The following is a 114247-nucleotide window of genomic DNA, read 5'->3' on the forward strand; positions in this document are numbered from 1 at the left end:
GAACGCAGTCCTTTGCAAGAAGGGCTGCGTTTTTGTCTGTTCGGTGCGAATCGTTGTTCAGCAGAACGCCCTTGAGTTGCTTAAAGCGTGGAAAGGCTTTTTATTTTACGTATCTCTAATTATAGAGAACAATAATGGAACAAAATAATAATATCATTTAATTTCAAATGGTTAAACTTATTGCCAAATGAGAACAAAACAGATACAAATAGATAATAGCGATGAGCCTGCCGGGCTTCTAGCGGGACAAGAGGATGGTGTAAGATGTCTCAGAATTCATTGCGACTTGTTGAGGATAATTCAGTGGACAAGACTAAGGCACTTGATGCGGCGCTGTCACAGATCGAAAGAGCGTTTGGCAAAGGCTCGATCATGCGCCTCGGTCAGAACGACAAGGTGGTCGAGATCGAAACCGTTTCGACCGGATCGCTCTCTCTGGACATCGCGCTGGGTGTAGGCGGCTTACCCAAGGGCCGCATCGTTGAAATTTACGGGCCGGAAAGCTCCGGTAAGACGACGCTCGCGCTGCATACCATTGCTGAAGCGCAGAAGAAGGGCGGCATCTGCGCATTCGTTGACGCGGAACATGCGCTCGATCCTGTCTATGCACGCAAGCTCGGCGTGGATCTGGAAAACCTGCTGATCTCGCAGCCGGACACCGGCGAGCAGGCGCTCGAAATTACCGATACGCTCGTTCGTTCCGGCGCAATCGACGTTCTGGTCGTGGACTCCGTTGCAGCGCTCACGCCGCGTGCGGAAATCGAAGGCGAGATGGGCGATTCGCTGCCGGGCCTTCAGGCTCGTCTGATGAGCCAGGCGCTTCGCAAGCTCACCGCTTCGATCTCGCGTTCCAATTGCATGGTCATCTTCATCAACCAAATCCGCATGAAGATCGGTGTCATGTTCGGTTCGCCTGAAACGACAACCGGTGGCAATGCACTGAAGTTCTACGCTTCGGTTCGCCTTGATATCCGCCGTATCGGTTCGATCAAGGAGCGTGATGAGGTGGTCGGTAACCAGACCCGCGTGAAGGTCGTGAAGAACAAGCTTGCTCCTCCCTTCAAGCAGGTTGAGTTCGACATCATGTATGGCGCCGGTGTTTCCAAGACGGGAGAACTGGTCGATCTTGGCGTGAAGGCAGGCGTTGTTGAAAAGTCTGGCGCTTGGTTCTCCTATAATTCGCAGCGTCTCGGCCAGGGCCGTGAAAACGCGAAGCTTTACCTCAAGGAGAACCCGGAAGTTGCGCGTGAAATCGAAACGACACTTCGCCAGAATGCCGGTTTGATCGCGGAACAGTTCCTTGAAGACGGCGGTCCTGAGGAAGATAGCGGATCAGATGTGGCGGAGATGTAATCTCAGCTAGAACCTCAGGTATCGCTTGAAAGTTGGAAGCCCTTTGCTGTTGCACAGGGCTTCACTTTTTTAGTCGCAGCTTGATGGGAATTCAAAAGCACAGGTAAAAGGTGCGTTTAGGGGCTGAATTTGCCTTTATAGCGCATACTGCTTATCTGGACAGAAAAGCAGCACATCGTTAAAAGCGGTCAACCGAAGAACTCCACTTCACGTCTTTGTAGCGCGGAAAGGGAGTGATGCCTGCGGTTGCGTTCATTTGTTGGCGGTTTGCAGGTGCAAAAGACAATCGATGCGGCCTTTTATACTGGGTCACATCAATGCAGGGCAGGAAAAGCCCAAGGGTGAATTATGGCTGGCGTCAACGAGATAAGGTCCACATTCCTCGATTATTTCCGCAAGAACGGACATGAAATCGTTCCGTCGAGTCCGCTCGTACCGCGCAATGACCCGACGCTCATGTTCACCAATGCGGGCATGGTTCAGTTCAAGAATGTGTTCACCGGGCTGGAACATCGCGCTTACAATCGCGCAACCACCTCGCAGAAATGTGTGCGCGCCGGCGGCAAGCATAACGATCTCGACAATGTGGGCTACACTGCGCGCCACCACACCTTCTTCGAAATGCTGGGCAATTTCTCGTTCGGCGATTATTTCAAGGAAGACGCCATCAGCTTTGCCTGGAATCTGATCACCAAGGAATTCGGTCTGCCGAAGGATAAGCTGCTCGTCACCGTCTATCACACGGATGATGACGCGGCGAATTACTGGAAGAAGATCGCCGGCCTCAGCGACGACCGCATCATCCGTATTGCCACCAGCGATAATTTCTGGGCGATGGGCGATACGGGTCCGTGCGGCCCGTGCTCGGAAATCTTCTTTGATCACGGCGATCATATCTGGGGTGGACCTCCAGGATCGCCCGACGAAGATGGCGACCGCTTCATCGAGATCTGGAATCTCGTTTTCATGCAGTTCGAGCAGGTTACGCCAGATCAGCGCATTGATCTGCCGCGTCCGTCCATCGATACCGGCATGGGGCTGGAACGCGTAGCAGCCGTGCTGCAGGGCGTGCATGACAATTACGACATTGATCTGTTCAAGGCGCTTATCCGCGCTTCGGAAGAAGCAACCGGCGTCAAGGCCGAGGGCGATTTCCGCGCCAGCCATCGCGTGATTGCTGATCATCTGCGGGCATCAAGCTTCCTGATTGCCGATGGCGTTCTGCCGTCGAATGAAGGTCGTGGCTATGTGCTGCGTCGCATCATGCGTCGCGCCATGCGCCATGCCCAGCTTCTGGGCGCGAAAGAGCCGCTGATGTGGCGTCTGCTGCCGGCGCTCATTCGCGAAATGGGGCAGGCCTATCCGGAACTGATCCGCGCCGAAGCGCTGATTTCCGAAACGCTGAAGCTGGAAGAAACCCGTTTCCGCAAGACGTTGGAACGCGGCCTTGGCCTGCTGTCCGATGCGTCGGAAAAGCTGGTTGAAGGCGACCGTCTCGATGGCGAAACCGCTTTCAAACTCTACGACACCTACGGTTTCCCGCTCGATTTGACGCAGGACGCTCTGCGCCAGCGCGGCATCACCGTCGATACGGACGGCTTCGCCACCGCCATGGAACGCCAGAAGGCTGAAGCTCGCGCCAATTGGGCAGGCTCCGGCGAAGCTGCGACCGAGACGATCTGGTTCGGCATCAAGGACAAGGTCGGCGCAACAGAGTTTCTCGGTTATGAAACCGAAAGCGCGGAAGGCGTTATCGCCGCTCTGGTGCGCGACGGCGCGGAAGTGCAGTCGGCGTCCGAAGGCGAGACCGTATCCGTTGTGGTCAACCAGACGCCTTTCTATGGCGAATCTGGCGGCCAGCAGGGCGACACCGGAACAATTTCCGGTGAAGGCTTTGTCATCACCATCAAGGACACGCAGAAGAAGGGCGAGGGCGTCTTCGTTCATATCGGCGAAGTGACCAAGGGCACAGCGAAAACCGGCGAGGCTGTCGAACTGAAAGTCGACTCGGATCGCCGCACGCGCATTCGCTCCAACCACTCGGCAACCCATCTTCTGCATGAAGCCCTGCGCGAAACGCTCGGCACGCATGTGGCGCAGAAGGGTTCGCTCGTTGCTCCTGATCGCCTCCGCTTCGACTTCTCGCATCCGAAGCCGATTTCGGCCGAAGAACTGGCCAAGGTCGAAAACATGGCCAACGAGATCATCCTGCAGAACGCGTCTGTTTCCACGCGTCTGATGGCTGTGGACGATGCGATTGCCGAAGGCGCAATGGCGCTGTTCGGTGAAAAATATGGCGATGAAGTGCGCGTCGTTTCGATGGGCACGGCCAAGCATGGTCCGAAGGCTGGCAAGGCCTATTCGGTCGAGCTTTGCGGCGGCACGCATGTACGCCAGACGGGCGATATCGGTCTCGTTCGCATCGTTTCGGAGGGCGCGGTTGCAGCCGGTGTTCGTCGGATGGAAGCGCTGACGGGTGAGACCGCACGGCTTTATCTCGAAGAGCAGGATGAACGCGTGAAGGCAATCGCCAGCGCGCTGAAGACCACGCCCGCCGAAGCACTTGAACGCGTCAATGCCCTGATGGACGAACGCAAGAAGCTTGAGCGCGAGCTATCCGAGGCGCGCAAGAAACTGGCGCTCGGTGGCGGTTCATCTGAGGGCGGCAGTGCAGTTGAAGCTGTCAACGGCGTCAACTTCCTCGGCAAGGTCGTGACCGGTGTATCGCCGCGTGATCTGAAGCCGCTGGCCGATGAAGGCAAGAAGCAGGTCGGTTCCGGCGTGGTTCTGTTCATCGGTGTCGGTGAAGATGGCAAGGCCAGTGCGGTTGCAGCTGTGACGGAAGATATGGTTGGCCGTTTCAGCGCCGTGGATCTGGTTCGTGCGGCTTCTGCAGCACTTGGCGGCGCCGGTGGCGGCGGTCGCCCGGACATGGCTCAGGCTGGTGGCCCGGATGGCGACAAGGCTGATGCTGCGATTGCAGCGGTCAAGGCGCTGATCTCGTGATTTCATACCAATAAGGCCGGGGAAACCCGGCCTTATTATTTTAAGCAGCGTGTGCTTTGCGGCTGTCATCGGGCGCTTCGGCGCGTTCATCCAGCCCATAATCGCGAAGGACGCTCGCAACCCGCAGGCGGTAGTTCTCAAAGACGCCGCCGCGTCCCTTGGTCTGGGCAATGCGATGCGAGGGAAGATTGCGCCATGCGCGCACCGCTTCTTCGTCACGCCAGAAGGACAAGGATAGAAGCTTGTCCGGCTCTGCAAGGCTCTGGAAACGTTCAATCGAGATGAAGCCATCGATGCGGCTGAGATCGTCGCGCAGGCTTGCCGCTATATCGAGATATTGTCCGCGCCGCTCGTCATCGGCGGGCCAGACTTCAAAGATCACCGTGATCATGGCTTTATCAACTCCGCATGCGGTCCCGATTGCAGCTTGAGGAAGATGCGATCCTCGGACCGGATGAATTGCTCCCGGCGCGCAAATTCATAATTTTGGCGTCCCAGCGGGTCGGCGGCCAGCCTTGCGCGATAAGCCTCATAAGCGGCGAGGTTTTCCAGCGAATAAACGCCATAGGCCGTGGTGGCAGAACCTTCATGCGGGCCGAAATAGCCGATCAGTTGCGCGCCGCAACGTGGAATGGCTTGTCCCCAATTGCGCGCATATTCGGCAAAGGCATCCGCTTTGAACGGGTCGATCTGATAGCGGATGAAACAGGTGATCATGCAAGGTCTCCTTGATATGCATGGTTTCGATGGAGACACTGTAGCGGTTGAAACGCAGACATAGTTCGGTTAGCATCGAAGTATGAAAGATGGACCGATCATAGCTTCCGTCGCTTCTCTACTTGGCGATCCGGCACGCGCAAACATGCTGACTGCGCTGATGGACGGGCGCGCCCTGACCGTCAGCGAGCTGGCGGCTGCGGCGGGCGTCACCTTGCAGACGGCGAGCGGGCATCTGGCCAAGCTCGATGCCGCCAATCTGCTGATTGCAGAAAAGCAGGGCCGTCACCGTTATTTCCGCCTGTCGGGCGCGGATGTGGCGCAGGTGCTGGAAGGGCTGATGGGCCTTGCCCAGCGAACGGGCGCGGTGCGCGTACGTACAGGGCCGAAGGATGAAGCATTGCGCAAAGCGCGCATATGTTACGATCATCTTGCGGGCGAGCGCGGGGTCGAAATGCTCGACGCCGCACATAGGCTTCGCCTGATCGATAACACCGAAGAGCCCGTGCTGACGGATGAGGGCAAATCGTTCTTCACCTGTCTGGGCGTTGACGTGGCGGCGCTTGAACACGGCAAGAGGCCGGTATGCCGCCATTGTCTCGACTGGAGCGAACGGCGCAATCATCTGGGGGGCGCACTGGGCGCGGCACTGTTGAAAAATTTTATCGCGCGTGGTTGGGCCAGACGCGCCGAGGGGCGGGTGATCGCATTTTCACCCACCGGTGCGCAAGCCTTCAAGAACGCGTTCTCGATTGAAGCACAGCCGAGCTGAAGTCGGCCCTAGAGCGGTTCCTGTTTTGACGGAATCGTCGGAACCGCTCTAAGTCTTTATTTTTACGCATTTCCGGACGCAAAACCGCTTCGCACTTTTGCTGGAAATGCTCTAGCTTGCTGCTTTGACGGCAGCGTCATCCAACTCGGCTGCGCGTTTTGCGGCGGGGCGGGCTTGCAGCCGTTCCCAATAAGCATCAAATGCCGGGCGGTGCGGCAAGCTTCCGAACATCATGCCCCAGCCGATATGGGAACCGACATAGACATCGGCTGCCGTAAAACGATTGCCGGTAATATAGGGATGGCGCGATACCGCCTTTTCCAGCGTGGCGACGACGCTGTCATAATTGCCATAGCCCATCATGCGCTCGCGCTCCGGCGGCACTTCAAAGCCCATGGAGCGGTTTGAAAGGGCGGCTTCCAGCGGACCGGCGGCAAAGAACATCCAGCGATAAAAATCGGCGCGTTCATCCGGATGCGGCGCGAGTCCGGCTTCTGGAAAGGTGACGGCCAGATAAGCGCAGATGGCCGCAGCTTCGGTGACGATAGCTTCGCCGTGGCGCAATGCGGGCACTTTGCCCATGGGGTTCACAGCGCAATATTCAGCGCCCTTCATCGGCGGGCCAAAGTCGAGAATTTGAACGTCATAGGGCTTGCCCGTTTCCTCAAGCATCCAGCGGGCGATACGTCCGCGCGACATGGGGTTGGTGAAAAGCGTCAGCTCAGCCATTTTATCCTCCTTGAATGGATGGATGCAGGATGCGCGTTTTCCCATATGAAGCAAATCAAAAAGAAAACGGCGGGATAAACCCGCCGTTTCGCATTTCAATAAAGGTGCGGTGCTATTAAGCAGCCATAGCCTTCTTGAGGTTTTCGTCGATCTTGTCGAGGAAGCCGGTGGTGGAGAGCCACGGCTGATCCGGGCCGATGAGCAGCGCCAGATCCTTGGTCATGAAGCCGCTTTCGACGGTGTCGACGCAGACCTTTTCCAGCGTGTCGGCAAAGCGCTTCAGCTCGGCATTGTCGTCAAGCTTGGCGCGGTGTGCGAGACCGCGGGTCCATGCGAAGATCGAAGCGATCGAGTTGGTCGAGGTTTCCTCGCCCTTCTGATGCTGGCGGTAGTGACGGGTCACGGTGCCGTGTGCAGCTTCCGCTTCAACGGTCTTGCCATCCGGCGTCATCAGAACCGAGGTCATCAGGCCGAGCGAGCCGAAGCCCTGAGCCACGATGTCCGACTGAACGTCGCCGTCGTAGTTCTTGCAAGCCCAGACGTAACCGCCAGACCACTTGAGCGCCGAAGCGACCATGTCGTCGATGAGGCGGTGTTCGTACCAGATCTTGGCTGCCTTGAACTTCTCTGCGAATTCGGCGTCGAAGACTTCCTGGAAGATGTCCTTGAAGCGGCCGTCATAAGCCTTGAGAATGGTGTTCTTGGTCGAGAGATAGACCGGGTAACCGCGCTGCAGGCCGTAATTGAAGGAAGCGCGGGCGAATTCGCGGATCGATTCGTCGAGGTTGTACATGGCGAGCGCCACGCCAGCGGACGGAGCCTGATAGACTTCGTGTTCGATGGTTTCGCCGTCTTCGCCGACGAACTTGATCGAAAGCGTGCCCTTGCCCGGGAACTTGAAATCGGTCGCGCGGTACTGGTCGCCAAAAGCATGACGACCGACGATGATCGGCTGCGTCCAGCCCGGCACGAGGCGCGGAACGTTCTTGCAGATGATCGGCTCGCGGAAGATCACGCCGCCGAGAATGTTGCGGATGGTGCCGTTAGGCGACTTCCACATCTTCTTGAGCTTGAATTCTTCAACGCGCGCTTCGTCAGGGGTGATGGTCGCGCATTTTACACCGACGCCATATTCCTTGATGGCGTTGGCCGCATCGATAGTGACCTGATCATTGGTCGCATCGCGGTTTTCAACCGACAGATCGTAATATTTCAGATCGACGTCGAGATAGGGATGGATCAGCTTGTCCTTGATGAACTGCCAGATGATGCGGGTCATCTCGTCGCCGTCGAGTTCAACGACCGGGTTCGCAACCTTGATTTTTGCCATGGATGAAGCCTCTTTTTAAATGCGCCTTGAATGCATGCGCCCCTATAGCACCCGCAGGCAATAAGGCAAAGGTTTGAAGCCTTATTCTTTGGCCTATAGGCGAAATTGGCAGTCAAAAAATTGGGAAGGGCGCTGATTTGGGTCAGGCAGCGTGGTGCGTCGCGGCCTCGCCGTTGCGCGGCTTCTTCCAGCTTTCTTGCTGCTGTCGGTAATTTTCCTGTTCGCGCGCCAGAATGGCCTCGGCATCGAGCGAGGAGATCGCTGCCGCCTTGTCCATGGGCACGAGGCCGCTCAGTTGCAGGGAAAGATAGCGTCCACAGCAGACGCGCAGGAACGAGGCAAAATTGTCGAGGTCGTGGCCTTCCTCACGGGATTCGCCATAGAGCTTGCTGATCAGGCGGCTCACGCTGAGACCGTCACGGGAAGCGACATCTTCCAGTGTCCACCAGAAGAAGTTCTCAAGCCGGACGCTGGTGACGACACCGTCAATGCGCAGCGAGCGCGTCACGCTCTGCCAGAGGTCTGAATTGGCGCCGATGAACAACCTGCACATGATTTTCTCCCGGATGAGGCTCCCCGGATAGTTTTGCGCAATATGGAGCTGCCTGCAACCGGATGATGATTGCAGGCAATATCCATTATGCTTAAGCGTGCGTGATCTTGGTGCCGAGAACGCCAAGGAACTGCGACAGCCACGCCGGATGGGCAGGCCAGGCTGGTGCGGTGACGAGGTTGCCGTCTGTTACAGCCTGATCAACAGGAATATCGGCATAGGTGCCGCCGGCAAGTTCGACTTCCGGTCGACAGGCCGGATAGGCCGAACAGTTACGACCTTCCAGTACGCGGGCGGCTGCAAGCAACTGGGCTCCATGGCAGACGGCTGCGACCGGCTTGTTGGTCTCAAAGAAGTGTTTTACGACGGCGATGACCTTGTCGTCGAGGCGCAGATATTCCGGTCCGCGACCGCCGGGAATGACCAGCGCGTCATAGTTTTCAGCCTTTACATCGGCGAAACTGGCATTGAGCGTGAAATTATGGCCCGGCTTTTCTGAATAGGTCTGGTGGCCTTCGAAATCGTGGATGGCGGTTGCGATCTGATCGCCGGCTTTCTTGCCGGGGCAGACAGCGTGAACCGTGTGGCCGACCGCAAGCAAGGTCTGGAACGGGACCATGGTTTCATAGTCTTCGCCGAAATCACCGCACAGCATGAGAATTTTTTTACCGGACATGGCTTCCTCCCTGAATCCTGTTTTCCGTTTGGATAAACTGGCATGGATGAGGTGAGGGCTGGTGTTATTCGGATACTACACCCGGCTTTTTACGCATGAACGTACGAGCCTGCTCCAAAAGTCGCCCTGTGTGGCTGCAAATGGCAATTTGAGATTTGCATTCGCATAATCTGAACCGAAAAGTCTGCAACTTTTCGGGATTATGCGAGGATTCCGGTGCTCACGTACGAATAGTACGCTCCGCTCCGTTACTCGAAAATCACCATTTTCGCGCACACATGTCGCTTTTTGTTTCAGGCTCTAAGGGGAATCTTTGCGATTTCGCGTCAATTATGTCAGGGAAACGCCACGATTATATCTATGACGGAAAACATCATGGCAGGAACCGACAAACAGCGCCCCTTTATCGCGGAAGGACCGGCAATCGTGCTGGTGGAGCCGCAATTGCCGGAAAATATCGGCATGGTGGCGCGCGCCATGGCGAATTTCGGTCTGGCAGAACTGCGTCTCGTCAATCCGCGTGAAGAATTTCCAAGCGAAAAGGCAAGGGCAGCCGCCAGCAAGGCCGACCATGTCATCGACAATGCGGTGGTTTATGACGATCTGCCATCGGCCATTGCTGATCTCAACTTCGTCTATGCCACAACGGCGCGTGAACGCGACGGCTTCAAGCAGGTGCGCAGCGCCGTTGAGGCTGGCAACGAGTTGCGCAGGCGTTTCAAGACCGGCGAAAAGACCGGCATTCTTTTCGGTCGCGAACGTTTTGGCCTCAGCAATGAGGAAGTGGGCCTTGCCGACGAGTTGGTGACTTTCCCGGTCAATCCTGCATTTGCCTCGCTCAATATCGCGCAAGCCGTGCTGCTGATGTCCTATGAGTGGATGAAGTCCGGTCTGGAAACGGAGACCGAAACGGTTTTCCGCGGACCGGAGATGGAACTTGCACCGAAGCAGGAATTGCAGGGCTTGTTCAACCATCTGGAAGAAGCCCTTGATGTCAGAGGTTATTTCCGGCCGGAAGCGCGCAAGGAAATCATGGTCAATAATCTGCGTGCCGTTCTGACGCGCGCCGGTTTTGCCTCGGCGGAATTGAAACTCCTGCGCGGGGTGGTCACCTCGCTTGATGTATTCACGCCCAAGAAACCGCGTGGCTCCGGAGCGCCGGAAGGTCGTGCCCGCAAGCCTGCACCAGAGGACAAGGCAGAATGAAAGACGCGCCCGTCGCCAGCTTTTCCGCTTCCGTAACAGCCGATAAGGAGAGGCCGATACTGGTCTTTGACAGCGGTATTGGCGGGTTGACGGTGTTGCGCGAGGCGCGGGTGCTGATGCCGGACCGGCGCTTTGTCTATATCGCCGACGATGCCGGTTTTCCCTATGGCGGTTGGGAAGAAGAGGCGCTGCGGGCGCGCATTGTCGAGCTGTTCGGCGGGTTCATCGCAACGCATGATCCAGAAATCGCGGTCATCGCCTGCAATACGGCCTCCACATTGGTGCTGGACGATTTGCGCCGCGCCTATCCGTTGGTGCCTTTTGTGGGAACCGTGCCTGCGATCAAGCCCGCTGCCGAGCGCACATCATCGGGGCTGGTTTCCGTGCTGGCGACGCCCGGCACAGTGAAGCGCGCCTATACGCGCGATCTCATCCAGTCTTTCGCCTCGCAATGCCATGTGCGCCTGGTCGGCGCCGACCGGCTGGCGAGCATCGCCGAGGCGCATATACGCGGTGAAAAGATTGATGAAGCGCTGGTCGTGGAACAGATCGCGCCCTGCTTCATCGAGAAAGACGGCAGGCGCACGGATATCGTGGTGCTCGCCTGCACCCATTATCCGTTCCTCGCCAATGTCTTCCGCCGTCTGGCGCCATGGCCGGTGGACTGGCTCGATCCGGCGGAAGCGATTGCGCGCCGCACCGTATCGCTGCTGACACCGCGCAAGGGCGACATGGAACTGCATCATCACGACGATCTCGCGGTCTTCACCTCGCAGAAACCGGATTACGCCATTCGCAGGCTCATGCAGGGCTTTGGACTGCAATTCGCCTGAATCGAATGTCTGTGAGCTTGTTGCCGTGGAACTATAGCGACCGATTTTCGTTATCCCGCAGTTAGAAAAACCGCGGAGATCAGCATATGGAAATCGTCGAAACCCGCATCGGCTCGATTGGCGGCTTCAAGCTCTACACGGTTGAGTTTATTGCCGAGGGTGATGAAAAAGTGTCCGTGATTTTTGAGAATGACACCGGAGCAGAACTGAAGCGCGATGACGCTATTCGGCGTGCAGCGGTTAAGCTTGGAGCGGCGCTTGGCGTTGCATCCATGGAATGCGGGATTGAACCGGACAGCCTGTTGACCCGTCCGAGTGCAAGGCGGGCAGGTGACCGGGCCGAACTGGAACGTCAGCTGGAAGAGGGGCTGGAAGATACGTTCCCCGCGAGCGATCCGGTTTCCGTGACCAGTTCCGCGATACCGGCATCCGCCGACCCGAAATCGTAAACTGTATAAACAGAAAAGCCGAAGCGTGTGCTCCGGCTTTTCTTGTTCATAAAAAGAATCGCTTTTTTGATTTAACGCTTTGATAAATCAGAGATTGCGGCGTTTTCCTTCCAGAATGTCCAGAACGGCGCGGGCGCAGTCCAAAACGTTGGAGCCAGGGCCGAACACGGCGGCGACACCGTGGTCGAACAAGTACTGATAGTCCTGACGCGGCACCACGCCACCGCAAACCACGACGATGTTTTCAGCACCCTTGGCTTTCAGCGTTTCGACGAGCTGCGGCAGCAGGGTCTTGTGACCGGCTGCAAGCGACGACACGCCAATGACGTGCACTTTCGATTTGATCGCCATATCGGCAGCTTCGTCGGGTGTCTGGAACAACGGTCCGGCCAGGACTTCGAAACCGATATCGCCGAAGGCTGACGCGATGATCTTGGCGCCACGGTCATGCCCATCCTGTCCCAGCTTGGCGACCATCACCTTCGGCGTTTCGCCGCTCTGCTTCGAGAAGTCCTCCAGTCGCGACACCAGCGTCTGATATTCAGGCTCGTCCTGATAGGCGTCGCCATAGACCTTGCGGATCACTTTCGGCTCTGCTGCGTGGTCACCGAATGCACGGCGCATGGCGTCGGAAATTTCACCGACCGTGGCGCGGGCGCGGGAGGCCTCCACCGCTGCGGCAAGCAGATTGCCTTCGCCGCTGGTCGCCACTTTTTCGAGTTCCGCAAGCGCGGCTTCCACCTTGGCCTTGTCACGGGTCTGGCGAATACGCTCAATGCGCGCTATCTGCGACTGGCGCACGGCGGTGTTGTCGATTTCGAGAATGTCGATCTCGTCTTCCTGTTCCAGCCGGAACTTGTTGACGCCGACGATCACTTCCTCACCCTTGTCGACCGCCGCCTGCCGCTTGGTAGCCGCTTCTTCGATCAGACGTTTCGGCAAACCGCTTTCGACCGCCTTGGTCATGCCGCCAAGGGACTCCACTTCCTGGATCAACGCCCAGGCTTTTTCCGCCAGTTCATTGGTCAGGCTCTCAATGTAATAGGAACCTGCCAGCGGATCGACCACCTTCGTCACGCCGGTCTCATTCTGGAGAATGAGCTGCGTGTTGCGGGCAATGCGCGCCGAAAATTCCGTTGGCAAAGCAATGGCTTCGTCGAAAGCGTTGGTGTGCAGCGACTGCGTGCCGCCAAGCGCTGCCGACATGGCCTCGAAAGCCGTGCGCACGACATTGTTGTAAGGGTCCTGTTCCTGCAACGACACGCCGGAGGTCTGGCAGTGGGTGCGCAGCATCAAGGAACCCGGCTTTTTCGGCTCGAACTCCTTCATGATCCGCGTCCAGAGCAGGCGCGCTGCGCGCAGCTTGGCGATTTCCATGAAGAAATTCATGCCGATGGCGAAGAAGAATGACAGGCGACCGGCGAAGTCGTCGACATTCAAGCCCTTTTGCAGCGCGGCACGCACATATTCGCGCCCATCGGCCAGTGTGAAGGCGAGTTCCTGCACCAGCGTCGCACCGGCTTCCTGCATGTGATAGCCGGAGATGGAAATCGAATTGAATTTCGGCATTTCCGTCGCGGTATAGGCGATGATGTCCGCAATGATCCGCATGGAAGGTTCCGGCGGATAAATATAGGTGTTGCGGACCATGAACTCCTTGAGAATGTCGTTTTGAATGGTGCCGGAAAGCAGGTCGCGCGATACGCCCTGTTCTTCACCCGCGACGATGAAATTGGCGAGGATCGGGATCACCGCGCCGTTCATGGTCATTGAGACGGAGACTTTTTCGAGCGGAATGCCGTCGAAGAGGATTTTCATGTCCTCGACGGAGTCGATCGCGACGCCAGCCTTGCCCACGTCACCCACCACACGCGGATGGTCGCTGTCATAGCCGCGATGGGTGGCAAGATCGAAGGCAACCGAAACGCCCTGCTGCCCGGCGGCGAGCGCCTTGCGGTAAAAGGCGTTGGATGCTTCTGCGGTGGAGAAACCGGCATATTGGCGGATGGTCCATGGGCGACCGGCATACATGGTCGCGCGCGGACCGCGCACGAAAGGCTCGAAACCGGGCAGGCTGTCGAGATGGCCGACATTTTGCAGATCGTCTGCCGTGTAGAGCGGCTTCACGTCGATGCCTTCCGGCGTATGCCAGATAAGGCTGTCCGCCGGTCGCTTCAGTTCCTTTTCGGCCAACGCTTCCCAATCCGCGCGGGTTTTCTGCGTCATTGGCTTATTCTCCATCCCATAATGGTCTCACTTTGAGGAGGCGCGAAGCGCCGTCTTCAAGATCATTCGAATTCCATGATCAGTTCATCGACGGCAAGGCTCTCTCCGGCCTTGACGGCAATGCGCTTGACGGTGGCGCGGCGCTCTGCGCGCAGCACGTTTTCCATCTTCATGGCCTCGACGGTTGCAAGCGGCTGCCCGGCTTCCACCGTAGCGCCTTCCTCGGTCAGAATCGAGGTGATGACACCCGGCATCGGGCAAAGTAACATTTTCGACGTATCCGGCGGTAACTTGACCGGCATCAGCTTTGCCAGCTCCGCGACGCGTGGCTTGCGCACATGCGCCGTCAGGTCCATGCCGCGCCAGCGCAGACGCCAGCCGGAACCCGCACGGGCGACCTTCACGCTCACCGGCTTGCCGCCAACCGTGAATGTGGCGAGCTCACTGCCGGGGTGCCAGTCGCTGGCAATGGTGAGATCGCCGCCATTGGCGAAATTGACCGTGGCGCCGCCTTCGCCGTCAGCAAGGCGGACCGGCAGCAGATGGTCGCCGATCTTCACAACCCAGTCGTGGCCGGGCTTAACGTCCTGTCCCGAAAGGCGACCGGAAATCTGTCCGTCGCGGGTGACGACGGTGAGGTTGATATGGGCTGCGACAGCGGCCAGCAGGCGCGCATCGTCTTCCGATGGTGTTACGCCCGAGAAGCCGTCCGGATATTCCTCGGCGATGAAGGCCGTGGTCAGGGCACCCGCTCTGAAGCGCTGGTGATCCATGACAGCCGACAGGAAGGGCAGATTGTGGCCGATGCCTTCAACTTCAAAGGCATCCAGCGCATTGCCCATGGCGTCGATGGCTGCGAGGCGATCCGGACCCCAGCTGCAAAGCTTGGCGATCATCGGATCGTAATACATCGAGATTTCGCCGCCTTCGAATACGCCGGTATCGTTGCGGATGACCGTTCCGTCATCGCGACGACCTTCCACCGGAGGCCGGTAGCGGGTCAGGCGACCGATAGAGGGCAGGAAGTTGCGATAGGGGTCTTCGGCATAGAGACGGCTTTCCATGGCCCAGCCGTTGAGCTTCACATCAGCCTGACCGAAGCGCAGCTTTTCACCGGCGGCGACGCGGATCATTTCTTCCACGAGATCGATGCCGGTGATGAGTTCCGTCACAGGATGCTCCACCTGCAGACGCGTATTCATTTCGAGGAAGTAGAAATTGCGGCTGCCATCGACGATGAACTCAACCGTACCGGCGGAATAATATCCCACCGCCTTGGCAAGCGCGACGGCCTGTTCGCCCATGGCCTTACGGGTTGCTTCATCGAGGAAAGGCGAGGGCGCTTCCTCGATCACCTTCTGGTTTCGGCGCTGGATGGAACATTCGCGTTCGCCCAGATAAATGACATTGCCAAACTGGTCGCCAAGCACCTGAATTTCGATATGGCGCGGCTGGGTGACGAATTTTTCGATGAAGATGCGATCGTCGCCGAAGGATGCCTTCGCTTCGTTGCGCGACAGCTGAAAGCCTTCGCGGGCTTCCTCGTCGTTCCACGCAATACGCATGCCCTTGCCGCCGCCGCCAGCGGACGCCTTGATCATCACCGGATAGCCGATTGCGCCTGCGATCTTCACCGCTTCGTCGGCATCTTCGATCAGCCCCATATGGCCCGGCACGGTGGAAACGCCCGCTTCCGCGGCCAGCTTCTTGGAGGTGATCTTGTCGCCCATAGCGTCGATGGCGTTCACCGGCGGTCCGATGAAGGTGACATTGGCCGCCTTCAACGCTTCAGCAAAACGCGGGTTCTCAGACAGGAAGCCATAGCCCGGATGCACGGCATCCGCACCGGTTGCCTTGATGGCATCCAGAATCTTGTCGATGACGATATAGGACTGGTTGGAAGGTGCAGGCCCGATATGCACGGCCTCGTCGGCCATTTTCACATGCAGCGCATTGCGGTCGGCATCGGAATAAACCGCCACCGTGGCAATGCCCATCTTCTTGGCGGTCTTGATCACACGGCAGGCGATTTCGCCGCGATTGGCAATGAGAATTTTCTTGATCATTTTATCTACTCAACTGAACCGGATCACAGCGGAATGGTGTCGTGCTTTTTCCAGGGCGTGCTCTGCTGCTTGTTGCGCAGGCTGGCGAAAGCGCGCGCAATGCGGCGGCGCGAGGAATGCGGCATGATCACCTCGTCGATGAAACCGCGCTCCGCAGCCACGAACGGATTGGCGAAACGTTCCTCATATTCCTTGGTGCGGGCGGCGATCTTTTCGGGGTCGCCCAGTTCGGAGCGATAGAGAATTTCCGTAGCACCCTTGGCGCCCATTACGGCGATTTCCGCCGTCGGCCATGCATAGTTGATATCCGCGCCGATATGCTTGGAGGCCATCACGTCATAAGCGCCGCCATAGGCCTTGCGCGTAATGAGCGTGACCATCGGCACCGTCGCCTGACTATAGGCGAAGAGCAGCTTAGCGCCGTGTTTGATGACGCCGCCATATTCCTGCGCTGTGCCCGGCAGAAAGCCCGGTACGTCCACGAGGGTCAGGAGCGGGATCGAGAAAGCATCGCAGAAGCGCACGAAGCGCGCTGCCTTGCGCGAGGAATCGATGTCGAGGCAGCCTGCCAGCACCATGGGCTGATTGGCGACGACGCCCACGGTCTGGCCTTCGATGCGCAGGAAGCCGGTGATGATGTTCTTGGCGAAGGCTTCCTGAATTTCGAAGAACTCGCCTTCATCGGCCAGCGCGTGGATGAGTTCCTTCATGTCGTAAGGCTTGGTCGCACTGTCGGGGATCAGCGTATCGAGCCGCATTTCCAGCCGTGACGGATCGTCATGGACCGGGCGAACCGGCGGTTTGTCGCGATTGTTGAGCGGCAGGAAGTCGAACAGAATGCGCACCTGTTCCAGCGCTTCGATGTCGTTCTCGTAAGCGCCGTCAGCGACCGACGACTTTGCGGTGTGCGTGCGCGCGCCGCCCAGTTCTTCCGCTGTGACGATCTCGTTCGTGACGGTCTTCACCACATCCGGGCCGGTGACGAACATATAGGAGGAGTCGCGCACCATGAAGATGAAGTCCGTCATGGCCGGGGAATAGACCGCGCCGCCCGCGCAGGGGCCCATGATGACCGAAATTTGTGGGATGACGCCAGAAGCATCGGCATTGCGCTTGAACACGTCAGCATAACCGGCCAGCGAGGCAACGCCTTCCTGAATGCGTGCGCCGCCGGAATCGTTGAGGCCGATGACTGGCGCGCCGTTCTTCATCGCCATATCCATGATCTTGCAGATCTTCTGGGCATGGGTTTCCGACAGCGAGCCGCCGAGCACGGTAAAGTCCTGGCTGAACACATAGACCTGACGGCCATTGATCGTGCCCCAGCCGGTGACAACGCCGTCGCCTGCCACTTTCTGCTCCGCCATGCCAAAATCGGTACAGCGATGCGTGACATACATGTCGAACTCCTCGAACGATCCTTCGTCGAGAAGCACTTCGATGCGTTCGCGTGCGGTCAGTTTGCCTTTGGCGTGCTGGGCGTCGATACGGCGCTGGCCACCGCCAAGACGCGCTTCGGCGCGGCGGGCTTCGAGCTGTTCTAGGAGTTCCTGCATTATTGCGGCCTTCGAAAGTCGGTTATAAAGCTGAAATGATAGGCATTTTTATATGCGTTTTCTGAAATGCTTAAAGCGCTTGTGAGCCGTATAGAAAAGCTTGAAAAGGTGCGATTGTGTAAGATATAAATTTGCAAATAGCAAAATGCGAAATTGCAAAAATGGCACCCAAAAAGCTCTATGTCGGCAGGAAGATACGCGAAATCCGCGAACAGCATAAGGCCACGCAGTCGGCTTTTGCCGAACGGCTTGGTATATCAACGAGTTATCTGAACCAGATCGAGAATAACCAGCGGCCCGTTTCGGCGGCTGTCCTGTTGGCGCTGGCCGAAAACTACCAGATCGATATCGGCGCTATCTCTCTGGGTGACGATGACCGGTTGTTATCGGCCGTTTCCGAGGCGCTGGCCGATCCCGTATTCGATAATTACAAGCCGAACCTTCAGGAACTTAAACTCATCACCCAGAACGCGCCGGGGCTGGCCCATGCGCTCATTGCGTGCCATCAGGCTTATCGGCGCAATAGCGAGCAGCTTGCCAGTCTGGACAATCAGCTGGGGCGCGCGCCGTCGATCGCCGAGCCTGCACCTTATGAGGAAGTGCGCGACTTCTTTCATTTTATCGACAATTATGTGCATGAGATTGATGTTGCAGCGGAAAAGCTTGCCGAGCAGCTGGATATTCCCGGACGGGATATCGGTGTCGCTCTGCCGCAATATATGGAAGAGCGGCATCGTGTGCGGCTGGCGAGGTCGGGTTCCGACGAGGCGGTTCTGCGCCGCTTCGATCCGGTCGCGCGGGTTCTCTATCTCAATCCTTATTCGCCTGCTTCCACGCGCCATTTCCAGATCGCGTTTCAAATCGCAGAACTGGAAATGGAAGATCTGGTCAATGCGATTGCAAGGCGCGCTGATTTTCGCTCGGTCGAAGCGGTGGAGATTTGCAAGATCGGGCTGCGGAATTATTTCGCGGGCGCGCTGGTCATGCCTTACCAGACTTTTCTCGCCGCGGCGAAGGAGCTGCGCCACGATCTTGAACTTTTGGCTTCGCGCTTCGGGGCCAGTCTGGAGCAGGTCGCGCACCGTCTCAGCACTTTGCAGCGCTCTGGCCAGCGCGGCATCCCTGTGTTTTTTGCGCGCATCGACCGTGCAGGCAATATCACCAAGCGGCACAGTGCCGCCAAGCTGCAATTTGCGCGCTATGGCGCTGCCTGTCCGCTCTGGAATGTGCATCAGGCATTCGAAATGCCGGGGCGGATTATCCGTCAGCTGGCCGAAACACCAGATGGTGCACGCTATCTTTGCGTGGCGACCGAACTGACGAAGAGCGAAGGGGGGTTCAACGCGCCGCAGCGGCGCTATGCCATCGCGCTCGGCTGCGAAGTGGGCTACGCGCATGATTTCGTCTATGCGGATGGTCTCGATATCACGGCGCGGTCAGCCTTCGATCCCATCGGCGTTTCATGCCGGATTTGCGACCGTGCGGAATGCGTGCAGCGCGCCGTGCCGCCGTTGAAAAGCAGGCTGGCGGTCGATCACGACCGCCGTGGTATCCTGCCTTACCGCCTTCTATAGTCAGAAACCGGCATGTTCCTTGAGGAAGTCGGCTTCGTCTTCCGTGGTTGCGCGACCCAGTACCTTGTTACGGTGCGGGAAGCGTCCGAACTGCTTGATGATATTGTGATGGTCGCGGGCAAAGCCGAGCGAATATTGGTCGCCGAGCCTTTCATAAAGCTCCACGCAACGGCGCTGGTGGTCCAGATTTTCACTGTGCATGAAGGGCAGATAGAAGAACTGACGCTCATCGGCGGAGAGCTGCCGGTCGAAATCGTGGTCCAGCGCTTGCATGGCGACATCCAGCGCCAGACCGTCGCTTTCGAAGGAGCGGGACGAGCCGCGGAACATATTGCGCGGGAACTGGTCGAACAGAATGGTCAGGGCCAGTGCGCTTTCCGGTTGCTGTTTCCAGGATTCGAGCTTGCCATTACGTGCGTCTTCATACGCTGCTGCGAATTTCTCGCGAATCTCGTCGTCGATGGCGTCGCTTTTCGTGAACCAGTTTTCACGCATCTTTGGCGAAAACCAGAATTTGAGCACATCTTGCGGTTCAATAGTCATCTTGGGCCTCCCTTTCTGGTTTAGATTAACGCATCAGGCTCAAAACCTATTGGGTTTTGGGCGGAGCCTGATCGGGCTGCGGGCAGGGCGGCTCTCCCTTGAAGTTGCGCGACATACAAGCGAATCGGTCAAAACTCTTGCCCGTATCCATGGCTGCCTTTCCCGCGCCGCCGCAGCCTGTGAGGATGATGCCGGATAACAGGGTGAGAGAGAGGAAAATACCGGGTCGTTTCATAATGTTTTTCCCGAAATGGACAGGCGCTGGGGTTTGAACAGATAATAGGGACGGGTGGAAGGCTGGACAATAGAGCCGCGGCATTTGCCGTGCGTTCACAAAGTTCACATTCTTGCCCGATACTTGTGGTTCGGGTGAGATCATTAACCGGTCAGCAAGTTCTGCGTTCTAGGAACGATCGGTAATGGCCTCGTGGCGGAATGCAACGCAGGGAGCCTGCAAACTCCCCTGTCCTTGGTTCAAACCCAGGGCGAGGCCTCCATTATCCTCTTCCTCGATAACTTGGCACATTCTGTTCCGGGATCCACACATCCTGCGGTGCTGCACCAGTCTGGTAAAAGACATCAATCGGGATGCCGCCGCGCGGATACCAGTAACCGCCGATGCGCAGCCATTCCGGTTGCAGCAGATCGACCAGACGCTTGCCAATAGTCACGGTGCAATCTTCATGGAAAGCGCCGTGATTGCGGAATGAAAACAGGAAGAGCTTGAGCGATTTGCTTTCCACCAGCCAGTGGTCCGGCACATAGTCAATCACCAGATGGGCAAAATCCGGTTGCCCGGTCATGGGGCAGAGCGATGTGAATTCCGGCGTGGTAAAGCGCACGCAATAGCGCGTGCCATGCTGCGGATTGGCGACTTTTTCGAGAACGGCTTCTTCTGGGGAGGTTGGCACACCAGTGGTCGAACCCAGCTGAGTCAGGCCGGAATATATTGTATTTTCTGACATTTAAGCGCCTTTCATCAATTTCCGGCGCAGCCAGTTTCGCGCTTATGCGCGCAGCACAAGCATGGTTGCTTGGCTTTTGTCCTTGTTTTGACCGGGTAGGCTGCGACCGGTGGCAAAATTGCCGAAGCAGCTGACTATCAGCCAGCCAGGCAGGCGTAAAGGAAAATTAGATGCAGGAAGGCCCGCGCGAGGGGACGGCGCGGGCCTTCCTTAAACCGGCTTCAATCGGCTTGCTCACAGCATATCCTGAAAACCGTTCAAGACGTTTCGAGATATACTCTAGCGGCGATCCGAAAGCGCGCATCCGATGGCGACGCCGATCAGAATGCCGAGAATGCCGGCTGTACCGAACAGCGTGGTCGCCGTTCCGGGGTTTTCACGTATCGTTTCCGCCACCACTTGTCCTCGATCACGAACAGCCTGCGCCGTGTGCCGCAGCCGACCCGATACGTCATCCATGGCGTCTTCCGCACGCTCCCGGAATTCTCCGGACTGGGCGGCAAGCGAACGGGAAAGACGCTTCAGCTCGCCGCGCATATCAGCGATCTGCTTTTCCAAAGCCTGCTGGATATCGTTGGTGGTCTTGTCTTCGGCCATTTGTCGTCTCCGTTGATTGATGCAAGGAAAACGTGCGGAAGGCCGTTCGGTTCCATTCCTTTTCAGAGCTGGGTGCAGCTTATGGTAAACGGATCATAAACCATTTTAATTTACCAATTTTGAATACAAGAACTGTCTGGAGCGGGGCCAGAATGTATATCGAAAATGGTGCGCCTATCAGCCGAAGCGAGCCGGTTTCAGCACGTATCGTCAAAGCCGCGGCACTTGCGCAGTGCTGCATCGATCAGCAGGAACCGCCGCAATCCCGCGCTTTTGCCGAAGCCAGCTTGACGCTGATGCTCGATGACCCGTCGCCCAAAGTGCGTATCGCCATGGCCGATGTTCTGTCCACCAGTGCGCATTCCCCATTGCATATCGTCACAGCGCTTGCGGCCGATCAGCCGGAAGTGGCGGGCTATATTATCGCCCGCTCGCCGCTGTTGAGCGAGGCGGACCTTATCGACCGGGTTTCCTTTGGTGCGCCGCTGATCCAGTTGCTAGTCGCCGCCCGCCCGCATGTTTCCATCGCGCTGGCCGCTGCCATTGCGGAAGTCGGCACGCTCGAATCGGTTGCCGAATTGTTGCGTAACGGCTGCGCGCGGATTGCGCCGCTGTCATTCCGCCGGATCGCGGAGCGTTGCGGAGATGAGCCACAGGTGCGTGAGGCGCTATTGGCGCATCCGCAGCTGCCTGCCGATTGCCGTCATTTGCTGGTGGTGAAGGTTGGCGATGCTTTGAAAGAGATGCCGCTGGTCAATCGTCTTCTGGGTGAGAGCCGCGCTGCGAAGCTCGTCGGCGATGCCGCCATGCGTGCCTCCATAGATATTGCCGAAACCTGCTCGCATCAGGAACTGCCTGCCGTGGTGGAGCATTTGCGTCTACGCGGTGAGGTGACGACCAGTTTCATCATCCGTGTTGTCGCAGGTGGTCGTATCGATTTGTTCGCGGCTCTGATGGCATCGCTGTCCGATCTTGACGAAGACCGTATTTGCTCAATCATTTCGCATGGACGCCCGGCTGCGCTGGTGGCGCTGCTGCGTTCTGCCGGGTTGGCTGATGCCACCCATACTGCGCTGATTGCCGCCATTGAGGCATGGCGCGCGGTAGCCAGCGGGCGCAGCAAGTTCGGCCCAGTGGAAGTCTCCGCCATGATGCTTGAAACCGCCGGTAAAAGCAGACAACTGGCCGCGAATGACGATCTTTTCGCGTTGCTGCGCTCAATCCATCAAGAATTCATGCGCCAGACGGCGCGCGACAGACTGAACCTGATGTCTGTTGCCTGATTGATTATGATTTGTTGGCTGGCACGAGCCGGCTCAACAGATAGCCGGCGGCGGTTCCGCAGACAGCGCCCGCAGCCTTGAACAGGAAATCCGCGATTTCCCCGTGCCGTCCAGGCGCGAGACGCTGCAAAAGCTCGAACAAGCCTGCGCAGCCGACTGTCAGCAACAGGACCGATAGCCAATGACGGGGATAGGCGAGCGCAAAAAGTGTGCCGACGACAAAGAATGCTCCGAAACGCTCGACATCCGCAGGCTCACCGCTGATCGGGCGCAGGTTGATCGGGCCGACCGTGACGATGAGGATGAAGACGAGGACAAGCCAGGCAACAATGCGCAACAGACGCTTCATGAAAGTTTGTCCCCTATCCGGCTCTAGAGCGGTTCGGGTTGAAAAGGAACCGTGGAACTACTCTATCTATTTGTTTTCACGCATTATCCGACGCAAAACCGCTACGCACTTTTGCTGGAAATGCTCTATTCTTCGCTGTGATCTCCCTCATCAGGCTCGTCCTGCTTGGGATCTCCGCATCGGGCATACATTCGGTCTGTAACGGATTTTTTCAGATTATTGCCGAATGGCAATTCATAATGCGCGATGACATCGACGCCCATACACCATTTAACGTCGTGCGGCGAGAGGCCATAATTGGTTTCCAGAAAGGCCGTCACATATTGGATGCCTTCGTCACAGGTTTCTGTTTTGCAGAATTTGCCGTCATGGGCGAGCTGGCGAATCGACCCTTCGCCGATCTTGACGACGATGGGCTCGACTGCAAACGGAACCGCGCCGCCTATCGCGATGACGATGAGTCCGATCAATGTATATTTTATCGAGCGCCGCATAAATTGCCGTCATACTTGTTTCGTGATGTCGCTATAACGCATGATCGGCAATATCATGGCAAGCTCGTGCAGCCGTGATAGCGCTATATTGCTGTTTTAATGTCTCTTTTCAGCGACATTCTATGCGGTATTCGTGATTTTCGGCTGTTATAAGCCCAAATTTGCGGCTCCTATAAGAGTGTCAATATTTTAGTATGTGACGGATTGATATTGACTTTTACGTAAATGCGGTTGCACAACATTCAATCACTCAAGGTTGAGGTGTGATGCTGTGGTGCGCGAATATTATACGATTACGGAACTGACGCGAGAATTCGGGATATCGACCCGTACCCTGCGTTTCTATGAGGACGAAGGACTGATTGCGCCTGTGCGGCGTGGCCGGACCCGCTTGTTCCGCCCGTCGGACCGCCACCTTCTCAAGCAGATTTTGCGCGGTAAGCGCTTGGGTTTCTCCATTGCCGAAATTCACGAGATCATCCAGATGTATCGGGAGCCGCCTGGCGAAACGGGTCAACTCAAGCTTCTGATGAAGCGTGTCGAAGAAAAACGCGATGATCTGCGCCAGAAGCGCCGCGATATCGATGAAACGGTCAGCGAGCTGGATCAGATCGAAGAAGCTTGCATTGAGCGGCTGGCAGAGCTTGGCGTCAGCACGTAACCCGTTATTCCGGTTGCGTATCGGGAACCGGCGAGCACATATTCGCAATTTCCCGCACTGTGCTGTTGTTCTGCTGATCGGCTTTACCGGTAAAGACATCGTCGAACAATTGCGCCTTGTCGAGTTCGCTTACGACGCAGCCGCAGAATTCCCTGCACAGTGCTTCGCTGCCGGTTTGTGAACAAGCCGCCACGCAAGACTGCGTAAAGGCTTCTCTCGGCGCTGGTCGGGCAGGTGGCGCGATCTGCACAAAGACATAGACCAGCGAAATGAGCACCGGCTGGTGAATGAGGTAGAAGGCGAGGCTATGCCTTCCAATGAAGGTGAGCGGCTTTTGCAGGAAGGTGGGCTTGATGCCGCCAGCCAGCAGCGCCAGCAAGTTGTAGCGTTCGGCGATACGCGCCGCAGCGATCCCCACTAGCACAGCACCAAACCAAGGGAACAATGGCACATAGTCGTTGGAGCGCATCGTGACAGTTGAAAGCCCGACAAAAGCCAGCGCGGGATGATTGAAGAGATCGGCTCTGGCAAAATAAGGCGCAGCAATGACCAAGATGGCCGCGATCAGTGTCACAATCCAAGGTAGCCGCAGGAAAAGCAGGCCGAGAACACTCGCCAGCGCAATCTGGTGCAGAATGCCGAAAAAGATGAAGCTCTCCGGCGACATCAGATAGGTGACGCCGGTGATGGCCGCCGCCGCGACCACGATCTGCGCAAGACGTATGCCCATCGAACGCCAGCGTATGCCGCGGCCATGGGCCAGAACGAGGCTGAAACCGACGAGAAACAGGAAGCTGGAGGCGATGCAGCGCGCAAAGAGTTTCCAGCCGCCCTGCGCCGTCGTTGCCGGGGCCATATAGCCGAAAAATTCCAGATCCCAGCCAAAATGATAGATCGCCATGGCGATCAGCGCGATGCCGCGCGCGATATCGATGCGCCCGAGACGTCCCAAAGAGGCGCGAGGGGTGGCAGATGTGGTTTCCGCTTCGGCAGTATTCTGCATGGTGCTTTCCGGCTCCGATTCCTCGCAAATCTCTACCACAGGCTGAGCCCAATTCTATAGTATTGCGAGACGCGGGATTCGATCCCGTGTTGATCGGTTCGCTTGGGGTTTCAGGGTGTTCTATAGTTTTTCAAAGCTTTTCTGGCTTTTCTTTCAACCACTTACGATCATTTTTCTGTTCGTTTTGCTTGGCATGGTGGCGGTCTGGGTCCGCTTTCGCAAAACCGGGCGGGCTATTTTAGTCGCGGCCGCGCTCATTCTGTTTGTCAGCGCGTTCACGACGCTTGGCGCTTTGTTTCTCGCACCGCTGGAAGACCGTTTTCCCAAAACGGCTTTGCCGGACCATGTCGACGGCATTGTCGTTCTGGGCGGTTACATGAACGGCGACATCAATGCGGGACGGCCGGGATTTGAACTGAACAGCGCTGCCGACCGTATCGTCGAGACCATGCGGTTGGCACGGCTTTATCCGGATGCGAAAGTCATCATTTCCGGCGGCGAGGGCGCGTTTTTTGAAGAATCCACCAGCGAAGCCGATACAACGCGTACGCTTCTGAATGATTTGGGTTTCTCCGGCGATCGCTATATTTACGAGAACAAGTCGCGCAATACCGTTGAAAATGCGGTCTTCTCGAAAGAGCTGGCCCAGCCTAAACCGGGCGAAAAATGGCTGCTGGTGACCTCCGCTTATCACATGCCGCGTTCGGTGGGCTGTTTTCGCAAGGCCGGTTTCGACGTGATCGCATGGCCGGTCGATTACAAGACGCGCCTGAACGAGAAATTCTCCATCTATCTGGAGTCACCGAACGATGCCCTGTCGCGCTTCAGCGTGGCGATGCGGGAGTGGGTGGGGCTGGGCGCTTATCGCTTCACAGGCAAGACAGATATGTTCCTGCCGCAACCCTGATGCCGCAATTCTGCCGCCACTATAAAGGATTTGTTAACGAAAGAGATTCGTAAGGTTTTGATTTGAATTATGTTTTTTAATTGCATTGCTGGCGGTGTTGACAGCTTGCCGCATTTCAGCCGCTTTTCGCCGTTGCTTTTCGCACTTCACATAGCTATATGCTTGGTAACAGTGACGTGATCAAAGCCACTGTTTGTCAGACCGATACACAATAGGGTTATGAAAAGTTCCATGGACGACACCGTTCAAAAATCCTGCTGGGGCGTCACGCTCTGGGCAGTCATTGGGCTCGCCGCTATCATTCTCATGGCCTACCTCTTCTCTGTCTGATCGATAAGGCGTTGCCGATCCAGTTGATCCGAAAGCAGCGCGGAAACAGAGCTACGCATTCCGGAAAATTGATGCCGCATTTCGGCAATCCGTTTGCGTTATTCCTTTCTTACACTATCTGATATGAATGTACCGCAACGCGTGTTGTATTCGCTCGCGCATACAATTGTCTGGATAGGACGGGCGTTAGGTCAAAGCTTGGTCAGCTCCGACAAGTCGAAGCTGCAGAAGGTGTGGAATGTTTCTGTCGGTTTTCGATCTCTTCAAGATTGGTATTGGGCCTTCCAGTTCCCATACGATGGGCCCTATGACGGCTGCCCGGATGTTTCTCAATGAGATCCTCAGCGGCAACTGGCCTCGGCCTGCGCATTCCAGAATCGTGCGCCTGAAAGCGAGCCTGCACGGTTCGCTGGCTTATACCGGCGTTGGTCACGCGACCGACCGCGCGGTCATTCTTGGCCTTTGCGGCTTTTTGCCCGACACGATCGATCCAGATATCATGGATACGGAAGTCCAGAAGGTTCTGGCGAGCAAGACGGTGCAGCCGGAAGGCCACCCGTCCTATCAGTTCGATCCTACGGTTGATCTCGTTCTCGACCGGAAGACGCCGCTTCCCGGCCACGCTAACGGCATGGCGTTCTCGGCTTACGACCGTGATGACAATCTGCTGTTGCGCCGTGCCTATTTTTCCATTGGCGGCGGTTTCGTCGTCACCGAGGAAGAACTGAGCCGCGTCCAGCGCAGCGGCGCGAAGCCGGATGATAAGGCCGATGTGCCTTATCCTTTCCGCAATGCCGCTGAAATGCTGGTCATGGCCCATGAGAGCGGGCTGTCGATTGCGGAAATGAAGCGCGCCAATGAAGAAGTGCATATGTCGCGGGAGGAACTCGACGCGGGATTGGATCGCGTCTGGGGCGCCATGCGCGGCTGCATCGAGCGCGGTCTGAGCCGGGAAGGCATCATGCCCGGCGGGTTGGGCGTTCGTCGTCGTGCGCGGCATATCCACGACAAGCTTCAGGACGACTGGCGCAACAACCGGAGCAATCCGCTGCTGGCCAATGACTGGCTATCGGTCTATGCCATGGCGGTCAACGAGGAGAACGCCTCGGGCGGCAGGGTGGTTACGGCCCCGACCAATGGTGCTGCGGGCGTGGTGCCTGCGGTGCTGCGCTACTATTTGCATTTCCATGATGATGCGGACCAGAAGGGTATTCGCGATTTTCTGCTGACGTCGGCAGCTATAGGTGGCGTCATCAAGCTCAATGCATCGATTTCCGGCGCAGAGGTCGGGTGTCAGGGCGAGGTGGGTTCCGCTTCTGCAATGGCGGCAGCCGGACTGGCAGCTGTGCTGGGCGGTTCACCGGAGCAGATCGAAAATGCCGCTGAAATCGCGCTTGAGCATCATTTGGGCATGACCTGCGATCCCGTCGCCGGACTGGTGCAGGTGCCATGCATCGAACGCAACGCGCTCGGTGCGGTAAAGGCCGTAACGGCTGCGTCGCTGGCGGTGAAGGGTGACGGCAAGCATTTCGTGCCGCTTGATGCCTGTATCGAGACCATGCGTCAGACCGGCCACGACATGAGCGAGCGCTACAAGGAAACCAGTCAGGGCGGTCTGGCCGTCAATGTGGTAGCCTGTTGATCGCTCAACTTTAGGAGAACATGATTCTTCACGCTTGAAGCGGTGGCGTCCCTTGGTTAAACCGCTTCCATGGCTCTCAATCTCGTCAAGCTTTGTGTTGGTTGCGATAGTATCGAAGATCTCGCAGCCTGGATCGATTTCCGCCTTGCTGAACAGCGGGGCGCGGGGCTCGTGCCCGAGCAGACTCACACGACGCGGATGGTGCCTAAGCGCATTGACGAGCTGCTTGAGGGCGGTTCGCTCTATTGGGTCATCAAGGGCAATATCCAGTGTCGCCAGCGACTGCTGGATGTCCGCCCCTTTACGGATGAAGCTGGTATCAGCCGCTGTCATTTCGTGCTGGAACCGAAGATCGTTCCAACGGAATGGCAACCGCGCCGCGCATTTCAGGGCTGGCGTTATCTGAGCGAGAACGAAGTGCCACGTGATGAAGCGGCCGGAAAATCGGGCAGGGCTGCACTCCCCGCCGAGCTGCGTCAGGAACTGGCCGCACTCGGACTGCTCTGAGCAATTTACCCAGAATCAAAAAGGCCCACCGAAAATCGGCGGGCCTTTGTTTTATTCGGCTCATTCCGGGTCAGTTTTCAATCGTCACGCGAACGGTGATCGTATTGGAATTGACCGGCAGCGTCATGCGCATCCGCGCGCGGGGCTGGGCAAGCCGCTTGTTGCGGGCAGCGTGGCTGACCAGCAGGCCAACGAGATCACGGGTTTGAAACCCGGTGCCGCGGCGCACATCGGCAATCCGCAATGCGGCTTGCTTGAGTGTCTGCACGGAGAACAGGCCGCCGAGTGCAGGCGCACGGGTTTCTTCATGAGACCAGACGGTCTTCAGCGGTGGTTGTACGTAAGTGTCTTTCATATTGGACATCTCGAAACCCTCTACGCTTTACAAAATTCGGGTTTGAAGCTGTTGCGAGGGGCGAAAGTCCCCTCGCGATTGATCAGTTAGCGACGGCATAGCAGCCGAAGCTCTTCTTCTTCAGAGAAGCACAAGCATCCCATGCGGCCTGCTTCGAGTTGAAGCCGACGAAACGGGCACGGTAGTAAGTGGCGCTGCCCTTGCTGAATGTTTCCGTGTACGGCGACGCACTGCGCAGCGCGCCACCGACAGACGAGGAAGCCTTGGCAAGCATGTCGCGGGCCTGGCCTTCGCTCGGCAGAGAACCGATCTGGATAGCCCAGCCGCCCGCAGACGGTGCCGACGCAGTCGTGACCGGATCAACGTCCTGCTGTGACTGTGCCTGCGCTTGTGCCTGCAACGTGCCGGATGGGATTTTGGCCTTCGGCGTCGGGCGAATGGCGGCCTGTGCAGCGAGAGCTGCCGGACGGGCGGTCGGCGCGGCAAGGGCGAGCACCTGCGGCTGGTCCGCATCGCCTTCACCGGATTCGCTATTGATCGTGTCGCTAACCGTTTCCACGCGGGCGACCGGAACCGGCGCATGTCTTGCCTTCGGCAGATCGACAGCGGCAACGGTTTGCGGCACGTCATTCGTTGCGGCAATAAGGGCGTCAGTGCTACGACCGCGTGTTGCCTTCGGCAGATACTGACGGATGAGCTGCGCCATATGGGCGTCGCGGCTTGCGCCGGTATTGCCGCCCATGACGACGGCGACGATGCGGCGGCCATCGAGATTGACCGACGAAACGAGGTTGTATCCGGAAGCATTGGTGTAGCCGGTCTTGATGCCGTCCACGCCTTCAATGCGGCCGAGCAGGCGGTTGTGACCGTTGATGGTCTGGCCGCGATAAACGAAGCTGCGGCGCGAGAAATATGCGAATTCACGCGGGAAATGCTGACGCAGCGCAATGCCGAGGATCGCCATGTCGCGCGCCGTGGAATGCTGCGCCATGTTTGGAAGGCCGGAAGCATTGCGGAACGTGGTATTGCGCATGCCGAGACGGCGTGCCTTCGCGGTCATCATCTGGGCAAAACGCTCTTCCGAGCCGCCAATATATTCGCCGACGGCCGTTGCCGCGTCATTGGCAGATTTGGTGACCATCGCAAGCGCCGCATCTTCGGCGCGAATGGTTTGCCCCGGACGGAAGCCAATCTTTGTTGGCGGACGCGCGCGGGCGTAAGCCGACACAGGAATCGGCGTGTCGCGATTGATGCGCCCGGCCTGCATGGCTTCAAACAGCATATAGAGCGTCATCATCTTGGTCAGCGAAGCGGGATAACGCTGCGCATCGGCATTCGCAGCAAAGAGCGTCTTGCCCGTATTGGCGTCGACAACGATTGCTGCATATCTGTCGCTTGCGGCAATGGCCGGTATGGTGGTGGAGGCTGTCGAACAGCCCGTTACGGTCGCGAGAAGAAGCGTAGCCTGCGCCGCTTTTTTCAGGGCATATGCGACTTTACTGAATGCCATACGCACGGTGATGACCCTACCTGTATTCCGGAATTTTTAAGCTGAGGCGCAAAAGGCACACAGCAATCTAATTCCACCACCCTAATGTCATCAGCGTTACTAATCCGTTTATGGTAAGCGGGTCGTTCACAAATATCCGAAATTTTTTGGCCGCCCCGCGTTGCTAGCAGCTTTGATCACGCATTTATGAAGAACTTTTTGCGCCGGCGTGGGGCCCATCCGGGCAAAATTCCGGGGGTGCATTCAGCAGAAAGCGTTAGCAATCCGGGCGTTGACCTATATTAGTTGTGTCAAGGGGCTCGCTGGTAATAAGTCTCGGTTGCAAGTGCCATTGAAGGGCTTAAAATCAGCGGGAGAAGACCTACATATTGAGGCAGGGCGGGGTCGACAGATGGGCATTTGGGTACAGGTTTCATGAGGCATTTCAATACAATCATGCAAAGCAAGACCGATGGCGGGAACGGGCCGGAAAACGGCACCGTTGTGGTCACGCGCACGCAGCCTAAAACCAAGAAGCCCAGCCTCTATCGTGTCCTGCTTCTAAACGACGACTACACCCCCATGGAGTTCGTCGTACATGTCCTGCAGCGTTTTTTCCAAAAAAGCCTTGATGATGCCACGCGCATCATGCTGCATGTTCACAATCACGGTGTCGGTGAATGCGGAGTATTTACATATGAAGTCGCCGAGACCAAAGTGAGCCAGGTCATGGATTTTGCCCGCCAGAATCAGCATCCGCTGCAATGCGTGATGGAGAAAAAGTGAGGTCTTATGCCATCGTTCTCCCCCAGCCTTGAAAGGGCACTGCATCAAGCCCTGACCATCGCAAACGAGCGGCATCACGAATATGCCACGCTCGAACATTTATTGCTTGCCCTGATCGACGATCAGGATGCTGGCGCAGTGATGCGCGCCTGCAACGTCGATCTGGAGCACCTCAAGCGCGTCGTTACTGATTATATCGACCGCGAACTGGATAATCTCGTCACCGGCTATGACGAGGATTCAAAACCGACGGCCGCCTTCCAGCGTGTGATCCAGCGCGCTGTCATTCACGTTCAGTCTTCGAATCGCGAGGAAGTAACGGGCGCTAACGTGCTCGTCGCCATTTTCGCGGAGCGGGAAAGCCATGCTGCCTATTTCCTTCAGGAACAGCAGATGACCCGTTACGATGCCGTGAACTATATTTCGCACGGCATCTCCAAGCGTCCCCAGAGCAACGAAACGCGTTCGCCACGCGGAGCTGAAAGCCCGAGCGAAGAACAGCGTCCCGGTGGAGATCAGGAAGAGGGACCGAAGAAAAAGCAGGACGCCCTGTCCGCTTACTGCGTCAACCTCAACGAGAAAGCCAAGGCCGGACGTATCGATCCGTTGATCGGTCGCGACAGCGAAATCAGTCGGACGATCCAGGTCCTTTGCCGCCGCTCGAAGAACAACCCGCTTTATGTGGGTGATCCCGGCGTCGGCAAGACTGCCATTGCCGAGGGTCTCGCAAAGCGTATCGTGGAGGGGCAGGTTCCCGAAGCGCTTGCCGACGCGACGATTTTCTCGCTCGACATGGGCACACTTCTGGCTGGAACGCGCTATCGCGGTGACTTTGAAGAACGTCTGAAGCAGGTCGTCAAGGAGCTTGAAGAGTTTCCCGGTGCGGTTCTGTTCATCGACGAAATTCACACGGTCATCGGCGCTGGCGCGACTTCGGGCGGCGCGATGGATGCATCGAACTTGCTCAAGCCAGCGCTGTCATCCGGCGCGATCCGTTGCATCGGATCGACGACCTATAAGGAATATCGCCAGTTCTTTGAGAAGGACCGGGCCCTTGTGCGTCGCTTCCAGAAGATCGACGTCAACGAGCCGTCGATCCCGGACGCTATCGAGATCATGAAGGGTCTGAAGCCCTACTTCGAGGATTTCCATAAGGTCAAATACACGGTCGATGCCATCAAGTCGGCGGTGGAATTGTCCGCCCGCTATATTTCGGATCGCAAGCTGCCCGATAAGGCCATCGACGTGATCGATGAAACCGGTGCCAGCCAGATGCTGTTGCCGGAAAACAAGCGCAAGAAGACCATCGGCGTGAAGGAAATCGAAGCGACCATCGCGACGATGGCCCGTATCCCGCCGAAGTCCGTCTCGAAGGATGACGAACTCGTCCTGTCGCATCTGGATGCGGAACTGAAGCGCGTCGTCTATGGTCAGGATCTGGCTATCGAAGCGCTGTCGGCCTCGATCAAGCTGGCCCGTGCGGGGCTGCGTGAACCGGACAAGCCAATCGGCTCCTATCTGTTCTCCGGCCCTACCGGCGTCGGCAAGACGGAAGTCGCCAAGCAGCTTGCCACCTCGCTTGGTGTTGAGCTTCTGCGTTTCGACATGTCGGAATATATGGAGCGCCATACGGTTTCGCGGCTCATCGGTGCGCCTCCCGGCTATGTCGGTTTCGACCAGGGCGGTCTTTTGACCGACGGTGTCGATCAGCATCCGCATTGCGTGCTGCTGCTCGACGAAATCGAGAAGGCGCATCCGGACCTCTACAACATTCTGTTGCAGGTCATGGATCATGGCTCGCTGACCGACCATAACGGCAAGAAGATCGATTTCCGCAATGTGATCCTGATCATGACCACCAATGCCGGTGCGTCGGATATGGCCAGAGCGGCAATCGGTTTCGGCTCCACGCGGCGTGAAGGCGACGATATGGAAGCGATCAACCGGCTGTTCACGCCGGAGTTCCGCAACCGTCTTGATGCGATCATTCCGTTCGGTCCGCTGCCGGTTCCGGTCATTCATCAGGTCGTGCAGAAGTTCGTTCTGCAGCTCGAAGCACAGCTTGCCGAACGTGGTGTCACCTTCGAACTGACCGAAGGCGCAATCGCATGGCTGGCCGACAAGGGTTATGACGAACGCATGGGTGCGCGTCCGCTTGGACGTGTCATTCAGGAACACATCAAGAAGCCATTGGCCGATGAAGTGCTGTTCGGAAAGCTCAAGCATGGCGGCACCGTGCGCGTCGACGTGATCACCAAGGCGGACGGCAAGACCGACCTGTCGCTGGAATCGGTCGCCGAGCAGCCGGTGAAGCCGAAGAAGGACATTCCGGCGGAGAAGAAGATTTCTCCTCGTCGGAAGGCCGCTCCGAAAAAGGCTGAAAAGGAAAAGGTTCTGGCCGGTAAGGACGAACCAGCTCCGAAACCAGCCGCCAAGGCGGCCCCTAAAGCTTCAGCCACCAAGTCGTCGGTGCCGAAAGTGCCGCGCAAGAAGTAAAAAACGTGAACAAACGGCCCCTCTTTGGAGGGGCCGTTTTCGTTTGAAGTTTAAACTTATCGATCCTCAATCGATTCTATTCTAACGTGGCTTTATGCCAGCGACTCAACTTCCCAACCACTCTCCTGAACATGACATGACATCAGCGCATAGCGGTCAGCACTTGCGCTGGTTCCTGCGCGGTTGCGGGCGCATTGTCAGCATTCCGTCTATCCTGCTGATGAGTTCGTTTGTCGGCTTTGCCGGGCTTGCTATCGAAAGCGGCATCTCGGTCGGGCAGGCGGTGTTCATGACGCTGACCATCTGGGCGCTGCCCGCCAAGGTCGTGCTGATCGGCGCTATCAGTGCGGGGGCGACATTGCCTGCCGCTGCACTCGCTGTCGGCCTGTCGTCCGTGCGATTGATGCCGATGGTAGTAGCGCTTCTGCCGGAACTCAAAGGACCGAACACGCGCAAGCTGACCCTGGCGGCGCTTTGCCATTTCGTGGCCGTGACGGCCTGGGTTATGGCGATGGAAGAGTTGCGCAACATTCCACGCGATATGCGCACCAGCTATTTTGCCGGGATCGGCTCGGTTCTGGTGGGCACCAATGCGCTGGTGGTGACAATTGTCTATATGCTGTCGTCTTCGTTTCCGCCGGTTGTGTTCGCGGCACTCTTCCTGCTGACGCCAATGTATTTTCTGACCTCGCTCTGGCGGTCGGCACGCGAACGGGCAGGGCAGGTTGCCATGGCGTCCGGCCTGCTGCTGTTTCCGCTCTTTCACCAGTTCATGCCGGGATATGACCTGCTCTGCACGGGCATTGTCGGTGGTCTGATTGCCTTTGGCTTCCACCGGAAGCGCAGCTTGGCGAAGGAGAAGACGCAATGAACTGGGACAGTTTCGACAGCTGGTGGTGGCCGTTCGTCTTCATCATTCTGGCGGGATCGCTGCCAACCTATATCTTCCGTGTCATGGGCGTGATCGTTGGCGGACGAGTGCGCGAGGATTCCGAACTCCTCGTGCTGGTGCGCTGCGTTGCAACGGCGCTGGTCGCTGGCGTGATTGCGCAGCTTATTCTTTATCCGAACGGCGCTCTTGCGGATTCGCCGACCTGGCTGCGGATCGGAGCAGCCGGTGCAGGATTTGCCGCTTATCTGATAGCTGGCAAGCGTTTGCTCGTCGGCATCGCGGTCGCGGAAATCCTGCTGGTTACCGGTCTGTTGACGCTCTAAAGATGAGTCTTATCAGAGTGCTGCGCGGATTTTCTCAGCATTCGCTGAAAGAACGGGGGGATCTTCCATCTGGCCGGTATGCGGCTTGAGAGCGACGCCTTCAAAACGTGGAATGACGTGGAAATGCAGATGATAAACGGTCTGGCCGGAAGCCGGTTCGTTGAACTGCATGACGGTGACGCCATCGGCATTGAATGCCTTTTTCACGGCCTGTGCGATTTTCTGCACGGCTGCGATCACGACAGCCAGCGTTTCCGGCTTGGCGTCGAGCAGGTTGCGCGACGGTGCCTTCGGCACGACCAGCGTATGGCCGGCGCCCTGCGGCATCACATCCATGAAGGCGACGACATCGTCGGTTTCGTAGACGCGGGTAGACGGAATTTCACCGCGCAGGATTTTTGCGAAAATGTTGTTGTCGTCATAGGTGGCAGACATGCGATTCTCTCCAATGCTGGACTTTGCCAAATCTGACCGCATAGAGAGGTGTTAGGCAAGCTTCGATGGTCAGTCTTCGTGGCGATAGGGCGTATGTTCCTCCAGCGCCGCGTGAATCTGTTCAACCTCGCGCCGTTCCCGGTCGAGATAGTCGCGCACCGCATCCCGGAAACTTTCATTGACGATATAATGCGCGGAATGGGTGGTGACAGGCACATAGCCGCGCGCGAGCTTGTGTTCGCCCTGCGCGCCTGCTTCCACCACGCGCAGCTTGCGCTCGATGGCGAAATCGATGGCCTGATGATAGCAGACCTCGAAATGCAGGAAGGGATGATCCTCGATGCAGCCCCAGTGCCTGCCGAACAGCCTGTCGCCGCCGATGAAATTGATGGCGCCTGCAATATAGCGCCCGGCGCGTTTTGCCATGACCAGCAGAATATCCTCGGCCATGGTCTGGCCGATGAGCGAATAGAACTTTCGGTTGAGATAGGGGCGGCCCCATTTGCGGCTGCCTGTATCCATGTAAAAGGCAAAGAAATCGTCCCATACTGCTTCAGTCAGGTCGCTGCCGGTCAGCCATTCGATTTCAATACCGTCGGACAGGGCTTCGCGGCGTTCCTTTTTCAGCGCTTTGCGTTTGCGCGAAACAAGCTCTCCCAAAAAGTCATCATAATTGGAAAAGCCCTTGTTTATAAAATGAAACTGCTGATCTGTCCGATGAAGGAAGCCTGCGCGTTCAAGCGCTTTAATTTCCTCGGGTAGGGCAAAGGTTACATGCGCCGAGGATACGCCTGCCTGATCCGTCAACTCGCGCAAGCCGCCCGCCAGTGCCAGCCGCACGGCTTCGCCGTCATAGGCAATATGGTTCAGCAGGCGCGGCCCGGTTGCGGGCGTGAAGGGAATAGCCGCCTGAAATTTAGGGTAGTAACGTCCGCCCGCGCGTTCAAACGCATCAGCCCAGCCGTGGTCGAAAACATATTCGCCCTGGCTATGTCCCTTCAGATAATTCGGCACGACGCCGAGCAATTCGCCACGATTGTTCTCAAGACGCAGATGACGCGGCAGCCAGCCAGCCTTTCGGGAAACGGAACCCGATTCCTCCAACGCGGACAGGAAAGCGCGGGTCGTAAAAGGATTATAATTCGCATCCTGCCGGGAGGCCCCGGCAAGACTGTTCCACTCGTCTTCCGTAAATTCGCTGATATTTTCAACGATGCGGAGAACGAAGCTTTCTTCACTGTGCGGATCTTCGTCGTTCACCGCAAATCCTTTGCTCTCAGGCGACCAGTGAGCGAGGGTCGAACCCTTCGAACGTGATCTGTTCGACATTGAGTTCGCTGTGCTTCTGCATTTCCCGGTCGCGCACGGTCCAGCTGATCACCGGCATATGCAGTTTTTCGCGCACGAAGGTGACGAACGGGTTCGGCAGGTGGTGCACATTATAGGATACGAAGGAAATGCCATGCGCGAGCATGGAGAAATGCGCCTCGAAATCCTGTGTACGCATGCCTTCCGCGGTCAGCCCGCCCGGAATCCCCGGCGCGTCGCTTGCGAAGCGGCGGATCAGATGATGATCGAACGACATGATGGCCGCTTCGCCCTTGTATCCGGCAAGTTCGCGGGCAACCGCTGCGACCAGCCCGTCGTCACGGCCTTCGATGCCTTTCAGCTCGATCACCAGCGGAACACGACCATCGACCAGATCAAGCATCTGGCGGAGCGTTGGCACCCGCTCAGCGGTGTCGCCGACATGAAGCGCGGTTGCTTCAGAAAGCGTCAGCTCACTGATACGCCCCTCGCGTCCGGCGAGACGCTGCAGGTCGTCGTCATGGAAAACAACCACGCCGCCGTCTTTCGTCAGATGCACGTCGCATTCGATGGCGAAGCCAGCCTTGGCGGCAGCTTCAAAGGCGGCGAGCGTGTTTTCCCAACGGGTCTTGTTCAGATCATGCAATCCGCGATGCGCGATAGGGCGCTTTGCGAGCCAGTCGATGGAGGACATTATGCAACCTCGATAATCGCTTCGACTTCAACCGGTGCGTTGAGTGGCAGGCTGGCGACGCCGACAGCGGAACGTGCATGTTTGCCCGCATCGCCCAGAACGGCGACGAGCAGATCGGACGCGCCATTGGCGACGAGATGCTGTTCAACGAAATCGGCGGTCGAAGACACGAACACGGTGATCTTCACGATCCGCTTGATCTTCTCAAGGTCGCCGAGTGCAGCCTTGGCCTGTGCCAGAATGTTCACGGCGCAGGCGCGCGCTGCAACCTGACCATGGGCCACCGTCAATTTGTCGCCAACCTGGCCGGTATGCACAAGTTTGCCATTTTCCAGCGGCAGCTGGCCCGAAGTGAGCAAAAGCGAGCCTGTTTCAGCAAAGGGAACATAGTTTGCGGCCGGTGCGGCCGCTACCGGCAAAGATATACCCAGGTTTTTCAGGCGGCTTTCGATCGTATCGGTCATTGCATTAATCCTTGCTTGCAAAGGGACTTCTCCGTCACCCTATAGGCAGAATCGGTGAAGCTTTTGGGAAGGGTGCGTTTTTTGCCTCGCTTCCGCCACGAGTTTTTTTATCATGCTTGTCAACTCATCGGGAGATTCATGTATGCGTTTTTTGAAGCCGGGTTTTAAGGTGGCTGTTGCTGCAAGTGGAACCGCTGCCTGTGTGTGGGCTGGACTTGCGAGCGTGGCCCAAGCGGCTTCGACGGTAACGCTGGTTCCGCACCGCGCCGTTTACGATTTGACGCTGGACCGCGCCGATGAAAAGTCGGGAATCAGTGGCCTGACGGGCCGCATGGTGTACGAGTTCAACGGATCGGCCTGCGAAGGCTATACCACCAACTTCCGTTTTGTGACCCGCATCGACATGGAAGAACAGCCGCAGCGTGTGACCGATCAGCAGACGACAACGTTTGAAGGTAATGACGGCAAGAGCTTCCGCTTCGTCAACAAGACCTTTGTCGACAAGGAACTTGTCAAGGAAGTGCGGGGCGATGCCAAGCTTGAGGGTGGCAAGACGGTCGTGGAACTTTCAAAGCCGAAGGAAAACAAGATCGATCTGCGCGCAACGCAATTTCCGACGCAGCATATGGAAGAGTTGATCGGCAAGGCGGAAGCAGGCGAGAAGTTCTATCAGACGTCGCTGTTCGATGCCTCTGAAGATGCCGACCGCGTGGTCGCCACCACGGTCGTCGTCGGCAAGGGGCAGAATCCATCCGATGACGAAACCAAGTTCATGGGCAAGTTTTCCAAGGATCCGGTCTGGCCCGTGACGATTGCCTATTTCGATGACAAGGAAAAACAGGACGGACTGCCGATCTACCGCATCAATTTCAAACTTTACCGCAACGGCATCACCCGCGACCTCACCATGGACTATGGTGACTTTGCCATGCGCGGCAAGCTGGTGAAGCTCGATGTATTCGACAAGGCTGACCAGAAGGCCGGCTGTAAATAGTAAATCTAAAGTGACATAGATTTATATTGAGGCTACAATGCTAAGCATTGTGGCCTTTTTCTATTAATTTATCGGATTTTTATATGAAAAAGATAGTTTTTGCATTGCTGCTATCCTTGCTTGGCGTTTCTTTCTCGTAGAATTTCCGCCTTCGGGAAACCTGGTCGCGTCGCAAGCGTTGAAACGCCTTCATCCTGCGACCGGATTGCGGTATGTTGGTCAAACGACTTGCAATTCATGGCGCGATCGGTTAACAGCGCGCCTATTCCACACACGGGATTGGGCTTTTGTCGGGAGAAATCCGGCAAAAACCTCCGGTGGCGAGCAATCGCCTCAGCCCGTGGAGGTTAAACCGGAAAAGGAAAATAAAGATGGCATTGCCTGATTTCAGCATGCGCCAGCTTCTGGAAGCTGGTGTTCACTTCGGCCACCAGACCCACCGCTGGAACCCGAAAATGGCGCCTTTCATCTATGGCGCTCGTAATAACATCCACATCATGGACCTGTCCCAGACCGTTCCTCTGCTGCACAACGCGCTGAAGATCGTTTCGGACACCGTTGCTCGCGGCGGTCGCGTTCTGTTCGTCGGCACGAAGCGTCAGGCTTCGGACATCATCGCCGATGCAGCAAACCGTTCAGCCCAGTACTACGTCAACGCCCGCTGGCTCGGCGGCATGATGACCAACTGGAAGACGATCTCCAACTCGATCCAGCGTCTGCGCAAGCTCGACGAACTTCTGGCCGGCGAAGGCCAGGGCTTCACCAAGAAGGAACTTCTGAACCTTCAGCGTGAGCGTGAAAAGCTTGACCGCGCACTCGGTGGCATCAAGGACATGGGTTCGGTTCCTGACCTGATCTTCATCATCGACACCAACAAGGAAGCAATTGCTATCCAGGAAGCCAAGCGTCTTGGCATTCCGGTTGTTGCCGTGATCGACTCGAACTGCGATCCGGACCAGATCGACTACCCGATCCCGGGCAACGACGATGCCGCACGCGCTATCTCGCTCTATTGCGATCTGGTTGCACGCGCTGCTCTCGACGGTATTGCGCGCCAGCAGGGTGCAATGGGCATCGACATCGGTGCGCAGGCTGAAGCCCCGGTTGAGCCAGCTCTCGAAGCTCCGGCTGAAGGCGCTTAATCAGCGCATGATTTCATCCATCCGTCATATCTCTGATAGAGGCGGATGGATAATCTCGTTTCATTCCGGCGCAAGGGCGTGATTCCGAAGCACGTTTGACGGTTTTCGGGCAAAACACGCTACCTCAAAATAGCGCCGGTTCAAAGTTGGCACACCCATTCGGTGTGCCTTCGCTTTCGTGAAAGGCGACACAATGAGCATTTCCGCATCTCAGGTTAAAGAACTCCGCGAACTGACCGGCGCTGGCATGATGGACTGCAAGGCGGCGCTTGCAGAAACCAATGGTGACATCGAAGCTGCTGTCGATTGGCTGCGCGCCAAGGGCATTGCAAAGGCCGACAAGAAGGCTGGTCGTACGGCTGCCGAAGGTCTGGTTGGCGTTGCATCTTCCGGCAATAAGGCTGTTGTCGTTGAAGTCAACTCCGAAACCGACTTCGTTGCCCGCAACGACGCTTTCCAGGATCTGGTTCGCAAGATCGCAAAGGCTGCTCTGGCTACCGACGGTTCGACCGAAGCCGTGGCCAACGCCAATGTTGACGGCAAATCCGTTACCGAAACTGCCAAGGACGCAGTTGCAACCATCGGCGAAAACATCAGCTTCCGTCGTTCGGCAGCTCTGAGCGTTCCGCAGGGTACGGTTGCAACCTACATCCACAACGGCGTTGCTGATGGTCTCGGCAAGCTCGGCGTTCTGGTTGCTATCGAAACCGCTGGCGATGCAGAAGCTGCAAATGCATTCGGTCGTCAGGTTGCAATGCACGTTGCTGCTATCAACCCGCTCGCGCTGACCGCTGAAGACGTTGATCCGGCTGCCGCCGAACGCGAAAAGTCGATCTTCATCGAGCAGGCTCGTGAATCCGGCAAGCCGGACAATATCATCGAAAAGATGATCGAAGGCCGTATGCGCAAGTTCTATGAAGAAGTTGTTCTTCTGTCGCAGGCTTTCGTCATCAATCCGGATCTGACGGTTGCAGCTGCCCTCAAGGAAGCTGAAAAGACCATCGGCGCTCCGGCCAAGATCGTCGGCTTTGCCCGCATCGCACTCGGCGAAGGCATCGAAAAGGAAGAAAGCGATTTCGCTGCTGAAGTCGCCGCTGCAGCCAAGGGCTGATGCGCTGAAAGCGTATTTGCGCTTTCAGAACAGGCTTTAGCCTGAAAAGGCTTTTGATTATGAAGGGCATCGCGTGACAACGCGATGCCCTTCGTGTATCGGAACGCAACACAATCACTTTATTTCGATCAGTGGAGAGCATTCCATGTCCGGCAAGCCCGCCTATAAGCGCGTCCTTTTGAAAGCCTCGGGCGAGGCATTGATGGGCAGTCAGGGCTTCGGCATCGATGTTTCCGTTGCAGACCGGATCGCCAACGATATCAAGCAGGCGCGCCAGTTGGGCGTCGAAGTCGGCGTGGTGATCGGCGGCGGTAATATTTTTCGCGGTGTAGCCGTGGCGTCCAAGGGCGGCGACCGCGTGACCGGCGATCATATGGGCATGCTCGCGACGGTGATCAATTCGCTGGCGCTACGTACATCGCTGCACAAGATCGGCGTCGATGCCGTTGTTCTCTCCGCCATAGCAATGCCGGAAATCTGCGAGAGTTTTTCGCAGCGTCAGGCAACGGCCTATATGGACGAGGGCAAAGTGGTGATTTTCGCAGGCGGCACCGGCAATCCGTTCTTCACGACCGATTCAGCGGCAGCATTGCGCGCGGCGGAGATTGAAGCGGATGCGCTGTTGAAGGGCACGCAGGTTGACGGCATCTATTCGGCTGATCCGAAAAAGGACCCGACCGCGACGCGTTTCGACACGCTCACCCACAAGGAAGTTCTCGATCGCGGCCTGGCCGTCATGGATACGGCAGCAGTCGCCCTTGCGCGCGAGAACAACATTCCGATAATAGTCTATTCCATCCATGAAAACGGCGGCTTGGCCGAAATTCTGCAAGGCAAGGGACGCTGCACGATCGTTTCCGATAATTGATCAACGATGATCGTTCACATGTCTTGCTGCGTATCGAAGGAGAATATGCATGAGTGATGCTTTTGACATCAACGACCTGAAACGCCGCATGGAAGGCGCAGTCAACTCTTTGAAGCACGATCTGAATGGTCTTCGCACCGGTCGCGCTTCCGCCAGCCTGCTTGAGCCGATCACCATCGAAGCCTATGGCGCGACGATGCCGATCAATCAGGTTGCCAATATCACGGTTCCAGAATCGCGCATGCTTTCAGTCTCCGTGTGGGACAAGAGCATGGTTGGCGCTGTCGAGCGGGCTATCCGTGATTCCGGTCTGGGCCTCAACCCGATTACCGACGGCATGACGCTGCGTATTCCGCTGCCGGAACTGAACGAACAGCGCCGCAAGGAACTGGTCAAGATCGCGCATCAATATGCCGAGCAGGGCCGTATCGCCGCTCGCCATGTGCGTCGCGATGGCATGGACACGTTGAAAAAGCTGGAGAAGGACGGCGACATCAGTCAGGATGACAGCCGCGTTCTGTCCGAAAAGGTGCAGAAGTTGACCGACGACACCATCGCCGAAATGGATAAGGTTGTTGCCGTCAAGGAAGGCGAAATCATGCAGGTCTAGGACCTGCGTGATTTTGACAAAGGAGAGCCAGGAATGTCCGATCCGCGCCACATCGCCATTATTATGGATGGCAATGGCCGTTGGGCGAAGGCGCGTGGCTTGCCGCGTAGCGCCGGGCATCGTGCTGGCGTGGAAGCGCTGCGCGAAACGGTGCGGGCGGCGGGTGATCGCGGTCTTGGCTATCTCACGCTTTTTGCGTTCTCTTCCGAAAACTGGTCGCGACCGAGCGGCGAGGTCAATGACCTGCTCGGTCTGCTCAAGCTTTTCATCCGTCGCGATCTTGCCGACCTTCATCGTAACAATGTGAAGGTCAGCATCATCGGCGAGCGGGAAGGGCTGGCCGACGATATTCGCGGGCTGCTCACCGAGGCGGAAGCCCTGACCCGCCGCAACACCGGCCTCAATCTGGTAATTGCCTTCAATTACGGTTCGCGCGACGAAATTGTGCGGGCAGTCAAGAGTCTGGCGCGTGATGTTGCTGCCGGTCGTCTGGACCCCGCGTCGATTTCCGCCGAGCTGCTCTCGGCCAATCTCGATACCGCTTCCATGCCCGATCCAGACCTAATCATCCGCACGAGCGGCGAGATGCGGCTGTCGAATTTTCTGCTTTGGCAGGCCGCCTATGCGGAATTTCTGTTTCTGCCCGGTCACTGGCCGGATTTCCGCCCGGCCGATCTCGATGCTGCCTATGAGGTGTTCCGCCAGCGTGAGCGCCGTTTTGGCGGCGTTGAAACGCGGAGCAGTCTGCCAACCAGCCTCGAAGATTGCGAAGAGGGTAACCGGGCTATCGGGCAATAAATGTCATGATGGATTGTTTCGCTGCCATGCATCTTCATTGCCCTGTTCCATCGCATCGCATACCCTGACGCAGCGTAAGCCGAAAGGTCTCAATGTCCAATCTGCAAACCCGTATTCTCACCGCCATTGTGCTCGGCGCAGCCGCCTTATGGCTTACCTGGGTAGGCGGGTTGGGTTTCACGCTTTTCGCAATCGCTATCGGTCTGGCGATGTTCTACGAATGGACGGCCCTGAGCGCTCCGCGTCAAACATTGTTTTCGCGGGTTTTCGGCTGGGTCTGGCTGGTCCTGACAGCCATTCTTCTGATTCTGGATCGCAGCGCGTTGCTGACCATCGGTACGCTTCTGCTTGGAACACTGATTCTTCTCGCCACCCAGTGGAAAACCGGTCGGGCCTGGCCTGCAGCCGGGCTTTTCTACGCCGGGTTTTCGGCAATATCGCTCTCGCTTTTGCGCGGTGACGAGCCATTCGGCTTTACGGCCATCGTCTTTCTGTTCGCCGTCGTCTGGTCCACGGACATCGCAGCCTATTTCAACGGTCGCGCCTTGGGCGGGCCAAAGCTCGCGCCGCGTTTTTCCCCCAACAAGACATGGTCTGGCGCCATTGGCGGCGCTGCTGCTGCTGTTGCAGGCGGCATTCTGGTCGCTTCGCTTGTGGCAACGCCCGGCAGCCTGATCGTGCCGCTTCTGGCGCTTCTGCTCTCTATCGTTTCGCAGATCGGCGACCTGGCGGAATCCTGGGTGAAGCGCCAGTTCGGCGCCAAGGATTCGGGTCGCCTTCTGCCGGGACATGGCGGCGTGCTGGACCGTGTGGATGGGCTTGTCGCCGCTGCTGCACTTCTATACCTCTTTGGTGCCGTGATTGCAGAGCCGGATGTGCCATCTGCTATCTTTTTCAGTTTCTAAGCGGCAGGCGATTCGTAGAGTACGAGGATCGGCGCGCCAATCCAGGCTGCGATCGATCAACGGGTGATTTGTAAGGAGTAGTGATTTGCAGGAGGCTCTGGCCTTTTTCTTCGGCGGTGAAAGCCTGCTTGTCGGGACAATTGTACCGTTCCTTTTCGTTCTTACAGTCGTCGTATTCGTGCATGAGATGGGGCATTATCTGGTGGCGCGATGGTGCGGCATCGGTGCGCAGGCCTTTTCAATTGGCTTTGGTCCGGAACTTCTCGGCTTTACTGATCGTCGGGGCACGCGCTGGAAGCTCTCAGCCATTCCGCTTGGCGGCTATGTGAAGTTCATCGGCGATGAAAGCGAAACCAGTTCGCCCGTCGGTGTGGATAGCAATGTGCTGAGCGAGGAAGATCGTAAGCGCGCGTTTCATACCCAACCGGTCTGGAAGCGTGCGGCAACGGTTTTTGCCGGTCCGGCCTTCAACATCATTCTGACGATTGTCATTTTCAGCGTGTTCTTTGCGCTTTATGGGCGGCAGATCGCTGATCCGCTGATTGCGGGCGTACAACCCAATAGTCCTGCGGCTGCCGCCGGGTTTGAACCGGGTGACCGCTTTATCAGTGTCGAGGGCGAGAAGATCACCACTTTTGCCGATGTGCAGCGCATCGTTTCGGGCCGGGCAGGCGACACGCTCGACTTTACGGTCGAGCGCGGCGGCAAGATGGTGGATCTCAAGGCAACGCCCGCGACCGTTGAACGCGTAGACCCACTTGGCAACAAGGTGAAGCTCGGCGCCATCGGTGTCGAGACCACGGAAGCGGTCGGCAATTTCCGCCGCATTGAATATGGTCCGCTCGAATCAGTCGGGCAGGCGGTGATGGAGACCGGCTTCATCATCAGCCGCACGGGTGAGTTTTTCACACGTTTTGCTTTTGGCCGTGAGGATAAGTGCCAGCTCGGCGGGCCAGTCAAGATTGCCAATATGGCGAGCAAGGCTGCAAGTGCCGGCTTTGACTGGTTGATACAATTGACGGCTATGCTGTCCATTGGGATCGGGCTTTTGAACCTGTTTCCCCTGCCGCCGCTGGATGGCGGGCATCTGGTTTTCTATGCTGTGGAGGCAATCAAGGGCAGCCCGGTGTCACCTGGAGCGCAGGAGATTTTCTACCGCATTGGATTCCTTCTTGTGATGGGATTTATGGGGTTCGTACTTTTCAACGACCTCTTTGCCTGCTAGATCAATTGCCGACTGTCTCAGGCAGCGGTCCTCGGAATTGAAATCTTGGGGGATGACGATCTTGGGGTTTATTGGCTAGACCGGCCTGCTCGGTTAAGCTGACTGCACAGAGACGACTCTTTGTCCGACGGAGGCCGGGCGAGGTGTTAAACAGAAGTGAACATTGGGAGCGACGACCGGAAAAGCTAAGCAATCTGTTTACCATAACTTACAATTCGCGTGGCACGGATGCCACGCTTGTTGCCTAAGTAAACAGAATTTAACCGCAACGCTTGCTTGTATGGAAAAACCGGCTAATACGGTTGTATCTGTACGCATTTTTCTGGGTTCATCGTCCCGGGGACAGAAACGAAGGTTCGGAAAGCCTATGACGGCAAGTTCTAAATTCTTTGGCGCCGCGTCCGCGCTCGCCATGTCGGTGGCTCTAGTGGCTTCGGGTACTGCTGCGCTCTCGCTCGCATCCGTGAATGTCGCGGAAGCTGCCGTTGTGAGCCGTATCGATGTTCGTGGCAACACACGCGTTGATGCTCAGACCATTCGCGACAACATCGACATTCGTCCGGGCAAGGCCTTCACCAGCGCTGATATCGATGCTGCGGTGAAGCGTCTTTTCGCTATGGGGCTGTTTTCCGATGTTCGCATCAACCAGTCCGGCAGCACGCTTGTCGTCAATGTGAGCGAGCGTTCCGTGGTCAACAATGTCCTGTTCCAGGGCAACAAGAAGATCAAGGATCCCGACCTGACGCGCGCCGTCCAGCTGAAGCCGCGTTCGCCTTACGATGCGGCGATAATGGAGTCGGACAAGGAAGCCATCAAGGCTGCCTATGCACATATCGGACGCAGCGATGCGACCGTGAATGCACGCACCGTCGATCTCGGCCAGGGTCGTGTTAACGTTGTCTACGAAGTCAACGAAGGCTCGCGCACCAAGATCGCCAATATCGAATTCGTTGGCAATCAGGCTTATAGCGGTCGTCGTCTGCGCGATGTCATCTCCACCAAGCGTTCGAACCCGCTGTCGTGGCTGACCCGCAATGACGTTTACGACGAAGGCCGTTTGCAGGCTGATGAGGAAACGCTGCGCCGTTTCTATTACAATCGTGGTTACGCGGATTTCCGCGTCGTGTCGTCGAATGCGGTTCTCGACCCGTCGACCAATGAATATACGATTACGATCACGGTCGATGAAGGTCAGCGTTATACCTTCGGCGACGTGAGCGTTGAAAGCACCGTCGATGGCGTCAATACCGATGCCCTGACCGGTCTCGTAAAGACCCGTTCGGGTCGCGCCTACAGCGCCAAGGAAGTTGAAGATTCCGTTCTGGCTGTGACCGAGAGCGTCGCCGGTAGCGGCTATGCCTTCGCCAAGGTCGAACCGCGTGGCGATCGTAACTTCGAAAACCGCACGATTTCAGTTGTCTATAGCGTCGATCAGGGTCCGCGCGCTTACATCCAGCGCATTGAAATTCGCGGTAATGACAAGACCCGCGATTACGTGATTCGTCGTGAGTTCGACATGAATGAAGGCGATGCCTTCAATCAGGTCATGGTGCAGCGCGCCAAGCGCCGCCTCGAAGCTCTGGACTTCTTCCAGACGGTCAATATCTCGACCGCTCCAGGTTCCGAGCCGGATCAGGTGATTCTGGTTGTGGACGTTGTCGAAAAGTCGACCGGTGAATTCTCTATCGGCGGCGGTTACACCACCGGCGGCGAAACGCCGGGTGCGTCGGTCGAAGGTGCGATCACCGAGCGTAACTTCCTCGGTCGCGGCCAGTATATTCGTCTAAGCGCCGGTGCCGGTCAGGACGATATGCGCAATTATGGTCTGTCCTTCACAGAACCGTATTTCCTTGGCTATCGCATTTCGGCTGGCTTCGACGTGTTCCGCCGCAGCTATCGCGTGAACGACGACTACGATGTCGAGCAGACCGGCGGTACGATTCGTTTTGGTCTTCCGGTCACGGAGAACTTCTCGGTCGGTCTCGCTTACAACTTGGTTCAGGAAAAGTACGACCTGTTCCGCGATAACATTGATGGCTACTATGCACCGGCTCTGGTTGAAGCAGCAGAGAATAGCCCGTGGCTTCGCTCGTCGGTCAGCTATTCGCTGACATATAACACCATCGATGACATGAAGAATCCGCATGATGGCCTTTACGGCAAGTTCACGCAGGAATTCGCTGGTCTTGGCGGTGACGCGAAGTTCTTGAAGACGACCTTCAAGGGTAACTACTACAAGACGCTTGCGCAGGAAGCCGACATCGTCGGTATGCTGGGTGTCGGCGGTGGCTACATCCACGAGTTCGGCGACGACGGCGTCCGTATCTTCGATCTGTTCAAGAACAATTCGGATATCATCCGCGGCTTCAAGTTCAACGGCATTGGTCGTTACCAGGATTCGCAAACCGGTCAGCGCTACTGGATGGGTGGCACGACCTACATCAACGGTACGGCTGAAGTGCAGTTCCCGATGCCTGTCGTACCGGAAAGCCTCGGCATCCGCGGTGCGGTCTTCGCCGATGCGGCCATGCTCTATGGCGGTGACGACGTGCTGGGCGGTCAGCCGGTTCTCGGCGACGACAAGAAGATTCGTGCTTCGGTCGGTCTCAGCCTGATGTGGGCCTCGCCGTTTGGTCCGCTGCGCTTCGACTACGCATTCCCGGTCGCGAAGGCTGATACCGACAAGGTTCAGAACTTCAACTTCGGTGTTTCGACCAAGTTCTAACCGATTTGCCTTTCCCCGGGGCGGCTACGCCCCGGGAGAGAAAGTGTACTGATGGCAGATCCTGTCTTTTTCTCGCCTTCTCGTGAACTCACGATTGGCGATGTTGCTGATTTCACCGGTGCAAGACTTCGTGACCCGAAGCTTGCACCGCGTTCTGTTGAGCGTCTGGCTTCCATGAAGGATGCCGGAGAGGGGTCTCTTATTTTCGTGGAAGGTAAGAAGAACGCCGAATCTCTGGCCGCAATTAAGGCTGCGGGCGTTTTTTGCAAGGAAGACATCGCTCCGAGCGTTCCTTCGCATATGGCTGCGCTGATTACCCGCAACCCTCATCGTGATTTTTCCGCTGTCGGGCGGATGTTGTTTCCAGCGTCGGCCAAGCCGGAAAGCTGGTTCGGCGAAACCGGCATCTCCCCGCAGGCCTTTATTCACCCGTCAGCGCAGATCGAAGATGGCGCGACGATTGAAGCAGGCGCGGTGATCGGCAAGGGCGTTACCGTTGGTTCGGGCACCTTGATCGCTGCCACAGCAGTAATCGGCGAAAACTGCCAGATCGGGCGGGATAGCTATGTTGCGCCCGGCGTTACGATCCAATGCGCCTTTATCGGCAACCGTGTGCTTCTGCACCCGGGAGTTCGCATCGGCCAGGACGGGTTTGGTTATGTGCCCGGTGCCGCCGGGCTTGAAAAAGTCCCGCAGATCGGTCGGGTCATCATTCAGGACAATGTGGAGATCGGAGCCAACACAACGGTTGATCGTGGGTCGCTGAGCGACACGGTGGTCGGCGAGGGCTCCAAGATCGATAACCTCGTGCAGATTGCGCATAATGTGCGTATCGGACGATTCTGTCTCATTGCCGCGCATTGCGGTATTTCCGGAAGTTGCGTGATCGGCGACGGGACCATGCTTGGTGGTCGCGTCGGTCTAGCGGATCACCTTATCATCGGCTCGCGCGTGCAGATTGCAGCCGCGAGCGGCGTTATGAACGATATACCCGATGGAGAACGTTGGGGAGGTCTTCCCGCACGTCCTATCAAGCAGTGGTTCCGCGATATCGCGAACATTCGCAGCATCGGGCAATCAAGAAAGGAGCAATCCTCAGATGAGTGATACGGAACAGACGAAACTCGAAGCGGCGGATATTCAGGAACTTCTGGCCGTGCTTCCGCACCGTTATCCTTTTCTGCTGATCGATCGCGTCGTGAATATCAATGGCGATCTGTCGGCAACCGGCATCAAGAACGTCACGATCAATGAGCCGCATTTTACCGGGCATTTTCCGGAAAAGCCGATCATGCCGGGCGTATTGATCATCGAGGCGATGGCGCAGACCGCTGGAGCCATCTCGTTGCTTCAGCGCAAGACTGGCCGCCCGGGCGTTGTCTATTTCATGACCATCGACAATGCGAAGTTCCGCCGCCCGGTCATTCCAGGTGATCAGTTGCTTCTGCATGTTAAGAAAGTCAAACAGCGCGCCAATATTTCCAAGTATGAATGCGTGGCTGAGGTTGGTGGTGTGAAAGTTGCCGAAGCGGAAGTTGCGGCAATGATTAATGCCGGTGAAGAAAGCCAGTGAGCATTACAATGAAAGAAACAATCATTCACCCCACTGCTCTTGTTGAGCCGGGAGTGGAACTGGGCCAGAGTGTGTCTGTCGGGCCTTTTTGTCATATTCAATCGGGCGCCGTCATTGGCGACAATTCCGTTCTGATGAGCCATGTGGTCGTCACGGGCGGGACCACGCTTGGCGCGGGCGCGAAGGTCTATCCGCATGCTGTTCTCGGTTGCGATCCGCAGAACGGCAAGCACAAGGGTGGCCCAACCACACTCACGGTCGGCGAGAATTGCCTCATTCGAGAAGGCGTCACCATGCATCGTGGCTCGGACAGCGCGCGGGGCTATACTTCGGTGGGTAATGATTGCACTTTCCTCGCTTATGCGCATGTGGCGCATGATTGCGATGTTGGCGATCACGTCACCTTCTCGAACAATGTCATGATCGGCGGTCACACGACCATCGAACACCACGCCATTCTGGGCGGCGGCGCGGCCGTGCATCAGTTCGTGCGCGTCGGCCATCATGCATTTGTCGGCGGTATGGCTGGTGTCGTGGGTGATGTTATTCCTTATGGCATGGTTATTGGCAATCACGCGCATCTCGGCGGCCTTAATATTGTCGGTATGAAGCGTTCCGGCATGCAGCGCGCGGAAATCCACATGCTGCGCCATGCCGTGCGCATGCTGTTCGATCGCACTAAGCCGGTTCGTGATCGCGCTGCCGACGTGCTGGCGGCTTATCCCGATTCTCAGGCGGTTGCCGATATGATAGCCTTCATCAGTGTCGACGCAAAACGCGCCTATACAACGCCACCACTCGACGCGGCTCATGGTGGAGTCGGGCATGACAGCGACGAGAGTTGAGACTTTGGCGCGTCCGTCTCTCGAAGGCGGGCGCGTCGGGATCATTGCGGGCAACGGCCTGTTGCCCATTGCGGTCGCCGAGGCGCTTCAGAACGCCGGTACGCCGCCCTTTATCGTTCCCCTGCGCGAAGAAGCCGACCGGGCGCTCTATAATTACGAGCACCAGGAAATTTCGATGGTCGAGTTCGCAAAGCTTATTCGCTCCATGAAAGCGGCTGGCGTTTCGCATGTCGTTCTCGCAGGCGGTGTGCGCAACAGGCCGCATCTTGGCGATCTAAAGCTCGACTGGCCGACATTGCGGGGCATTCCCTATGTGCTCCGTGCACTGGGGCAGGGCGATGATGCCCTGCTGCGTGCTTTTATCGGGCTGCTGGAATCATTTGGTTTCAAGGTCGTCGGCGCACATGAAGTTGTGCCCGATCTTCTGTCTCCGTCACCTGCGCGTATTCTCACCAAAGTTGCACCAGACGTAAAGGAAACTGCCAATATTAAGCTGGCTATGGAATCGGCCTTGCGACTTGGCGATCTCGACGTCGGCCAGGGTGCGGTTGCAGTTGGCGGTCGCGTCGTGGCGCTGGAAGGCGCGGAGGGCACTGACCTGATGATCGAGCGCGTCCGCGAGCTGCGTGAAGCCGGGCGTATTCCCAAGCGCGGCGGGGTTCTTGTGAAAATGGCCAAACCTCGTCAGGATGAGAGAGCGGATTTGCCAGCCATCGGTATTTCCACTGTGCTGAATGCCAAACGCGCCGGTCTCGCGGGAATTGCGGTCGAGGCGGGTCGTACATTTATCTTAGGCTTCGGCGAAACCATTGCAGCGGCAAATGAAAGCGGTCTCTTCATAGAGACAGTCAGTCGGGACAAGAAGGACGCTTAAACTTGAGTAACACCAGCCGGCCATTGAAAATAGCAATCGTGGCCGGTGAAGAATCCGGCGATCTTCTCGGTGCAGACCTGATTGACGCTTTGCGGCATCAGACCGACAGGCTGGTCGATCTTGTCGGTGTGGGTGGCGATCATCTGGCTGCGCGTGGTCTGAAGACTTTCTTCGATCCGCACGAAATCGCTTTGATGGGGCTTGGCGCAATCATCAAAAACCTGCCGGGGCTAGTGTTGCGCATTCGACAGACGGCGCGGCAGATCGTGGCGGAAAAGCCGGATTGCGTTCTGCTGATCGACAGCCCGGATTTTACCCATCGCGTTGCGAAGAAAATCAGAGCCGCCGATCCTTCCATTCCGATTGTAAAATATATCGCTCCCAGCGTCTGGGCATGGCGTCCGCAGCGTGCACGCGCCATGCGCGCCTATATCGACCATGTGCTGACGGTATTGCCGTTTGAGGTTGACGTGATGGAGCGGCTGAACGGCCCTCAGTCGACTTATGTCGGGCATCGCCTGTCGAGTTATGCGCCTATACTCAATACGCGTGTGGCGCAGCTGGCGCTTGAACCGCAAAGATCGGACGCCGGCAAACACACATTGCTTTTGCTGCCGGGATCACGACGAACGGAAATCCAGATGTTGATGGAGCCGTTCGGCAAGACGGTCGAAGAGCTTTCCCAACGCGTGGAAAAGCTTGAGGTTATACTGCCGACCTTGCCGCGTATCGAAGCGATGGTGCGCGACCTGTCGCGCGCGTGGGCGGTAAAGCCGCTGATCGTCGTCGGTGATGAAGAAAAGTGGAAGGCCTTTGCGCGGGCCGATGCCGCGCTAGCCGCGTCTGGAACCGTATCGCTGGAACTGGCCCTGTCGCGCATTCCCAGCGTGCTTTCCTACAAGGCGGACTGGTTTGCGCGCAAATTTCTGGTGCCGAAGATCACCATCTGGAGCGCGGCATTGCCTAATATCATTGCGGATGAACCGGTGGTGCCGGAGTTTTTCAATGAATTTGTGCGTCCGGGGATGTTGGCCCGCAATGTGGAGCGTTTGATGCGCCCCGGTTCAGCGCGTCAGGCCCAGCTGGATGGCTTTGACGCGGTGGCTTCAGTCATGTCGACAGAGCGGCCTTCCGGAGAAATCGGCGCGCGGGTTCTGCTGGACGCCATAGAAAAAGGCCGCAAAGGCTGAGCAATTCAAGTTTTGATCAAAAAGAAACCCCGGTTACCATTGGCAACCGGGGTTTTATTTTCAGCGTTTGCCGCGCTTATTTGCGCTTTGCAACCGGCACGTAATCGCGTTCCGTAGCGCCGGTGTAGAGCTGGCGCGGGCGACCGATCTTCTGCTGCGGATCTTCGATCATTTCCTTCCACTGTGCGACCCAGCCGACGGTGCGGGCGAGTGCAAAGAGAACCGTGAACATTTCGGTCGGGAAGCCGAGAGCCTTCAGCGTAATGCCGGAATAGAAGTCGATATTCGGATAAAGCTTCTTCTCGATGAAGTATTCATCGGTTAGAGCGATCTTTTCCAGTTCCATTGCAACGTCGAGCAACGGATCATCCTTGATGCCCAGCTCGCCCAGAACTTCGTGGCAGGTCTTCTGCATGATCTTGGCGCGCGGATCATAGTTCTTGTAGACGCGGTGGCCGAAGCCCATCAGGCGGAACGGATCGTTCTTGTCCTTGGCGCGGGCTACGAATTCCGGAATGCGATCCACCGAGCCGATTTCGGCCAGCATGTTGAGCGCGGCTTCGTTTGCGCCGCCATGGGCAGGGCCCCAGAGGCAGGCAACGCCAGCTGCGATACAAGCGAATGGATTTGCGCCCGACGAACCGGCAAGACGCACGGTCGAGGTCGACGCATTCTGCTCGTGGTCGGCATGCAGGATGAAGATGCGGTCCATGGCGCGGGCCAGAACCGGATTGACCTTGTAGTCCTCGCAAGGCACGCCAAAGCACATGTGCAGGAAGTTCGATGCGAAATCGAGATCGTTCTTCGGGTACATGAACGGCTGGCCGATATGGTACTTATAGGCCATTGCGGCGAGCGTCGGCACCTTGGCGATCAGGCGGATCGAAGCGACCATGCGCTGATGCGGATCGGTGATGTCGGTGGAGTCGTGGTAGAAGGCGGACATGGCGCCAACGCAACCGACCATGACGGCCATGGGATGCGCATCGCGACGGAAGCCCGTAAAGAACTTCGTCATCTGTTCGTGGATCATCGTGTGACGGGTCACGCGATAGTCGAAATCGGCCTTCTGGGTCGCGGTCGGCAGTTCGCCGTAAAGCAGCAGGTAGCAGGTTTCAAGGAAGTCGCCATGCTCGGCCAGCTGGTCGATCGGATAGCCGCGATAGAGCAGGGTGCCTTCATCGCCATCGATATAGGTGATCTTGGACTCGCAAGAAGCCGTCGAGGTGAAACCCGGATCGTAGGTGAACGCATGCGAATTCTTGTAAAGCGGACCGATATCGACGACGTCCGGCCCGACAGTGCCTTGTCGCACAGGCAGATCGAACGTATTGCCGTCGAGAGTAAAGCTGGCTGTCTTAGCTGACATCATGTTTCCTTTCATGTCCACTTTGCCGCCGTGGGCGGCAGTATTGCATTCGCTGCTATAACTTGTCTTGTATCTCTTGGCGGGCGTCCCAAAGCTGCGGGATACCCGATTTTTAACGCATTACGGCTACGATTTTGATCGCCAAACTATCCCAAACCGTCCGTGATGCAATGCGAAATTTGAACTATTTAAGCAAGCTACGTCACGTCAGCGTGAATGATAGCACCTTAACCGATTTGATCGCGAATACGGCCCAAAGACTCTTCACGACCCAGTACAAAAAGCACATCAAAGACGCCCGGTGAAGTAGCGCGACCGGTCAGGGCGGCACGCAGTGGTTGCGCAATCTTGCCCAGTTTCAGTCCGGTTTTTTCTGCGTGGGCGCGAACCACCGCATCCAGTGATTCAATGGTCCATTCTCCGGCCGCTTCCAGATCCGGCAGCACGGATTTCAAAACCGCGCGGCCTTCTTCGTTGAGAAGCGAGGCGGCCTTTTCGTCGAGATCGAGCGGACGGGCAGCAAAGATGAACTTTGCACCGTCTGCCAGTTCAACGAGCGTCTTGGCACGGTCCTTCAAACCGGACATAGCCGCGAGGAGCTGCGCGCTGTGCTTGTCGTCGAGCCCTGCCGCGAGTTCCTTGCCGCCTTCGATTTCCGGCAAAACAGCCACGAGAGCGTCGAACAGTGTCTTGTCGTCGCTGGCGCGCATATAAAGACCGTTGATCGCTTCGAGCTTCTGGAAGTCGAAACGGGCAGCGCCCTTGTTGATGTCTTTCACGTCGAACCATTCGATCATCTGTTCGGTTGACATGATTTCGTCGTCGCCATGGCTCCAGCCAAGACGAACGAGGTAGTTGCGGAGCGCTGCCGGCAGATAGCCCATGGCGCGATAGGCATCGACGCCGAGCGCGCCGTGACGCTTGGAGAGCTTTGCACCGTCCGCACCGTGGATCAGCGGAATATGCGACATCTGCGGCACGTCCCAACCCATGGCGTCATAGATCACGGTCTGGCGCGCGGCGTTCGTCAAATGATCGTCGCCGCGGATGATATGCGTGACGCCCATATCGTGGTCGTCAACAACAACCGCATGCATATAGGTCGGTGTGCCATCGGAACGCAGAATGATGAAATCATCGAGATCCTTGTTCGGGAAGCGCACATCGCCCTGTACGGCGTCGCGCACCAGCGTTTCGCCTTCCTGCGGCGCCTTGATGCGAATGACAGGCTTTACACCTGCAGGTGCTTCGGAGGGATCGCGGTCGCGCCAGCGGCCATCATAACGCGGCGGGCGGCCTTCGGCACGCGCCTTCTCGCGCATTTCTTCCAGCTCTTCCGGCGTCGTGTAGCAGTAATAGGCTTTGCCCAGCGCGACGAGTTCTTCAGCGACCTCGCGGTGACGCGGCGCGCGCTCGAACTGCGAGATCGGCTCGCCTTCCCAGTCGAGACCAAGCCAGGTCAGGCCGTCAAGAATGGCAGCGGTGGCTGCATCGGTGGAACGTTCACGGTCGGTGTCTTCAATACGCAGCAGCATCTTGCCGCCGGTATGCTTGGCATAGAGCCAGTTGAACAGCGCCGTACGCGCGCCGCCGATATGAAGATAACCCGTGGGCGAAGGGGCAAAACGGGTGACGACCGGTTTCGACATGGTAGCTCCACTCTATTGCGCGCCCGTCAAGACAGCGGCAATTGCCGGGGCAGGGGCGTGCGAACCTGAATTCTATTGCCCGCTTCCAAGAGCGGGGACGAGGATTTCTATAACAAAACCTCTCGATTTAGACTGGCGTTCATGTAGCATAGGCAGCACGACGCGCAAGGGCTTCGCGTTTGTTTCGGCTCCTTGCGGCATTGTTCTTTTGGGGTATTTCGACAAAAAGACCTTTTTTGCAGTCAGGCGGGGGCATGACGCGCATAGGTGATATGGCCAGGGCCTCCGATGAGGCCAATGAGCGGGCGCTTGTCAAAAGCCTGCCCGATGGCCTGACGCGCTCTTATATTCCCGAGCCCTGGCCCGAACGCAAAACCCCGCCTGCCGATCATGATGATCAAGATCAGCCGCCTGCCGCTAAACCAACCGACTGGCGCGGCATCGTCGCTGATATAGCGCGGAGAACTCCCAGTGCTTTCGCGGAAGCGCTGCATCTCGAAACGGCACGGGGAATCTTCTTTCTGCTAATTCCGATTTTCAGCGGCCTCGGCGCGATTGTCTATTTTACCCTGTCGTTTGAACCCGAATGGACGCCCATTCTGGCTTTGCTGGCCGGGTTGGCTATCGTTCGCGTATTCGCGCGCAAGCATTTCTTTGCTGGTCAGCTGCTGACCCTGGCGCTTGCCTTTCAGCTCGGGCTTTTAAGCGGTAAATGGGAAACCGACCGCATGGCGACGCCGATGCTCGGTTCCGATGTGTCTACGCGCGTTACTGGCCGGGTTGTTGCGCTGGACGCGCAGGATAACGGAAGCTGGCGTATTACGCTCGATCTACTGTCCACAGAGCGCCCAAAACTGCGCTTTGCGCCGACGCGCATTCGCATCAACGCCCGTGATATTCCGGCAGATACATCGATCGGCGGTGGATTAACCGGCTTTGCACGGCTGCGGGTTCCGTCAGGCCCGGTCCGTCCTGGCAATTATGATTTTTCCTTCCACGCCTATTTCAACGGTATCGGAGCCAACGGCTTCTTTCTGGGAAATCCAAAGACGGCAAATGTTCCGCAACAGACAAGTCTGACGGCAGAAATCAGCGAATGGATCGCTTTGCTCCGGGTGCGTGTATCGGAACGGGTGGAGGAAGTGATCGGTGGCGAAGACGGCAATGTCACCGCCGCATTGATTGCCGGGACGCGCGGCGGCATCAGCGAGGAAACCAATGACGACCTGCGCAAGGCGGGTCTCGCGCATATTCTTTCCATATCAGGCCTGCATATGGCGCTGGCGGCGGGTGTCGTCATGTTTGCGCTGCGATCTGCCTTTGCACTCTTTCCGGCGTTCAGCGTCCGGCATCCGGTCAAGAAATATGCGGCCTTTCTGTCCCTGTTGGCCTGCGGATTTTATCTCGCAATGTCTGGTGCCGATGTCGCGGCCCAGCGCAGCTATGTAATGATCGCCGTCATGCTCAGCGCTTTACTGTTTGACCGCGCTGCGCTCAGCATGCGCAATCTGGCTATCGCCGGAATGGTGACAATAGTGATCTCGCCGCATGAAATACTCGGGCCAAGCTTCCAGATGTCCTATTCGGCGACGGCTGCGCTGATTACCGGTTATGCATGGTGGGGCATGCGTAAAACCAAAAAAATGCAGGATGTTGAGAGACGCACGGTTCCGTCGGCAGCTGGGTTGCCATCGAAAATCCTGAAATCCGCCGCCGCAGCCGCCGGAACATCATTGGTCGCAGGGATTGCGAGCGGTATCTTCGCCGCTTACCATTTCAACAATACCGCACCGTTCGGGCTGATCGGCAATGTGCTGGCCGATCCGGTAATCGCCACTCTCGTTATGCCCTTTTCGGTTCTGGGCCTCGTGCTGATGCCGCTCGGCCTCGACTGGCTGCCTCTGACAGTCGCCGGGTCCGGAATCTGGATTGTCCGCGCTCTTGCCAGCATCATCGCGTCCTGGTCCCCTGATGGTAATCCCGGAGCAATGCCGGTCGCGGCTCTCGCTCTATAGACGATAGCGCTTGTAATTGCCGTATTGTTCACAACACGGCTCAAGATTCTGGCGCTACCCTTTGTTTTGGCCGGATTTATTGCCTTCGTACACGAGCCATTTCCGGATGTCGTGATCTCGGAAGATGCAAAACTGGTTGGTGTTCGTCTGCCAGACGGTCGCTTTGCTATGAACCGCGAGAGACCTTCGAAGTTCACCGCCGACAACTGGAAAACCGCCTATCTCGCAACACAATTCCTGATACCACAGCACGCAAAAGACAGGCTTCGAGGAATACCAACGGACGGCTTTATCTGCGAAGACGAGCTCTGCACAATCACATTACGCGATGGACGCGAACTGGCCTATACGGCTGCGCCTGCCGTGCAGGATATCGCCTGCGATGTGGGTGATATTGTCATCCTTGCCATAGCTGGAAAAACACCGGGATGCCGAAACCAGAAGAAGCTCGTCGTCAGCCGACGCGATCTGGCCCTGCGGGGAACGGTCGAGATGAGGTTAGGCGACAAACAAGTTGAGACGGGTGCCCCTGCCATGTCTTCATCAAATGACTTGGATGTTATGAATGATGGCATCCAAAAGCGGCATAGTTTTGCCGATCCGCGTTATGGCGACAGGCTAGCTTTCGCAATTGATGAGCCACGGCGTCCTTGGCATCTGTTCCGGCTCTATTCACGAGCGGCACGTGGCTTGCCTGACTGGGAATATAAAAAGAAGCAACCTGCCCAAAAAGCAGAGACGCAATGCGTGACTACTGACGATCAGGACACGGACAAATGTGATTGACCGTGCTGTTCTCAATATGGTGTGGAACCACGTTAATATTGTGGGACCAAGTTGGTCGGCGGTTCCAGCCATATTTGCATGCATATCAACCCGAAAACGGCCTTCCATTTCGGGCTTAACGATCAATAGCGGCGGATCAATCCCACCAGCTTGCCCTGCACGCGGACGCGATCTGGTCCAAAGATGCGGGTTTCATAGGCGGGGTTTGCCGCTTCAAGCGCAATGGATGCACCCTTGCGGCGGAAGCGCTTCAAAGTCGCTTCTTCATCATCGACTAGTGCGACAACGATTTCACCCGGATTGGCAATGTCACCGCGTTTAATGATCACCGTATCGCCGTCGAAAATCCCGGCTTCGATCATCGAGTCACCCTTGACCTCCAGCGCATAATGTTCGCCCGCGCCAATCATCTCCGGCGGCAGGCTGAGCGAATGCGTCTGGTTCTGAATGGCGGAGATCGGCACACCGGCGGCGATGCGGCCCATGACAGGCACCGACACCGTCGTGGAAACATCGTCATTGATCGCCACAGGGGCAGGGCGCACTGGTTGTGCTGGTGCAGCTGGCGCCTTGCCCAGACTGCCTTCAATGACGCTTGGTGCAAATTTCTTCTGTGCGTTCAGTCCCGGCGCAATCGAATCCGGCAGGCGCAGCACTTCCAGCGCACGCGCACGGTTCGGCAGCCGGCGAATGAAGCCGCGCTCTTCCAGAGCGGTTATCAGCCGATGAATGCCCGACTTGGAAGCAAGATCGAGCGCTTCCTTCATTTCGTCAAAAGATGGCGGAATACCTGTTTCTTTCAGACGGTCATGAATGAACAGCAGAAGCTCGTGCTGCTTACGGGTCAACATGCGCGACACCCTCCGGCCAGATAAGAATCGAGAAAAACAAAACCAGAACGAACACTATATGTTCCAGTCTTGTTCTGCAATGGTTTTAAAATGATTAACGGGCTAGCAGCTTGTTGCCGGAATGTTCGCAGGGCGACGCGATGCGCTACAGGCCATTCAATTTAGTGTTTTATTATCAATAAATTATCACTCTCATTTCATGCTCTTTCGAGATGGTGAAAGCGTGGCTTTTCACGCCGATCAGCGCAACATCAGAACACGGCATGATGCGCCCGCATCCGCTGCCGGGGCATTTTCATCGCGAATGAGCAATGCATCGGAACCGACGAGCGCCGTCAGCATGGACGAATCCTGTACCGGAAATGGTATCGCCAGCAGTGTTCCATCGCTTTGCGATTCGACCGTTGCGCGCACAAAATCGCGGCGATGGTCATTGGCAGGCATCGCCAGACCGAGCTTCGCGGGGCGGATATCCGCCGCCAGACCGGTGCCTGCCAGCTTTGCAATAAGCGGGCGCACAAAGACCAGACTGCAAACGAGGCTCGAAACAGGGTTGCCGGGGAGGCCGATCACATGAACGGTTTTGCCGTTGACCGTCTTGCGTCCATACATGAGCGGCTTCCCGGGGCGCATGGCGATTTTCCAAAAATCCAGCTCGACATCGCAATTGCGCAGAGCGCCATGCACGTAGTCGCGATCACCAACCGAGGCGCCGCCGATGGTCACCAGCACGTCGATGCCTCTGTCGAGTGCGGCGGCGATTGCCGCTTCGATTTGTGCCGGATCATCCGGGATGATGCCCATGTCTTCAGGCTTGCCACCCGCACGCCGCACAATTTCGGCAATGCCGACACTGTTGGAGGCGACAATCTGGTCCGGGCCAGGCGTGGCGCCGGGCGGCACGAGTTCATCGCCAGTCGCCAATATCGAGACACGCGGCTTGGAAAACACATCGAGCGTTGGATTGCCGCTCGCAGCAGCCAGCGACAGCGCCGGAGCGTCCAGTTCTCGACCGACTGGTATGACGGTATTGCCCTGCGCAAAATCGAGGCCTGCCCGGCGGATATGGCGTCCCGGTTCCAGGCCTTCCCGAATGGTCAGCTGATCGCCGGACCGTTCGGTATGTTCCTGAATGACAACCGTATCGGCTGCTTCAGGCATCGGCGCGCCGGTGAAGATGCGCACAGCTTGCCCGGGCTGTAACGTGCCTTCGAAGCGTTTGCCCGCAGCGGATTCACCGATAAGGGTCAATTGAAGCGGATATGCGATTTTTTCAGGAGCAATCAGCGCATAGCCATCCATGGCAGAGCAATCGAAAGGTGGCTGCAGGAAACGGGCCTCAACGGCGCGGGCTACAACGCGCCCGCCTGCTTCACTCAGTGCAACAGTTTCAAGGCCATGCGGTTCTGCGGAGGAGAGTATACGCGCCAGAGCATCTTCGACCGGGAGAAGGGACATCGTATTTCCTCTCGAACTCAGTTTTGCCGAAACGCTTCAGGCCTTCCAGTCGCCGGACCTGCCGCCGCTCTTTTCCACAACGCGAATATTGCCGATTTCCATATGGCGATCGACAGCCTTGGCCATGTCATAGATTGTCAGGCACGTCACCGAAACAGCTGTCAGAGCTTCCATTTCCACGCCGGTGCGGCCCTTGAGCTTTGCGAGCGCGCGCACGCGCAAGCCCGGCAGAGCGTGGTCAGGCGCGATATCCACCGCAACCTTGGTCAGCATCAGCGGATGGCAAAGCGGAATGAGGTCGGCGGTCCTTTTTGCAGCCATGATGCCTGCAAGCCGCGCCGTGCCGATCACATCGCCCTTGGCAGCATCGCCCGCCAGAATGAGCGCCAGCGTTTCCGGTTGCATGGTCACGCTGCCTTCGGCAACGGCCTGGCGCTCGGTCTCGTCCTTGGAGCCGACATCCACCATATTGGCAGCGCCAGTCTGATCGAGATGGGTGAGCTTGGCCGTGTCCGAGGTCATGACATCACGCCTTGCCGGTCAGAAGCTCGCGCGTGGCGGCAGCAACGTCGTCCTTGCGCATCAGGCTTTCGCCGATCAGGAACGTGCCGATGCCGAATTTCTCCAACCGCAGGCAATCTTCGTGGGTAAAGACGCCGCTTTCCCCAACCAGCAGGCGGTCGGCAGGAGCCATTTTTGCGAGACGTTCCGAAACCGTGAGGCTGACTTCGAATGTGCGCAGATTGCGATTGTTGACACCCAGAAGGCGCGAGGAAAGCTTGAGCGCACGTTCCATCTCGGCCTCGTCATGCACTTCGATGAGCGCATCCATGCCTAGTTCGAAGGCGGTTTCTTCCAGCGCCTTGGCCAGATCGTCATCCACGCTTGCCAGAATGATCAGAATGCAGTCAGCGCCCCAGCTGCGCGCCTCATAGACCTGATAGGTATCGAACAGGAAATCCTTACGCAAAGCGGGCAGGTTGCAAGCATCACGCGCCGCCGTCAGGAATTCCGGCGCGCCCTGAAAGGATGGCGTATCGGTCAGAACCGAAAGGCAGGCAGCGCCGCCGTCTTCATAGGCCTTTGCCAGCGCTGGCGGGTTGAAATCCGGACGAATCAGTCCTTGGGACGGGCTGGCCTTCTTGATCTCTGCGATCAGGGCGAATTTGTCGGCTGCGCGCTTGGCTTCGAGCGCCTTGAGAAAGCCGCGTGGTGCGGTCTGATCCTTGGCGCGGGCCTTCAGGTCTTCGACCGTGTGACGCGCCTTGGCGGCAGCGATTTCCTCGCGCTTATAGACTTCGATCTTGCGGAGAATATCGGTGGACATGGTGCGCTTCCTCTCGTCAGACTGTCTTGTCGTTGGAGACAGCGATTACTTTTTGCAGAACGGCCAAAGCCGCGCCACTATCGATGGAATGGGCGGCCTGAGCGATGCCGTCCTTCAAATCTTCGCCCTTGCCCGCGATCACGAGCGCTGCGGCGGAATTGAGAAGCACGATGTCGCGATAGGCGTTCTTTGCGCCTTCCAAAACGGCGAGCAGCGCCTTGGCATTCTCGGCAGCGTCGCCGCCTTTCAATTCTTCCGGCTTGCAGCGGCGCAAGCCCACTTCTTCAGGCGTGATTTCGAATGTGCGGACGGTGCCGTTTTCCAGCGCTGCGATCTGCGTGGTGCCAGCGGTGGTCATCTCATCGAGACCGTCGCCATAGACGACCCAGACGGATTCCATGCCGAGTTCGTTCAGCACATGGGCAAGAGGCTCAACCCATTGCGCCGAAAAAACGCCCAGAAGCTGGCGCTTCACGCTTGCCGGATTGGCGAGCGGTCCGAGCAGATTGAAGATCGTACGGGTTCCAAGCTCCACGCGGGATGGGCCGACATGGCGCATGGCGGAATGGTGCATCGGCGCGAACATGAATCCGAGACCCGCTTCCCGTGCGCTGCGGCCAATAGTTTCTGCGTCCGCTTCAATATTGACGCCGAGAGCGGCAAGCGTGTCTGCGGCACCAGAGCGGGACGACAGCGCGCGGTTCCCGTGCTTGGCGACCGGTACGCCAGCGCCAGCCACCACAAAGGCCGAGCAGGACGATACATTGTAGGAACCGGATTGATCGCCGCCCGTGCCGACAATGTCGATGGCGTTTGAAGGGGCCACGACCGGCAACATGCGTGACCGCATGGAAGCGACCGCGCCGACGATTTCCGGCACGGTTTCGCCACGCACGCGTAAAGCCATCAGAAAGCCGCCGATCTGCGAAGGCGTTGCCTGACCGGACATCATGATGTCGAACGCGGCTTTCGAATCCTCTTGGCTCAGTGGTTCGCCGGAGGCCGCTTTCGCGATGTATGGTTTCAGATCAGCCATTGTCTTTCTGCCGCTTGTTTATTTCGATTGCCGGCGTTCAGTGGAACTTAGAACGCAAGTGCATTGTTGATGACGGTCTGGTTGATCTTCACCGGATACTGCTTCTGCAATTCGCCAACCATCTGTTCCAGCACATCGTCGGAAAGGGCGGTGGCCAGATAGTTGCGCTGCTGCTCAGGAATGGTGTCCGGACCAGCGCTGGCGGGTTCGGTCACTTCCGTCACCTTAAAGAGAATCTGTGCGTCATCGGAAGGCGCTGCCGCCGTGCCGGTGAAACCGTTCGGGCCGCGGAAAATCTGCGCTGCCGCAGCCGTGCCGATATCGGCATCGTTCGTGGAACGGGTGACGCCGCGCTTGGTCTGCTTTTCAAGAGCAAGCTCCGAAGCAATCGCATCGAGCGTCGCGCCGCCATCGAGACGCTTCTTCAGGTCTTCCAGACGCTGATTGAGGCGCTTAACGGCTTCCTCACCCTTCCATGCCGCCACAACCTTGTCCTTGACTTCATCGAGGGTGCGGTCGCGGGCAGGGGTGACGCCATCAATCTGATACCAAAGGTAGCCGACATTGCCCATGGTCAGCGCGTCATTGTCAAAGCCCTGTTCCGCCTGGAAAGCAGCGGCCAGAAGCGCCTGTCCGTTCGGAAGTTCAACCGGCTTGCCGGATGGATCGTTGCCTTCGGCATCGACTGCATCGACGGTGACGGTCTTGAGGCTCAGGCCCTTGGCGACATCGGCCATCGACGCGCCGTCCGAGCGCTGCTGTTCATAGGAATCGTGGATGCCGCTAATGCTGCTTGCCGCGATATTGTTGGCAAGGGTCGTGCGGATTTCTGCTTCGACTTCCGAGAGCGGCTTGACATGCGCCGGGTCGATCTTGGTAACGCGGAGAATAACGGGACCGAAACCGCCTTTGACGACGGGGCTTACGCCGTTTTCCGCGAGCGCAAAGGCTGCGTCGGCGATGGTCTGGTCGGGAATAGCGCTTTTCTCGAAAGTGCCGAGCTTCAGATCGTCTTCGGTCTTGCCCTGTTCCTCGCCGATGTCGAGGAAGCTTGTGCCAGCGGCGATCTTTTCCTGCGCTGCATTGGCAGCAGCTTCATCCGCAAAGCTGATCTGCTCGATGGTCCGCTGTTCAACCGTGCTGTAGCGAGCCTTGTTTTTCTCGTAATATTCGCTGATTTCGTCCTGCGTCACGGCAACCGGATCGGCAATATCGGCGGGCTCCAGCTTGACATAGCTGATCTTGCGGGATTCAGGCGCCTTATACTCATCCTTGTGCGCGTCGAAATAGGCCTTGACGACGTCATCCGCCGGGGCAGGGATCGCGTCTGCTTTTTCCACAGGAATGGTGATGTAGTCGACGCTGCGGCTTTCGCCCTGATAAAGTGCCAGCGCCTTGAGCATGGCGTCGGGCATCTTGATGCCGTCGGTCGCTGCTTCGACCATTTGCTGGCGACGGGCAACCTTGGCGCGATTTTCGAGATAATCCTGGGCGCGAATGCCGGACTGGCGCAAAACCGCATCGAACTGCGCGCGGCTGAAGTTGCCGCTGGCGTCCTGGAATGCCGGATCTTCCGCCGTCAGGCGGGCAATGCCGTCTTTCGACAGGCCGAGCTGCATGTTGCGCGCGCCTTCGTCAAGCACGACACCGGCGGCAAGCTGCGCCAGCACCTGGTTTTCAACGCCGATGGATTTTGCCTGCTCGCGCGTCAGACGCTGACGGAACTGCTGCGACAGGCGCATGACCTGCTGCTCATAAGCGAAGCGATAATCAGTCGCACTCACTTCCGAGCCGCCTGCTGTCAGCGCGGCATTGCCTGTCATGCCACTGCGGAAGACATCCGCGATGCCCCAGATGCCGAAGCTCAGGACGAGCACACCAAGCAGAAGCTTGGCTATCCAGGATTGAGCGGCAGAGCGCAGGCTGTCGAGCATGGGAAACCCTTCGATTATGAAAAAAGCTCGGCTTTGGTTGAGTTGAGCCAGTCATTGAATTGAACCGTTCAGGGGATAACCCCAAGCAAGCCCCATATGCAAGGTCTCATTGAGGCTCCGCAACCAAGAACATTTGCATTGCGACACGAATATGCTTAGTCAGTGGCAAAATTCGGCGCGACCATGTGTTGCGCCTGCCATTTAAAAAGGCGAGGAGAATACAATGACTCCGGGTATCCGTCCGTTGGTCGCTGGCAACTGGAAGATGAATGGAACGGGAGAATCTCTCACCGAGCTGCGCGCGATTGCAGCCGGTTTGAGCTCCGATTTCGGCAGGAAGCTCGATGCGGTGATTTGCGTGCCTGCCACTTTGTTGTCGCGCGCTGCTGAAACACTCTCTGGAGAAACCACCGTCGGCCTTGGCGGGCAGGACAGTCATTTCAAGACTTCCGGCGCGCATACCGGCGATATTTCGGCAGAAATGCTGAAAGAAGCAGGTGCAAGCCATGTCATCATCGGCCATTCCGAACGCCGTACCGATCACCGTGAAACCAACGATATCGTGAAGGCAAAGACCGAAGCCGCGTGGGCCGCCGGTCTTGTGACCATCGTTTGCGTTGGTGAAACGGCTGACGAGCGCCAGGGCGAGCGCACGCTGGAGGTCATCGGCTCGCAGCTTGCAGGTTCCCTGCCGGATGGCGTGACCGCCGAAAACACCATCATTGCCTATGAGCCTGTATGGGCCATCGGCACGGGCCTGACGCCAACGGTGCAGGACGTTCGCGCGGCACATGCCTTCATGCGTGAGCAGCTGACCGAGCGTTTCGGCGCAAAGGGCGCGCATCTGCGTCTTCTCTATGGCGGTTCGGTCAAGCCGTCCAACGCCACTGAACTGCTCGGGATTGCCGATGTCGACGGGGCGCTTGTTGGCGGTGCGAGCTTGAAGGCGACCGACTTCCTCGCCATATGCGAGACCTACCGCAATCTTTAAGCGGCGCCTTGCCCTGACGCGCTTCTATCTTGGGCGGCGGGGCTTGGATTATCGCGCAATAGCGTGTAAAGAGCCGCATCTATTCTATCGTGCAGTCTGGACATGGTCATGTGATGTGTCCTGGAACTGCTTTAGTTCAGGGACGTAAAGACCGTTACCCATGCAAACCGTACTCATTGTCATTCATTTGTTGATCGTGCTGGCGCTTGTCGGCGTTGTGCTTATCCAGCGCTCTGAGGGCGGCGGCCTTGGCATTGGCGGCGGTTCTGGCTTCATGACGGCGCGGGGTGCCGCCAATGCGCTCACCCGTACGACTGCCATTCTGGCAATCGGCTTTTTCGCGACGTCGCTGATCCTCGGCATCATGGCGCGTTATGGCGAGCGCCCAACCGATATTCTGAACCGTATTCCGGCAGCATCCGGCAGTCAGACGGCTCCGGCAGGCGGCAATGGCGCTGGCGGCGGAATTCTCAATCAGCTTGGCGGCGAGTCTTCGCGTACCAACACGAATGAGACCGCACCTGCTGCACCGGGCGCTGCTCCCGCCGCTCCGACGGGAACCACAGCGCCGCAGGCACCGGCGACACCGGAAGCTCCAGCCAACCCGGTACCAAGCTCGCAGTAAAAAGAGCTCATGGAATCAAGTGATTGTGAAACCGGCCCAATGGGCCGGTTTTCTTTTTGTTAACCATCGAATTGCAAAGTGTTGCAAGCAGGCAATAGGCTTTCACGAATCGCACTGCACAACCGCTGCAACGAATTGAGTCGTTCCTGCGTTTACAGTATGGAAAGCGAAAGCTGGGCCGCAAATGCGGCAGCTATTTTCCGCTTGTGCTTGGATTTTCGGGAACTGATCATGTTTTCACGTCGTATTCTTTTGGCTGGCATTGCGAGCCTTTGCGTTGGAGTTTCCGCGCCGGCTTTTGCCGCTTCGCCGGTCAGTGCCGAGGCGCAGCTGAATGAAGCTGCTGCCGCGAATGTGCAGCAGGTTGCGCTGTCGAGCGATGCTAAGGCCAATCCGGACAAGCCCAAGAAGAAGAAAAAGAGCGCGTCCAGCGGCAATGCCGGTGTGAAGGCCAACAAGTACAATATCGATCCGAAGTTCCGCGCGCAGGAAGTGGCCTTCACAGGCTACAAGCCGGGTACCATCGTGATCGACCCGAAGCAGCGTTTTCTCTACTATGTGGAAACCTCGACGACGGCGCGCCGCTATGGCATCGCGGTTGGCAAGCAGGGCCTTGAATTCAAGGGTTCCGCAACGATCAACGCCAAGCGTGAATGGCCGCGCTGGATTCCGACCAAGGAAATGGTCGAACGTGATCCGGGTCATTATGGCCGCTTCAAGAACGGCATGGATGGCGGCCCAGGCAACCCGCTCGGCTCGCGCGCCATGTATCTGTTCCAGGGCAACAAGGACACCTATGTCCGTATTCATGGCACGGTTCAGCCGTGGACCATCGGCAGCTCCGCTTCGAACGGCTGCTTCCGCATGATCAATGAAGACGTCATGGATCTCTACGAGCGTGTCGGCCTCGGAACCGAAGTCGTCGTTCTCTAATCCATATTGACGAACAGAAAAATGGCCGGGCTTCAGGGCCCGGTTTTCTTTTGGCCATTGTATCCATGGCGCTGCGCCTCGGTTGAGGCCTTATCTGTGGATTGCGGGCTTCGGCATGGAAATATCAGGCAGGGGCCGTTAAGACGGTTCCATGTATTCGCCCGGAGGTCGTGCTCCGGGCATGTTCAGGTGTATAGCGTTTACATTCGTCCAATACGCCGAGGGGCTTGTGTTGCTCTCTAAACGTTCCGTTTTGGGGTGGCATGTCTGTGTTCAACAATGATTACCGCATCGCTTCGGTGAAAAATCACTCCGAGGCGCATTTTTTTGTGGCGGAATCAATTAAGAAAGTCTAACGAGATAAGCCCATGGCGCGATATGTTTTCATCACTGGCGGCGTGGTTTCTTCCCTTGGAAAAGGCATAGCTGCTGCAGCACTGGCTGCACTCCTTCAGGCACGCGGTTACCGCGTGCGTATCCGTAAACTCGACCCTTATCTGAACGTCGATCCCGGCACGATGTCGCCTTACCAGCATGGTGAGGTGTTCGTCACTGACGATGGTGCCGAAACCGACCTCGATCTTGGTCATTACGAGCGGTTCACCGGTCGTCCTGCCAACAAGCAGGATAATATCACCACCGGTCGCATCTACCGTAACATCATCGAAAAGGAACGCCGCGGCGATTATCTCGGCGCGACGGTTCAGGTCATTCCGCATGTGACCGACGAGATCAAGAATTTTGTTCTCGAAGGCAATGAGGATTATGATTTCGTATTGTGCGAAATCGGCGGCACCGTTGGCGACATCGAAGCCATGCCGTTCCTCGAGGCGATCCGTCAGCTTGGCAATGAATTGCCGCGCGGAGCAGCGGTTTACATCCATCTGACGCTGATGCCGTATATTCCGGCGGCGGGCGAACTCAAGACCAAGCCGACGCAACATTCGGTGAAGGAACTGCGGTCCATCGGTATTGCGCCGGATATTCTTCTGGTGCGTGCGGATCGCGAAATTCCGGAATCCGAACGCCGCAAGCTGTCGCTATTCTGTAACGTGCGTGAAAGCGCCGTTATCCAGGCGCTCGACGTGGCGACGATCTATGATGTGCCGATTGCTTACCACAAGGAAGGTCTCGATTCGGAAGTCCTTTCGGCATTCGGTATCGACCCGGCTCCAAAGCCGCGTATGGATCGCTGGGAAGAAGTTTCCCATCGCCTGCACAATCCGGAGGGCGAAGTCACCATCGCTATCGTCGGCAAATATACGGGTCTGAAGGACGCGTATAAGTCGCTGATCGAAGCGCTTTATCACGGTGGTCTTGCCAATAAGGTGAAGGTCAATCTCGACTGGATCGAAGCTGAAGTCTTTGAAAGTGAAGATCCGGCTCCGCATCTGGAAAAGGTACACGGCATTCTGGTGCCGGGCGGCTTTGGCGAGCGTGGCGCAGAAGGCAAGATTCTTGCGGCGAAATTCGCTCGCGAGCGGAAAGTTCCGTATTTCGGCATTTGCTTTGGCATGCAGATGGCCTGCATCGAGGCGGCGCGTAATCTGGTTGGCATTGAAAACGCGTCGTCGACCGAATTCGGCCCGACCAAGGAACCGGTTGTTGGTTTGATGACAGAATGGCTCAAGGGCAACATGCTCGAGAAGCGCGCAGCCGCGGGCGATCTCGGCGGCACGATGCGTCTTGGCGCTTATGAGGCAGCCCTTGCTCCGGGTTCCAAGATCGCGGAAATCTACGGCTCGACCGATATTTTCGAGCGTCACCGTCACCGCTACGAAGTCAATATCGACTATAAGGCGCGTCTCGAAGAGGCTGGCCTGATTTTCGCAGGCATGTCGCCGGATGGCGTTCTGCCGGAAACCGTCGAATATCCTGACCATCCATGGTTCATCGGCGTTCAGTACCATCCGGAACTGAAGTCCCGTCCGTTCGAACCGCATCCGCTTTTCGCTTCGTTCATTGAAGCGGCAATAGAGCAGAGCCGTCTGGTCTAAAACTCTAACGCGCCTTTCGGGGCGCGTTTCTTTTCGGCTTTCAGGCTGTGGTCTTGTTTTCCACTCACCTTTACGCCAGATAAAGTGCCCGTCAGGCATTCAGTATCGAGGTCAAGTTATGGCGACTGCTAATTCATCCGTAAAAATCGGAAACGTAACTTTTTCAAACAGTGCGCCATTTGCCCTGATTGCTGGCCCCTGCCAGATGGAAACGCGTGAACACGCTTTCGATATGGCAGGCCGCCTTAAGGAAATGACCGATAAACTCGGCATTGGTCTCGTCTACAAGTCCAGCTTCGACAAGGCCAACCGCACATCGCTGAAGGCAGAACGCGGCATCGGTCTGGAAAAGGCGCTGGAGGTCTTTGCCGATCTGAAAAAGGAATTCGGCTTTCCGGTTCTGACCGATATCCACACCGAAGAACAATGCGCCGCAGTCGCGCCCGTTGTCGATGTGCTTCAGATTCCGGCTTTCCTTTGCCGTCAGACCGATCTCTTGATCGCCGCCGCAAAGACGGGTCGCGCGGTCAACGTCAAGAAGGGCCAGTTCCTGGCGCCGTGGGACATGAAGAATGTTCTGGCCAAGATCACCGAAAGCGGCAATCTCAATGTGCTCGCGACCGAGCGGGGCGTGTCTTTCGGTTACAATACTTTGGTGTCCGACATGCGTTCGCTGCCGATCATGGCTGCTCTGGGCGCACCGGTGGTATTCGACGCAACCCATTCGGTGCAGCAGCCGGGCGGGCAGGGCGGTTCGTCCGGCGGACAGCGCGAATTTGTTGAAACACTGGCTCGCGCAGCAGTCGCTGTCGGCGTGGCCGGTCTCTTCATTGAAACCCATCAGGATCCCGACAATGCGCCGTCGGACGGACCAAACATGGTGCCGATCGACAAGATGCCCGCATTGCTGGAAAAGCTCGTGGCGTTCGACCGGATTGCCAAGGGACTTTAGTGTCTGTTCCAAAAGCCGCCATGCCGGGCTGCAAATGGCAATTTCTGCGCTTACCTAGGCTCACATACCCAAATGTACGGCTCAAGCTCCGGCTCTCGAAATCACCATTTTCTCCGCTGCCTGCCGTCTTTTTGATTCAGACACTCGGAATTCAAAGCGAATTGTGAAAGGCGGGGGATTTTCCTCCGCCTTTTGTTTCGCTAAGGATGTGCCCACATCGGATTTGTTCAGCAGCTCTGCATATAAGCGGAGCGATCTATAGGGAAGGACTGGCTCCTATGACTGCAATTATCGACATCGTCGGCCGCGAAATTCTTGACAGCCGCGGCAACCCGACCGTCGAAGTGGACGTAGTGCTTGAAGATGGCTCTTTTGGCCGTGCCGCTGTTCCATCCGGCGCATCGACCGGCGCCCATGAGGCCGTTGAGCTGCGCGATGGCGGCAGCCGCTATCTCGGCAAGGGCGTGGAAAAGGCTGTCGAAGCCGTGAATGGCAAGATTTTCGACGCCATTGCAGGCCTCGATGCCGAAAGCCAGCTGCTTATCGATCAGACCCTGATCGACCTCGACGGCTCTGCCAACAAGGGCAATCTCGGCGCCAATGCTATTCTCGGCGTGTCGCTGGCTGTTGCCAAGGCCGCCGCTCAGGCAACCGGCCTTCCGCTCTATCGCTATGTTGGCGGTGCCAACGCGCATGTTCTGCCGGTGCCGATGATGAACATCATCAATGGCGGCGCCCATGCCGACAACCCAATCGACTTTCAGGAATTCATGATTCTGCCGGTTGGCGCATCGTCGATCCGCGAAGCCGTTCGTTATGGCTCGGAAGTCTTCCACACGCTGAAGAAGCGTCTCAAGGACGCTGGCCACAACACCAATGTCGGCGACGAAGGCGGTTTTGCTCCGAACCTTAAGAGCGCGCAGGCTGCCCTCGATTTCGTTATGGAATCGATTGAGAAGGCTGGTTTCAAGCCGGGTGAAGATATCGCCATCGGTCTCGATTGCGCATCGACCGAATTCTTCAAGGACGGCAACTACGTCTATGAAGGCGAGCGCAAGACACGCGATCCGAAGGCGCAGGCCAAGTATCTGGCCAAGCTCGTCGCCGATTATCCGATCGTCAGCATTGAAGACGGCATGGCCGAAGACGACTGGGAAGGCTGGAAGTACCTGACCGATCTCGTTGGCAACAAGTGCCAGCTGGTTGGCGACGATCTGTTCGTCACCAACTCGGCCCGTCTGCGCGATGGTATCCGCATGGGCGTCGCAAATTCGATCCTCGTGAAGGTCAACCAGATCGGCTCACTGTCGGAAACGCTTGATGCCGTCGAAACCGCGCATAAGGCAGGCTACACCGCCGTCATGTCGCATCGTTCGGGCGAAACCGAAGATTCGACCATTGCCGACCTCGCTGTCGCGACCAATTGCGGGCAGATCAAGACCGGCTCGCTGGCCCGTTCGGACCGTACGGCAAAGTACAACCAACTCATCCGCATCGAAGAAGAACTCGGCAAGCAGGCCCGCTATGCGGGCCGCAGCGCGCTGAAGTTCCTCTAATCAAAACCTGAAGCAATTGATGAAAGGCGGGCCCTGTGCCCGCCTTTTTCGTTGCCCGTGAGGGCGCATAGAGACATGTCATCTAGTCTCGGTTTTGACTCCGCTTATATATATTGATATCAATGTTATTGTCTTTGCCATGTGCTCGCCCTGAACGGGGAGCAATATGGCAGACATGGAGCGGCTCAATCCCGTATTGCCCGAGCCGTTGGGGGGAAACCAAAGGGAGAGAGAAAATGGCTTATATTGAAGGTTTCGTCGTCGCCGTTCCGAAAGCGAACAAGGAAATCTATCGCAAACATGCAGCGACCGCTGCCGAACTGTTCAAGGAGTTCGGCGTTACGCGCATGGTCGAGGCATGGGGGGATGACGTCCCCGATGGCAAGGTGACTGACTTCCGCCGGGCCGTGCAGGCAGCGGATGACGAGGAGGTAGTTTTCTCCTGGTTCGAATATCCCGACAAAGCCACGCGCGATGCGGCCAATCAGAAGATGATGAGCGATCCACGCATGGCGGCAATGGGCAGCGAAATGCCATTCGATGGCAAGCGCATGATCATGGGCGGGTTCTCAACGATTCTCGATGTGTGATCGTTTGAGCGCTTGGCGATGAATATATCGGCAATCATGGGTTGATCATGATTGCCGATTTCCCGCTTTCAGGGTGAATTTTAAAAAATACACCGTCTTGTGAACGCCTAATCTGTTTCACAAAAATAGGGTTAATCTTTTCCTGACATATGGCTGCGGTAAAGCTCTGTTAAGCAAAATAATGCTTGATAGTGGAATTCGGATTGGCGGTTGCAGCTTGAGATTCGCTGCCGCGAAAAACATCCGGGAAGGAAGCCGCAATGTGGACCAAGCAGAAACGTAAATCGATCCGTGGGCGCTTTATTTTACCCATCCTGACGGCTGCGTTTCTCAGCTATTTCGGCTTCCACGCCTATCACGGCGAATTCGGCCTGTATGCCCGTATCCAGCTTGAAGAGCAAAAAGCGACCCTCACAAAGCAGCTCGAAAAAATCAGCGGGGAGCGTGCCGCGCTCGAAAAGCGCGTTGCGCTTCTGCGTGACGGATCCATTGAAAAGGATATGCTTGACGAGCAGGCTCGCAGGGCGCTTAATCTCTCCCATCCCGATGAAGTGACAATTATCACTTCTCGGGAAGATAGATCGAATTAACTGAATTCCGGTTAATTGTCTTTTTGTGATATGTTTTTAAGGGCTTGGTAGCATAGCAGCTATGCTCTGGGTGCATATTGTATCTTGTAATATGCCCGTATAACGTCACAATATAACGACAATCTTAGGGAGCGAGATATGGCACCGAGGGCTAAAAGGGCGCCTGCTGGCAAAACGCAGACGTCTTCCGTCACTACACCCAAGGCACCTGCGCCTGTTGAATTTACCAAAGAGCAGGAGCTGCACGCCTATCGCGAGATGCTGATGATCCGGCGTTTCGAAGAAAAAGCCGGCCAGCTTTATGGCATGGGCTTCATTGGTGGCTTCTGCCATCTCTATATCGGACAGGAAGCTGTCGTCGTCGGTATGCAGACCGCGCTGAAGGAAGGTGATCAGATCATCACGTCCTATCGCGACCATGGTCACATGCTGGCAACAGGCATGGAAGCGCGCGGCGTCATGGCCGAGCTGACCGGACGCCGTGGAGGCTACTCCAAGGGCAAGGGCGGCTCCATGCATATGTTCTCCAAGGAGAAAGGCTTCTACGGCGGTCACGGCCTCGTCGGCGCTCAGGGTCCGCTCGGCACCGGTCTTGCCTTTGCGAACAAGTATCGCGGCAACGACAATCTGTCGGTCACCTATTTCGGCGACGGCGCTGCCAATCAGGGCCAGGTCTATGAAAGCTTCAACATGGCCTCGCTGTGGAAGTTGCCGGTGATCTACGTCATCGAAAACAACCGTTACGCTATGGGCACCTCGGTATCGCGTTCTTCCGCTGAAACCGATTTCTCCAAGCGCGGCGTTTCGTTCAATCTTCCGGGCATCAAGGTTGACGGCATGGACGTTCGGGCCGTCGCCGCTGCCGCCAAGTTCGCTGCTGATTGGGCGCGTTCCGGCAAGGGTCCTTTGATTCTCGAAATGGAAACCTATCGCTATCGCGGTCACTCCATGTCCGATCCTGCGAAATATCGCTCGAAGGACGAAGTGCAGAAGATGCGTTCCGAGCATGATCCGATCGAACAGGTCAAACAGCGCCTGATCGACAAGGGCTGGGCAACCGAAGAAGAGCTGAAGGAAATCGACAAGGAAGTCCGCGACATCGTCGCTGATTCGGCCGATTTCGCTCAAAACGATCCGGAGCCGGATGTTTCCGAGCTCTACACGGATATTCTGCTCTAATTCGGGAAAGGTGTTGTCATGCCCGTAGAAATTCTCATGCCCGCCCTTTCTCCGACCATGGAAGAAGGCACGCTTTCCAAATGGGTGAAAAAGGAAGGCGACAAGGTTACGTCCGGTGATGTGATTGCCGAGATCGAAACCGACAAGGCGACGATGGAAGTCGAAGCCGTCGATGAAGGCGTCATCGGCAAGATCCTGATCGCTGAAGGCACGGAAGGCGTAAAGGTCAATACGCCGATCGCCGTGCTGCTCGGCGATGGCGAAAGCGCTTCCGATATCGGTTCGGCTCCGGCTGCCAAGGCTGAGGCCCCGAAGCAGGAAGCCAAGGAAGAAGTGAAGGACGCGCCGAAGGCTGAAGACAAGCCTGCTGCCAGCGTTCCGGCTGCGCCGAAGGTTGAAGTCGCGTCCGATCCGGATATTCCGGCTGGCACGGAAATGGTTTCGATGACGGTGCGTGAAGCGCTGCGCGACGCTATGGCCGAAGAAATGCGCCGTGACGAGAACGTCTTCATCATGGGTGAAGAAGTTGCTGAATATCAAGGTGCCTACAAGATCACACAAGGTCTTCTCGATGAATTCGGCGCGCGCCGCGTGGTCGATACGCCGATCACCGAGCATGGTTTTGCCGGTGTGGGCGTTGGCGCTGCAATGGCCGGTCTGAAGCCGATTGTTGAATTCATGACCTTCAATTTCGCCATGCAGGCGATTGACCAGATCGTGAATTCGGCTGCAAAGACCCTCTACATGTCGGGTGGCCAGATGGGCGCTCCGATGGTGTTCCGCGGTCCTTCGGGTGCCGCCGCGCGCGTCGCAGCCCAGCATTCGCAGTGCTATGCCGCCTGGTACAGCCATATTCCGGGCCTCAAGGTCGTCATGCCTTACACGGCTGCCGATGCGAAGGGCTTGCTCAAGGCCGCCATCCGCGATCCGAACCCGGTTATCTTCCTCGAAAACGAAATTCTCTACGGTCATCATTTCGATGTGCCGAAGCTTGATGATTTCGTTCTGCCGATTGGTAAGGCTCGTATTCACAAGCAGGGCAAGGACGCGACGCTGGTTTCGTTCGGTATCGGCATGACCTATGCGGTCAAGGCTGCGGAAGAACTGGCTGCACAGGGCATTGACGTTGAAGTCATCGATCTGCGCACCATCCGCCCGATGGACATTCCGACCGTCGTGGAATCGGTCAAGAAGACCGGCCGCCTCGTGACGGTGGAAGAAGGCTTCCCGCAGTCGTCAGTCGGCACGGAAATCGCTACACGCGTGATGCAGCAGGCTTTCGATTATCTCGATGCGCCGATCCTGACCATTGCAGGCAAGGACGTTCCGATGCCTTACGCCGCAAATCTCGAAAAGCTGGCGCTGCCGAATGTGGCCGAAGTCGTGGAAGCGGTGAAAGCCGTGACCTACTCCGCTTAACGAAAGGGTCTGGACATGCCGATCAATATCACCATGCCAGCGCTTTCTCCCACGATGGAAGAAGGCAACCTGTCGAAATGGCTGGTCAAGGAAGGCGACAAGGTTTCCTCCGGCGATGTGATTGCCGAGATCGAAACCGACAAGGCCACGATGGAAGTCGAGGCTGTTGACGAAGGCACCGTTGCCAAGCTGGTTGTTCCAGCTGGCACGGAAGGCGTCAAGGTCAATGCGCTGATCGCCATTCTGGCCGCTGACGGTGAAGACGTTGCCGAAGCTGCCAAGGGCGGCGGCGCTGCCGCTTCCAAGGCGGAAGCAAAGGCCGATGCTCCGAAGGAAGAGCCCAAGGCCGAAGCCAAGAAGGACGCTGCACCTGCTGCAGCGCCTGCTCCGGTAGCTGCTGCTCCCGCACAGGCGCCTGCGAAGGGCGAACGCGTTTTTGCTTCTCCGCTTGCACGCCGCATTGCCAAGGACGCCGGCGTCGACATCGCCGCCGTCAAGGGCACCGGCCCGCATGGCCGCGTCGTTCAGCGCGATGTGGAATCGGCTATTCAGTCGGGCGGCGCGAAAGCTGCCGCTGCACCGCAGGCTGCTGCCGGTGCTGCTCAGCCTGTCAAGCCGATGTCGGACGATGCCGTTTTGAAGCTGTTCGAGGAAGGTTCTTACGAGATCGTGCCGCATGACGGCATGCGCAAGACCATTGCTCGTCGTCTGGTGGAATCGAAGCAGACTGTTCCGCATTTCTACCTGACGATCGATTGCGAACTTGATGCGCTTCTGGCGCTTCGCGCACAGATCAATGCGGCTTCGCCAATGATCAAGACAGAGAAGGGCGAAGTTCCGGCCTACAAGCTCTCTGTCAACGACATGATCATCAAGGCCACCGCCCTGGCGCTTCGCGATATCCCCGAAGCCAATGTCTCCTGGACCGAAGGCGGCATGATCAAGCACAAGCGTTCGGATGTCGGCGTTGCCGTTTCCATCCCGGGCGGCCTGATTACGCCAATCGTCCGCCACGCGGAAAACAAGACGCTGTCCTCTATCTCCAACGAGATGAAAGATCTGGCCAAGCGCGCGCGTGATCGCAAATTGAAGCCTGAGGAATATCAGGGTGGTTCGACCTCTGTTTCCAACCTCGGCATGTTCGGCGTCAAGGATTTTGCCGCCATCATCAACCCGCCGCATGCGACCATTTTCGCAATCGGCGCCGGTGAAGAACGCGTCGTGGTGAAGAAAGGCGAGATGAAAGTGGCGACTGTGATGTCGGTCACGCTTTCCACCGACCACCGCGCAGTCGATGGCGCTCTTGCCGCCGAACTGGCGCAGGCCTTCAAGCGCCACATCGAAAACCCGATGGGCATGCTGGTCTGATGGAATTGAAGCCGCGCCTGTCTTTATAGATGGGTGCGGCCTTTCCGCTTTCAGGAATAAGGGCAAGAACTATGGCCGACATTTACGACGTTATTGTTATTGGATCGGGACCGGGCGGCTACGTCACGGCGATCCGTGCTGCGCAGCTGGGCCTCAAGACGGCAATCGTCGAGCGCGAGCATCTGGGCGGCATCTGCCTCAACTGGGGCTGCATTCCGACCAAGGCGCTGTTGCGTTCCGCCGAAATCCTGCATTTTGGTGAACATGCCAAGGATTACGGTCTGAAGCTGGAAGGCACCATCACGCCTGACGTGAAAGCTGTCGTGCAGCGTTCGCGCGGCGTTTCGGCGCGTCTTAACGGCGGCGTCGCCTTCCTCATGAAGAAGAACAAGATCGACGTGATCTGGGGCGAAGCCAAGCTCGTCAAGGGCGCTTCCGGTTCCAATCCCGCCGAAATCACGGTCGGCAAGACATCGAAGCAGCCGATGCAGCCGCAGAACCCGGTGCCGAAGGGCGTGCTGGGCGAGGGCAGTTACAAGGCCAAGCACATCATCGTCGCGACCGGCGCGCGTCCGCGTGCGCTGCCCGGCATCGAGCCGGACGGCAAGCTGATCTGGACCTATTTCGAAGCCATGGTGCCGCAGGACCTGCCAAAGTCGATGCTGGTCATGGGGTCGGGCGCAATCGGCATCGAATTCGCGTCGTTCTATCACGACATGGGCGTTGATGTGACGGTTGTGGAAGTGATGCCGCAGATCATGCCGGTGGAAGATGCGGAAATCTCCGCCATCGCCCGCAAGCAGCTTGAAAAGCGCGGCCTCAAGATCATCACCGATGCCAAGGTTACGAAAGTGGAGAAGGGCGCCAACAACGTTACGGCCTCCATCGAAACCAAGGACGGCAAGGTGCAGAAGCTGACTGTCGACCGGATGATTTCGGCTGTTGGTGTTCAGGGGAATATCGAGAATCTCGGCCTTGAAGCGCTCGGCGTGAAGACGGATCGTGGCTGCATTGTCATTGACGGCTATGGTAAGACCAATGTCGAAGGTATCTATGCCATCGGCGACGTTGCCGGTCCGCCGATGCTGGCGCACAAGGCCGAGCATGAAGGCACGATCTGCGTCGAAAAGATTGCAGGCGTTCCGAATGTGCATTCGCTCGACAAGGGCAAGATCCCGGGCTGCACCTATTGCAATCCGCAGGTTGCCTCGGTCGGCTTGACGGAAGCCAAGGCCAAGGAGCAGGGTTTCGACATTCGTGTCGGTCGCTATTCCTTCTCGGCCAACGGCAAGGCGATTGCTCTCGGCGAGGATCAGGGTCTGGTCAAGACGATCTTCGACAAGAAGACCGGCCAGCTTCTCGGTGCGCATATGGTTGGCGCGGAAGTCACCGAACTCATTCAGGGTTTCGTGATTGCCATGAACCTTGAGACCACCGAAGAAGAGCTGATGCATTCGGTCTTCCCGCATCCGACCCTTTCGGAGATGATGAAGGAAAGCGTGCTTGACGCATATGGACGTGTGCTGAACGCTTAAAGCAAATAGGAGACGCCTATTCCGCTGATCGAAAATGGAGGGCCATGGCGGCGTGCCGCCTGGCCGATCATAAAATGGTGTACCGTCATCGGTCTGACGCTTGGATTTTTAGCCGGCGTCTTGAGTATGTTCGGGGGTAACACCATATCGGTCAACGGAATGGCGCTCCTGGGCTGGTATGGCGTCTGGACGCTGACTTTGGCGCTTGGCGTCGGCGGTCTGGTCTTCGGGCTCATATGGGCTCTGGTTTTCAGGGCGCTCGGGCTGGCTGCGCGGCGATGAGTAGCAAATGGTCCAAGTTGACAGGTCTGTGGTCAGGGCTTAGGACCGGACCGAATTAAGGAGCATTTTATCTCCCTTTGGGGAAATGCTCCGGATAGGCAGGAAACAGCATGGTTACAGTTCTCAATACGGTCAACCAGAGCGGACGTCTGCGGCACCCGGAAAAGGCGCACCGCCCGGATAATGAAGTCCTGAAAAAGCCCGACTGGATTCGCGTCAAGGCTCCAGTCTCGCGCGGCTATAGCGAAACGCGCGAAATCGTGCGTTCCAACAAGCTCGTGACCGTCTGTGAAGAAGCTGGCTGCCCGAATATCGGCGAGTGCTGGGAAAAGAAGCACGCCACTTTCATGATCATGGGCGAAATCTGCACACGCGCCTGCGCGTTCTGCAATGTTTCGACCGGTATTCCGACGCCGCTTGATCCAAATGAACCGGAAAATGTCGCCAAGGCCGTCAAGCAGATGGGCCTGACCCATGTGGTCATCACCTCGGTCGATCGCGACGATCTGGCCGATGGCGGCGCGCAGCATTTCGCCGAGGTCATTCGCGCCATACGTGCTGCAACGCCTGCCACCACCATCGAAATTCTGACACCGGACTTCCTGCGCAAGGAAGGCGCTCTGGAAATCGTCGTCAAGGCTCGCCCGGACGTGTTCAACCACAATCTGGAAACAGTGCCGTCGCGTTACCTTAAGGTTCGCCCCGGCGCGCGTTATTTCCATTCGATCCGCCTGTTGCAGCGCGTCAAGGAACTCGATCCGACTATTTTCACCAAGTCCGGCATTATGGTTGGCCTCGGTGAAGAGCGGAATGAAATCTTGCAGCTGATGGACGACCTTCGTTCGGCTGACGTTGATTTCATGACCATCGGCCAGTATCTGCAGCCGACCCGCAAGCACCATCCGGTCATCCGTTTCGTGACGCCGGACGAATTCAAGTCGTTCGAAACCATCGGCAAGACCAAGGGCTTTCTGTTGGTCGCCTCCAGCCCGCTGACGCGTTCTTCGCATCACGCTGGCGACGATTTTGCAAAGCTCAAAGCCGCCCGCGAAGCGCAGATTGCGAACCGGGCATAACACGACATGCCGCAATTTACGACCGTCAGACGGGTGCATCACCGGGCCGATCAGATGTTCGCGCTCGTTGCGGATGTCGAGAAATATCCGGAATTTCTACCGATGTGCGAAGCCTTGTCGATCCGCTCCCGTAAGGAGCGCGACGGCAAGGCGTTGCTGATTGCCGACATGACGGTTGGTTACAAGCTGATCCGCGAGACCTTCACCAGCCAGGTGCTGCTGAAGCCGGACGAGAATGTCATCGACGTCAAATATCTCGACGGCCCGTTCCGCTATCTCGATAATCGCTGGACGTTTAAATCCGTCGAGGACGAAGCCTATTGCGACGTCGAGTTTTTCATCGACTATGAATTCAAGAGCCGCACACTTGGCCTGCTGATGGGCACGATGTTCGACCTGGCCTTCAAGAAATTCTCGGAAGCCTTCGAAAAGCGCGCCGACCAGATCTACGGTCTGTAATTAAACGGGGTTTTACTGCGCCGTATACCCACCATCCACCATCAATGACGATCCGGTGATGAATGAAGCCTCGTCGCTTGCGAGGAACAGCACCGCGCTTGCCACTTCTTCGGCGCGGCCAAGGCGGCCCATCGGGTGCAGGGCGATCAGCGCTTGTTTCCCCTCGTCCGGAATGTCTTTCAATAGTGGCGTATCGATATAGCCCGGGCAGACGGCGTTCACACGGATATTCTGCGCGCCATAATCGATAGCCAGCGTCTGCGTGAGAAGCTTCACGCCGCCTTTTGCCGCTGCATAGGCCGTCACGCCTGATTTGCCAACATGGCTGTGGATCGATCCGCAATTGACGATGACGCCACCGCCTTGCGAGCGCATCTGGTCGATTGCGTATTTATCGCAGAGATAAACGCCGGTCAGATTGATATCGATGGTCTTCTGCCAGGCGCTTTCGTCAAGCTCGTCGATGGGGCCGTCCGCCGCAATACCCGCATTGGCGAACATGATATCGAGACGGCCATAATTTTCAACCGTGCGGGCAATAAGCTCCTGAACAGCTTTGGTTTTTGTTACATCGGTCTTGATGAAAATGGCCTGCTGGTGTTCGCCGGCAAGCTCATCGGCCAATTGCTGGCCGTGATCGGCATAATCGGCAATGACGACATTGGCCCCTTCACGTACAAAAGCCAGGACCGTCGCTTCCCCAATGCCGCTAGCCCCGCCAGTTACGATGGCCACTTTGCCTTTGAAACGCATTGCCTATGCTCCTCATCTTGAACCGATAAGCAGAGGATAGCGCGGCGGGGCGGAAAGTACATGCGTTGGCGTTATGCCTCGCGCAAATTTGTCAGGACCAGTTCCAGCGCGGCAAGAACCGTCGCATGGCGAATGTCCGCACGGCTTTTCGGGCCGAAACGGCATTCCCGATGCAGCGTTGGGTGGCCGTTGCGTGCGGAAGCAATATGAACCAGCCCGACGGGTTTTTCATCCGAGCCGCCGCCGGGACCAGCGACACCAGTCACTGCAATGCTGATGCCAGCGCGCGAATGCTTAAGCGCGCCTTCGGCCATGGCAATCGCCACTTCCTTCGAGACAGCGCCGACGCGGTTGATCAGTTCCATCGGTACGCCGATCATGTCGTGCTTGGCTTCATTGGAATAGGTGACGAAGCCGCGATCCACGACATCGGACGAACCGGCGATGTCGGTCAAGGAGCCAGCAATCAGGCCTCCGGTGCAGGATTCGGCGGTCGCAATCATCAAGCCAGCCTTGCGGCAGGCCTCCAGCACTGCGATTGCTTCTTTCTCGGCGATAAGTTCGCTCATTCCGGCACCTCGCCGGGATAAATGACGGTCGCTGTCGCAATGGCGGCAATGCCTTCGCGGCGACCGACAAAGCCAAGCTTTTCGTTGGTCGTGGCCTTGATGGACACCCGGTCGGCGGCGATGCCCAGCATATCGCAGAGCGCTTCCGTCATGGCAGCGCGATGTGGTCCGACCTTCGGCGCTTCGCTGATCAGCGTCACATCGACATTGGCAATGCGTCCGCCAGCCTCACGAACGATCTTTGCCGCGTGCTCGATGAAGATGCGCGACGCTGCACCCTTCCATTGCGGGTCCGAAGGCGGGAAATGCGTGCCAATATCGCCAGCGCCGCGCGTGGCGAGCAGGGCGTCGGTGAGGGCGTGAAGCGCCACATCGGCATCGGAATGGCCGTTGAGCTTTGCCTCATGCGGGATTTTCACGCCGCAGAGCGTGACATGGTCGCCCGGTTCGAAGGAATGTACGTCATAGCCATTGCCCGTGCGAATATCCGGAAAGGCGGCATGGTCTTGCCGCAGGCGCTTGTCTGCCATTTCGATGTCCTTTGCCCAGGTAAGCTTTGTATTGTCGGCCGAGCCTTCGATGATGCGCACGGCGAGGCCCTGCCATTCGGCGATGGCGGCATCGTCGGTGAAATCCGTGCGACGGATGGCGAAGGCTCTCTCATGTGCGTCGAGTATAGGCGCATAGGGAAATGTCTGTGGGGTTTGCGCTGCGAACAAACCGGCGCGGGGAACAGTGGTTTTGACTGTTCCGTCGATGGCCGATTGTTTCAGCGTGTCTGAAACGGCCAGCGCAGGAAGGACGCCTTCTTCCGGCGTCAGATTGCCGACGATGCGTTCGAGCAGCGCCTGCGTGATGAAGGGGCGCACACCGTCGTGAATCATCACATAATCGGGCGCGTGGTCTTTGAGGGCGAGAAGGCCTAGCCGTGTGGATTCCTGCCGTGTCGGGCCGCCGGTGACGACGATCACATCTTTGTGGATTTCCGGTATGGCGCGCTCATAAAGCAGCTGATCGTCGGGGTGGATGACAACCACGATCTTGTCGACCACTGCGCAGTCGGTAAAGGCGCGCAACGTCCGTGCGAGCACGGCTTCCCCGCCGATGCGCCGATATTGCTTCGGCCCTTCGACGCTTTGCCCCGCCCGTTCGCCCCGGCCGGCTGCCACAATGACCGCTGCTGTTTTCGAAATGATCTTTGCCTTTGCCAAAGTTGGTCGCTTGGAAGCCGAATAATGCCTTGCATCGACAAATGCCAGACTGCAATTGATTTATCGCTCAATCTATGCGCTTTTCCTTGCGTTCAAAAGACGAACTGATTAAAGTGTGTGCGTTATGCATCATGCACATGAAATAGGCATTTGTTGGTGACTTCTATCGATCAGCCCTTGGATATCCGTGGCGTGGTGCTCAAGAATCGCGTTTTTCTGGCGCCGATGTCTGGCGTTTCCGATCTGCCATTTCGCAAGCGCGCAGCCGCTGCCGGGGCGGGCATGGTCGTTTCGGAAATGGTCGCCAGCGCGGAGCTCTGCAATCGTCACAAGGAAAGCCTGCTGCGCCTGTCGGGCGAAGGTTTGGGCACGCATGTGGTTCAGCTTGCCGGGCGTGAAGCGCATTGGATGGGCGAGGCGGCCAGGATTGCCGAGGGCGAGGGCGCTGATATCATCGATATCAATATGGGTTGCCCGGCCAAGAAAGTGACCGGCGGCTATTCTGGATCGGCGCTGATGCGCGATCTGGATCATGCAATGACACTTGTTGAGGCGACGGTGGCTGCCGTCAAGGTGCCGGTCACGCTGAAGATGCGGCTTGGCTGGGACGAAAACAGCATCAATGCACCGGAACTGGCCAAACGGGCCGAGGATGCCGGTATTGCCATGGTGACGGTGCATGGCCGCACACGCTGCCAGTTCTATGAGGGTCATGCGGACTGGGATGCTATTCGCGCTGTGCGCGATGCGGTGAAAATTCCGCTCGTCGCCAATGGCGACGTGTCGTCGCGTGAAGGTGCGGAAGAAATTCGCCGCCGGTCGGGTGCCGACGCGGTGATGGTCGGGCGCGCTGCCTATGGACAGCCATGGCTGCCGGGTTTGATTGCGGGTAGTTCACCATCGGCGCAATCCGAAACAGAGATTATCGATTATATTATAATGCATTACGAAGATATGCTCGACCATTATGGTAGCAAAACGGGTATTCGCCATGCGCGCAAGCATCTTGGCTGGTATCTGGCTCGTCATGCCGGAGAGGCTTTGACCTCTGCGGATAAGGCGGAAGTGATGACGCTGACTGATCCCGCAAAGGTTGTTGAAGCGCTGCGTCGGATATTCGCGGCGCGGACGACGGATGCGCCAGAGTTGAAATCGGCGTTCAGAAAGGTCGCCTGATGCGCGAAAGAGATGAAAAAGGCAGCATCCCATCGGTTATTCTGGATGCAATCAGCCAGCCGGTCATCATGGTTGGGCCAGACAATCACATTGTCTACGCCAATCTGGACGGTGAGCAGTTCTTCCGTTCAGGGTCGTCCATATTGTCGCGCAACCGGCTGGAAAGTTTTCTGCCGTTTGGCAGCCCGCTTCTGGCGCTTATCGATCAGGTTCGCGCCAGCCAGATGCCGGTCAATGAGTATCGCGTCGATATTTCCTCGCCGCGTCTCGGTGCGGAACGCATTGTCGATCTCTATGTCGCGCCCGTCGTTGAAATGCCGGGCGCTGTGGTCATCCTGTTCAAGGAAAAGACCATGGCGGAAAAGATCGACCGCCAGATGACCCATCGCGGCGCGGCGCGTTCGGTGACCGGTCTTGCCTCGATGCTGGCGCATGAGATCAAGAACCCGCTATCGGGTATTCGGGGTGCGGCCCAGTTGCTAGAGCAGGTGGTTGGCGACGAGGATCGCGCGCTGGCACGGCTCATCACCGATGAAACGGACCGCATCGTATCACTGGTGGACCGGATGGAGGTTTTCTCCGACGAGCGCCCCATCGAGCGCACGGCGGTGAATATTCACGCGGTGCTGGATCATGTGAAAGCCGTGGCCCGCAATGGCTTTGCCCGGCATATCCGCTTCTCGGAAGATTACGATCCATCCTTGCCGCCGGTTTTCGCCAATCGCGACCAGCTGGTGCAGGTGTTTCTCAATCTGGTGAAGAACGCCGCAGAAGCCATTGGGGACCGCGATCACGGCGAAATCCTTCTCTCGACGGCTTACCGCCCGGGTATCCGCCTTCAGGTGCCGGGTGCGCGCGACCGCGTGGCGCTGCCGCTGGAATTTTGCGTACACGACAATGGACCGGGCGTGCCCCAGGATATGCTACCGCATCTCTTCGATCCGTTTGTGACGACCAAGACCAACGGTTCGGGCCTTGGACTGGCACTGGTGGCGAAAATCATCGGCGATCATGGCGGCATCATCGAATGCGACAGCCATCCCTCGCGCACCACTTTCCGCATTCTCATGCCTGCCTGGAAAAGCTCGGATGTTGCTTCCCGGCCAAGCAAATTCACGACTGATTATACCGGAGACGACGCATGATAGCAGGACGCCCGACGGGAACCGTATTGGTGGCGGATGACGACGCGGCGATCCGCACTGTGCTCAATCAGGCGCTTTCTCGGGCCGGTTATGATGTGCGGGTGACATCGAACGCCGCTTCGCTGTGGCGTTGGGTGGCGGCTGGCGATGGCGATTTGGTGATTACCGACGTCATGATGCCGGACGAAAACGCTTTTGACCTTCTGCCCCGCATCAAGAAAATGCGGCCTGATCTGCCGATTGTGGTGATGAGCGCTCAGAACACGTTCATGACGGCCATTCGCGCCTCCGAAGCGGGCGCTTACGAATATCTGCCGAAACCGTTCGACCTGACGGAACTGATCAATATTGTCGGTCGCGCTCTGTCCGAACCGAAGCATAAGCCCATTGCCACCCGTCAGGATGAGCCTGGCGAGAATATGCCGCTTGTCGGTCGCTCGCCTGCGATGCAAGAGATCTATCGCGTTCTGGCGCGTATGATGCAGACCGACCTGACGATGATGGTGACGGGCGAATCTGGCACCGGCAAGGAACTGGTCGCGCGCGCGCTGCATGAATATGGCCGTCGTCGCAAGGGACCGTTCGTTGCGATTAATATGGCTGCCATTCCACGCGATCTGATCGAGTCGGAACTGTTCGGTCACGAGAAGGGCGCTTTTACGGGCGCGCAGAATCGCTCGAGCGGGCGCTTCGAGCAGGCCAATGGCGGCACGCTTTTCCTCGATGAAATCGGCGATATGCCGATGGAAGCGCAAACGCGCCTGCTTCGCGTGTTGCAGCAAGGCGAATATATGACCGTCGGCGGGCGTACGCCGATCAAGACCGACGTGCGCATTGTGGCCGCGACGAACAAGGATTTGCGCCAGTTGATCGCGCAGGGGCTGTTCCGCGAAGATCTCTATTACCGCCTGAACGTGGTGCCATTGCGGTTACCACCGCTGCGCGAACGCAGTGAGGACGTGCCCGATCTGGTGCGTCATTTCTTCAAGCGTGCCGCCGAGGAGGGTTTGCCGGAAAAACGCATCACCAATGCCGGTCTAGACATGATGCGCCGGTATCCGTGGCCAGGCAATGTGCGTGAGCTTGAAAATCTGGTGCGCAGGCTGGCGGCGCTCTATCCGCAGGAAGAGATTTCGCCGGAAATCATCGAAACGGAGCTGAAGGCGGAGCTGTCGAAGCCAGACACGATTCCAGCGATGACGGGCGACGCGGAAAACGTCACGATTTCGCAAGCGGTCGAGCAGAACATGCAGCGTTATTTCGCTTCGTTCGGTGCCGACCTGCCGCCGCCGGGACTTTATCACCGTGTGCTGGCTGAGCTTGAATATCCGCTGATTCTGGCATGCCTAACGGCAACGCGCGGTAATCAGATCAAGGCAGCAGACCTGCTTGGCCTCAACCGCAATACGTTGCGCAAGAAAATCCGCGAACTCGGCGTGAATATCTATCGCGGTGGCAAAGGGAACTAAGCCAGTTCGCCTGACCGCAATTTTCTTCTATCGAGCTTTAAGACTGGGTATTATATACTGTCGAACAAAGACTGACTATGAAAGCGCGATCAGACCAAAAATTGATGCTGCTAGAGCAGGGGCTGAGCTCACACTCCTCCTGGTTGGAGAGCATGCACTAATAGAATGGAATATTGAAAAGATGGAATGGATTCCTGTTGTCTTGATAGCGTTCAAGGTTCTCGTTTTAGGGACCGCCATGTTCTTCGCCATCAAGTTTCATTACGATGAAGATAAAAAGAAGAAGAATAGCGAAACCAGCGGACAGTAGCGGCTCACACATCGCTATTGGCGAATCGGCCTACCTGTCGAAACAATGATCCAATTTGGGATGTAAGTGAGAAAAGCTTCCGAAGTTGATTTTTGTAAAAATTTGAAAATAAACTGAAATTTCAATTCACGAAGAAAATACTGGTGCCCCCAGAGAGACTCGAATTGTCGAAACTCTCTGGAGTCACGTCTGTAGTGCGTTGTTTTTAATGTTTTATTAGCATTCGCTAAATTTATGCTTTGTGACATTGTGACGGGCATAAGTTTGGGGTTCTTTGGCCTGTGGATAACTGCGGCGCTTTATCCCCCGCACACTGCTTGACGGTTGCACCCCGTTATTATTCCTTGTCGCCCGTAAACACTCATGGGGTTATGGGGACAATCATGAAACTTTCTATGCTCGCTGCCCTTGGCAGCGTGTTTCTGGTCGGCTGCGCCACCACGAACTACACTCCAATGGAGCGCTATCTAAACCGTTATGCTGGTGCGGAAGTGGCAGCGGTCCAGTGCCCGGCGTATGGCGGCTACGGCTCTGCCGTCGCTATGCGATCCGACGCTGAAAAAAATCTAGCGCAAGCTCGGAAGCTTGGCGCAACGGAAGTGGATATTCAAAAGGCGCGTAGCCGGGTGAATGGCAATTTTACGGGTGCCGTGATTCTCGTCGGGCCGATGCAAGCGTGTAGCTCGTTCATTAATGGTCTTGCGTGGGCTGGCACTAGTACGCCAGCGCCAGCGACACCAACTACGCCTAACAAGGCTGCAAAAAAATAGTCTAGAATAATAGAAGCCCGCCAATTGGCGGGCTTTCGCTCTCTATCAATGTAGTTAATCAACGCGCAATGGGATTTCAGACTTCAAGATGCGCAAGTGCGGCTCCCTTACGCCTTGTAGTCGCAATAAATCAATCATTTCAGTTATGTTTTCGTCAGTGCGTTTTGAAGGTCCAAAAATAACGTTAGCGAGAATCGCATCCGGCGTTAAACCAACAAGGCCTTTATCTGGATGGTCCTCCAAAGGAATTTCAAACACAGTTTCATTAGTATTGGGCACTAAACGCTTTCTCAGCAAAGTGGGCATTTGTATATTGGTCATATGCAGCACCCTCCATTCTTCTTCCTCCTTGAATATGGAATGCTTAAGACAGGAAGCGCCGAACAAAATAGCCATAGTCATTAATTGTAGAATGTCACTAGGGTTGGAAAACGCCTTAAGCTCTCTCGTATTATCCGAAATATTAATTAGAATTTCCTCATATTTGTTCGCCAACTCATTTTTACCGCCGTAGTAAACTGGGCTGGCATAGGCATTCAAAGCATTTGTTTCTAGTCGAAATGGTTCGACATTGAGAACAAGCGCCACTCCATCTGGCTTACCGTATTCGCGCCACATTGAAAGTCGGCCCATTGGCGTCTCGTGGGGCCAGTGCTCGGAGAAACACGAAATAAAAACATCGCGCAATACGCGGTTTCTTAAATCGAACCAGCTTTTTTCCAATATCGCTGGCAATGCCGAGTAAAATCGGCTTAAAGTTTCTTTCGTTAAATTCTTATGCTTGGCGAGCGCGTAATCCACTGCCTCGATACCGTGTGTTATTTCACGAGTATCATTCATTTTATCGCTGCTACGCATCCAAACTGTTCGTCCAGAGATTATCAGCTTCGCATTTTCAAAGCGGGTATAGTGAGCGAGCTTCAAATTATTATTATCCATTCGCTGCAATGCTTCATGAAGTGTGGGTAAGAATATTTCGGTTATTTTCTGCTTATCCAATTGCCCCTCCATCATCATTTTCAAGTTCGCTCAATTCAAAACTTAACTTACGCATATCCGAATCTGGATTTCGAACAATGTGACGACTATTGATTATATGCCATAGCTCCGACGTAATTGTTCACGGGAATGACATTTATATGCTTCGCGAGCGCCAAGCCAATCTCATTCATCGGATCGTAGCCAATTCCAGGAGTGCCATTGAAGGGTAATAGAGTAATCACTCACATCGGCCCGCCAGTTCAATGCGCAAAACCTCCGGTAGTCCATCGATGAAACTTTGCTGAATCTGGCGATCTATCCCTTTCATAACGTCGGCTAATTCAGCCGTGCTTATTACGCTCCACACGTTCGCGGTACTCAAATCACAAGCCACACCGTAGATTTTGTCATCGTCGGGAATGCCATTCCTATAGGCTTCAAAAAATTGGATAAGCCGGTTTAGTAGCGCCGCCTTAAATTGCGGCGTAATTTTCTCAGTCCTTTCTTTGATTTTATCAAAATCGGAAGGTGCGGCCCGTTCGAATGGCATTATGAATACAGGTTTCGTCATCGGCTTTTCCACGTTTCGATAAGTGCATTTACTTTCGGCTGCACTCGCCGCCTCGCCTCGTTGCGGTCTACCCCGCATAAAAGTAGCTGGTCGTAATCGGTCATGAGGTGGCGCATCATGTTCTGCATAGTGATACCCACTGCCTTTCCGAGACTGGCATTTTGCCAGTCTCGTTCTGCAATTTGAGCGACAAAATGCGTGACAGCGAAGTCAGGACAGCCGGGATGTTTTTTTCTGATATGCCGCTCTATTGCCTCAACGCTGAATTTAGCCATGAGGTGCGCCTCTCAGGCGACTTTGCAAGATAGCCCAAACTGCACCTGCCAGCGCTTGCGCCCAATAGCGATTATCGCGTAGCTGCCACTCACTATCCGGGATCGAACGTATTTCCTCGAACTCCCCGAAAAGCATTTCTCCTATGCGGTCACACATGAGCTTATCAGCATCGTGAGCGCTCAACCCCGCATATCGGTTGTCGCTCTGAAATGCGGGATTATGGGGGACCGATCCGGGGATGACATTCAGGTTCCCGGCAATGGTCAGGCTGATTTCGTTGAGCGGATCAAAACCAATTTCGCATACGCCAGTATATGGCCGCAGAATAATATCTTTGATTTGGTCCAAACAATCCCGCCAAGCTTCATCTGACACGATATGAGGCGATGGATTGCCAAGAACCCGAATAGGTACTGCTGTGCCTTTCCGCCGATCATTAGCCGGAATGTGCCGAACAACTTCAAGGTCGTTTAGCTTTGCCCGCCGTGTGTTTCTCATTCTACTCATTTATTTCGGTCCTTAATTGAGCGCTTCGGCGCATTACCGCTACTCTAATAAGAATCGATGGATTCTAGATCAATAGTAAAAGTAGAATCTAATCAAATATTATTTTTTATTAACTAATTGATTAGTTATTATCATTCAGATTTTCTAGCCAGTTCGTGATAACTAAGCGTAATTTTCTTCATTTCTCTATTTAAGTACACAACATTCACTTCATTTTTGCTTATCTTCTTTTGTGTCCGGGATAGGTCTTTCAGGATATATGCAGCCAATCCAAGCGGCTCAAAGATCGGCTTCACGTTCGCAAGCGTGGGATAGAGTTCCTTTCGCTTGTAGGTACGTGACGCGGATAGGCGCAACGCTTCCGCGAGCTTGTCTTTAAAGCCCGGATCTGATCTCTCCATATCCGGGATGCATATGCCGTGAGTGTGAAGCTTGCCCTTGCTGTCAAATTCAAGTGCGAGCGCAATTGCCGGAACATAGCCGAGACAGGCTTGCAAGTGCTTGCGTAGGTGCCTATCTGCGAAAAGCATAGCCGGAGTTGATGACTTCATAAGTTCGGCGGCGCGATCCTCATGAAAGTCTAAGCTGAAAAACCAGCCGTTATTTTCGTGCGCCAACATTGAGGAAAGCACGAATTTCCGCTTCCTGTCGGTCAGGCTTTTCCATCTGTGTTGAAACGGATCCGTGAGGTTTTTGGCGTCAAGGAAGTGTTGAAGGTCTTTCCGCTCTGGTTGGGATGATAAGGCATGGTCACGCGCAACGGTGAATGGTGTCGGCTTGGCGCTGCCAGCATCTGCCCTGTCTAATTGCGGTGCATCAAAATCACCAAAAGCACCGTAGAGGGAGGCGGGTAACAGTTCGGGCGATTGCGAGCGCTGTTCGCCTTGTAGTGTTGAATTGAGGGAGTTTTGACGGGTGGTGAATTGTGTCGCGGCGGGTGTGATTTCTGATAGTGCTATTTTCTCTATTTCTTCTATCTCGTTATGAGGTGTGGAATAGGTATTGAAATCCCGCACTGGTTGAAATGTATCTCGACCGGTATAACCGAATTGAATTTGTTCAGTATTTTCTGATTTTTTAGTTTCGAGCTTGCGGAATTTTGACGGGTGAATAGTGGGCGTCAAAACTCCTTCAAACTCATCGCGGCTAGGCGTCAAAACTCCATCAATTGCAGGCGTCAAAACTCTCTCAATCTGACTGCTTCGAGGAACTTCGAACGCCGGATTGATAGAGCTTCTGCGAGTGGTCAAATCAAGGAAACGACGCACAAGGGCGCGGTCAATATAACGCTTATGGGATTGCTCGCCGTGGCGTTCGTCAAACTCTGCTCTGATTTCCCGGATACGGTTAGTCAGATCATCGGCTTCACTAGCGCGGCTCTGATCGATCATAAACTGATAAAGGTCGAGCGTGGCTTTAAACGTAGCGTTTAATCGCTTTGTATCACGCTCAAGCTCTGGCGCTGAAATCGAAGCAAACGAAAGCGGATCAGGTAGATTAGCTGGAACATCGTCCAACAAACTATCCAGACTATCTAAATCCGAAAGCAACCGATTGCTGATATAGCCTTGATTTAAGCCTTGCAAATCAAAGTCAAATTCACTATTATCGTTTTTGGAAATACTACTCATCAAGGTTTCCATTCGTTAACTATCTTAAAAGCGCTAAGGGCCTCTACCTTGGCGCTTTTTTTGTTTCTAGCTCCTTCGTTAATGCTGCTGTTTTGTTTAATCGGTGCTATCAAGTGCGCGATCAATCTGGCGCGCCAAATCTTCCGCAATGTCAGAATTATACCGCCGAGTAATCCCATTGGCCGGGATGGTCACTTTGACGCTGCCCGCGGCTCTCGCGACAATAAAATGCCGGTCAATTCTGGTTTCCGAGAATTTCTTATCTGCGGTCGCGGCAAGATAGATTGTATCCGCAAGCTGCTTTGTGCGCTCGCGGCTCATGCGTTCGCGTGGTTCATCTGCGAAGCCGATAAGGAAGCTATCGCCATTGCTTCTGATCTCAAAATCTGGAACGCCGTCTGAAATGACGCCAGCCTTGATCTCGCTGCGGATAAGGTCGCTAAGGTACGCAACTATCGTTGTGTTCTTCGCTTCGAGGATTTTCTTAAGTTGTACGCCGCGCTCATAGGGCATTTGAATCATGAAAGGCTTTTGCATTTTTACCTTAAGCTATAGTCTTTTATACACTATAGCTTAAGGTGATGCCGAAATCAACGTCTGCGAGTGCGATTGTTGAGCGAGTTGCCCGGACGCATAGCGCGATGAATTTCGTCGGCAACAATCCCGCGCATGGTGTTTTCCATCGCCTTCGAGGTCTGTTTGGCAAGATCGGCGTTCTGCTCAGGTGTGCCGCCATTTGCATTGACCGTGACGGGTGCCGAGATATTGACGGCTGGCGAATTGTTTGTCGTGCTGACAGTGTTCATATTCGCCGGACGCGCAAAGGAAGTGCGTCCGACATAGCCGCCATCGGCATACCCGCGTTTGGCGTTCTGGTGTAACGCTTCGAGGTTCTTGACGCCAAGACGTTTCACGGCTGGTGCGGACAGAACGTATTCGCCCTTATGCACCACGCCAGCCGGTTCATATTTACCGCCTGCGCCAGTGAAGCCGCCCTCTGCGAAGCCTAAAAGCGAGCCTAGAAGGCCGCTAGGCTGTCCAGCACCACCAAAACCAAACAGGGTTGCGAGCGGACCTTTGCCGAGCAAAGTAGCCTGCAAAACGGCGTCCATAAGGTTGTTCGCGAGGTTGCTAACCGCATCCGAAAGGCTCGTCGTGCCGGTAATCAGGCCAGACAGGGACGATGTGAAGCTTTCTGCAAAATATTGCTTCGCTTCCTGTGCACCATTGATAGCACGCTGCGCATTTTCCGTTTCCCGGTTCAGGCTGGCTGTCGCCGTGATCTGCTGGCGGATTTTGTTGATATCCTGATCGGACAAGCTCAAGCCTTGCCGCTTCGCATCCTGTACGCGGCGGAAGACTTCAAGCTCAATCCCGCGCTGCTGCGCCGACATACCAACGGTCTTACGCTCAAGTTCGGCAAGGCTCTGGCTTTCGCGCAAGCTGTCATTAAGCTGCTTGCGGGCTTCTGTTGCCTTCTTTGCGTCGTCGGTCGCCTTTTGTTGGCTCTCGCTAGGCGCGACCTTCACCGGCGATAGATCGGACTGATTATAGAGGCTGCGGATTGTGTCAGGATCGACACGGCGAAGCCCTTCCCACTCGTTTCTAAGTCCTTCCACGTCATTGCCACGCGAACGCGCCAAATATCGCGCTATGGCGTCCTGCGTGGTTTCATCAAACATGGTGTCACCGGCAAGGCCGAGCGCTTTCATCGATCCCTTGAGGGTCCGACGCGTGATCTGATATGCGCCGAGTGCGGACGATCCGGCAGGGTTGCCGTTCTTGTCGCGATAAAGGTTTCGGTTCTCTGGCGTAAGCATCCGGTCTTGTAGCGCTATGATTTGATCAAGCGTCATGCCGGTAAGGTTTTGCGGGCCGTTCGTCCATCTGCCATGATCGAGCGTGGCATTATAGTTGCCACCGCTTTCAACGCGCTTCACAAGGCTGAAAAAGTCCTTCTGGTCGCCATAACTGGCAACTGTTCGGGCGCGGGCTGCAATGCGGTTCGCCTCTTCGATATCTGCGGGTGTCTTGGCGTTCTTAACCGCCTGCTGAAAAGCTTTGTCGATCTGGTCGAGCTTCGCCAGTTCGTCCAGTTCTGCTTTAAGCTCCGGCACAAGGTTCTTGAGGTCGGTAAGGGCTTGCTTGAAATTGGCGGCGGAAGTGGCCGCATTATTCATATTGCCGGACACGCCCAGGGTGATATTTGACATTTCCTTGAGCGCTGCCGCAAATTCCTTGGTGTGCGGAGTCAGGGCTGCAATCTGATTATCGACATCGGCAAGATCGGCCTCAAGCCGCTCCAGCGCAAGGCCGTCATAATCATTGTCAAAGTCCGGCTTGTTACGGATATCGGCTATCCGTTTCAAAATGTCGGCGCGGCGTTCCAGATAGGTATTCAAACGGCCTTCATCGGACAGGGCGTAATTTCGGCTGGTCGCGATGATGTTATCGCCCTTCAAAGCGCTAATAGCACTCGCGATTTGTTTAATGTAGGAAACCGACTCTAGCGCGGCCTGCTTCGCATAAACTTGCACGTTGCGCCAAACGGTTTCCCACTGCGCATCAAAGTCTTTTGCGGCCTTCAACTGATCATCGCTGAAAAGGGCGGCTTCACTGCGAAGCTTCTGAAGCTGTTCAACGGATAGGCCGAGCATTTTTGAAAGCTCTTCTGCGCCAGTGCCGCCGAATAGTTCATCGAGATTGCGAGCCTGTGCCGCGCTATCCATCTTTTGCAGCTTGCCTATAATCTCATCTAGAAAGGCGGAAGGGTCTTTCAGGCGTTCGGCAACATCTGCGGCGGTCAGGCCAAGCCGTTCAAAGGCTTCCTGTGCCGAGCCTTTACCAGTGCGGGCAAACTCATCACCGCGGATATTCAGTTCCTTGAGGGCGTCGGTTACGCCGTCAACGCTCGCACCTGTCGCCTTGGCAACATAGGTCCATTGCTGCCATACCTTGGCCGAGACGCGGGCTTTGTCGGCTTCTCTGCCTACTTCTGCAACCGTGGTGGCGATCTGCTTGAAAGCCGTCGCTGCGGCTGCAATCGCGCCACCGGCGAGCATCGGCTTGAAAGCAAGCTGCAATCTCTCAGCAATCTTGCTGCCGGTGTCAGCATAAGATTTTTCCATGTTTTGGGCCGACCGCTTGGCGGCGTCTTCCATACCCTTCATATTCTTCGAAGTCTTGGCGCGGGCGCGTTCAAGATCACGCTCATACTTGTTCATACGGGCTTCGAGGGTAACTAAAAGGCGTTGTTCACTATCCATTTAACTATTCCATAGCTTGTCAAAATCGTCGATTGTATCAAGGAAGCTGCCGGACTGCTCGCCATTCACGGCACGGGAAACGGCAAGTGCAGACGCGATGGCGCCGTCAATATGATTGCTGTGCCGAGTGCCCTTGTGCATCGTCACAAGCTCGCCTGCATTGGTGGCGCGTTTCACCACCACGCTTTCAAAATGCTTACGTAAGATCGGGTGCGCGCCGTGGCGAATGCGCTTGCCGTTCACTATGCGCTCAAGATCGCAAATCGGGCCATGCATGTTCTTCGGCGTTTGCGGAAGCTGCAATACATTAATGCCAGCGTCGATCAGCTTTGCCATAATGGGACCGGCTAGCGAAGGATCGAAAACAACTTCCTGCACATTATAGGTGCAGTAAATATTTATAATCTGGGCTGTGATAACGTCCGGTTCGATGACAGGGCCGTCAATGACGTTCAAAAGGCCATCGTCACGCCAGCGCGCATATGGAACCTGTTCGAGCCGTGCTTTCTCGTCCAAGCCTTCGGACGGCAAATAAAACCAAGGATGCACCGAAATGCGACCGTCATCATGGCGAAAAGCGGCGGTAATGGCGGTCAGGTCGCCAGAACGGGACAAGTCAACGCCGAGATAACAAGGCAATGTCTCAAGGTCAGCAAGGTCAAAATGCGGATCATAACCGGCGTCATAAACCGACATATCAAACAGCGGGTCACGGCTAGCGGCCTGCCACATATTCAAATTGAATTGCTGAAACTGGTATCGGGCGGGCGGGCTATTCTCTGCCGTGCGCGCCGCCTTCCGCAAACCGTCAATATTAGGAAAGCCGAACGGCAGGCCGGGATTAGCCTTCAACCACGTCTTTTCGTTGCGCCAGTCGTCACCGGGGTCAACCTGAAACAGGATCGGCAAGAATGACGGGTCATCAATCTCGCCCGTCGCGACCTTATAGGCGTAATCGTATAACTCGAAACCGATATTATCCTGTCCACGGCCCGCCGTGGTGCAAATGATCATAAGCGGGTCATCGGCCTTCACCATACCGCTGTCGATAGCTTCCCAAAGGTCGCGGCCCTTCCAAGCGTGGATTTCATCGACAAGCACAAAGGTCGGCGTGGTGCCGTGCTGCGCCTTGCCGTCGCTCGAAACCGCTTTTAAGGTCGCGCGGTTTTTCCGGTTCGTGATCAACTTCGCGCCGTTTTGGGCTTCATTGATCTTCGTCGCCGCAACCAGCCGTCTATCCCCGCGAACGATGTTCGCCGCTTCCTTGAAACCGATGCCCGCTTGATCGCGGTCACATGCTGCGAAAATCACCTGTCCAGCCGGAACGGCTTCCGGGCCAAGAAGATGCAAGAGCGACCACGCGGCGGCATGGCTGGTTTTGCGGTTACCGCGTCCAAGCATGAGAAAAACGGTTTTGACGATTCTACGGCCGTCCGCGTTCCGGGGGCCATATATGCGCCGGGTGATGCGTTCGAACGGGTCAAAAAGCTGAAATGCTTTAGGATGCTTATTGTCGTTCGCCGCTTTCGGCGTGTTGTTGTTCGCTGCCGGATGACGCAAACAACGAATGAATTTGACGGCACGCTCGCCATAGCCGAACGGGTCTTCAATAGGCGAACCGTCATAAATCCATTCTGGAAATGCGCTGCCAGCCATTATCGCACTGCCAGCGGGTTATCGTCGTCGTCATCGTCCGGCATGTCTCCGCCGACGCGGGCGCGGCTGGTCGGTGTAAGGCCGTATTCAGCAGCAAGCTGGCGCGCCGTCTGCATGAATCGGATTTGAAGGCCACCTAATTTCAGGTCAGGAACCGGCATGGCGTTCATCTGGTCGGCAATCTGGCGAACCGCGCCTATAGCGGCGCAATAGTTTTCAATCCCGGCGAGGTCGCCACGGGTGATAATACGGCGCTGGATAAGTTGCGGCATGACTCGCCGCCATTCGGCTTTAGCCGCTGGCGTAAGGTGTGCCGGTGCTGGCGGGGCTTTGGTGAGGGCGTCCGCATCGGCTTTCAACGCTGGCTTAATTCCACGTAGATGCGTCATGATACGGCAACACCCCGCAATTCAAGGCCGCGCCGCCTGCCGAGTTCTTTGATCTCTTTCAGATTGTAGGCGGTGCCGTTGTAGGTCACGCGGTCGGCGGTCGTGATGCCGCCAAGGTATCTCAGGCGGAAAACAATCGTGCCGTTCTCTGCCTCACCATAGCCGGTCAGAAATTCAGTTGCCGATTGCTGCACAATTTCGGCGCGCATCGTCGCCACGTCCAGCCAGCTTTCAACTATGCCGCCGGTCGGGGTCTTGGTTTTCGTCTTGCGCTCTATGGTGATCTTGCGATCTAGTTTACCCGCTCTCATGTTTATTCTTTCCACATGACAACGGCATTGATCGACAAAACACCATGGCAAAGGGTGCGCTCCGGGTCCGGGTCACGCATCCAGCGGATGAGCGGCTTTTCCCATTCGACAACGGCTAAACCTTCGGCGGGTGGCGCATCATAGAGGGCGTTGCAGGCGGCAAAGCCGATCTTCCAAGCGGTGTCTTTACCGTCATCTGCCGCCCAAACGTGCACGTCAATTAAGATACGGGCACTCTTTTGGTTGCCGGATGCATAGCCGAGATTTTGCGTCATGGTTGGGCTTACGATGATGCATGGCAACTCATCCGGGCGGGTACTGCCGCTGCGAATGTTCGTCGGGTCAACCAGTCCGACAACATCTGCGGAATCGACTAGAGCGGCGTTAATGGCCGCTTGTAAGGCAAGTGAAGGCTCAATCATTTTCAATATCCGTTCCGGCCTGTGTGCCTTTCCACGCGTCTTTCAAAGCGGCGCGTCCTGCCCGGTCAATGCGACCTTGCAGGCGCTTGCGGGTCAGGCGAAGGGCGGGCCAAAAGAAAGGCTGTGCTTCGGCGGATTTGGTGCCGTACTCGACTAGGTGCGCATAACGAACGTCCGAGTTTCCGGCAGTGATAATAACTTCGTTCTCGCCTGCGCTGCGTGAGCCGCCGGGTTGCGAATATGGCGGCGTCGTCTCGCCGGGAAGTGTCACGGTGATACTGTCGATCAGTGCGCCAGTGTCGCGGCTGCTCTCAGCGAACCGGCGCTGTGTCGCTGCCAGTTCGTTTGCGGAGGTAACAAGCGCCTTCACTACCTTTGGCGGCACGTCTTTCTTGAGCCGATCAATAGCGGCGTTGAAAGACTTCATGCCGTTATCCTGCTTCGCCATGGTTCAAGCTTCCTGACCAAGCGAATAATCGCGGTGATTGCGGAGAATATTCATAACGCCAAGCGGCAAGGTCGCGGCGGCAATACCTACTATCGTTGCCTCGCGGTTCTCGTACCAGTGACCGGCAATCATGAGGATCGCTTGTTTTAGCGAAGCCGGGACCGGGTCTGGAATAGGCTGGCCAGTGAAGTCAGTAATCCATTCTTCGGCGGCGTCGAGATAATGCGTGATCAATTCGTCATCGTCGTTACCGACAATGTTCATATGGGCTTTTGCCAATGTAAGCGGCACAACTGCCATTTTATAAATTCCTTAAATTTCCAATTGAAAAAGTTATTTTGGGTATCTCTTGTAAAGTGCTCCCCGCGCCGGTCCCTTCCAGACCATGAAAGATGAGAGGCACCCGCCCGGCCCAAGATCGGCGGCTCTTAATAATGATGTGGCTAAACACCGCTCCTCTTAAGTAAGCGTTTGACGTTTGTTATCGCCCTGTTGAAACTCAAATCGGTTTGGACTCTTTCGGGGGGCTGAGCCACTGTTTTCCATTGAAATGGGACAGTATCCGCCGGGCCGTCCGCATCGGAGGGCCTAATCCTTAACCCGCGCGAGGGGAAATGCATCGAAGTCATTTTATTATTAACGACGAACGCAAGCGACAATTTGGCTTGCAGAAAGGAAGCATGATGAAACTGAGCGCAAAGCAAGAGGTTCTGAATGCTTACCTTCAAGTACGAGAACCGCGCCAAAAAAACCAAATTGGAACTTACCATTAGTCTTGGTTTTGTAGCCGGTATCATCGCGCTAGTAGTAAAATACTGGCCCATGTAAAACTGATTGGGGCGCATCATGTGCCCCTTTCCTGCCGCTGCTTGTGACGGTCATGGCAAGGCTGGCAAAGCGGTTGCCAATTGCCACGCCACCAAAAGAGTTTTTTGTTTCCACGGTGCGGCTGTATGTGATCCACTACGGAAGCTGGCTTGCCGCATCCGGGCATGACGCAATAAGGATGCATGGCGAGGTATTCAGCGCGGGTTTTACGCCACACATGGTTATAGCCGCGCTGTGCTGCGGTGGGCCTGTTGCGGTCGTGCTTGGCCTTGCGCTCCTGCTGCTGCTTGCGCTGGCAGGCGCAAAACTCACCATGTGGCACAACGTTGTTGCAGGCGCATATGCGAGGAATGCCGGTCATATCGCTGCTCTCAGGTCATCAAGGGCGGCGCGATCTAACTTCGGATCGTGCTTGCCACTGCTGATAAGAGTGTCGAGGGCTTCTTTTGTAACCGGCGTGGGGCTGGTCTTTTCGTCGGTCGTGCCGAATACGGATTTCAGAATGTCGGCAACGAACTCGGTGCGGGCGCGATAAGCCAGGGTGATTTCTGTCGGGGTGGCGTTCCATGTGACTGCCGGTGTCCAGCCGAGAACGCCGGTGCCGATCTGAAACAGGCGAAGATAGTAGCGATCTGGCGTCTGGTCGGGCTGATCGGTGTCAGGCTCGTCGGTGTCTATCTGTGGCGTGTCCGACGCGTCGGACAGGGCCGGAACGTCTGCAATGAGGCCATAAATGAAGGCAACGAAATAAGGCTGCAAAGCTGGAATCTGCTTTGCGCCGTGGGTTGCGATCCCGTGCAAGAATCTGGCGTGGTTTTTCCTGCCACTGGCGATCAGGACGATTTTCGCCAATGTGCCTACCTTTCCACTCTGGATATCGGAAAGGACGGCTGCTAGATCGCCAAATTCTTGCACAAGATGCAAAGCGGCGCGCAATGAAGGCTTGAGGGCCTTCACGCTGTTCAACGCATGGTTTTTTGCGCGCCGCTTGTTCATGATTAGGCTGCGATCTTGAGCTTGGTCAAAGCTTCGCCAAGCACAACGCGACCGCCTACGCGGCGACGTGCACGGAGCTTAATAATACCGTTATCAGCGCCGGTCAGTTCATCGCGGATCGTGGTGAAACCGACGCGATCAGCAATCGTATAACCAGACTGGAAGTCACCAAAGATAATCGGGGTGGCTTCGGCGGCAACATTCGGCATGTCAACAGCTTCGAGGACCGGGCGACCAAGCAAGGTGGGCGGAACGTCTGCGGCAATCGAAGGCTGCCAAAGATAAGAGCCGTCCGTATCCTTGAGCTTGCGAACGACTGCCATGGTGGCGCGGTTCATCAGCCAAGAGCCGCGCTGCGAATAGCCGGTCTTGATGTTATAATAGACGTCAATCAGGGCGTCGGCGTCGATCTGTTCAACCTCATAGGCTGCAATCTCTGCCGAGGTTAAAACGCCTTCGGCCTGTGTGGTACCATTGCCGTTGATAAACCAAGCGGCTTCCTTCTGACCAAAACGGCGGGCGATATGGCCGGACAGGTAGGACTCAAGGTCAATCTGTGCATCTTCTAGAAGAATGCGCGTAACCGGAACCGTGATAGCCATTTCGAACGGCTTGAGGTCGATCTGTTCAAAGGACGGTTCGTCCTCTGCGGCTGCGGCGGTTTCAGCGCGTGGTGCCGGGTCAACTTCATCGACAAGGCGCGGAAGCTGCAAAAGTGGGCCGCTCATGCTGATAGCGGAAGCAAGCTGGCGCACCGGCGAATATTCTGCCAGCTTTTCAATAATCGAGGTCGAAACTTGCTCAGGTGCCAGAACGCCGCCGGTCGTGGTGCCGTAAGCAAGCGCCTTTTCTTCAATGCGACCGCTGCGGATATAATCAGTGAACGCCTTGCGCTCAAGATTGTCGCCATTGTCGTTCATGGCGCGAGGATGATTATTATTGGAAGGCTGCGGGCGGTTCGCCTTGGCTTCGAGTTTATCCAGACGCGCTTTCATGGCGTCAAATGACTTCTGGTCGATGACAGGTTCGGCCTCAGCTTCTGGCACGATCTCAATAGCTTCATTTTCCATAGAGAAATTATCCTTTTGAGTATGGAATGCCGCTCCATCGACGGCGCTTTTAACTTCAATAATTCCCGCGTTCGGATGGATCGGACGGCGGCAAAGACTGATTTCTGCGACGGTAATATCTGTCAGGACGCGACCACCCTCGGGCCGAGCCTTGAAACCGTTATTCTGGAAACCGATTGAAAGGCCGGACATGCTGCGGGCCTTTAAATGCAGGCGCGCTGCGCGGGCTGGTTCCGAGCCTTCGACAAATAAGCGGCCTTTCACTTCAAGCCCCTTGTCGGTAACGGCATAGGATTTCCAGACGCCGACAACTTGACCGCCGTCATGTTCAACCAGCATCGGGATTTCTGGCGCGAATTTGAACGCGGTCGGCTCTATCAGGTCGCCAATGCTGTCAGGCTTACCAAACGGCCATGCGATCCCGGTCACGGTTCCAGCGTCATCCATGGAAACATCGGCTTTGATCTCGATTTTTTCCATTACGCGACCTCTTGCTGGTCATCATCGCCGGACACGGTTTCGCCGCTCCAAAGCAATTCCAAAACATCAAGCGCAATCGGCAGGGTCTGCATAACCGGACGTGTCTTGACGTAGGCGTCAACAAGATCGAACGACTCGCGATCTGGGGTGCCGCCGCCGATCAAGCCGAGCCGGACAATCGTTAGAAGGTCTTTGAAGTGGAATTGAGCGCTCATAACCTTGCCGTAAAGAGCGCCAATTGCCGAGCCGGTGAGCGTTTCGAGTTCTTCGATATGCTCCGGCAGGATTTTGAGCTGACGTTCACTGTCGCCAATGAAAGCGGTGATCATCGGCGCAAATTCCTGTCGAGGGCTTCGCGTGAAGCGGCGAACAGCTTGCGCTTGGCTTCGCGGTATCCAGCATCGTCGGCAATCGAATCTTTAAGAGCCTTTCGAGCAGATTCCCCCGCTCTTGCGGTTAGCTTGCCTATAGTTTTGTCGCTCAATTCCACCGGAAAAAAGCGAAACTGCGGATTCTCGTTACTCTGGTTGTCGCGGGTTCCGTACGTACCGGCTTCGAGGTCGGCGGCTTCCTCTGGCGTGAGTTTGCCGTGGCGTTCAAACCAAGGAGTTTCCGTAACCCACCACGGTTGGGGCTTTTCTTCGGGCTGCTGCCAGCCTTTTACAAATCGCAAAACGGCTTCTGGAGCACCGGAAATTTCCACGTTAAGAAAACGTACGGTGATATTATTCGGGTTGGTCATTCGGATCATCCTTATTGTCGGGGATGGTCTTCGGACCGGAAACGGAAGTGTAAGGGTTAGCCAGTTCATCGCCACCGGGAAGCGGCGGCATGTTCATTGCGGCTCTAGCTTCGTTTGGCGTCATGATGCGCGATGCGACCAGCTTGCCGAAACTATCGGTGCGGGTCGCGGTATCGGCGCGCTGTAGGTCATCAATGACAAATTCAAACGAATATTCGTCCTGTTCGTCTTCGGACAGTAGGACGGTCGCGTAAGCATCCTGCCAGCGATCCAGCCAAGGCCGGAGACACAATTGCAGGAATGAGCGGGCCATTTCTTCGCTATTGCTCCAAGTGGCGCGGGATAGCTCAAACAACATATGGGGCGGGACGCCGAAAATCCGGGCAATGTCTGCAATCTGGAATGTGCGATTTTCAAGAAATTGCGCGTCTGTGGAAGTGAGCGCCATCTGGTTATAGTTCCAGCCGTCATCAAGAATGAGCGGAACCTTGAAACCATCGCTCTGCGCGGCCTGAAAACGGCTCTTGAGGGTTTTAAGGCTCTGCTCGCCTACTGCGGGATCGGATGGAATAGCCTTATCGCGGGACAGGACGGCAGGCGGGCGAGCGCCACCTTTAAAGAGATTAGCGCCGTGTTGTTCCAGAACAGCGGATAAGCCGATTGCTTCCTTGCCGAGTGAAACCGGCGATCTGCTACCAAAGGGCCGAATGTCCAGAATTTCGGTGTGTGGATAATCAACGGTGCCGCCTGCTTCCGTTACGCGATAGATCGGCGGAAGGTCGGCAAGGCTATCCTCATAGATAGAAACGGTGCCGGGTTTCAGGCGGACAAGCTCAAGCGGCCTGCCATCGGATGCGCGGACAACTTTTGCAAGACCGCCACCATGAATCAATGCATCACGTGTCAGGTCGGTGCGCAGTTGTCCCGCGCTAGTCCAACCATTGGAGCGGTTATGAACGATCCGGTGTGCTGTATGTTCTTTAGCCTGCGTCTTGCCTTGCTCAAGATCGTGATAGAGCTTGCAAGGTAGCGAACCAATATTCTCAGAAATAAGACGAACCGCCTGTAAGACGGCAGGAACGCTAATGGCGTTTTCGCCACCAACGTTCATACCGCTTACAGTTGGAGTAATACCAAATAATGGATAGATATCTGGATTAGTCAGCGTGTAAGCTTTCTTTTCCAGTGAAAAACCTAGCGCCTTAAATACCCGGCTAACATTTGTACGCAACACAACTTAAAACCATGCTTTTTGAACATGGCCTATTCTCTCACGATTGAGAATCGTTGTGAATCCTAAATTTCAATAAAAATGATGTTTAAACTAAAATCATCATTATTTCTTATCTAATTCATATTCCGGATATTGAGCGATAACGCGACTCTTGGCGATAACAGTAACGTCACCGTATCCGTCACCGGCTGTTCGTCCCGCGTGACCTTGGATCGCGTCAACAACGCGCTCTGGTAGGCCGAGATCATTGGCAATCGTTTTGAAGCGGTGCCGCCAAGCGTGATTAGGTTGAACGCCTTCGGGGATAACCTTACTATCGCGTAGCCAATTGCTAACGCGGCCCGCCATGGTGCGAGCGCCGGTGAGGGCGTCTTCCGGCTTGTTATGATGAAACAATGGGCCGTCTTTCGAAGATTCCACGAATTTTAAGAAACCTTCATCGATTAACTGCTTATGAAGCGGCACGTCCCGATATTGGCCGGTCTTAACGGAACCGGCGTCAGGTGTGATCCTGATAACGGTTGCGTCACCTTCCTGACGCACATCTTCCTTGCGCAACTGCATAATCTCAACAATGCGAGCGCCAGTGAAAGCGCAGATAATGGAAGCCCATCGTTTAGCCGCTGTCGATTTCGGAGCTTCACGGTTGCTAGGATTATTGGTTTCCTTCGGCTGGTAGGCGCGGCAGTATTTGAGGATCGCTAACGCTTCGTCATCGCGGAAGCCTTGCTCGCGCAACTTGACGGGTTTCCTTTTTTTGACGCGAACTTCGCCAGCCGGGTTGTGAGTGAGCTTCTTTTCTGCCACTGCCCATTTCAGTACGGCGCGGACGCTCGCCATATATACATCACTGACCGTTTTTGAGGAAAGCGTTTCCAACTTCTTATTGCGCCATTTCATAATATCATCATCGGACATGCTGGCCGCATCGTTATGTCTGACATATTTGATCAGGTCATGAAATACCGGTGTCCAGCGCTTACGGGCTTCACGGCCTTTGCCGTCGCGTTCCAGCCCCTTGAGGTATTCTTCCAGCAATTCCATGATATCAACGTGCGGCGCTTGCGCTGGCGCTTCTGCGGCCTTCACAAGCATAGGGTGCTCTGGCGCGCCGTTGAAGATTCCTTCGTCGCGCTCTGCTGATCGCGCCAACGCCTCATATTCTGACACGCATAGAGCTATCGCCAGCTTGCGCCACTCTGGCGAGCCTTTTTGAACGCTTGTATTGCCGAGCAAGCGGAACCGCTCAATACGGTCGCCAACTAATGGTTCAAGCTGGTCATCATTCAAACGTCCGGCGATCCCGGCGCGTAGGTTCTCCACAAGAACGTCATCAATGCCGATATTCGAGAAACGCGGGTCGCTCTGGCGAATCTGTTCATCAAAGACGACAAGCGCCTGATAATGCCTGTGTGCGATCTGTTCGGGGGTGAGGGGATAGCGGAGAGATACCGGGCTGGCCTTTGACTTCGCCTGTTGCTCTGCGAGGGCGATTCGTCCCTGCAAGGCTGCTACGGCGCTTGGGAGCTTCGCTAAGGCTTGTCTGCGGTCTGCGCCTAGTTGCGTTTCAAGCTCCGACTTGCCGACGATGGATCGAAGGGCCTGCGGTACGACAAGCCGCGCTGAATAACGCCCGTTGCGATTCTTCAAATGCATCACCTTGCCAGCCATTCCCGCACCCATTTTGTGACGTGATTTGTGACGTCAATATGGGGTAAAAGCCTTATGGCGCAAGGGTTTTTAATACTTTCAGATAGATAAGATGGTGCCCCCAGAGAGACTCGAACTCCCGACCCCCTGATTACAAATCAGGTGCTCTACCAACTGAGCTATAAGGGCACTTCACGATACAGTGTGTATCGAACCGCTTTGGGTTGCAAATCGCTTCCGCTATGCGGTCTGCGCTCGATTAGCACAAATGACGCGTCTGTAAAACGAAAAATCATCGCGAAGAGATCATGGCAACAGGGTTTTTCATGTGATAGCCAATAGACCGCGATGGGGACATGGCAAACTTATCAGGGTTGAGCTGGGGAGCGAGACAGTAGACATGAACGACAAATCACTCGCGCTTCATTTTCTTTCATCCGGGACCGAAGAATCACTTGCGGCCCAGAAAGAGCTCGTGAACCGCTATGGGCATGTGTCGGGCGAAGATGCCGACATTATTGTCGCACTCGGCGGTGATGGTACCATGCTTCAGGCGCTGCGCGACTTCATGAATACTGGCACGCCGATTTATGGCATGAATCGCGGCTCCGTCGGCTTCCTGATGAACGAGTTCAGCGTCGATAATCTGCCGGAACGCATTCTCGCCGCGCAGATGGAAACGATCCGTCCGCTGGTCATGATTGCGGAGACCGACAATTCGGCTCCCGTCGAAGCGCTTGCGATCAATGAAGTTTCGCTGTTTCGCCAGTCCTATCAGGCGGCTAAGGTTCGCATATCGATTGACGGTAAAGTGCGGCTGGAAGAGCTAGTCTGCGATGGGGTGATGGTCGCAACACCCGCCGGTTCGACGGCCTATAATCTGTCGGCGCAAGGGCCGATCTTGCCATTGGAAGCGCCGCTTCTGGCGCTGACGCCGGTCAGCCCGTTCCGTCCGCGCCGCTGGGGTGGCGCGCTTCTACCCAAACATGTGACTGTTCGTATGGATTTGCTGGAAACGGAAAAGCGTCCGGTCAATGCTGTTGCCGACAATAATGAGGTGAAGTCCGTAACTTCGGTTACGGTACGCGAGGCGCCGAATAGTCAGGTGGCCATTCTGTTTGATAAGAACCACTCCTGGGATGAGCGAATTCTCACCGAACAGTTTCGGCATTGATCTGAAAAATCGATAGGTTTTTGGGTAAGATTACGCACAAGCAAAGATGAAAAAGTACCGTGTGTGACAATCCTCTAATTGTCATCAATTTGATTTAATTCGCTTTGAAAAGACGTTGATTGGCGTCGTTGGTCGGTTTAAGCAGGAATATCAAAGCAATTTGATATCGTATGTTGGTATTTTGGTTGACTTTTGCACGCTGCGGACGTAGGCGATGCTGCAAGAAAACGCTAGATGCGTTGCAGACGCCTTTTCTGCTTTGATTTCTGCGCCGGATGACGCGGCTGCAATGACAGATGGGCGGAACACGTTTCCGAACCAGAGAGCTACGCCTCCATTGACGACATTTGCCGAACTCGGTCTTTCCCCGAAAGTGCTTGCTGCTGTAGAAGCGGCGGGATACACCGCGCCAACCCCCATTCAGGCAGGCGCTATACCGCCCGCGCTCGAGCGCAAGGATGTGCTTGGTATCGCCCAGACGGGAACGGGCAAGACGGCTTCTTTTGTTCTGCCGATGCTGACACTGCTGGAAAAGGGCCGGGCCCGTGCCCGCATGCCGCGCACGCTCATTCTTGAGCCGACCCGTGAGCTTGCAGCGCAGGTTGAAGAGAATTTTGTCAAATACGGCGTCAATCATCGTCTCAATGTTGCGCTGCTGATCGGCGGCGTTTCGTTCGACGAGCAGGAGCGCAAGCTTGAGCGCGGCGCTGACGTTCTGATCGCCACGCCGGGCCGTCTTCTTGATCATTTCGAACGTGGCAAGCTCTTGCTGACCGGCGTTGAAATCCTGGTCATTGATGAAGCCGACCGTATGCTCGACATGGGCTTCATCCCGGATATCGAACGCATCTGCAAGCTGATCCCGTTCACGCGTCAGACGTTGTTCTTCTCGGCGACGATGCCGCCGGAAATCACCAAACTCACCGAACAGTTCCTGCATTCGCCGACACGTGTCGAAGTGGCCAAGGCGTCGTCCACGGCAAAGACCGTGACGCAGCGTCTGGTCAAATCGAGCAAGAAGGATTGGGACAAGCGCGCTGCACTGCGCGATCTCATCCGTGCCGAAGGCGACACGCTCAAGAATGCGATCATCTTCTGCAATCGCAAAAAGGATGTGTCGGAACTGTTCCGTTCGCTAGTGCGCCATGAGTTCAACGCCGGTGCATTGCATGGCGATATGGACCAGCGCGCCCGCATGACGATGCTGTCCAACTTCAAGGAAGGCAAGCTGCAGCTGCTGGTCGCTTCCGATGTGGCAGCACGCGGTCTGGATATTCCTGATGTCAGCCACGTCTTCAATTTCGATGTTCCGATCCACTCGGAAGACTATGTGCACCGCATTGGCCGCACGGGTCGCGCTGGCCGTTCAGGCAAGGCGTTCACCATCGTCACGCCGTCGGACACGAAATATCTTGCCGCGATCGAGAACATGATCGGCGAGAAGATCGAATGGCTCGATGGCGATCTGTCCACGCTTGCACCGTCCGACGAGGCCGATGATCAGCCGCGCAAGGGCCGCAATGCGCGTGGCAAGGGCAAGGAATCGCAGCGCGACAGCAAGGGCAAAGACAAGGGGCGGGACAAGAGCATGGATAAGCCAAAGGAAAAGGTAGCTTCGACCGAAGCGCTCGATCCGGCGGAACAGCCGCAGCCCATTATCGAATCCCATGACCGCCGCGACGCGATCCGCGCTTCCAACGACGAACGTCGTGGCAGGCCGCAGCATGACCAACATAAGCAGCGCCGTCGTGATCGCGACGATGATGGTCCGTCGCCGGTTGGTTTCGGCAACGATATTCCTGCTTTCATGCTCATCCCGACGGGCATGTAAGCAGACAGCAGTTTTGAGATTGTTATTCGGTCGTGAAGGAACGCTTCGCGGCCGATTTCTTTTGGGGTTTTGACTGAGTGCTGCGCAGCGCGGCTTCATAGGCGAGGCGGGCCCATTCGGTCATGATTTCAGGATCATCGAAGGCTTCGCTCGGCACGCTCCAATAAGGCATGCCGACCGGGTCACCGCCTTTGCGTCCTTCATAGGTCCATTGCGCCGATCCAGCTTTGATAAAACGTGGAATAGTCAATTCGTCGGCTTTGAAAAGTAGTTCATCGCGCACGACAAGCGCGAAGATCAGTCCCTGATGGTAAATGCCTTTGCCGCCGAACATGCGGCGGATACTGATCGGGCCAAAATCCTGCAGCAGATCGCGAAGGGTTTCGTCATCCATTGGGGAGAGTCCTTCGGAAGACTATCCGCACGGATGTCAGGCAGCGCCTTGCATCTGGCGGAGGCTTTCTGCCGAGGCGGGGGTCAGTTCAACCGATTCACCGCAGCCACAGGCAGAGGTCTGGTTCGGGTTGTTGAACACGAAACCCGTGCGCAGCGTCGTCACTTCGAAATCCATCTGGGTTCCGAGCAGGAAAAGCACAGCTTCCGGGGCGATAAAGACCTTGGCGCCATCTTTCTCGGCAACATCGTCACCAGCTTTCGCTTCGCTGGCGACATCGATGGTATATTCCATGCCTGCGCAGCCGCCTTTTTTCACGCCGACACGGATGCCTAGCGCGCCTTCGCGCGACTCAACAATCTCGCGAACGCGATTTGCTGCGGCTTCGGTTAGCGTCATGACTGCGAAACGGCCCATGGTTCTTCTCTTCCGGTGCTATGCAGTGGCCTTGAGGCTGTGGCTTCACGCCCGAGAATCAACCAATCTCGTATGAAACCCGCGAGTTCAAACCTCGCTGCCACGTTTTCACTATAGTTAGTGTTGTAACATCATTACCGCAAGACACCAAATCGAGAGCGCAGGCCGCGTGTTCGGCTGGCGGGCATTGGGAAAAGAGGAGATGTGAATGTCGATCGATCGGATGAAATCTCTGAGACTGGCTGTTTTCGTGAGCGCGCTTGGCCTGTCTGTAGCTCTCCCGGAGGCCTATGCGCAGGAGGCTCCGAAGCCTGCCGCCAAGGAAGCGCAGAAGCCCGCACCGAAGGAAAGCGCGGAGCCGACAGCGCAGAAAAAGCCGGAAGCTGCGCAAACAAAGGCGCCTGTGGAAGAGACCAAACCATCCGAACAGACACAGGATGCCGCGAATGGTGTTACTGTCCCGGAATATCGCGACGACCGGTCTTCACCACAGGCGCTGATTGAATCTTACTACAATGCAATCAATCGCAAGGAATATACACGCGCTTATGGGTATTACTCGGAAGAGGGGCGGGAGCCCGACTTCAAGGCCTTTGTGAAGGGCTATGAGAACACCAAGAGCGTCAAGGTCGCTTTGCGCAAGACAGAGCCGGATCCGGGCGCGGGCCAGATCTACTGGAGCCAGCCGCTGGCTATTGAAGCCGAGAGCAATGATGGCAAGAAGGAAGTTTTCGGCGGCTGTTACACGATCCATCTCACCAATCCCGCCATGCAGGAAGAGCCGCCCTTCAAGCCGATTGAGATCATGACCGGATCGCTGAGCAAGTCCGAACTGGAGCTTGAAAAGAGCGTGCCGGAAGCCTGCGAAGCACCATAAAACAAGGGAATTAATCGCCAGTCAGCAATAGCGTTTTCATGCTTGACCTTACCACGATGGCAAGGTGCATAAGTGTCCATATCAAGTATGGAGCGTTTTCTGCGATGAAACTGACTATTCCCAACATGAAATGCGGCGGCTGCGCCGATAGCGTAACTTCCGCCCTGCGCAAGCTCGACGCAACAGCGCCGATTGAAATCGACCTCGACACCAAGGAAGTTGAGTTCGGTGGCAGTGCTTCCAGGGACGTAGTGGTTTCCGCGTTGGCAGCTGCGGGTTATCCGGCGGCTAACGCTCAATAATGTGATTTTGCCAGCGCTTGCGCCGGAACGAGACAGGATGTAGGTGCCGGGGAGCTTCGCTTTCCGGCATTTTCTTTCCATAACGGAAGGGGGGGGCCGCAAAGGGTCAATCGGGTGAGTTCAAGTGCCGCAAATGCGGGTGTTTGGCAGCTGTTTCATTGACTGCACCGGCGATTTTTGCCACATCAACGGCAAATCTCGTTTATGGTGCGCTCGCAGCAAGGTTTGAGCCGACGTTGCGGAGTGCTTTGTGATATGAAACATCGCGTCAGGCGATAATGAAGGGTTGAGGGCTATGGCAGCCGATTTCCAGGATCTTCGCACAAAGATGGTCGACAATCAGATCCGCACGACGGACGTAACCGATCTGGCGGTTATCGACGCTTTCCTCGCCGTTCCGCGGGAAGCCTTTGTACCGACCGTGCGTCAGGCTGTTGCCTATATCGACGAAGACCAGCCACTTGAGACCGACGGTTCCGCGCCGCGTTACCTCATGGAGCCGTCGCCTTTTGCAAAGCTTATTCAGCTTGCCCGTGTGAACAAGAACGATGTCGTGCTCGATATCGGCTGCGGTACCGGTTATTCCTCCGCCATTCTCTCGCAGCTCGCCGGTTCGGTGATCGGCCTTGAGAGTGATTCTGCACTTTCTGCCGCTGCGACTGCGCGTCTTGCCGAACTCGGCTATGACAATGTTGTGATTGTGTCGGGCGACATGCATGCGGGCTATCCTTCGGAAGCCCCCTACGATGTGATCATGATTGAGGGTGGCGTGGATTTCGTTCCGGACACCTTGTTCCAGCAGCTCAAGGAAGGCGGACGCCTTATCGCCGTGGAAGGCCGCGGAAACGCCTCGGTTGCCCGGATCTACGTTAAAGAAAATGGTGTTGCATCCGGACGCATTGCGTTCAACACTGCGGTGCGCCCACTTCCGGGATTCGAGCGGATTCCTCAGTTCGAATTCTAATTTTGGGGATTGGTACAATTCTGCAACGCTGCGGAATTTCTTTGTGCATGCTCTGGGCGGGGCGATGGAAATAACCGATTTTAAAGGTTATTTAAGGTTGCCCGAACTGATTGGTTCGATTTACTGAAATTGGCTGTTCTTAAGATGAGGTACCCGGTGTTCAAAACGTACAAAGGACTGGTCGCAGCGGCAGCATTGTTGGCCGGCACCGTGTTATCGGGGCAGTCCGCCTTGTCTGAAACCCTCACTGGTGCGTTGGTCAAGGCTTATAAGAATAACGCTTCCCTGAATTCTTCCCGCGCAGGCGTGCGCGTTCAGGACGAAGACGTGGCTATAGCCAAGTCGAATTACCGTCCGCAGATTACTGGTACTTATGATGCAAGCCGCAGTCGTTCGCCGGCAAGCGGCTATCGCACCAGCGGCACGGTCGGCATCCAGCTGAACCAGATGCTGTTTGACGGTTTCCAGACCAAGAACAATGTCGCCGCGGCGGAAACACAGGTTTACGCGCAGCGCGAAAATATGCGCAATGACGAGCAGAACACGCTTTATAGCGCTGTCGCTGCCTATATGGGCGTTTATCAGAATCGCCAGATCGCCGTGCTTCGCGAGAAGAATTTGGCCGCGATGAACGAACAGGTACGCGCAGCCCGTGCACGTCTGGATGTCGGTGAAGGCACGCGTACCGACGTTGCGCAGGCTGAAGCCAGCCGTTCGACTGCTGTAGCTGAGCTGAATAGCGCTCGCGCTAACGTCAAGTCGGCTGAGGCGACCTATATTCGCATCGTCGGCGCACAACCCGACAGGCTTACCGCTGCCGCTGCCGCGAAGAACCTGCCCAAATCGCCGAGCGATGCTTTCGCAATCGCACAGGCCGGGCACCCGGGCATTCTCGCCACGCAATATGCCGTGAATGCTGCTGGCTACAACGTCAAGGCCAAGGAAGGCGCAATGCTGCCGACCGTCGGTCTGTCGGCCGGCGCTAGTCGTCTGGATACCTATGCCGGTTCGACGGTTGGTGACGGCAATTCCGCATCGGTCGGTATCGGCGTGACGATCCCGATCTATACGGGTGGACGCACCTCGGCGCAGATTCGCCAATCCAAGGAACAGCTTGGTCAGGCGCGGATCGAAGTTGACGTCGTTCGCGATCAGGTTCGTGAAGCTATTGGGTCGGCATGGTCGCAGCTTGAAGCTGCCCGCGCTTCGGTCAAAGCAAATCGCGATGGTATCGCCGCTGCTCAGCTCGCACTGGATGGCGTGATTGAAGAGCGCAAGGTTGGCCAGCGCACGACGCTCGACGTTTTGAACGCGCAGAACGATCTGACCGCAGCAGAGATCAGCCTCGTTCAGTCAGAGCATGATGTGGTTGTCGCCAGCTATGCGCTTCTCAACGCGACCGGCCGCATGACTTCGAAGCAGATGGGCCTACAGGTGGCTGAATATAAGCCAGAAGAACACTACGAGGCCGTCAAGGATAAGTGGTTCGGCCTGCGCACGCCAGATGGTCGTTAAAGAGCAGGAATTTTCAGATTGAACGGCGCCTTCGGGCGCCGTTTTTGTTTGATGACGATTCGCGGCGATGGCGGTCAATTCTTAATAAATTGATAAAGCTGTGAGTTGAATTGCCTGGCTCTCTTGCGGGGATTCTCAAATCGCCGAACGTCCGGTACCCTTAATCCATTGATTCTCTGTCCTTTGCAGGACGCGGCTTTGTGAGCTTGCGGAAGGTTTTCCGGCGAAACGGCTGCTCCAAACAGAGAAGGGGAACCTTGCGCCGCTCCCCGCGCGCGCATTGCTCTATTCTGAAATAGGGAAGATGGACCGCTATGGCACAGACATCCAGCGCATCACGCGAACCGTCCATGGAAGAGATTCTAGCTTCCATCCGACGCATTATAGAAGACAGTGATGTCAGCCGCCACCCTATGTCGACGATGGCTAGTTTTCCGTTGCGCGGCGAGGTGGCGGAGTTCCGCCGCCCTGCAGCGCCCGCACAGGAACAGCCCGCTGCGGAAGCTCCGGTTTCCAGACCGACCGAAAGGCCGGCCATGATGCGGGATATTCTGAAGGATGAAGCCGTATTGCGCGGGCCGATTGATGAGCCGATCAAAGCTGCGCCCACATTCCAGCCTCAAATCGAAGAGGAAGAAGAGAACATTGTCCTAGACGCCCAGAACGATGACCGGCGCGCGGCTGATCTGCCCCGGGAAGCGCCTGCCGCAACTGCGCAGGCAGCCGCGAAAGACGAGAGCTCATTGGAAGCGCTTGATCGTTCGCTGGAAGATGGCATCGCTGAAGCCATCGATGAGCTGCTTGAGCCTAATTTTGAGGAAAGCGTAGAGGCCGTGGCGCAAGCCGCTGTTCCTGAAAAGCCGATCGCTGCCGCTGCTCCGCCTACACCGGAACCACTGGCAAAAACCACTGCGGCTTCCCATATTCTGTCACAGGTGGCGGAACGTAAGGTGGCCGCCGCTTTTCAGGATTTGAGCCACGTCGTGCGTTCAGAGCCGCGTCGTTCCTTTGACGATATCGCTGCGGAGATTCTGCGCCCCATGTTGCAGGACTGGCTGGATAACAATTTGCCCACGCTTGTGGAGCGGCTTGTTCGTGAAGAAATCGAACGGGTCGTGCGCGGCGACCGATAGTCGACCTGCGGCCCGTGTAAAGCGGCCCTTGAGTTCAAAAGCCCGTCTGTCTTGCAGGCGGGTTTTCACTTTTGAAGTGATTTATCACCCGTTTGTTGTTATTGAGCGCTCAATCCTTTCATTGCGCAAAAAGACCGGATAATTCCATGCTTGAGAAGACTTATGACGCCGCGGCCATAGAGCCGAAAATTGCCGAACGCTGGGACGAAGCAGGGGCATTTAAAGCGGGAGCAGGAGCGAAGCCAGGAGCCGATCCTTTTGCCGTGGTCATTCCTCCGCCGAATGTTACCGGCTCGCTGCATATGGGCCACGCGCTCAACAACACGATTCAGGACATCCTGGTTCGTTTCGAGCGCATGCGCGGCAAGAACGT

The 114247-nt window shown here is 56.4% G+C and carries 113 protein-coding genes, 2 tRNA genes and 1 pseudogene (1 of these 116 only partly in view); 60 read left to right on the forward strand and 56 right to left on the reverse strand.

What is annotated here, in order from left to right; all coding sequences use genetic code 11:
• Nucleotides 1–264 precede the first annotated feature (264 nt).
• Nucleotides 265–1353: a recombinase RecA gene (gene recA, locus JAU75_RS01120; RefSeq protein WP_199053894.1), complete on the forward strand. Its 1089-nt coding sequence runs from the start codon at nt 265–267 to the stop codon at nt 1351–1353.
• 348 nt (nt 1354–1701) lie between these two features.
• The gene (alaS, locus tag JAU75_RS01125) at nt 1702–4359 is read left to right on the forward strand and encodes an alanine--tRNA ligase (protein ID WP_199053896.1); all 2658 of its coding nucleotides are present in this window, start codon (nt 1702–1704) and stop codon (nt 4357–4359) included.
• Nucleotides 4360–4399: 40 nt separating this feature from the next.
• Here alaS and JAU75_RS01130 read toward each other — a convergent pair whose 3' ends face one another.
• Both JAU75_RS01130 and JAU75_RS01135 read right to left on the reverse strand, forming a co-directional pair.
• Nucleotides 4400–4750, reverse strand: a complete 351-nt coding sequence (locus JAU75_RS01130) for an antibiotic biosynthesis monooxygenase (RefSeq protein WP_199053898.1) — start codon at nt 4748–4750, stop codon at nt 4400–4402.
• Nucleotides 4747–5076, reverse strand: a complete 330-nt coding sequence (locus JAU75_RS01135; RefSeq protein ID WP_199053899.1) for an NIPSNAP family protein — start codon at nt 5074–5076, stop codon at nt 4747–4749. Before JAU75_RS01135 ends, JAU75_RS01130 begins: the two co-directional genes overlap by 4 nt.
• Before the next feature lie 82 nt (nt 5077–5158).
• Between JAU75_RS01135 and JAU75_RS01140 the strand changes: the two genes are divergently transcribed.
• Nucleotides 5159–5848: a winged helix-turn-helix domain-containing protein gene (locus JAU75_RS01140; RefSeq protein WP_199053900.1), complete on the forward strand. Its 690-nt coding sequence runs from the start codon at nt 5159–5161 to the stop codon at nt 5846–5848.
• A 111-nt stretch (nt 5849–5959) separates the two neighbouring features.
• Here JAU75_RS01140 and JAU75_RS01145 read toward each other — a convergent pair whose 3' ends face one another.
• The 4 genes from JAU75_RS01145 to JAU75_RS01160 form a co-directional block, all read right to left on the reverse strand.
• The gene (locus JAU75_RS01145) at nt 5960–6577 is read right to left on the reverse strand and encodes a glutathione S-transferase family protein (RefSeq protein WP_199053901.1); all 618 of its coding nucleotides are present in this window, start codon (nt 6575–6577) and stop codon (nt 5960–5962) included.
• A gap of 115 nt (nt 6578–6692) precedes the next feature.
• Complete coding sequence (locus JAU75_RS01150; protein ID WP_199053902.1) at nt 6693–7907, reverse strand: NADP-dependent isocitrate dehydrogenase; 1215 nt, start codon at nt 7905–7907, stop codon at nt 6693–6695.
• Nucleotides 7908–8049: 142 nt separating this feature from the next.
• Nucleotides 8050–8460: a ribbon-helix-helix domain-containing protein gene (locus tag JAU75_RS01155; RefSeq protein WP_199053903.1), complete on the reverse strand. Its 411-nt coding sequence runs from the start codon at nt 8458–8460 to the stop codon at nt 8050–8052.
• 91 nt (nt 8461–8551) lie between these two features.
• On the reverse strand, nt 8552–9136 hold the full coding sequence (locus tag JAU75_RS01160) for a DJ-1/PfpI family protein (RefSeq protein WP_199053905.1): 585 nt from the start codon (nt 9134–9136) through the stop codon (nt 8552–8554).
• Nucleotides 9137–9511: 375 nt separating this feature from the next.
• On the opposite strand from JAU75_RS01160, the gene JAU75_RS01165 reads away from it, so the two are divergent.
• The 3 genes from JAU75_RS01165 to JAU75_RS01175 all read left to right on the forward strand — a co-directional run bounded on the left by JAU75_RS01165 (nt 9512) and on the right by JAU75_RS01175 (nt 11624).
• The gene (locus tag JAU75_RS01165; RefSeq protein ID WP_078340840.1) at nt 9512–10342 is read left to right on the forward strand and encodes an RNA methyltransferase; all 831 of its coding nucleotides are present in this window, start codon (nt 9512–9514) and stop codon (nt 10340–10342) included.
• A complete protein-coding gene (murI, locus tag JAU75_RS01170; RefSeq protein ID WP_199053906.1) occupies nt 10339–11175 on the forward strand; it encodes a glutamate racemase in 837 nt (278 codons plus the stop codon). The genes JAU75_RS01165 and murI overlap by 4 nt, the downstream gene beginning before the upstream one ends.
• Before the next feature lie 86 nt (nt 11176–11261).
• Nucleotides 11262–11624, forward strand: coding sequence for a hypothetical protein (locus JAU75_RS01175; RefSeq protein ID WP_199053908.1), 363 nt, complete (start codon nt 11262–11264; stop codon nt 11622–11624).
• Nucleotides 11625–11711: 87 nt separating this feature from the next.
• Here JAU75_RS01175 and scpA read toward each other — a convergent pair whose 3' ends face one another.
• The 3 genes from scpA to JAU75_RS01190 all read right to left on the reverse strand — a co-directional run bounded on the left by scpA (nt 11712) and on the right by JAU75_RS01190 (nt 17472).
• A complete protein-coding gene (gene scpA, locus JAU75_RS01180; RefSeq protein ID WP_199053910.1) occupies nt 11712–13850 on the reverse strand; it encodes a methylmalonyl-CoA mutase in 2139 nt (712 codons plus the stop codon).
• Between the two features lie 62 nt (nt 13851–13912).
• Nucleotides 13913–15916 carry an acetyl/propionyl/methylcrotonyl-CoA carboxylase subunit alpha gene (locus JAU75_RS01185; RefSeq protein WP_199053912.1) on the reverse strand — a complete coding sequence of 668 codons (2004 nt, stop codon included), beginning with the start codon at nt 15914–15916 and terminating at the stop codon, nt 13913–13915.
• Nucleotides 15917–15939: 23 nt separating this feature from the next.
• On the reverse strand, nt 15940–17472 hold the full coding sequence (locus JAU75_RS01190) for an acyl-CoA carboxylase subunit beta (RefSeq protein WP_199053914.1): 1533 nt from the start codon (nt 17470–17472) through the stop codon (nt 15940–15942).
• A 161-nt stretch (nt 17473–17633) separates the two neighbouring features.
• Between JAU75_RS01190 and JAU75_RS01195 the strand changes: the two genes are divergently transcribed.
• On the forward strand, nt 17634–19046 hold the full coding sequence (locus tag JAU75_RS01195) for an XRE family transcriptional regulator (RefSeq protein WP_199053916.1): 1413 nt from the start codon (nt 17634–17636) through the stop codon (nt 19044–19046).
• Here the strand turns inward: JAU75_RS01195 and JAU75_RS01200 are convergent, their stop codons facing one another.
• Together JAU75_RS01200 and JAU75_RS01205 are read right to left on the reverse strand one after the other, a co-directional pair.
• Nucleotides 19047–19589, reverse strand: coding sequence for a DUF924 family protein (locus JAU75_RS01200; RefSeq protein ID WP_199053918.1), 543 nt, complete (start codon nt 19587–19589; stop codon nt 19047–19049).
• 46 nt (nt 19590–19635) lie between these two features.
• Entirely contained in the window at nt 19636–19824 is a 189-nt protein-coding gene (locus tag JAU75_RS01205; protein WP_199053920.1) for a hypothetical protein, read from the reverse strand.
• A 186-nt stretch (nt 19825–20010) separates the two neighbouring features.
• Here JAU75_RS01205 and JAU75_RS01210 point away from each other — a divergent pair.
• A tRNA-Cys gene (locus JAU75_RS01210) sits at nt 20011–20086 on the forward strand.
• Here the strand turns inward: JAU75_RS01210 and queF are convergent.
• Nucleotides 20087–20554 (reverse strand): preQ(1) synthase, encoded by a 468-nt coding sequence (queF, locus tag JAU75_RS01215; RefSeq protein WP_199053923.1) that lies wholly within the window; start codon nt 20552–20554, stop codon nt 20087–20089.
• A 279-nt stretch (nt 20555–20833) separates the two neighbouring features.
• Complete coding sequence (locus tag JAU75_RS01220; protein ID WP_199053925.1) at nt 20834–21151, reverse strand: hypothetical protein; 318 nt, start codon at nt 21149–21151, stop codon at nt 20834–20836.
• 152 nt (nt 21152–21303) lie between these two features.
• Here JAU75_RS01220 and JAU75_RS01225 point away from each other — a divergent pair, with 152 nt between their 5' ends.
• Nucleotides 21304–22434, forward strand: coding sequence for a DUF2336 domain-containing protein (locus JAU75_RS01225; protein WP_199053926.1), 1131 nt, complete (start codon nt 21304–21306; stop codon nt 22432–22434).
• Between the two features lie 4 nt (nt 22435–22438).
• Here JAU75_RS01225 and JAU75_RS01230 read toward each other — a convergent pair whose 3' ends face one another.
• Complete coding sequence (locus tag JAU75_RS01230) at nt 22439–22783, reverse strand: VanZ family protein (protein WP_199053928.1); 345 nt, start codon at nt 22781–22783, stop codon at nt 22439–22441.
• Nucleotides 22784–22908: 125 nt separating this feature from the next.
• Complete coding sequence (locus JAU75_RS01235; RefSeq protein WP_199053930.1) at nt 22909–23277, reverse strand: hypothetical protein; 369 nt, start codon at nt 23275–23277, stop codon at nt 22909–22911.
• Between the two features lie 274 nt (nt 23278–23551).
• Between JAU75_RS01235 and JAU75_RS01240 the strand changes: the two genes are divergently transcribed.
• Nucleotides 23552–23938, forward strand: coding sequence for a MerR family DNA-binding transcriptional regulator (locus JAU75_RS01240; protein WP_199054888.1), 387 nt, complete (start codon nt 23552–23554; stop codon nt 23936–23938).
• Between the two features lie 4 nt (nt 23939–23942).
• Here the strand turns inward: JAU75_RS01240 and JAU75_RS01245 are convergent, their stop codons facing one another.
• Nucleotides 23943–24941, reverse strand: coding sequence for a DUF1624 domain-containing protein (locus tag JAU75_RS01245; protein WP_199053932.1), 999 nt, complete (start codon nt 24939–24941; stop codon nt 23943–23945).
• A gap of 115 nt (nt 24942–25056) precedes the next feature.
• Between JAU75_RS01245 and JAU75_RS01250 the strand changes: the two genes are divergently transcribed.
• From JAU75_RS01250 to JAU75_RS01260, 3 genes are all read left to right on the forward strand, one after another.
• The gene (locus JAU75_RS01250; protein WP_199053933.1) at nt 25057–25848 is read left to right on the forward strand and encodes a YdcF family protein; all 792 of its coding nucleotides are present in this window, start codon (nt 25057–25059) and stop codon (nt 25846–25848) included.
• 568 nt (nt 25849–26416) lie between these two features.
• Entirely contained in the window at nt 26417–27820 is a 1404-nt protein-coding gene (locus JAU75_RS01255; protein ID WP_199053934.1) for an L-serine ammonia-lyase, read from the forward strand.
• Nucleotides 27821–27889: 69 nt separating this feature from the next.
• The gene (locus tag JAU75_RS01260) at nt 27890–28327 is read left to right on the forward strand and encodes a DUF1489 family protein (protein ID WP_140025055.1); all 438 of its coding nucleotides are present in this window, start codon (nt 27890–27892) and stop codon (nt 28325–28327) included.
• 70 nt (nt 28328–28397) lie between these two features.
• Here JAU75_RS01260 and JAU75_RS01265 read toward each other — a convergent pair whose 3' ends face one another.
• A complete protein-coding gene (locus JAU75_RS01265) occupies nt 28398–28691 on the reverse strand; it encodes a hypothetical protein (RefSeq protein ID WP_199053935.1) in 294 nt (97 codons plus the stop codon).
• 73 nt (nt 28692–28764) lie between these two features.
• A complete protein-coding gene (locus JAU75_RS01270; RefSeq protein WP_199053936.1) occupies nt 28765–30198 on the reverse strand; it encodes a D-alanyl-D-alanine carboxypeptidase in 1434 nt (477 codons plus the stop codon).
• A 408-nt stretch (nt 30199–30606) separates the two neighbouring features.
• On the opposite strand from JAU75_RS01270, the gene clpS reads away from it, so the two are divergent.
• From clpS to JAU75_RS01290, 4 genes are all read left to right on the forward strand, one after another.
• Complete coding sequence (clpS, locus tag JAU75_RS01275; protein WP_140025052.1) at nt 30607–30957, forward strand: ATP-dependent Clp protease adapter ClpS; 351 nt, start codon at nt 30607–30609, stop codon at nt 30955–30957.
• A 6-nt stretch (nt 30958–30963) separates the two neighbouring features.
• A complete protein-coding gene (clpA, locus tag JAU75_RS01280) occupies nt 30964–33453 on the forward strand; it encodes an ATP-dependent Clp protease ATP-binding subunit ClpA (protein ID WP_199053938.1) in 2490 nt (829 codons plus the stop codon).
• 136 nt (nt 33454–33589) lie between these two features.
• On the forward strand, nt 33590–34324 hold the full coding sequence (locus JAU75_RS01285; RefSeq protein ID WP_247880355.1) for an AzlC family ABC transporter permease: 735 nt from the start codon (nt 33590–33592) through the stop codon (nt 34322–34324).
• Nucleotides 34321–34668 carry an AzlD domain-containing protein gene (locus tag JAU75_RS01290; protein ID WP_199053941.1) on the forward strand — a complete coding sequence of 116 codons (348 nt, stop codon included), beginning with the start codon at nt 34321–34323 and terminating at the stop codon, nt 34666–34668. The genes JAU75_RS01285 and JAU75_RS01290 overlap by 4 nt, the downstream gene beginning before the upstream one ends.
• Nucleotides 34669–34680: 12 nt before the next feature.
• Here JAU75_RS01290 and JAU75_RS01295 read toward each other — a convergent pair whose 3' ends face one another.
• From JAU75_RS01295 to JAU75_RS01310, 4 genes are all read right to left on the reverse strand, one after another.
• The gene (locus JAU75_RS01295) at nt 34681–35103 is read right to left on the reverse strand and encodes an HIT family protein (protein WP_199053943.1); all 423 of its coding nucleotides are present in this window, start codon (nt 35101–35103) and stop codon (nt 34681–34683) included.
• Between the two features lie 69 nt (nt 35104–35172).
• The gene (locus JAU75_RS01300) at nt 35173–36363 is read right to left on the reverse strand and encodes a GNAT family N-acetyltransferase (protein WP_199053945.1); all 1191 of its coding nucleotides are present in this window, start codon (nt 36361–36363) and stop codon (nt 35173–35175) included.
• A gap of 16 nt (nt 36364–36379) precedes the next feature.
• On the reverse strand, nt 36380–37105 hold the full coding sequence (locus JAU75_RS01305; protein ID WP_199053947.1) for a glycerophosphodiester phosphodiesterase: 726 nt from the start codon (nt 37103–37105) through the stop codon (nt 36380–36382).
• Complete coding sequence (locus JAU75_RS01310; RefSeq protein ID WP_109369174.1) at nt 37105–37569, reverse strand: RidA family protein; 465 nt, start codon at nt 37567–37569, stop codon at nt 37105–37107. The genes JAU75_RS01305 and JAU75_RS01310 overlap by 1 nt, the downstream gene beginning before the upstream one ends.
• Nucleotides 37570–37711: 142 nt before the next feature.
• Here JAU75_RS01310 and eipB point away from each other — a divergent pair, with 142 nt between their 5' ends.
• The 14 genes from eipB (at nt 37712) to lpxB (ending at nt 52429) form a co-directional block, all read left to right on the forward strand.
• Nucleotides 37712–38563 carry a cell envelope integrity protein EipB gene (gene eipB, locus JAU75_RS01315; RefSeq protein ID WP_199053949.1) on the forward strand — a complete coding sequence of 284 codons (852 nt, stop codon included), beginning with the start codon at nt 37712–37714 and terminating at the stop codon, nt 38561–38563.
• 371 nt (nt 38564–38934) lie between these two features.
• Nucleotides 38935–39705 carry a 30S ribosomal protein S2 gene (rpsB, locus tag JAU75_RS01320; RefSeq protein WP_109369172.1) on the forward strand — a complete coding sequence of 257 codons (771 nt, stop codon included), beginning with the start codon at nt 38935–38937 and terminating at the stop codon, nt 39703–39705.
• Between the two features lie 193 nt (nt 39706–39898).
• Entirely contained in the window at nt 39899–40816 is a 918-nt protein-coding gene (gene tsf, locus JAU75_RS01325; RefSeq protein WP_199053951.1) for a translation elongation factor Ts, read from the forward strand.
• A 145-nt stretch (nt 40817–40961) separates the two neighbouring features.
• On the forward strand, nt 40962–41684 hold the full coding sequence (gene pyrH / locus JAU75_RS01330; protein WP_199053953.1) for a UMP kinase: 723 nt from the start codon (nt 40962–40964) through the stop codon (nt 41682–41684).
• A 49-nt stretch (nt 41685–41733) separates the two neighbouring features.
• Complete coding sequence (gene frr / locus JAU75_RS01335; protein ID WP_078340836.1) at nt 41734–42294, forward strand: ribosome recycling factor; 561 nt, start codon at nt 41734–41736, stop codon at nt 42292–42294.
• Between the two features lie 33 nt (nt 42295–42327).
• A complete protein-coding gene (locus JAU75_RS01340) occupies nt 42328–43092 on the forward strand; it encodes an isoprenyl transferase (RefSeq protein WP_199053955.1) in 765 nt (254 codons plus the stop codon).
• A 92-nt stretch (nt 43093–43184) separates the two neighbouring features.
• Nucleotides 43185–43997 carry a phosphatidate cytidylyltransferase gene (locus JAU75_RS01345; protein WP_199053956.1) on the forward strand — a complete coding sequence of 271 codons (813 nt, stop codon included), beginning with the start codon at nt 43185–43187 and terminating at the stop codon, nt 43995–43997.
• A gap of 85 nt (nt 43998–44082) precedes the next feature.
• A complete protein-coding gene (gene rseP, locus JAU75_RS01350; RefSeq protein ID WP_199053957.1) occupies nt 44083–45222 on the forward strand; it encodes an RIP metalloprotease RseP in 1140 nt (379 codons plus the stop codon).
• Between the two features lie 367 nt (nt 45223–45589).
• Nucleotides 45590–47947, forward strand: coding sequence for an outer membrane protein assembly factor BamA (gene bamA, locus JAU75_RS01355; protein WP_199053958.1), 2358 nt, complete (start codon nt 45590–45592; stop codon nt 47945–47947).
• Nucleotides 47948–47998: 51 nt separating this feature from the next.
• Nucleotides 47999–49054: a UDP-3-O-(3-hydroxymyristoyl)glucosamine N-acyltransferase gene (lpxD, locus tag JAU75_RS01360; protein WP_199053959.1), complete on the forward strand. Its 1056-nt coding sequence runs from the start codon at nt 47999–48001 to the stop codon at nt 49052–49054.
• Nucleotides 49047–49520, forward strand: coding sequence for a 3-hydroxyacyl-ACP dehydratase FabZ (fabZ, locus tag JAU75_RS01365; protein WP_199053960.1), 474 nt, complete (start codon nt 49047–49049; stop codon nt 49518–49520). Before lpxD ends, fabZ begins: the two co-directional genes overlap by 8 nt.
• A gap of 8 nt (nt 49521–49528) precedes the next feature.
• Nucleotides 49529–50365: an acyl-ACP--UDP-N-acetylglucosamine O-acyltransferase gene (gene lpxA, locus JAU75_RS01370; RefSeq protein ID WP_199053961.1), complete on the forward strand. Its 837-nt coding sequence runs from the start codon at nt 49529–49531 to the stop codon at nt 50363–50365.
• Entirely contained in the window at nt 50346–51239 is an 894-nt protein-coding gene (locus JAU75_RS01375) for an LpxI family protein (RefSeq protein ID WP_199053962.1), read from the forward strand. The genes lpxA and JAU75_RS01375 overlap by 20 nt, the downstream gene beginning before the upstream one ends.
• Nucleotides 51240–51241: 2 nt before the next feature.
• Entirely contained in the window at nt 51242–52429 is a 1188-nt protein-coding gene (gene lpxB / locus JAU75_RS01380) for a lipid-A-disaccharide synthase (protein WP_199053964.1), read from the forward strand.
• 76 nt (nt 52430–52505) lie between these two features.
• On the opposite strand, the gene gltA is transcribed toward lpxB, so the two are convergent.
• Nucleotides 52506–53798 carry a citrate synthase gene (gltA, locus tag JAU75_RS01385; protein WP_199053966.1) on the reverse strand — a complete coding sequence of 431 codons (1293 nt, stop codon included), beginning with the start codon at nt 53796–53798 and terminating at the stop codon, nt 52506–52508.
• A 227-nt stretch (nt 53799–54025) separates the two neighbouring features.
• Nucleotides 54026–55447 (reverse strand): glutamate--tRNA ligase, encoded by a 1422-nt coding sequence (gene gltX / locus JAU75_RS01390; RefSeq protein ID WP_199053968.1) that lies wholly within the window; start codon nt 55445–55447, stop codon nt 54026–54028.
• Between the two features lie 254 nt (nt 55448–55701).
• Between gltX and JAU75_RS01395 the strand changes: the two are divergent.
• Nucleotides 55702–58248, forward strand: a pseudogene (locus tag JAU75_RS01395) (ComEC/Rec2 family competence protein).
• Nucleotides 58249–58370: 122 nt separating this feature from the next.
• Here the strand turns inward: JAU75_RS01395 and lexA are convergent.
• The 6 genes from lexA to JAU75_RS01425 form a co-directional block, all read right to left on the reverse strand.
• Nucleotides 58371–59099, reverse strand: a complete 729-nt coding sequence (gene lexA / locus JAU75_RS01400) for a transcriptional repressor LexA (protein WP_199053969.1) — start codon at nt 59097–59099, stop codon at nt 58371–58373.
• Between the two features lie 240 nt (nt 59100–59339).
• Nucleotides 59340–60557 (reverse strand): gephyrin-like molybdotransferase Glp, encoded by a 1218-nt coding sequence (gene glp, locus JAU75_RS01405; protein ID WP_199053970.1) that lies wholly within the window; start codon nt 60555–60557, stop codon nt 59340–59342.
• A 36-nt stretch (nt 60558–60593) separates the two neighbouring features.
• A complete protein-coding gene (moaC, locus tag JAU75_RS01410) occupies nt 60594–61079 on the reverse strand; it encodes a cyclic pyranopterin monophosphate synthase MoaC (protein WP_199053971.1) in 486 nt (161 codons plus the stop codon).
• Between the two features lie 4 nt (nt 61080–61083).
• Nucleotides 61084–61884 carry an indole-3-glycerol phosphate synthase TrpC gene (gene trpC / locus JAU75_RS01415; RefSeq protein WP_199053972.1) on the reverse strand — a complete coding sequence of 267 codons (801 nt, stop codon included), beginning with the start codon at nt 61882–61884 and terminating at the stop codon, nt 61084–61086.
• A 16-nt stretch (nt 61885–61900) separates the two neighbouring features.
• Nucleotides 61901–62920, reverse strand: coding sequence for an anthranilate phosphoribosyltransferase (gene trpD, locus JAU75_RS01420; RefSeq protein WP_199053973.1), 1020 nt, complete (start codon nt 62918–62920; stop codon nt 61901–61903).
• Between the two features lie 47 nt (nt 62921–62967).
• Nucleotides 62968–64854, reverse strand: coding sequence for a peptidyl-prolyl cis-trans isomerase (locus JAU75_RS01425; RefSeq protein WP_199053974.1), 1887 nt, complete (start codon nt 64852–64854; stop codon nt 62968–62970).
• A gap of 223 nt (nt 64855–65077) precedes the next feature.
• Between JAU75_RS01425 and tpiA the strand changes: the two genes are divergently transcribed.
• The 15 genes from tpiA (at nt 65078) to JAU75_RS01500 (ending at nt 80406) form a co-directional block, all read left to right on the forward strand.
• Nucleotides 65078–65845: a triose-phosphate isomerase gene (tpiA, locus tag JAU75_RS01430; RefSeq protein ID WP_199053976.1), complete on the forward strand. Its 768-nt coding sequence runs from the start codon at nt 65078–65080 to the stop codon at nt 65843–65845.
• A 160-nt stretch (nt 65846–66005) separates the two neighbouring features.
• Entirely contained in the window at nt 66006–66470 is a 465-nt protein-coding gene (gene secG / locus JAU75_RS01435) for a preprotein translocase subunit SecG (RefSeq protein WP_199053978.1), read from the forward strand.
• A gap of 231 nt (nt 66471–66701) precedes the next feature.
• On the forward strand, nt 66702–67403 hold the full coding sequence (locus JAU75_RS01440; protein WP_199053980.1) for a L,D-transpeptidase: 702 nt from the start codon (nt 66702–66704) through the stop codon (nt 67401–67403).
• A 368-nt stretch (nt 67404–67771) separates the two neighbouring features.
• Nucleotides 67772–69400 (forward strand): CTP synthase, encoded by a 1629-nt coding sequence (locus JAU75_RS01445; protein ID WP_199053982.1) that lies wholly within the window; start codon nt 67772–67774, stop codon nt 69398–69400.
• A gap of 118 nt (nt 69401–69518) precedes the next feature.
• Nucleotides 69519–70352, forward strand: a complete 834-nt coding sequence (kdsA, locus tag JAU75_RS01450; protein ID WP_199053984.1) for a 3-deoxy-8-phosphooctulonate synthase — start codon at nt 69519–69521, stop codon at nt 70350–70352.
• A gap of 278 nt (nt 70353–70630) precedes the next feature.
• A complete protein-coding gene (gene eno / locus JAU75_RS01455; RefSeq protein WP_109369149.1) occupies nt 70631–71908 on the forward strand; it encodes a phosphopyruvate hydratase in 1278 nt (425 codons plus the stop codon).
• 236 nt (nt 71909–72144) lie between these two features.
• Nucleotides 72145–72498 carry a DUF1428 family protein gene (locus tag JAU75_RS01460; RefSeq protein ID WP_199053985.1) on the forward strand — a complete coding sequence of 118 codons (354 nt, stop codon included), beginning with the start codon at nt 72145–72147 and terminating at the stop codon, nt 72496–72498.
• 260 nt (nt 72499–72758) lie between these two features.
• Nucleotides 72759–73088, forward strand: a complete 330-nt coding sequence (locus tag JAU75_RS01465) for a septum formation initiator family protein (RefSeq protein WP_199053986.1) — start codon at nt 72759–72761, stop codon at nt 73086–73088.
• A 138-nt stretch (nt 73089–73226) separates the two neighbouring features.
• Nucleotides 73227–74267 (forward strand): pyruvate dehydrogenase (acetyl-transferring) E1 component subunit alpha, encoded by a 1041-nt coding sequence (gene pdhA, locus JAU75_RS01470; protein ID WP_199053987.1) that lies wholly within the window; start codon nt 73227–73229, stop codon nt 74265–74267.
• Between the two features lie 18 nt (nt 74268–74285).
• Nucleotides 74286–75686 (forward strand): pyruvate dehydrogenase complex E1 component subunit beta, encoded by a 1401-nt coding sequence (locus tag JAU75_RS01475; protein WP_199053988.1) that lies wholly within the window; start codon nt 74286–74288, stop codon nt 75684–75686.
• 33 nt (nt 75687–75719) lie between these two features.
• Entirely contained in the window at nt 75720–77054 is a 1335-nt protein-coding gene (locus tag JAU75_RS01480) for a pyruvate dehydrogenase complex dihydrolipoamide acetyltransferase (RefSeq protein WP_371836110.1), read from the forward strand.
• Between the two features lie 71 nt (nt 77055–77125).
• On the forward strand, nt 77126–78589 hold the full coding sequence (lpdA, locus tag JAU75_RS01485) for a dihydrolipoyl dehydrogenase (RefSeq protein ID WP_199053992.1): 1464 nt from the start codon (nt 77126–77128) through the stop codon (nt 78587–78589).
• A gap of 126 nt (nt 78590–78715) precedes the next feature.
• The gene (locus JAU75_RS01490; RefSeq protein WP_199053994.1) at nt 78716–78871 is read left to right on the forward strand and encodes a hypothetical protein; all 156 of its coding nucleotides are present in this window, start codon (nt 78716–78718) and stop codon (nt 78869–78871) included.
• Between the two features lie 110 nt (nt 78872–78981).
• Entirely contained in the window at nt 78982–79947 is a 966-nt protein-coding gene (lipA, locus tag JAU75_RS01495; RefSeq protein WP_199053996.1) for a lipoyl synthase, read from the forward strand.
• Between the two features lie 6 nt (nt 79948–79953).
• Nucleotides 79954–80406, forward strand: coding sequence for a type II toxin-antitoxin system RatA family toxin (locus JAU75_RS01500; RefSeq protein WP_199053998.1), 453 nt, complete (start codon nt 79954–79956; stop codon nt 80404–80406).
• A gap of 12 nt (nt 80407–80418) precedes the next feature.
• Here JAU75_RS01500 and JAU75_RS01505 read toward each other — a convergent pair whose 3' ends face one another.
• From JAU75_RS01505 to JAU75_RS01515, 3 genes are all read right to left on the reverse strand, one after another.
• Nucleotides 80419–81159: a glucose 1-dehydrogenase gene (locus JAU75_RS01505; RefSeq protein WP_199054000.1), complete on the reverse strand. Its 741-nt coding sequence runs from the start codon at nt 81157–81159 to the stop codon at nt 80419–80421.
• A 71-nt stretch (nt 81160–81230) separates the two neighbouring features.
• Nucleotides 81231–81728 (reverse strand): CinA family protein, encoded by a 498-nt coding sequence (locus JAU75_RS01510; protein WP_199054002.1) that lies wholly within the window; start codon nt 81726–81728, stop codon nt 81231–81233.
• Nucleotides 81725–82939 (reverse strand): bifunctional 2-C-methyl-D-erythritol 4-phosphate cytidylyltransferase/2-C-methyl-D-erythritol 2,4-cyclodiphosphate synthase, encoded by a 1215-nt coding sequence (locus tag JAU75_RS01515; RefSeq protein WP_199054004.1) that lies wholly within the window; start codon nt 82937–82939, stop codon nt 81725–81727. The genes JAU75_RS01510 and JAU75_RS01515 overlap by 4 nt, the downstream gene beginning before the upstream one ends.
• A gap of 156 nt (nt 82940–83095) precedes the next feature.
• Here JAU75_RS01515 and dusB point away from each other — a divergent pair, with 156 nt between their 5' ends.
• From dusB to JAU75_RS01540, 5 genes are all read left to right on the forward strand, one after another.
• Nucleotides 83096–84115, forward strand: coding sequence for a tRNA dihydrouridine synthase DusB (gene dusB, locus JAU75_RS01520; protein WP_199054006.1), 1020 nt, complete (start codon nt 83096–83098; stop codon nt 84113–84115).
• Nucleotides 84115–85260, forward strand: a complete 1146-nt coding sequence (locus JAU75_RS01525; RefSeq protein ID WP_199054008.1) for a nitrogen regulation protein NR(II) — start codon at nt 84115–84117, stop codon at nt 85258–85260. The genes dusB and JAU75_RS01525 overlap by 1 nt, the downstream gene beginning before the upstream one ends.
• Entirely contained in the window at nt 85257–86729 is a 1473-nt protein-coding gene (gene ntrC, locus JAU75_RS01530; RefSeq protein ID WP_199054010.1) for a nitrogen regulation protein NR(I), read from the forward strand. The genes JAU75_RS01525 and ntrC overlap by 4 nt, the downstream gene beginning before the upstream one ends.
• Nucleotides 86713–87039, forward strand: a complete 327-nt coding sequence (locus JAU75_RS01535; RefSeq protein WP_199054952.1) for a hypothetical protein — start codon at nt 86713–86715, stop codon at nt 87037–87039. Before ntrC ends, JAU75_RS01535 begins: the two co-directional genes overlap by 17 nt.
• Before the next feature lie 383 nt (nt 87040–87422).
• Entirely contained in the window at nt 87423–87809 is a 387-nt protein-coding gene (locus JAU75_RS01540) for a hypothetical protein (RefSeq protein WP_199054013.1), read from the forward strand.
• Between the two features lie 54 nt (nt 87810–87863).
• Here the strand turns inward: JAU75_RS01540 and JAU75_RS01545 are convergent, their stop codons facing one another.
• The 21 genes from JAU75_RS01545 to JAU75_RS01645 form a co-directional block, all read right to left on the reverse strand.
• Complete coding sequence (locus JAU75_RS01545) at nt 87864–88808, reverse strand: DUF2971 domain-containing protein (RefSeq protein WP_199054015.1); 945 nt, start codon at nt 88806–88808, stop codon at nt 87864–87866.
• A 220-nt stretch (nt 88809–89028) separates the two neighbouring features.
• Complete coding sequence (locus JAU75_RS01550; protein ID WP_199054017.1) at nt 89029–89361, reverse strand: hypothetical protein; 333 nt, start codon at nt 89359–89361, stop codon at nt 89029–89031.
• A complete protein-coding gene (locus JAU75_RS01555; RefSeq protein ID WP_199054019.1) occupies nt 89358–89636 on the reverse strand; it encodes a DUF2293 domain-containing protein in 279 nt (92 codons plus the stop codon). The genes JAU75_RS01550 and JAU75_RS01555 overlap by 4 nt, the downstream gene beginning before the upstream one ends.
• Complete coding sequence (locus JAU75_RS01560; protein WP_199054020.1) at nt 89629–90144, reverse strand: hypothetical protein; 516 nt, start codon at nt 90142–90144, stop codon at nt 89629–89631. The genes JAU75_RS01555 and JAU75_RS01560 overlap by 8 nt, the downstream gene beginning before the upstream one ends.
• 131 nt (nt 90145–90275) lie before the next feature.
• Nucleotides 90276–91775 carry a hypothetical protein gene (locus JAU75_RS01565; RefSeq protein WP_199054021.1) on the reverse strand — a complete coding sequence of 500 codons (1500 nt, stop codon included), beginning with the start codon at nt 91773–91775 and terminating at the stop codon, nt 90276–90278.
• 96 nt (nt 91776–91871) lie between these two features.
• Nucleotides 91872–92312, reverse strand: a complete 441-nt coding sequence (locus JAU75_RS01570) for a hypothetical protein (RefSeq protein ID WP_199054022.1) — start codon at nt 92310–92312, stop codon at nt 91872–91874.
• A gap of 53 nt (nt 92313–92365) precedes the next feature.
• Nucleotides 92366–95041 (reverse strand): phage tail tape measure protein, encoded by a 2676-nt coding sequence (locus tag JAU75_RS01575; protein ID WP_199054023.1) that lies wholly within the window; start codon nt 95039–95041, stop codon nt 92366–92368.
• Nucleotides 95042–96697 (reverse strand): terminase TerL endonuclease subunit, encoded by a 1656-nt coding sequence (locus JAU75_RS01580; protein WP_199054024.1) that lies wholly within the window; start codon nt 96695–96697, stop codon nt 95042–95044. It abuts the gene before it with no gap.
• Nucleotides 96697–97086, reverse strand: coding sequence for a phage terminase small subunit P27 family (locus JAU75_RS01585; RefSeq protein ID WP_199054026.1), 390 nt, complete (start codon nt 97084–97086; stop codon nt 96697–96699). The genes JAU75_RS01580 and JAU75_RS01585 overlap by 1 nt, the downstream gene beginning before the upstream one ends.
• Nucleotides 97083–97397 carry a phage head closure protein gene (locus JAU75_RS01590; RefSeq protein WP_199054027.1) on the reverse strand — a complete coding sequence of 105 codons (315 nt, stop codon included), beginning with the start codon at nt 97395–97397 and terminating at the stop codon, nt 97083–97085. The genes JAU75_RS01585 and JAU75_RS01590 overlap by 4 nt, the downstream gene beginning before the upstream one ends.
• 2 nt (nt 97398–97399) lie before the next feature.
• On the reverse strand, nt 97400–97819 hold the full coding sequence (locus tag JAU75_RS01595; protein ID WP_199054028.1) for a DUF3168 domain-containing protein: 420 nt from the start codon (nt 97817–97819) through the stop codon (nt 97400–97402).
• The gene (locus tag JAU75_RS01600; RefSeq protein WP_199054029.1) at nt 97812–98267 is read right to left on the reverse strand and encodes an HK97-gp10 family putative phage morphogenesis protein; all 456 of its coding nucleotides are present in this window, start codon (nt 98265–98267) and stop codon (nt 97812–97814) included. Before JAU75_RS01600 ends, JAU75_RS01595 begins: the two co-directional genes overlap by 8 nt.
• A 3-nt stretch (nt 98268–98270) precedes the next feature.
• A complete protein-coding gene (locus JAU75_RS01605) occupies nt 98271–98567 on the reverse strand; it encodes a head-tail connector protein (protein WP_199054031.1) in 297 nt (98 codons plus the stop codon).
• Between the two features lie 544 nt (nt 98568–99111).
• On the reverse strand, nt 99112–99456 hold the full coding sequence (locus JAU75_RS01610; protein WP_199054033.1) for an HNH endonuclease signature motif containing protein: 345 nt from the start codon (nt 99454–99456) through the stop codon (nt 99112–99114).
• Complete coding sequence (locus JAU75_RS01615; RefSeq protein ID WP_199054035.1) at nt 99453–100091, reverse strand: phage tail assembly chaperone; 639 nt, start codon at nt 100089–100091, stop codon at nt 99453–99455. Before JAU75_RS01615 ends, JAU75_RS01610 begins: the two co-directional genes overlap by 4 nt.
• Nucleotides 100092–100093: 2 nt before the next feature.
• Nucleotides 100094–101641 (reverse strand): phage major capsid protein, encoded by a 1548-nt coding sequence (locus JAU75_RS01620; protein ID WP_199054037.1) that lies wholly within the window; start codon nt 101639–101641, stop codon nt 100094–100096.
• The gene (locus JAU75_RS01625) at nt 101641–101970 is read right to left on the reverse strand and encodes a gene transfer agent family protein (RefSeq protein ID WP_199054039.1); all 330 of its coding nucleotides are present in this window, start codon (nt 101968–101970) and stop codon (nt 101641–101643) included. The genes JAU75_RS01620 and JAU75_RS01625 overlap by 1 nt, the downstream gene beginning before the upstream one ends.
• Complete coding sequence (locus JAU75_RS01630; protein ID WP_199054041.1) at nt 101967–102383, reverse strand: hypothetical protein; 417 nt, start codon at nt 102381–102383, stop codon at nt 101967–101969. Before JAU75_RS01630 ends, JAU75_RS01625 begins: the two co-directional genes overlap by 4 nt.
• Nucleotides 102367–103617, reverse strand: coding sequence for a phage portal protein (locus tag JAU75_RS01635; RefSeq protein WP_371836095.1), 1251 nt, complete (start codon nt 103615–103617; stop codon nt 102367–102369). Before JAU75_RS01635 ends, JAU75_RS01630 begins: the two co-directional genes overlap by 17 nt.
• A gap of 102 nt (nt 103618–103719) precedes the next feature.
• Nucleotides 103720–105288 (reverse strand): DUF6538 domain-containing protein, encoded by a 1569-nt coding sequence (locus JAU75_RS01640; RefSeq protein ID WP_199054045.1) that lies wholly within the window; start codon nt 105286–105288, stop codon nt 103720–103722.
• A gap of 92 nt (nt 105289–105380) precedes the next feature.
• Nucleotides 105381–105456 (reverse strand) — tRNA-Thr (locus JAU75_RS01645).
• Nucleotides 105457–105667: 211 nt separating this feature from the next.
• Here JAU75_RS01645 and JAU75_RS01650 point away from each other — a divergent pair.
• Both JAU75_RS01650 and JAU75_RS01655 read left to right on the forward strand, forming a co-directional pair.
• On the forward strand, nt 105668–106441 hold the full coding sequence (locus JAU75_RS01650) for an NAD kinase (RefSeq protein ID WP_199054047.1): 774 nt from the start codon (nt 105668–105670) through the stop codon (nt 106439–106441).
• A 337-nt stretch (nt 106442–106778) separates the two neighbouring features.
• Nucleotides 106779–108272 (forward strand): DEAD/DEAH box helicase, encoded by a 1494-nt coding sequence (locus JAU75_RS01655; RefSeq protein ID WP_199054889.1) that lies wholly within the window; start codon nt 106779–106781, stop codon nt 108270–108272.
• Nucleotides 108273–108294: 22 nt separating this feature from the next.
• On the opposite strand, the gene JAU75_RS01660 is transcribed toward JAU75_RS01655, so the two are convergent.
• Both JAU75_RS01660 and sufA read right to left on the reverse strand, forming a co-directional pair.
• Nucleotides 108295–108666 carry a TfoX/Sxy family protein gene (locus tag JAU75_RS01660; protein WP_199054049.1) on the reverse strand — a complete coding sequence of 124 codons (372 nt, stop codon included), beginning with the start codon at nt 108664–108666 and terminating at the stop codon, nt 108295–108297.
• A gap of 36 nt (nt 108667–108702) precedes the next feature.
• The gene (sufA, locus tag JAU75_RS01665) at nt 108703–109083 is read right to left on the reverse strand and encodes a Fe-S cluster assembly scaffold SufA (protein ID WP_078340420.1); all 381 of its coding nucleotides are present in this window, start codon (nt 109081–109083) and stop codon (nt 108703–108705) included.
• 208 nt (nt 109084–109291) lie between these two features.
• On the opposite strand from sufA, the gene JAU75_RS01670 reads away from it, so the two are divergent.
• The 6 genes from JAU75_RS01670 to JAU75_RS01695 all read left to right on the forward strand — a co-directional run.
• Complete coding sequence (locus JAU75_RS01670; RefSeq protein ID WP_199054050.1) at nt 109292–109960, forward strand: hypothetical protein; 669 nt, start codon at nt 109292–109294, stop codon at nt 109958–109960.
• Between the two features lie 104 nt (nt 109961–110064).
• On the forward strand, nt 110065–110262 hold the full coding sequence (locus JAU75_RS01675) for a heavy-metal-associated domain-containing protein (protein WP_199054052.1): 198 nt from the start codon (nt 110065–110067) through the stop codon (nt 110260–110262).
• A gap of 295 nt (nt 110263–110557) precedes the next feature.
• The gene (locus JAU75_RS01680) at nt 110558–111226 is read left to right on the forward strand and encodes a protein-L-isoaspartate O-methyltransferase (RefSeq protein WP_199054054.1); all 669 of its coding nucleotides are present in this window, start codon (nt 110558–110560) and stop codon (nt 111224–111226) included.
• A 144-nt stretch (nt 111227–111370) separates the two neighbouring features.
• Nucleotides 111371–112741: a TolC family outer membrane protein gene (locus tag JAU75_RS01685; RefSeq protein ID WP_199054056.1), complete on the forward strand. Its 1371-nt coding sequence runs from the start codon at nt 111371–111373 to the stop codon at nt 112739–112741.
• A gap of 314 nt (nt 112742–113055) precedes the next feature.
• On the forward strand, nt 113056–113874 hold the full coding sequence (locus tag JAU75_RS01690) for a PopZ family protein (RefSeq protein WP_199054058.1): 819 nt from the start codon (nt 113056–113058) through the stop codon (nt 113872–113874).
• 146 nt (nt 113875–114020) lie between these two features.
• Nucleotides 114021–114247: the 5' portion of a valine--tRNA ligase gene (locus tag JAU75_RS01695; RefSeq protein WP_199054068.1), read on the forward strand. It continues 2506 nt past the right edge of the window; the window shows 227 of its 2733 coding nt (coding positions 1–227); its start codon is at nt 114021–114023; its stop codon lies beyond the right edge, outside the window.

This window comes from Ochrobactrum sp. Q0168 (genome assembly GCF_016427605.1).
Taxonomy (GTDB): Bacteria; Pseudomonadota; Alphaproteobacteria; order Rhizobiales; family Rhizobiaceae; genus Brucella.

Excerpts from the sequence above, each read along its gene's own strand:
- recA (WP_199053894.1), top strand. The coding sequence starts at position 265 with ATGTCTCAGAATTCATTGCGACTTGTTGAGGATAATTCAGTGGACAAG.
- alaS (WP_199053896.1), top strand. The coding sequence starts at position 1,702 with ATGGCTGGCGTCAACGAGATAAGGTCCACATTCCTCGATTATTTCCGC.
- JAU75_RS01130 (WP_199053898.1), bottom strand. The coding sequence starts at position 4,750 with ATGATCACGGTGATCTTTGAAGTCTGGCCCGCCGATGACGAGCGGCGC.
- JAU75_RS01135 (WP_199053899.1), bottom strand. The coding sequence starts at position 5,076 with ATGATCACCTGTTTCATCCGCTATCAGATCGACCCGTTCAAAGCGGAT.
- JAU75_RS01140 (WP_199053900.1), top strand. The coding sequence starts at position 5,159 with ATGAAAGATGGACCGATCATAGCTTCCGTCGCTTCTCTACTTGGCGAT.
- JAU75_RS01145 (WP_199053901.1), bottom strand. The coding sequence starts at position 6,577 with ATGGCTGAGCTGACGCTTTTCACCAACCCCATGTCGCGCGGACGTATC.
- JAU75_RS01150 (WP_199053902.1), bottom strand. The coding sequence starts at position 7,907 with ATGGCAAAAATCAAGGTTGCGAACCCGGTCGTTGAACTCGACGGCGAC.
- JAU75_RS01155 (WP_199053903.1), bottom strand. The coding sequence starts at position 8,460 with ATGTGCAGGTTGTTCATCGGCGCCAATTCAGACCTCTGGCAGAGCGTG.
- JAU75_RS01160 (WP_199053905.1), bottom strand. The coding sequence starts at position 9,136 with ATGTCCGGTAAAAAAATTCTCATGCTGTGCGGTGATTTCGGCGAAGAC.
- JAU75_RS01165 (WP_078340840.1), top strand. The coding sequence starts at position 9,512 with ATGGCAGGAACCGACAAACAGCGCCCCTTTATCGCGGAAGGACCGGCA.
- murI (WP_199053906.1), top strand. The coding sequence starts at position 10,339 with ATGAAAGACGCGCCCGTCGCCAGCTTTTCCGCTTCCGTAACAGCCGAT.
- JAU75_RS01175 (WP_199053908.1), top strand. The coding sequence starts at position 11,262 with ATGGAAATCGTCGAAACCCGCATCGGCTCGATTGGCGGCTTCAAGCTC.
- scpA (WP_199053910.1), bottom strand. The coding sequence starts at position 13,850 with ATGACGCAGAAAACCCGCGCGGATTGGGAAGCGTTGGCCGAAAAGGAA.
- JAU75_RS01185 (WP_199053912.1), bottom strand. The coding sequence starts at position 15,916 with ATGATCAAGAAAATTCTCATTGCCAATCGCGGCGAAATCGCCTGCCGT.
- JAU75_RS01190 (WP_199053914.1), bottom strand. The coding sequence starts at position 17,472 with ATGCAGGAACTCCTAGAACAGCTCGAAGCCCGCCGCGCCGAAGCGCGT.
- JAU75_RS01195 (WP_199053916.1), top strand. The coding sequence starts at position 17,634 with ATGGCACCCAAAAAGCTCTATGTCGGCAGGAAGATACGCGAAATCCGC.
- JAU75_RS01200 (WP_199053918.1), bottom strand. The coding sequence starts at position 19,589 with ATGACTATTGAACCGCAAGATGTGCTCAAATTCTGGTTTTCGCCAAAG.
- JAU75_RS01205 (WP_199053920.1), bottom strand. The coding sequence starts at position 19,824 with ATGAAACGACCCGGTATTTTCCTCTCTCTCACCCTGTTATCCGGCATC.
- queF (WP_199053923.1), bottom strand. The coding sequence starts at position 20,554 with ATGTCAGAAAATACAATATATTCCGGCCTGACTCAGCTGGGTTCGACC.
- JAU75_RS01220 (WP_199053925.1), bottom strand. The coding sequence starts at position 21,151 with ATGGCCGAAGACAAGACCACCAACGATATCCAGCAGGCTTTGGAAAAG.
- JAU75_RS01225 (WP_199053926.1), top strand. The coding sequence starts at position 21,304 with ATGTATATCGAAAATGGTGCGCCTATCAGCCGAAGCGAGCCGGTTTCA.
- JAU75_RS01230 (WP_199053928.1), bottom strand. The coding sequence starts at position 22,783 with ATGAAGCGTCTGTTGCGCATTGTTGCCTGGCTTGTCCTCGTCTTCATC.
- JAU75_RS01235 (WP_199053930.1), bottom strand. The coding sequence starts at position 23,277 with ATGCGGCGCTCGATAAAATATACATTGATCGGACTCATCGTCATCGCG.
- JAU75_RS01245 (WP_199053932.1), bottom strand. The coding sequence starts at position 24,941 with ATGCAGAATACTGCCGAAGCGGAAACCACATCTGCCACCCCTCGCGCC.
- JAU75_RS01255 (WP_199053934.1), top strand. The coding sequence starts at position 26,417 with ATGTTTCTGTCGGTTTTCGATCTCTTCAAGATTGGTATTGGGCCTTCC.
- JAU75_RS01260 (WP_140025055.1), top strand. The coding sequence starts at position 27,890 with ATGGCTCTCAATCTCGTCAAGCTTTGTGTTGGTTGCGATAGTATCGAA.
- JAU75_RS01265 (WP_199053935.1), bottom strand. The coding sequence starts at position 28,691 with ATGTCCAATATGAAAGACACTTACGTACAACCACCGCTGAAGACCGTC.
- clpS (WP_140025052.1), top strand. The coding sequence starts at position 30,607 with ATGAGGCATTTCAATACAATCATGCAAAGCAAGACCGATGGCGGGAAC.
- clpA (WP_199053938.1), top strand. The coding sequence starts at position 30,964 with ATGCCATCGTTCTCCCCCAGCCTTGAAAGGGCACTGCATCAAGCCCTG.
- JAU75_RS01285 (WP_247880355.1), top strand. The coding sequence starts at position 33,590 with ATGACATCAGCGCATAGCGGTCAGCACTTGCGCTGGTTCCTGCGCGGT.
- JAU75_RS01290 (WP_199053941.1), top strand. The coding sequence starts at position 34,321 with ATGAACTGGGACAGTTTCGACAGCTGGTGGTGGCCGTTCGTCTTCATC.
- JAU75_RS01295 (WP_199053943.1), bottom strand. The coding sequence starts at position 35,103 with ATGTCTGCCACCTATGACGACAACAACATTTTCGCAAAAATCCTGCGC.
- JAU75_RS01305 (WP_199053947.1), bottom strand. The coding sequence starts at position 37,105 with ATGTCCTCCATCGACTGGCTCGCAAAGCGCCCTATCGCGCATCGCGGA.
- JAU75_RS01310 (WP_109369174.1), bottom strand. The coding sequence starts at position 37,569 with ATGACCGATACGATCGAAAGCCGCCTGAAAAACCTGGGTATATCTTTG.
- eipB (WP_199053949.1), top strand. The coding sequence starts at position 37,712 with ATGCGTTTTTTGAAGCCGGGTTTTAAGGTGGCTGTTGCTGCAAGTGGA.
- rpsB (WP_109369172.1), top strand. The coding sequence starts at position 38,935 with ATGGCATTGCCTGATTTCAGCATGCGCCAGCTTCTGGAAGCTGGTGTT.
- tsf (WP_199053951.1), top strand. The coding sequence starts at position 39,899 with ATGAGCATTTCCGCATCTCAGGTTAAAGAACTCCGCGAACTGACCGGC.
- pyrH (WP_199053953.1), top strand. The coding sequence starts at position 40,962 with ATGTCCGGCAAGCCCGCCTATAAGCGCGTCCTTTTGAAAGCCTCGGGC.
- frr (WP_078340836.1), top strand. The coding sequence starts at position 41,734 with ATGAGTGATGCTTTTGACATCAACGACCTGAAACGCCGCATGGAAGGC.
- JAU75_RS01340 (WP_199053955.1), top strand. The coding sequence starts at position 42,328 with ATGTCCGATCCGCGCCACATCGCCATTATTATGGATGGCAATGGCCGT.
- JAU75_RS01345 (WP_199053956.1), top strand. The coding sequence starts at position 43,185 with ATGTCCAATCTGCAAACCCGTATTCTCACCGCCATTGTGCTCGGCGCA.
- bamA (WP_199053958.1), top strand. The coding sequence starts at position 45,590 with ATGACGGCAAGTTCTAAATTCTTTGGCGCCGCGTCCGCGCTCGCCATG.
- lpxD (WP_199053959.1), top strand. The coding sequence starts at position 47,999 with ATGGCAGATCCTGTCTTTTTCTCGCCTTCTCGTGAACTCACGATTGGC.
- fabZ (WP_199053960.1), top strand. The coding sequence starts at position 49,047 with ATGAGTGATACGGAACAGACGAAACTCGAAGCGGCGGATATTCAGGAA.
- lpxA (WP_199053961.1), top strand. The coding sequence starts at position 49,529 with ATGAAAGAAACAATCATTCACCCCACTGCTCTTGTTGAGCCGGGAGTG.
- JAU75_RS01375 (WP_199053962.1), top strand. The coding sequence starts at position 50,346 with ATGACAGCGACGAGAGTTGAGACTTTGGCGCGTCCGTCTCTCGAAGGC.
- gltA (WP_199053966.1), bottom strand. The coding sequence starts at position 53,798 with ATGTCAGCTAAGACAGCCAGCTTTACTCTCGACGGCAATACGTTCGAT.
- gltX (WP_199053968.1), bottom strand. The coding sequence starts at position 55,447 with ATGTCGAAACCGGTCGTCACCCGTTTTGCCCCTTCGCCCACGGGTTAT.
- lexA (WP_199053969.1), bottom strand. The coding sequence starts at position 59,099 with ATGTTGACCCGTAAGCAGCACGAGCTTCTGCTGTTCATTCATGACCGT.
- glp (WP_199053970.1), bottom strand. The coding sequence starts at position 60,557 with ATGTCCCTTCTCCCGGTCGAAGATGCTCTGGCGCGTATACTCTCCTCC.
- moaC (WP_199053971.1), bottom strand. The coding sequence starts at position 61,079 with ATGACCTCGGACACGGCCAAGCTCACCCATCTCGATCAGACTGGCGCT.
- trpC (WP_199053972.1), bottom strand. The coding sequence starts at position 61,884 with ATGTCCACCGATATTCTCCGCAAGATCGAAGTCTATAAGCGCGAGGAA.
- trpD (WP_199053973.1), bottom strand. The coding sequence starts at position 62,920 with ATGGCTGATCTGAAACCATACATCGCGAAAGCGGCCTCCGGCGAACCA.
- JAU75_RS01425 (WP_199053974.1), bottom strand. The coding sequence starts at position 64,854 with ATGCTCGACAGCCTGCGCTCTGCCGCTCAATCCTGGATAGCCAAGCTT.
- tpiA (WP_199053976.1), top strand. The coding sequence starts at position 65,078 with ATGACTCCGGGTATCCGTCCGTTGGTCGCTGGCAACTGGAAGATGAAT.
- secG (WP_199053978.1), top strand. The coding sequence starts at position 66,006 with ATGCAAACCGTACTCATTGTCATTCATTTGTTGATCGTGCTGGCGCTT.
- JAU75_RS01440 (WP_199053980.1), top strand. The coding sequence starts at position 66,702 with ATGTTTTCACGTCGTATTCTTTTGGCTGGCATTGCGAGCCTTTGCGTT.
- JAU75_RS01445 (WP_199053982.1), top strand. The coding sequence starts at position 67,772 with ATGGCGCGATATGTTTTCATCACTGGCGGCGTGGTTTCTTCCCTTGGA.
- kdsA (WP_199053984.1), top strand. The coding sequence starts at position 69,519 with ATGGCGACTGCTAATTCATCCGTAAAAATCGGAAACGTAACTTTTTCA.
- eno (WP_109369149.1), top strand. The coding sequence starts at position 70,631 with ATGACTGCAATTATCGACATCGTCGGCCGCGAAATTCTTGACAGCCGC.
- JAU75_RS01460 (WP_199053985.1), top strand. The coding sequence starts at position 72,145 with ATGGCTTATATTGAAGGTTTCGTCGTCGCCGTTCCGAAAGCGAACAAG.
- JAU75_RS01465 (WP_199053986.1), top strand. The coding sequence starts at position 72,759 with ATGTGGACCAAGCAGAAACGTAAATCGATCCGTGGGCGCTTTATTTTA.
- pdhA (WP_199053987.1), top strand. The coding sequence starts at position 73,227 with ATGGCACCGAGGGCTAAAAGGGCGCCTGCTGGCAAAACGCAGACGTCT.
- JAU75_RS01475 (WP_199053988.1), top strand. The coding sequence starts at position 74,286 with ATGCCCGTAGAAATTCTCATGCCCGCCCTTTCTCCGACCATGGAAGAA.
- JAU75_RS01480 (WP_371836110.1), top strand. The coding sequence starts at position 75,720 with ATGCCAGCGCTTTCTCCCACGATGGAAGAAGGCAACCTGTCGAAATGG.
- lpdA (WP_199053992.1), top strand. The coding sequence starts at position 77,126 with ATGGCCGACATTTACGACGTTATTGTTATTGGATCGGGACCGGGCGGC.
- JAU75_RS01490 (WP_199053994.1), top strand. The coding sequence starts at position 78,716 with ATGTTCGGGGGTAACACCATATCGGTCAACGGAATGGCGCTCCTGGGC.
- lipA (WP_199053996.1), top strand. The coding sequence starts at position 78,982 with ATGGTTACAGTTCTCAATACGGTCAACCAGAGCGGACGTCTGCGGCAC.
- JAU75_RS01500 (WP_199053998.1), top strand. The coding sequence starts at position 79,954 with ATGCCGCAATTTACGACCGTCAGACGGGTGCATCACCGGGCCGATCAG.
- JAU75_RS01505 (WP_199054000.1), bottom strand. The coding sequence starts at position 81,159 with ATGCGTTTCAAAGGCAAAGTGGCCATCGTAACTGGCGGGGCTAGCGGC.
- JAU75_RS01510 (WP_199054002.1), bottom strand. The coding sequence starts at position 81,728 with ATGAGCGAACTTATCGCCGAGAAAGAAGCAATCGCAGTGCTGGAGGCC.
- JAU75_RS01525 (WP_199054008.1), top strand. The coding sequence starts at position 84,115 with ATGCGCGAAAGAGATGAAAAAGGCAGCATCCCATCGGTTATTCTGGAT.
- ntrC (WP_199054010.1), top strand. The coding sequence starts at position 85,257 with ATGATAGCAGGACGCCCGACGGGAACCGTATTGGTGGCGGATGACGAC.
- JAU75_RS01540 (WP_199054013.1), top strand. The coding sequence starts at position 87,423 with ATGAAACTTTCTATGCTCGCTGCCCTTGGCAGCGTGTTTCTGGTCGGC.
- JAU75_RS01550 (WP_199054017.1), bottom strand. The coding sequence starts at position 89,361 with ATGACGAAACCTGTATTCATAATGCCATTCGAACGGGCCGCACCTTCC.
- JAU75_RS01555 (WP_199054019.1), bottom strand. The coding sequence starts at position 89,636 with ATGGCTAAATTCAGCGTTGAGGCAATAGAGCGGCATATCAGAAAAAAA.
- JAU75_RS01560 (WP_199054020.1), bottom strand. The coding sequence starts at position 90,144 with ATGAGTAGAATGAGAAACACACGGCGGGCAAAGCTAAACGACCTTGAA.
- JAU75_RS01565 (WP_199054021.1), bottom strand. The coding sequence starts at position 91,775 with ATGAGTAGTATTTCCAAAAACGATAATAGTGAATTTGACTTTGATTTG.
- JAU75_RS01570 (WP_199054022.1), bottom strand. The coding sequence starts at position 92,312 with ATGCAAAAGCCTTTCATGATTCAAATGCCCTATGAGCGCGGCGTACAA.
- JAU75_RS01575 (WP_199054023.1), bottom strand. The coding sequence starts at position 95,041 with ATGGATAGTGAACAACGCCTTTTAGTTACCCTCGAAGCCCGTATGAAC.
- JAU75_RS01580 (WP_199054024.1), bottom strand. The coding sequence starts at position 96,697 with ATGGCTGGCAGCGCATTTCCAGAATGGATTTATGACGGTTCGCCTATT.
- JAU75_RS01585 (WP_199054026.1), bottom strand. The coding sequence starts at position 97,086 with ATGACGCATCTACGTGGAATTAAGCCAGCGTTGAAAGCCGATGCGGAC.
- JAU75_RS01590 (WP_199054027.1), bottom strand. The coding sequence starts at position 97,397 with ATGAGAGCGGGTAAACTAGATCGCAAGATCACCATAGAGCGCAAGACG.
- JAU75_RS01595 (WP_199054028.1), bottom strand. The coding sequence starts at position 97,819 with ATGATTGAGCCTTCACTTGCCTTACAAGCGGCCATTAACGCCGCTCTA.
- JAU75_RS01600 (WP_199054029.1), bottom strand. The coding sequence starts at position 98,267 with ATGGCGAAGCAGGATAACGGCATGAAGTCTTTCAACGCCGCTATTGAT.
- JAU75_RS01605 (WP_199054031.1), bottom strand. The coding sequence starts at position 98,567 with ATGGCAGTTGTGCCGCTTACATTGGCAAAAGCCCATATGAACATTGTC.
- JAU75_RS01610 (WP_199054033.1), bottom strand. The coding sequence starts at position 99,456 with ATGACCGGCATTCCTCGCATATGCGCCTGCAACAACGTTGTGCCACAT.
- JAU75_RS01615 (WP_199054035.1), bottom strand. The coding sequence starts at position 100,091 with ATGAACAAGCGGCGCGCAAAAAACCATGCGTTGAACAGCGTGAAGGCC.
- JAU75_RS01620 (WP_199054037.1), bottom strand. The coding sequence starts at position 101,641 with ATGGAAAAAATCGAGATCAAAGCCGATGTTTCCATGGATGACGCTGGA.
- JAU75_RS01625 (WP_199054039.1), bottom strand. The coding sequence starts at position 101,970 with ATGATCACCGCTTTCATTGGCGACAGTGAACGTCAGCTCAAAATCCTG.
- JAU75_RS01630 (WP_199054041.1), bottom strand. The coding sequence starts at position 102,383 with ATGACCAACCCGAATAATATCACCGTACGTTTTCTTAACGTGGAAATT.
- JAU75_RS01640 (WP_199054045.1), bottom strand. The coding sequence starts at position 105,288 with ATGGCTGGCAAGGTGATGCATTTGAAGAATCGCAACGGGCGTTATTCA.
- JAU75_RS01650 (WP_199054047.1), top strand. The coding sequence starts at position 105,668 with ATGAACGACAAATCACTCGCGCTTCATTTTCTTTCATCCGGGACCGAA.
- JAU75_RS01660 (WP_199054049.1), bottom strand. The coding sequence starts at position 108,666 with ATGGATGACGAAACCCTTCGCGATCTGCTGCAGGATTTTGGCCCGATC.
- sufA (WP_078340420.1), bottom strand. The coding sequence starts at position 109,083 with ATGGGCCGTTTCGCAGTCATGACGCTAACCGAAGCCGCAGCAAATCGC.
- JAU75_RS01670 (WP_199054050.1), top strand. The coding sequence starts at position 109,292 with ATGTCGATCGATCGGATGAAATCTCTGAGACTGGCTGTTTTCGTGAGC.
- JAU75_RS01675 (WP_199054052.1), top strand. The coding sequence starts at position 110,065 with ATGAAACTGACTATTCCCAACATGAAATGCGGCGGCTGCGCCGATAGC.
- JAU75_RS01680 (WP_199054054.1), top strand. The coding sequence starts at position 110,558 with ATGGCAGCCGATTTCCAGGATCTTCGCACAAAGATGGTCGACAATCAG.
- JAU75_RS01685 (WP_199054056.1), top strand. The coding sequence starts at position 111,371 with ATGAGGTACCCGGTGTTCAAAACGTACAAAGGACTGGTCGCAGCGGCA.
- JAU75_RS01690 (WP_199054058.1), top strand. The coding sequence starts at position 113,056 with ATGGCACAGACATCCAGCGCATCACGCGAACCGTCCATGGAAGAGATT.